This window comes from Sphingomonas plantiphila (assembly GCF_046000505.1).
Lineage (GTDB): Bacteria > Pseudomonadota > Alphaproteobacteria > Sphingomonadales > Sphingomonadaceae > Sphingomonas > Sphingomonas plantiphila.
In genome coordinates this window covers 1-114,075 of record NZ_JBELQC010000002.1, presented here as the reverse complement: position 1 = coordinate 114,075, position 114,075 = coordinate 1, and the positions used below count along the sequence as shown (strand labels likewise).

At 65.9% G+C, this 114,075-nt stretch carries 108 protein-coding genes, 2 tRNA genes, 1 pseudogene and 1 riboswitch (1 of these 112 only partly in view); of the genes and pseudogenes, 65 read left to right on the top strand and 46 right to left on the bottom strand.

What is annotated here, in order from left to right:
• Positions 1–104, top strand: the end of a protein-coding gene (locus ABS767_RS12775) for a tryptophan 7-halogenase (protein WP_408078925.1). It extends 1,276 nt beyond the left edge of the window; 104 of the gene's 1,380 nt are visible here — the last part of the coding sequence; its start codon lies beyond the left edge, outside the window; its stop codon occupies positions 102–104.
• A gap of 10 nt (positions 105–114) precedes the next feature.
• Here ABS767_RS12775 and ABS767_RS12770 read toward each other — a convergent pair whose 3' ends face one another.
• A complete protein-coding gene (locus tag ABS767_RS12770) occupies positions 115–1,146 on the bottom strand; it encodes a glycoside hydrolase family 43 protein (protein WP_408078923.1) in 1,032 nt (343 codons plus the stop codon).
• Between the two features lie 125 nt (positions 1,147–1,271).
• On the opposite strand from ABS767_RS12770, the gene ABS767_RS12765 reads away from it, so the two are divergent.
• From ABS767_RS12765 to ABS767_RS12755, 3 genes are all read left to right on the top strand, one after another.
• Complete coding sequence (locus tag ABS767_RS12765) at positions 1,272–2,345, top strand: aldose epimerase family protein (RefSeq protein WP_408078921.1); 1,074 nt, start codon at positions 1,272–1,274, stop codon at positions 2,343–2,345.
• Between the two features lie 28 nt (positions 2,346–2,373).
• Positions 2,374–5,022 carry a glycoside hydrolase family 31 protein gene (locus ABS767_RS12760; RefSeq protein WP_408078919.1) on the top strand — a complete coding sequence of 883 codons (2,649 nt, stop codon included), beginning with the start codon at positions 2,374–2,376 and terminating at the stop codon, positions 5,020–5,022.
• A gap of 113 nt (positions 5,023–5,135) precedes the next feature.
• On the top strand, positions 5,136–7,292 hold the full coding sequence (locus tag ABS767_RS12755) for a protein kinase domain-containing protein (protein ID WP_408078917.1): 2,157 nt from the start codon (positions 5,136–5,138) through the stop codon (positions 7,290–7,292).
• 48 nt (positions 7,293–7,340) lie between these two features.
• On the opposite strand, the gene ABS767_RS12750 is transcribed toward ABS767_RS12755, so the two are convergent.
• The 9 genes from ABS767_RS12750 to ABS767_RS12710 all read right to left on the bottom strand — a co-directional run bounded on the left by ABS767_RS12750 (position 7,341) and on the right by ABS767_RS12710 (position 14,817).
• Positions 7,341–7,808 carry a hypothetical protein gene (locus ABS767_RS12750; RefSeq protein WP_408078915.1) on the bottom strand — a complete coding sequence of 156 codons (468 nt, stop codon included), beginning with the start codon at positions 7,806–7,808 and terminating at the stop codon, positions 7,341–7,343.
• 10 nt (positions 7,809–7,818) lie between these two features.
• A complete protein-coding gene (locus tag ABS767_RS12745) occupies positions 7,819–9,108 on the bottom strand; it encodes a hypothetical protein (RefSeq protein WP_408078913.1) in 1,290 nt (429 codons plus the stop codon).
• A 113-nt stretch (positions 9,109–9,221) separates the two neighbouring features.
• A complete protein-coding gene (locus ABS767_RS12740) occupies positions 9,222–10,307 on the bottom strand; it encodes a hypothetical protein (RefSeq protein ID WP_408078911.1) in 1,086 nt (361 codons plus the stop codon).
• 35 nt (positions 10,308–10,342) lie between these two features.
• On the bottom strand, positions 10,343–11,170 hold the full coding sequence (locus ABS767_RS12735; RefSeq protein ID WP_408078909.1) for a hypothetical protein: 828 nt from the start codon (positions 11,168–11,170) through the stop codon (positions 10,343–10,345).
• Between the two features lie 52 nt (positions 11,171–11,222).
• Positions 11,223–11,987 (bottom strand): PAN domain-containing protein, encoded by a 765-nt coding sequence (locus tag ABS767_RS12730; RefSeq protein ID WP_408078907.1) that lies wholly within the window; start codon positions 11,985–11,987, stop codon positions 11,223–11,225.
• Positions 11,988–12,042: 55 nt separating this feature from the next.
• The gene (locus ABS767_RS12725) at positions 12,043–12,492 is read right to left on the bottom strand and encodes a hypothetical protein (protein ID WP_408078906.1); all 450 of its coding nucleotides are present in this window, start codon (positions 12,490–12,492) and stop codon (positions 12,043–12,045) included.
• A 1-nt stretch (position 12,493) separates the two neighbouring features.
• Positions 12,494–13,039: a hypothetical protein gene (locus ABS767_RS12720; RefSeq protein ID WP_408078904.1), complete on the bottom strand. Its 546-nt coding sequence runs from the start codon at positions 13,037–13,039 to the stop codon at positions 12,494–12,496.
• Positions 13,036–14,172 carry a hypothetical protein gene (locus tag ABS767_RS12715; RefSeq protein ID WP_408078902.1) on the bottom strand — a complete coding sequence of 379 codons (1,137 nt, stop codon included), beginning with the start codon at positions 14,170–14,172 and terminating at the stop codon, positions 13,036–13,038. The genes ABS767_RS12720 and ABS767_RS12715 overlap by 4 nt, the downstream gene beginning before the upstream one ends.
• Before the next feature lie 45 nt (positions 14,173–14,217).
• Positions 14,218–14,817, bottom strand: coding sequence for a hypothetical protein (locus ABS767_RS12710; RefSeq protein ID WP_408078900.1), 600 nt, complete (start codon positions 14,815–14,817; stop codon positions 14,218–14,220).
• 153 nt (positions 14,818–14,970) lie between these two features.
• On the opposite strand from ABS767_RS12710, the gene ABS767_RS12705 reads away from it, so the two are divergent.
• The 6 genes from ABS767_RS12705 to ABS767_RS12680 all read left to right on the top strand — a co-directional run bounded on the left by ABS767_RS12705 (position 14,971) and on the right by ABS767_RS12680 (position 23,303).
• Positions 14,971–15,522, top strand: a complete 552-nt coding sequence (locus tag ABS767_RS12705; RefSeq protein WP_408078898.1) for an ECF-type sigma factor — start codon at positions 14,971–14,973, stop codon at positions 15,520–15,522.
• A 167-nt stretch (positions 15,523–15,689) separates the two neighbouring features.
• Positions 15,690–16,289 (top strand): RNA polymerase sigma factor, encoded by a 600-nt coding sequence (locus ABS767_RS12700; protein WP_408078896.1) that lies wholly within the window; start codon positions 15,690–15,692, stop codon positions 16,287–16,289.
• On the top strand, positions 16,237–17,238 hold the full coding sequence (locus ABS767_RS12695) for a FecR family protein (protein WP_408078894.1): 1,002 nt from the start codon (positions 16,237–16,239) through the stop codon (positions 17,236–17,238). The genes ABS767_RS12700 and ABS767_RS12695 overlap by 53 nt, the downstream gene beginning before the upstream one ends.
• Positions 17,239–17,379: 141 nt before the next feature.
• Complete coding sequence (locus tag ABS767_RS12690; RefSeq protein WP_408078892.1) at positions 17,380–20,658, top strand: TonB-dependent receptor; 3,279 nt, start codon at positions 17,380–17,382, stop codon at positions 20,656–20,658.
• 28 nt (positions 20,659–20,686) lie between these two features.
• Positions 20,687–21,973, top strand: a complete 1,287-nt coding sequence (locus tag ABS767_RS12685; RefSeq protein WP_408078890.1) for a ComEC/Rec2 family competence protein — start codon at positions 20,687–20,689, stop codon at positions 21,971–21,973.
• Between the two features lie 34 nt (positions 21,974–22,007).
• The gene (locus tag ABS767_RS12680; protein ID WP_408078888.1) at positions 22,008–23,303 is read left to right on the top strand and encodes a metallophosphoesterase family protein; all 1,296 of its coding nucleotides are present in this window, start codon (positions 22,008–22,010) and stop codon (positions 23,301–23,303) included.
• Here the strand turns inward: ABS767_RS12680 and ABS767_RS12675 are convergent.
• From ABS767_RS12675 to ABS767_RS12660, 4 genes are all read right to left on the bottom strand, one after another.
• Positions 23,304–23,380: transfer RNA gene (locus tag ABS767_RS12675), tRNA-Pro, on the bottom strand.
• A 44-nt stretch (positions 23,381–23,424) separates the two neighbouring features.
• Positions 23,425–23,501, bottom strand: a tRNA-Ile gene (locus ABS767_RS12670).
• 18 nt (positions 23,502–23,519) lie between these two features.
• Positions 23,520–24,560: a polysaccharide deacetylase family protein gene (locus ABS767_RS12665; protein WP_408078886.1), complete on the bottom strand. Its 1,041-nt coding sequence runs from the start codon at positions 24,558–24,560 to the stop codon at positions 23,520–23,522.
• 9 nt (positions 24,561–24,569) lie between these two features.
• A complete protein-coding gene (locus ABS767_RS12660; protein WP_408078884.1) occupies positions 24,570–26,807 on the bottom strand; it encodes a histidine kinase dimerization/phospho-acceptor domain-containing protein in 2,238 nt (745 codons plus the stop codon).
• A 190-nt stretch (positions 26,808–26,997) separates the two neighbouring features.
• Between ABS767_RS12660 and ABS767_RS12655 the strand changes: the two genes are divergently transcribed.
• A complete protein-coding gene (locus ABS767_RS12655) occupies positions 26,998–27,462 on the top strand; it encodes an Lrp/AsnC family transcriptional regulator (protein WP_408078882.1) in 465 nt (154 codons plus the stop codon).
• A gap of 56 nt (positions 27,463–27,518) precedes the next feature.
• On the opposite strand, the gene ABS767_RS12650 is transcribed toward ABS767_RS12655, so the two are convergent.
• Both ABS767_RS12650 and ABS767_RS12645 read right to left on the bottom strand, forming a co-directional pair.
• On the bottom strand, positions 27,519–28,769 hold the full coding sequence (locus ABS767_RS12650; RefSeq protein WP_408078880.1) for a tetratricopeptide repeat protein: 1,251 nt from the start codon (positions 28,767–28,769) through the stop codon (positions 27,519–27,521).
• A 171-nt stretch (positions 28,770–28,940) separates the two neighbouring features.
• The gene (locus ABS767_RS12645; protein ID WP_408078878.1) at positions 28,941–32,492 is read right to left on the bottom strand and encodes a beta strand repeat-containing protein; all 3,552 of its coding nucleotides are present in this window, start codon (positions 32,490–32,492) and stop codon (positions 28,941–28,943) included.
• Positions 32,493–32,741: 249 nt separating this feature from the next.
• On the opposite strand from ABS767_RS12645, the gene gyrA reads away from it, so the two are divergent.
• On the top strand, positions 32,742–35,492 hold the full coding sequence (gene gyrA, locus ABS767_RS12640; RefSeq protein WP_408078876.1) for a DNA gyrase subunit A: 2,751 nt from the start codon (positions 32,742–32,744) through the stop codon (positions 35,490–35,492).
• A complete protein-coding gene (locus tag ABS767_RS12635) occupies positions 35,489–35,836 on the top strand; it encodes a DUF952 domain-containing protein (protein ID WP_408078874.1) in 348 nt (115 codons plus the stop codon). Before gyrA ends, ABS767_RS12635 begins: the two co-directional genes overlap by 4 nt.
• A 6-nt stretch (positions 35,837–35,842) precedes the next feature.
• On the opposite strand, the gene ABS767_RS12630 is transcribed toward ABS767_RS12635, so the two are convergent.
• The 4 genes from ABS767_RS12630 to ABS767_RS12615 form a co-directional block, all read right to left on the bottom strand.
• Entirely contained in the window at positions 35,843–36,247 is a 405-nt protein-coding gene (locus ABS767_RS12630) for a cupin domain-containing protein (protein ID WP_408078872.1), read from the bottom strand.
• A 220-nt stretch (positions 36,248–36,467) separates the two neighbouring features.
• Positions 36,468–37,070: a hypothetical protein gene (locus tag ABS767_RS12625; protein ID WP_408078870.1), complete on the bottom strand. Its 603-nt coding sequence runs from the start codon at positions 37,068–37,070 to the stop codon at positions 36,468–36,470.
• Between the two features lie 80 nt (positions 37,071–37,150).
• Entirely contained in the window at positions 37,151–37,582 is a 432-nt protein-coding gene (locus tag ABS767_RS12620) for a DUF488 domain-containing protein (protein WP_408078868.1), read from the bottom strand.
• A 3-nt stretch (positions 37,583–37,585) separates the two neighbouring features.
• Positions 37,586–37,963, bottom strand: coding sequence for a VOC family protein (locus ABS767_RS12615; RefSeq protein ID WP_408078866.1), 378 nt, complete (start codon positions 37,961–37,963; stop codon positions 37,586–37,588).
• A 40-nt stretch (positions 37,964–38,003) separates the two neighbouring features.
• On the opposite strand from ABS767_RS12615, the gene ABS767_RS12610 reads away from it, so the two are divergent.
• The 4 genes from ABS767_RS12610 (at position 38,004) to ABS767_RS12595 (ending at position 40,914) form a co-directional block, all read left to right on the top strand.
• Positions 38,004–38,552, top strand: coding sequence for a GbsR/MarR family transcriptional regulator (locus ABS767_RS12610; RefSeq protein ID WP_408078864.1), 549 nt, complete (start codon positions 38,004–38,006; stop codon positions 38,550–38,552).
• A gap of 84 nt (positions 38,553–38,636) precedes the next feature.
• Positions 38,637–39,635, top strand: coding sequence for an SRPBCC family protein (locus ABS767_RS12605; protein WP_408078862.1), 999 nt, complete (start codon positions 38,637–38,639; stop codon positions 39,633–39,635).
• Positions 39,636–39,662: 27 nt separating this feature from the next.
• Positions 39,663–40,466, top strand: a complete 804-nt coding sequence (locus ABS767_RS12600; RefSeq protein ID WP_408078860.1) for a fatty acid desaturase — start codon at positions 39,663–39,665, stop codon at positions 40,464–40,466.
• A gap of 25 nt (positions 40,467–40,491) precedes the next feature.
• Positions 40,492–40,914, top strand: coding sequence for a hypothetical protein (locus ABS767_RS12595; RefSeq protein ID WP_408078858.1), 423 nt, complete (start codon positions 40,492–40,494; stop codon positions 40,912–40,914).
• On the opposite strand, the gene ABS767_RS12590 is transcribed toward ABS767_RS12595, so the two are convergent.
• Positions 40,881–41,525 (bottom strand): lysoplasmalogenase family protein, encoded by a 645-nt coding sequence (locus tag ABS767_RS12590; protein WP_408078856.1) that lies wholly within the window; start codon positions 41,523–41,525, stop codon positions 40,881–40,883. The two genes, ABS767_RS12595 and ABS767_RS12590, sit on opposite strands and share 34 nt — an antisense overlap.
• A 141-nt stretch (positions 41,526–41,666) precedes the next feature.
• On the opposite strand from ABS767_RS12590, the gene trmFO reads away from it, so the two are divergent.
• Entirely contained in the window at positions 41,667–43,013 is a 1,347-nt protein-coding gene (gene trmFO / locus ABS767_RS12585; RefSeq protein ID WP_408078854.1) for a methylenetetrahydrofolate--tRNA-(uracil(54)-C(5))-methyltransferase (FADH(2)-oxidizing) TrmFO, read from the top strand.
• 118 nt (positions 43,014–43,131) lie between these two features.
• Here trmFO and ABS767_RS12580 read toward each other — a convergent pair whose 3' ends face one another.
• Positions 43,132–43,608, bottom strand: a complete 477-nt coding sequence (locus ABS767_RS12580) for an EF-hand domain-containing protein (RefSeq protein WP_408078852.1) — start codon at positions 43,606–43,608, stop codon at positions 43,132–43,134.
• Positions 43,609–43,665: 57 nt separating this feature from the next.
• A complete protein-coding gene (locus ABS767_RS12575) occupies positions 43,666–44,310 on the bottom strand; it encodes a hypothetical protein (protein WP_408078850.1) in 645 nt (214 codons plus the stop codon).
• Between the two features lie 111 nt (positions 44,311–44,421).
• Between ABS767_RS12575 and ABS767_RS12570 the strand changes: the two genes are divergently transcribed.
• The 3 genes from ABS767_RS12570 to ABS767_RS12560 are packed head-to-tail and all read left to right on the top strand — an operon-like array spanning position 44,422 to position 47,826.
• Entirely contained in the window at positions 44,422–46,425 is a 2,004-nt protein-coding gene (locus tag ABS767_RS12570) for a pilus assembly protein TadG-related protein (protein WP_408078848.1), read from the top strand.
• A complete protein-coding gene (locus ABS767_RS12565) occupies positions 46,422–47,183 on the top strand; it encodes a TadE/TadG family type IV pilus assembly protein (RefSeq protein ID WP_408078846.1) in 762 nt (253 codons plus the stop codon). The genes ABS767_RS12570 and ABS767_RS12565 overlap by 4 nt, the downstream gene beginning before the upstream one ends.
• Positions 47,176–47,826 (top strand): TadE/TadG family type IV pilus assembly protein, encoded by a 651-nt coding sequence (locus ABS767_RS12560; protein WP_408078844.1) that lies wholly within the window; start codon positions 47,176–47,178, stop codon positions 47,824–47,826. The genes ABS767_RS12565 and ABS767_RS12560 overlap by 8 nt, the downstream gene beginning before the upstream one ends.
• 40 nt (positions 47,827–47,866) lie before the next feature.
• Here ABS767_RS12560 and ABS767_RS12555 read toward each other — a convergent pair whose 3' ends face one another.
• The 4 genes from ABS767_RS12555 to eno form a co-directional block, all read right to left on the bottom strand.
• Positions 47,867–49,261, bottom strand: a complete 1,395-nt coding sequence (locus tag ABS767_RS12555) for a pyruvate dehydrogenase complex E1 component subunit beta (protein ID WP_408078842.1) — start codon at positions 49,259–49,261, stop codon at positions 47,867–47,869.
• Between the two features lies 1 nt (position 49,262).
• On the bottom strand, positions 49,263–50,324 hold the full coding sequence (pdhA, locus tag ABS767_RS12550; protein ID WP_408078840.1) for a pyruvate dehydrogenase (acetyl-transferring) E1 component subunit alpha: 1,062 nt from the start codon (positions 50,322–50,324) through the stop codon (positions 49,263–49,265).
• 94 nt (positions 50,325–50,418) lie between these two features.
• A complete protein-coding gene (locus ABS767_RS12545; protein ID WP_408078838.1) occupies positions 50,419–50,730 on the bottom strand; it encodes an FtsB family cell division protein in 312 nt (103 codons plus the stop codon).
• A 129-nt stretch (positions 50,731–50,859) separates the two neighbouring features.
• On the bottom strand, positions 50,860–52,134 hold the full coding sequence (gene eno, locus ABS767_RS12540) for a phosphopyruvate hydratase (protein ID WP_408078836.1): 1,275 nt from the start codon (positions 52,132–52,134) through the stop codon (positions 50,860–50,862).
• A 153-nt stretch (positions 52,135–52,287) separates the two neighbouring features.
• On the opposite strand from eno, the gene ABS767_RS12535 reads away from it, so the two are divergent.
• The 5 genes from ABS767_RS12535 (at position 52,288) to ABS767_RS12515 (ending at position 54,190) form a co-directional block, all read left to right on the top strand.
• Positions 52,288–52,818 (top strand): hypothetical protein, encoded by a 531-nt coding sequence (locus ABS767_RS12535; RefSeq protein ID WP_408078834.1) that lies wholly within the window; start codon positions 52,288–52,290, stop codon positions 52,816–52,818.
• 21 nt (positions 52,819–52,839) lie between these two features.
• On the top strand, positions 52,840–53,184 hold the full coding sequence (locus ABS767_RS12530; protein WP_408078832.1) for a hypothetical protein: 345 nt from the start codon (positions 52,840–52,842) through the stop codon (positions 53,182–53,184).
• Complete coding sequence (locus tag ABS767_RS12525) at positions 53,181–53,534, top strand: hypothetical protein (protein WP_408078830.1); 354 nt, start codon at positions 53,181–53,183, stop codon at positions 53,532–53,534. Before ABS767_RS12530 ends, ABS767_RS12525 begins: the two co-directional genes overlap by 4 nt.
• Positions 53,531–53,860, top strand: a complete 330-nt coding sequence (locus tag ABS767_RS12520) for a hypothetical protein (protein ID WP_408078828.1) — start codon at positions 53,531–53,533, stop codon at positions 53,858–53,860. The genes ABS767_RS12525 and ABS767_RS12520 overlap by 4 nt, the downstream gene beginning before the upstream one ends.
• Before the next feature lie 114 nt (positions 53,861–53,974).
• A complete protein-coding gene (locus ABS767_RS12515) occupies positions 53,975–54,190 on the top strand; it encodes a DUF4170 domain-containing protein (protein WP_408078826.1) in 216 nt (71 codons plus the stop codon).
• A 97-nt stretch (positions 54,191–54,287) separates the two neighbouring features.
• On the opposite strand, the gene greA is transcribed toward ABS767_RS12515, so the two are convergent.
• The 4 genes from greA to carA all read right to left on the bottom strand — a co-directional run bounded on the left by greA (position 54,288) and on the right by carA (position 59,648).
• Entirely contained in the window at positions 54,288–54,764 is a 477-nt protein-coding gene (gene greA / locus ABS767_RS12510) for a transcription elongation factor GreA (RefSeq protein ID WP_408078824.1), read from the bottom strand.
• Positions 54,765–54,845: 81 nt separating this feature from the next.
• The gene (gene carB / locus ABS767_RS12505) at positions 54,846–58,193 is read right to left on the bottom strand and encodes a carbamoyl-phosphate synthase large subunit (RefSeq protein ID WP_408078822.1); all 3,348 of its coding nucleotides are present in this window, start codon (positions 58,191–58,193) and stop codon (positions 54,846–54,848) included.
• Between the two features lies 1 nt (position 58,194).
• Positions 58,195–58,488 carry a hypothetical protein gene (locus ABS767_RS12500; RefSeq protein WP_408078820.1) on the bottom strand — a complete coding sequence of 98 codons (294 nt, stop codon included), beginning with the start codon at positions 58,486–58,488 and terminating at the stop codon, positions 58,195–58,197.
• Positions 58,485–59,648 (bottom strand): glutamine-hydrolyzing carbamoyl-phosphate synthase small subunit, encoded by a 1,164-nt coding sequence (gene carA, locus ABS767_RS12495; RefSeq protein WP_408078818.1) that lies wholly within the window; start codon positions 59,646–59,648, stop codon positions 58,485–58,487. Before carA ends, ABS767_RS12500 begins: the two co-directional genes overlap by 4 nt.
• Before the next feature lie 133 nt (positions 59,649–59,781).
• Here carA and ABS767_RS12490 point away from each other — a divergent pair, with 133 nt between their 5' ends.
• From ABS767_RS12490 to ABS767_RS12455, 8 genes are all read left to right on the top strand, one after another.
• Complete coding sequence (locus tag ABS767_RS12490) at positions 59,782–60,234, top strand: GatB/YqeY domain-containing protein (RefSeq protein ID WP_408078816.1); 453 nt, start codon at positions 59,782–59,784, stop codon at positions 60,232–60,234.
• A 1-nt stretch (position 60,235) separates the two neighbouring features.
• Positions 60,236–62,086: a DNA primase gene (gene dnaG, locus ABS767_RS12485; protein WP_408078814.1), complete on the top strand. Its 1,851-nt coding sequence runs from the start codon at positions 60,236–60,238 to the stop codon at positions 62,084–62,086.
• A gap of 53 nt (positions 62,087–62,139) precedes the next feature.
• Entirely contained in the window at positions 62,140–64,170 is a 2,031-nt protein-coding gene (gene rpoD / locus ABS767_RS12480) for an RNA polymerase sigma factor RpoD (protein ID WP_408078812.1), read from the top strand.
• Between the two features lie 192 nt (positions 64,171–64,362).
• Complete coding sequence (locus tag ABS767_RS12475) at positions 64,363–65,523, top strand: DUF3089 domain-containing protein (protein ID WP_408078810.1); 1,161 nt, start codon at positions 64,363–64,365, stop codon at positions 65,521–65,523.
• A complete protein-coding gene (ruvX, locus tag ABS767_RS12470) occupies positions 65,520–65,981 on the top strand; it encodes a Holliday junction resolvase RuvX (RefSeq protein WP_408078808.1) in 462 nt (153 codons plus the stop codon). The genes ABS767_RS12475 and ruvX overlap by 4 nt, the downstream gene beginning before the upstream one ends.
• A 57-nt stretch (positions 65,982–66,038) precedes the next feature.
• Positions 66,039–67,241 (top strand): cation:proton antiporter, encoded by a 1,203-nt coding sequence (locus ABS767_RS12465; RefSeq protein WP_408078806.1) that lies wholly within the window; start codon positions 66,039–66,041, stop codon positions 67,239–67,241.
• A 49-nt stretch (positions 67,242–67,290) separates the two neighbouring features.
• Positions 67,291–68,283 carry an aspartate carbamoyltransferase catalytic subunit gene (locus tag ABS767_RS12460; RefSeq protein ID WP_408078804.1) on the top strand — a complete coding sequence of 331 codons (993 nt, stop codon included), beginning with the start codon at positions 67,291–67,293 and terminating at the stop codon, positions 68,281–68,283.
• The gene (locus ABS767_RS12455) at positions 68,280–69,494 is read left to right on the top strand and encodes a dihydroorotase (protein ID WP_408078802.1); all 1,215 of its coding nucleotides are present in this window, start codon (positions 68,280–68,282) and stop codon (positions 69,492–69,494) included. The genes ABS767_RS12460 and ABS767_RS12455 overlap by 4 nt, the downstream gene beginning before the upstream one ends.
• A 52-nt stretch (positions 69,495–69,546) precedes the next feature.
• Here ABS767_RS12455 and ABS767_RS12450 read toward each other — a convergent pair whose 3' ends face one another.
• The 3 genes from ABS767_RS12450 to ABS767_RS12440 are packed head-to-tail and all read right to left on the bottom strand — an operon-like array spanning position 69,547 to position 72,165.
• Positions 69,547–70,875, bottom strand: coding sequence for an SPOR domain-containing protein (locus ABS767_RS12450; RefSeq protein ID WP_408078800.1), 1,329 nt, complete (start codon positions 70,873–70,875; stop codon positions 69,547–69,549).
• A 16-nt stretch (positions 70,876–70,891) separates the two neighbouring features.
• Entirely contained in the window at positions 70,892–71,446 is a 555-nt protein-coding gene (locus ABS767_RS12445) for a hypothetical protein (RefSeq protein WP_408078798.1), read from the bottom strand.
• Entirely contained in the window at positions 71,446–72,165 is a 720-nt protein-coding gene (locus ABS767_RS12440; RefSeq protein WP_408078796.1) for an AAA family ATPase, read from the bottom strand. Before ABS767_RS12440 ends, ABS767_RS12445 begins: the two co-directional genes overlap by 1 nt.
• Positions 72,166–72,343: 178 nt before the next feature.
• On the opposite strand from ABS767_RS12440, the gene ABS767_RS12435 reads away from it, so the two are divergent.
• Complete coding sequence (locus tag ABS767_RS12435) at positions 72,344–73,348, top strand: SPOR domain-containing protein (RefSeq protein ID WP_408078794.1); 1,005 nt, start codon at positions 72,344–72,346, stop codon at positions 73,346–73,348.
• Positions 73,349–73,352: 4 nt separating this feature from the next.
• Here the strand turns inward: ABS767_RS12435 and serB are convergent, their stop codons facing one another.
• Positions 73,353–74,180: a phosphoserine phosphatase SerB gene (serB, locus tag ABS767_RS12430; RefSeq protein ID WP_408078792.1), complete on the bottom strand. Its 828-nt coding sequence runs from the start codon at positions 74,178–74,180 to the stop codon at positions 73,353–73,355.
• A gap of 84 nt (positions 74,181–74,264) precedes the next feature.
• Between serB and miaA the strand changes: the two genes are divergently transcribed.
• From miaA to ABS767_RS12400, 6 genes are all read left to right on the top strand, one after another.
• Entirely contained in the window at positions 74,265–75,188 is a 924-nt protein-coding gene (gene miaA, locus ABS767_RS12425; RefSeq protein ID WP_408078790.1) for a tRNA (adenosine(37)-N6)-dimethylallyltransferase MiaA, read from the top strand.
• Positions 75,189–75,273: 85 nt separating this feature from the next.
• Positions 75,274–77,034 (top strand): acetolactate synthase 3 large subunit, encoded by a 1,761-nt coding sequence (locus tag ABS767_RS12420; protein WP_408078788.1) that lies wholly within the window; start codon positions 75,274–75,276, stop codon positions 77,032–77,034.
• Positions 77,035–77,038: 4 nt separating this feature from the next.
• Positions 77,039–77,554 carry an acetolactate synthase small subunit gene (ilvN, locus tag ABS767_RS12415; RefSeq protein ID WP_408078786.1) on the top strand — a complete coding sequence of 172 codons (516 nt, stop codon included), beginning with the start codon at positions 77,039–77,041 and terminating at the stop codon, positions 77,552–77,554.
• A gap of 99 nt (positions 77,555–77,653) precedes the next feature.
• A complete protein-coding gene (gene ilvC / locus ABS767_RS12410; RefSeq protein ID WP_145844650.1) occupies positions 77,654–78,673 on the top strand; it encodes a ketol-acid reductoisomerase in 1,020 nt (339 codons plus the stop codon).
• Between the two features lie 53 nt (positions 78,674–78,726).
• Complete coding sequence (locus tag ABS767_RS12405; protein ID WP_408078784.1) at positions 78,727–80,184, top strand: ABC transporter substrate-binding protein; 1,458 nt, start codon at positions 78,727–78,729, stop codon at positions 80,182–80,184.
• A 31-nt stretch (positions 80,185–80,215) separates the two neighbouring features.
• On the top strand, positions 80,216–80,608 hold the full coding sequence (locus tag ABS767_RS12400; RefSeq protein ID WP_408079729.1) for a DUF4112 domain-containing protein: 393 nt from the start codon (positions 80,216–80,218) through the stop codon (positions 80,606–80,608).
• Between the two features lie 3 nt (positions 80,609–80,611).
• Here the strand turns inward: ABS767_RS12400 and ABS767_RS12395 are convergent, their stop codons facing one another.
• The gene (locus ABS767_RS12395; protein ID WP_408078782.1) at positions 80,612–81,082 is read right to left on the bottom strand and encodes a hypothetical protein; all 471 of its coding nucleotides are present in this window, start codon (positions 81,080–81,082) and stop codon (positions 80,612–80,614) included.
• A 33-nt stretch (positions 81,083–81,115) separates the two neighbouring features.
• A complete protein-coding gene (gene nadC, locus ABS767_RS12390; protein ID WP_408078780.1) occupies positions 81,116–81,961 on the bottom strand; it encodes a carboxylating nicotinate-nucleotide diphosphorylase in 846 nt (281 codons plus the stop codon).
• Between the two features lie 141 nt (positions 81,962–82,102).
• Here nadC and ABS767_RS12385 point away from each other — a divergent pair, with 141 nt between their 5' ends.
• The 10 genes from ABS767_RS12385 to nadA all read left to right on the top strand — a co-directional run bounded on the left by ABS767_RS12385 (position 82,103) and on the right by nadA (position 90,197).
• A complete protein-coding gene (locus ABS767_RS12385; RefSeq protein WP_408078778.1) occupies positions 82,103–82,426 on the top strand; it encodes a DUF1476 domain-containing protein in 324 nt (107 codons plus the stop codon).
• Positions 82,427–82,428: 2 nt separating this feature from the next.
• Positions 82,429–82,671, top strand: coding sequence for a BolA family protein (locus tag ABS767_RS12380; RefSeq protein ID WP_408078776.1), 243 nt, complete (start codon positions 82,429–82,431; stop codon positions 82,669–82,671).
• Between the two features lies 1 nt (position 82,672).
• On the top strand, positions 82,673–83,002 hold the full coding sequence (grxD, locus tag ABS767_RS12375; protein WP_408078774.1) for a Grx4 family monothiol glutaredoxin: 330 nt from the start codon (positions 82,673–82,675) through the stop codon (positions 83,000–83,002).
• 28 nt (positions 83,003–83,030) lie between these two features.
• Positions 83,031–84,386, top strand: a complete 1,356-nt coding sequence (locus ABS767_RS12370) for a glycosyltransferase (RefSeq protein ID WP_408078772.1) — start codon at positions 83,031–83,033, stop codon at positions 84,384–84,386.
• Positions 84,387–84,612: 226 nt separating this feature from the next.
• Positions 84,613–84,981: a BlaI/MecI/CopY family transcriptional regulator gene (locus ABS767_RS12365; protein ID WP_408078770.1), complete on the top strand. Its 369-nt coding sequence runs from the start codon at positions 84,613–84,615 to the stop codon at positions 84,979–84,981.
• Positions 84,978–86,600, top strand: a complete 1,623-nt coding sequence (locus ABS767_RS12360) for a M56 family metallopeptidase (RefSeq protein WP_408078768.1) — start codon at positions 84,978–84,980, stop codon at positions 86,598–86,600. The genes ABS767_RS12365 and ABS767_RS12360 overlap by 4 nt, the downstream gene beginning before the upstream one ends.
• Before the next feature lie 147 nt (positions 86,601–86,747).
• Positions 86,748–87,605, top strand: coding sequence for an MBL fold metallo-hydrolase (locus ABS767_RS12355; protein ID WP_408078766.1), 858 nt, complete (start codon positions 86,748–86,750; stop codon positions 87,603–87,605).
• A complete protein-coding gene (locus tag ABS767_RS12350) occupies positions 87,602–88,321 on the top strand; it encodes a DUF4230 domain-containing protein (protein ID WP_408078764.1) in 720 nt (239 codons plus the stop codon). The genes ABS767_RS12355 and ABS767_RS12350 overlap by 4 nt, the downstream gene beginning before the upstream one ends.
• 57 nt (positions 88,322–88,378) lie before the next feature.
• Positions 88,379–89,149: a hypothetical protein gene (locus ABS767_RS12345; RefSeq protein ID WP_408078762.1), complete on the top strand. Its 771-nt coding sequence runs from the start codon at positions 88,379–88,381 to the stop codon at positions 89,147–89,149.
• Positions 89,150–89,198: 49 nt separating this feature from the next.
• Complete coding sequence (gene nadA, locus ABS767_RS12340) at positions 89,199–90,197, top strand: quinolinate synthase NadA (RefSeq protein ID WP_408078761.1); 999 nt, start codon at positions 89,199–89,201, stop codon at positions 90,195–90,197.
• A 3-nt stretch (positions 90,198–90,200) separates the two neighbouring features.
• Here nadA and ABS767_RS12335 read toward each other — a convergent pair whose 3' ends face one another.
• The 3 genes from ABS767_RS12335 to ABS767_RS12325 form a co-directional block, all read right to left on the bottom strand.
• The gene (locus ABS767_RS12335; protein WP_408078759.1) at positions 90,201–91,187 is read right to left on the bottom strand and encodes a phytanoyl-CoA dioxygenase family protein; all 987 of its coding nucleotides are present in this window, start codon (positions 91,185–91,187) and stop codon (positions 90,201–90,203) included.
• Between the two features lie 46 nt (positions 91,188–91,233).
• Complete coding sequence (ettA, locus tag ABS767_RS12330; protein WP_408078757.1) at positions 91,234–92,913, bottom strand: energy-dependent translational throttle protein EttA; 1,680 nt, start codon at positions 92,911–92,913, stop codon at positions 91,234–91,236.
• Positions 92,914–92,990: 77 nt separating this feature from the next.
• Positions 92,991–93,470 carry a hypothetical protein gene (locus ABS767_RS12325; protein ID WP_408078755.1) on the bottom strand — a complete coding sequence of 160 codons (480 nt, stop codon included), beginning with the start codon at positions 93,468–93,470 and terminating at the stop codon, positions 92,991–92,993.
• Positions 93,471–93,547: 77 nt separating this feature from the next.
• On the opposite strand from ABS767_RS12325, the gene ABS767_RS12320 reads away from it, so the two are divergent.
• Together ABS767_RS12320 and ABS767_RS12315 are read left to right on the top strand one after the other, a co-directional pair.
• Positions 93,548–94,918, top strand: a complete 1,371-nt coding sequence (locus ABS767_RS12320; RefSeq protein WP_408078753.1) for a M28 family peptidase — start codon at positions 93,548–93,550, stop codon at positions 94,916–94,918.
• Between the two features lie 141 nt (positions 94,919–95,059).
• Positions 95,060–95,299 carry a hypothetical protein gene (locus tag ABS767_RS12315; protein WP_408078751.1) on the top strand — a complete coding sequence of 80 codons (240 nt, stop codon included), beginning with the start codon at positions 95,060–95,062 and terminating at the stop codon, positions 95,297–95,299.
• Positions 95,300–95,386: 87 nt separating this feature from the next.
• Here the strand turns inward: ABS767_RS12315 and ABS767_RS12310 are convergent, their stop codons facing one another.
• A complete protein-coding gene (locus ABS767_RS12310) occupies positions 95,387–95,884 on the bottom strand; it encodes a MarR family winged helix-turn-helix transcriptional regulator (RefSeq protein WP_408078749.1) in 498 nt (165 codons plus the stop codon).
• Positions 95,885–96,151: 267 nt separating this feature from the next.
• Here ABS767_RS12310 and ectA point away from each other — a divergent pair, with 267 nt between their 5' ends.
• From ectA to ABS767_RS12275, 7 genes are read left to right on the top strand one after another with little or no spacing between them, the layout of a single operon-like run.
• On the top strand, positions 96,152–96,664 hold the full coding sequence (ectA, locus tag ABS767_RS12305; RefSeq protein WP_408078747.1) for a diaminobutyrate acetyltransferase: 513 nt from the start codon (positions 96,152–96,154) through the stop codon (positions 96,662–96,664).
• Positions 96,661–97,965: a diaminobutyrate--2-oxoglutarate transaminase gene (gene ectB / locus ABS767_RS12300; protein ID WP_408078745.1), complete on the top strand. Its 1,305-nt coding sequence runs from the start codon at positions 96,661–96,663 to the stop codon at positions 97,963–97,965. The genes ectA and ectB overlap by 4 nt, the downstream gene beginning before the upstream one ends.
• Positions 97,966–97,985: 20 nt before the next feature.
• Positions 97,986–98,402 carry an ectoine synthase gene (locus ABS767_RS12295; RefSeq protein WP_408078743.1) on the top strand — a complete coding sequence of 139 codons (417 nt, stop codon included), beginning with the start codon at positions 97,986–97,988 and terminating at the stop codon, positions 98,400–98,402.
• A gap of 29 nt (positions 98,403–98,431) precedes the next feature.
• Entirely contained in the window at positions 98,432–99,352 is a 921-nt protein-coding gene (gene thpD / locus ABS767_RS12290; protein WP_408078741.1) for an ectoine hydroxylase, read from the top strand.
• Positions 99,349–100,815: an aspartate kinase gene (locus ABS767_RS12285; RefSeq protein WP_408078739.1), complete on the top strand. Its 1,467-nt coding sequence runs from the start codon at positions 99,349–99,351 to the stop codon at positions 100,813–100,815. Before thpD ends, ABS767_RS12285 begins: the two co-directional genes overlap by 4 nt.
• 8 nt (positions 100,816–100,823) lie before the next feature.
• Positions 100,824–102,071, top strand: coding sequence for an MFS transporter (locus ABS767_RS12280; RefSeq protein ID WP_408078737.1), 1,248 nt, complete (start codon positions 100,824–100,826; stop codon positions 102,069–102,071).
• A gap of 3 nt (positions 102,072–102,074) precedes the next feature.
• Positions 102,075–103,397 (top strand): MFS transporter, encoded by a 1,323-nt coding sequence (locus tag ABS767_RS12275; protein WP_408078735.1) that lies wholly within the window; start codon positions 102,075–102,077, stop codon positions 103,395–103,397.
• On the opposite strand, the gene ABS767_RS12270 is transcribed toward ABS767_RS12275, so the two are convergent.
• Together ABS767_RS12270 and ABS767_RS12265 are read right to left on the bottom strand one after the other, a co-directional pair.
• Positions 103,394–104,257 (bottom strand): ROK family protein, encoded by an 864-nt coding sequence (locus ABS767_RS12270; RefSeq protein ID WP_408079727.1) that lies wholly within the window; start codon positions 104,255–104,257, stop codon positions 103,394–103,396. The two genes, ABS767_RS12275 and ABS767_RS12270, sit on opposite strands and share 4 nt — an antisense overlap.
• Positions 104,254–104,837, bottom strand: a pseudogene (locus ABS767_RS12265) (TMEM165/GDT1 family protein). Before ABS767_RS12265 ends, ABS767_RS12270 begins: the two are co-directional and overlap by 4 nt.
• A gap of 22 nt (positions 104,838–104,859) precedes the next feature.
• Positions 104,860–105,036: riboswitch (yybP-ykoY riboswitch) on the bottom strand.
• A 90-nt stretch (positions 105,037–105,126) separates the two neighbouring features.
• On the opposite strand from ABS767_RS12265, the gene ABS767_RS12260 reads away from it, so the two are divergent.
• Together ABS767_RS12260 and ABS767_RS12255 are read left to right on the top strand one after the other, a co-directional pair.
• The gene (locus ABS767_RS12260) at positions 105,127–105,891 is read left to right on the top strand and encodes a class II aldolase/adducin family protein (RefSeq protein WP_408078733.1); all 765 of its coding nucleotides are present in this window, start codon (positions 105,127–105,129) and stop codon (positions 105,889–105,891) included.
• A gap of 1 nt (position 105,892) precedes the next feature.
• Positions 105,893–106,627, top strand: a complete 735-nt coding sequence (locus tag ABS767_RS12255) for an NYN domain-containing protein (RefSeq protein ID WP_408078731.1) — start codon at positions 105,893–105,895, stop codon at positions 106,625–106,627.
• Here the strand turns inward: ABS767_RS12255 and ABS767_RS12250 are convergent.
• On the bottom strand, positions 106,624–108,507 hold the full coding sequence (locus tag ABS767_RS12250) for an acetyl/propionyl/methylcrotonyl-CoA carboxylase subunit alpha (protein ID WP_408078729.1): 1,884 nt from the start codon (positions 108,505–108,507) through the stop codon (positions 106,624–106,626). The two genes, ABS767_RS12255 and ABS767_RS12250, sit on opposite strands and share 4 nt — an antisense overlap.
• 93 nt (positions 108,508–108,600) lie before the next feature.
• On the opposite strand from ABS767_RS12250, the gene ABS767_RS12245 reads away from it, so the two are divergent.
• On the top strand, positions 108,601–108,993 hold the full coding sequence (locus tag ABS767_RS12245; RefSeq protein WP_408078727.1) for an endonuclease domain-containing protein: 393 nt from the start codon (positions 108,601–108,603) through the stop codon (positions 108,991–108,993).
• 131 nt (positions 108,994–109,124) lie between these two features.
• On the opposite strand, the gene ABS767_RS12240 is transcribed toward ABS767_RS12245, so the two are convergent.
• On the bottom strand, positions 109,125–110,726 hold the full coding sequence (locus tag ABS767_RS12240) for a carboxyl transferase domain-containing protein (RefSeq protein ID WP_408078725.1): 1,602 nt from the start codon (positions 110,724–110,726) through the stop codon (positions 109,125–109,127).
• A 48-nt stretch (positions 110,727–110,774) separates the two neighbouring features.
• On the opposite strand from ABS767_RS12240, the gene ABS767_RS12235 reads away from it, so the two are divergent.
• Positions 110,775–111,113 carry a DMT family protein gene (locus ABS767_RS12235; RefSeq protein WP_408078723.1) on the top strand — a complete coding sequence of 113 codons (339 nt, stop codon included), beginning with the start codon at positions 110,775–110,777 and terminating at the stop codon, positions 111,111–111,113.
• A gap of 1 nt (position 111,114) precedes the next feature.
• Here ABS767_RS12235 and ABS767_RS12230 read toward each other — a convergent pair whose 3' ends face one another.
• Positions 111,115–112,263 carry an isovaleryl-CoA dehydrogenase gene (locus ABS767_RS12230; protein WP_408079725.1) on the bottom strand — a complete coding sequence of 383 codons (1,149 nt, stop codon included), beginning with the start codon at positions 112,261–112,263 and terminating at the stop codon, positions 111,115–111,117.
• Between the two features lie 95 nt (positions 112,264–112,358).
• On the opposite strand from ABS767_RS12230, the gene ABS767_RS12225 reads away from it, so the two are divergent.
• Positions 112,359–113,213: a LysR family transcriptional regulator gene (locus tag ABS767_RS12225; RefSeq protein ID WP_408078721.1), complete on the top strand. Its 855-nt coding sequence runs from the start codon at positions 112,359–112,361 to the stop codon at positions 113,211–113,213.
• Positions 113,214–114,075: the final 862 nt, after the last annotated feature.

Below are 114,075 nucleotides of genomic sequence, written 5' to 3'. Positions count from 1 at the left end.
CGCGCGTGACGCACGCGATGGCCGCGCTCGCGACGCGGCTGACCGAGGCGGCGGAGCGCGTGCCCCCCTACCCGCAACTACTTGCGCGGTTGCGGGCGGGCTGAGCGCGGCGGGTTATTTCTTATCGGTCGGGCGCAGGCTGACGCCGATTGCGGGCTTGCCGTCCTTCCACAGCAACGGCGCGACATACAAATAGCGCTTGTTGTCGAGCTTGCGGCACCCGGGCGTCGCGGCCCAGGCGTGGAACGACACGAACTGCCGCGCGCCGACGTTGAATACGCTTTGATGGCCCGGTCCGCTGAGACACCCGACATCGCGCTTGTTGTAGCTGTAGAGGATCGGGTTCTCGGGCGCATCGGTGCATGGCCCCATCGGTCCGTCGCACTTCGCCCAGCCCATGGCATAGGGCGAGAGGCGCTGGTTCGTCTCCCAGCCATAATGGTTGGACGAGTAGAACATCGCATAGCCGGTGGGCGTCTTCACCATGGTCGGAGCCTCGATAACATGCGCTTCCCACGGCTTGTCGTTGACGAGCAGCGCGACCGCCTGCCCCTCCAGCTTCAGCCCGTCCGCGCTCATGCGCTGGGCGTAGATATGGGTTGGCTTGCCGAACTTCGGATTGTTGCCGTCATTCTTGTAATAGAGGTACAGCGAGCCGTCAGCGTCGCGGAACGGCGCGGCGTCGATCGTGCCGCCGAGATCGCGCTGGCACACCATCGGTTCGGTCTCTTGCGAGACGAATGGCCCGCGTGGATCGCTGGCGAATGCCGCGCCGACGCACTGCAGCCCGCTCTCCTTCTCGCGCGCGGTGATGTAGATCACGAAGCCGTTCGACACGCGCAGCACCTCCGGCGCCCAGGTGAAGCCCTCACGCGCCCACTCCGGCAGCTTCGGCATCGCATCGTGGATCTTGCCGTCCGTCTTGACCAGCGCCCAGTCGGCGAGATTGGTCGACGTCGCCATCTGGACGTTTGCGACATTGCCTGGGGGATTCGTGGCATAGGCATAGAATACGCCGTCGTGCAGCATCACGAAGGGGTCGGCGAAATCCTCTTCCAGCACGGGCACGAACGGCGGCTCCTCCTTCGCCGGAGCGAATGCGGTGCAGCTCAGCGCCAGCGCTGCGAGAACCCGATATTTTGCCATGCCTTACTCCTTTGGCTCCATCATCCCGGTCGGCCGGTTCAAATCGCCCACTCGACCTCGCCAGTCTTTTATCATATAAATCAGCCAAACAGAAAAGGCCGTTTTGTCGCGGTCGGGAGCCGCGCATGAATTTCACTGTGGACCGCGTCGATTTCGGCACGCTGAACGGAGCGCCGGTCGAGCTGATCCGGCTGGGCAACGGCACGGTCGAAGCCGCGATCCTAACCTATGGCGCATCGATCCATGCGATGCGCGTGCCGGACCGTGACGGACACATCGGCGACGTCGCGCTCGGCCATGCAACGCTGGCGGAATATGTCGAGCAGCCGCAATTCATGGGATCGACGGTGGGGCGAGTCGCCAACCGTATCGCGGGCGGGCGCTTCCTGCTCGACGGCAGCGAATATCACGTGCCCGTCAATAACGGCCCCAATTCGCTCCATGGCGGCGATTGCGGGTTCGACAAGGCGAACTGGAGCATCCTGGCAACCGATTGCGCGGACGAAGCATCGGTCACGCTGGGCCATCTCAGCCCCGACGGCGACCAGGGCTATCCCGGCACGCTCAACGTCACCGCGCGCTACGCGCTCGACGCCGCCAACACGCTCCATGTGGACTATCGTGCGGTCGCAGACGCGGTCACGGTCGTCGCATTGTCCAACCATGTGTACTGGAATCTGGCTGGCGAAAGCAGCGGACGAAGCGCGCTCGACCATGTCCTCACCATCCCTGCCGACGCGTATCTGCCGACCGACGCTAGCGCGATTCCGACGGGCGAAGTGCGCGCGGTCGCGGGCAGCGCATTCGATTTTCGTACGCCGATGCCGATCGCCGCGCGCGTGCGCGATGCGCGCGAAGACCAGCTGCGTATCGGTCGCGGCTACGACCATAACTGGATCGTCGCGCGCGATGTCGCCGATCATCTGCGGCTGATGGCGCACGTTGTCGACCCCGCTTCCGGACGGGTGATGGAGGTCCATTCCAATCAGCCGGGGCTGCAATTCTATTCGGGCAATTTCCTCGACGGAACTTCGGTCGGCAAGGAGGGGCAGATGTATCGCATGGGCGACGCCATCGTCCTCGAGCCGCAGCAATTTCCCGACACCGTCAACCGCCCGGACTTCGGCTCGGTGCGGCTGGAGCCGGGCCAAGTCTATCGAAACCGCATTGCCTGGCGCTTCGGCGTCGAAGCTGCCTAACACTCGCAAAAAAGGATCGCAGGAGAGGATGCTGAGCAGAGGAAAAACGTGCGTCGCGTACGGCCTGAGTGCCGTGGCACTGGCGCTGACGGCACCCGTCGCGATGGCCAAGCCCGCCCAAATGGAGGGCCGCGCCGCCGCTGCTGCGACCGTCACCCGCGGGCAGGCGCGGTTCACCGTGCTTACCTCCGGACTGATCCGCATGGAATGGTCGCCCGCCGCCCGCTTCGTCGATGCCCCGTCCCAGGTGTTCATCGACCGCGACCAGCCGGTGCCCCGCTTCACCAGCATTGTCGAGAATGGCAAGCTGGTGATCCGCACCGATGCGCTCGAGCTTCGCTACACGCTCGACAGCGGCCGCTTCACCGCCGCCAACCTCAGCATCCGTTCGCGCACGCTGAAGCCTGCATTCGACTGGCGGCCGGGCACGCCCGCGACCGGCAACCTCCATGGCACGGCGCGCACGCTCGACCGCTATTCGGGGGACCGGCAGGTCGACACGGGGAAACGGCTCGATCTCGGCGACGGCCTGCTCTCGCGCGATGGCTGGCACGTCGTCGATGACAGCAGCTCGTTCGTGTTCGACGACAGCCGCCCGAGCCCCTGGGTGCAGAAGCGTGCCTGTGGCGAGTGCCAGGACCTGTATTTCTTCGGCTATGGCCACGACTATATCCAGGCGCTTGGCGATTACGCCAAGGTCGCCGGGCGCCAGCCGATGCCGCCACGCTTCGCCTTTGGCTATTGGTGGTCGCGCTACTGGAACTATTCCGACAGCGAGCTGCGCGATCTGGTCGGCGACCTAGATCGCTCGGGCTTCCCGCTCGACGTGCTGGTCATCGACATGGACTGGCACCGCACCGACGATCTCAGCTGGGACCCCCGCTATGTCGTGAAAGACGAAGTCGGCGAAGGCGTGGGCTGGACCGGCTATAGCTGGAACCGCAGCCTGTTTCCCGATCCCAAGCGCTTCCTCGGCTGGCTCGAGGATCGCAACATCAAGGCGACGTTGAACCTGCACCCCGCATCGGGCATTCCCCCGCGCGAGGAGAGCTATGCCGCGTTCGCCAAGACGATGGGCGTGACCGATGGCAAGGCGGTGCCGTTCGAGGGCGCCGACCGCCGCTTCGTCGACAACTGGTTCAAGCTGACGCTCGATCCGCTGACGGCGCAGGGCGTCGATTTCTGGTGGTTGGACTGGCAGCAATGGCCGGAATCGAAGCTGATGCCGGGCCTGTCGAACACCTGGTGGCTCAACCATCTGTTCTACACGCACATGCAGCGGGCCAATGCCAATCGCGCGCTGATCTACCATCGTTGGGGCGGGCTCGGGAACCACCGCTACCAGATCGGTTTCTCCGGCGACACGGTGATCAACTGGGACTCGCTCGCCTATCAGCCCTATTTCACCGCGACCGCGTCGAACGTGCTGTACGGTTACTGGAGTCACGACATCGGCGGGCACATGTTCGCCGACGGCACCCCCGCCGATCAGCGCAACCTGGACCCGGAACTCTATGTCCGCTGGACGCAATTCGGCGCGTTCAGCCCGATCCTGCGCACCCATTCGGCCAAGGACGGTAATCTCCGCAAGGAACCGTGGCGCTTTTCCCCGGAAATCCTGAAGATATTACGGGAGACGGTCGCGCAGCGCTACCGGCTCGCACCGTATATCTACACCGCCTCGCGCCAGGCCTATGATAGCGGCGTCTCGATCATGCGGCCGCTCTACTATGCGTGGCCGGATCGGGAGGAGGCCTATGCGGCGCGGGGACAATATATGTTCGGCGACGACATGCTGGTCGCCCCCGTGACCAAGGCCGGACGCGACGGCGTCGTGCAGACGTCGATCTGGCTGCCACCGGGGCAGTGGTATGACACGAACCGCGGCGAGCTGATCGCGGGCGATCGCACCATTTCGCGCGACTATCTGCTGAACGAAATCCCGCTCTTCGTGCGGGCCGGCGCGGTCATTCCGATGAACCCGCCGTCTACCAAGAACTTGCAACAGATCGACGGTGGCGAACTGGTGTTGCAGGTCGCGCCCGGCGGCACCGCGAAAACGCGCCTGTATGAAGATGCCGGGAACGACGAGGGCTATCGCGACAGCGCCTACAGCTTCACTTCGCTCACCAGTACGCGCGACGCCCGCAGCGCGACGCTGACCGTGCACCCGCGCACAGGCAGCTATCCCGGGATGCCGACAAAGCGGCAGACCACGGTGGAATTTCCGGCAGCGTCGCTCCCGACACGGGTCACGGTCAACGGCACTCCTTATACGCGCGCCGAAACGCCACGTCCGGGCCATTGGCAGTATGACGGCGACAGCCTGACCGCCCGCATCGTCGTCGCTCCCGCTTCGGCTACGGCGCCACTGAACGTCAGCGTGACCTTCGCTCCCGATCCCCGGATCGAAGGCCTCACCTATCGGATGAAGCGCACTGCCGCTGCGATCGCCTGGCTCAAGGAACACTGGCCGCCGCCCGAGCCCCTGCCGGACGATCTGTCGCTGGCGGGTCAGCTGGCGCGGTTGGTCGATTATAGTCCGGAGCGGCTGAGTGCGCTGGTCTCCGACTTCGACCGTCGGAGCGAACGGCTGGTCGCGCTGGTACAGGCGTCACGCGTATCGCCAGCGGTCAAGGTCGAGTTTGCGGGGCGGATGGCGCTGATCGCGAAATAGGGTTCGCGCCACACAACCGGCAATTTCTCGCTGCCACCCTCTATCCGGTATCCTGCGCCTGTTCCCGCTCGCGCACTTGCTTTAGGGTGCAGCGATCGGCGGAGGGGTGAGCGATGACCTTCATGCAGACTCGTGCGGCCAATTGTGGTCCCGGCGACGACGGCACGGCCTTCATGGCGGGTACGCGGGTCGGCCCGTGGAGGGTCGAGGAAGAAATCGGCAAGGGCGGCATGGGCCGCGTCTACCGCGCGCGCCGCGCGGACGGCCTGTACGACCAGATCGTCGCCATCAAGAGCGTGAGCCTGGTCGACGAGGCGAGCATCGCCCGGTTCGAACGGGAACGGCAATTGCTGGCGGCGATGGAGCACCCCGGCATCGCGCGGATCGTCGATGGCGGAACCGATGAAACCGGCGCACCGTACATGGCGACCGAATTCATCGACGGAAAGCCGATCGCCGAGCATGTCGCTGCGGTCGGCGCGTCCCCCGCCGCGATCGCGCGATTGATGATCGACGTGGCCAACGCCGTCGGCCATGCCCATTCCCGCCTGGTCCTGCATCGGGATATCAAGTCCGACAATGTGCTGGTCGATCAGGGCGGGCGCGTGCGGCTGATCGATTTTGGCATATCGGGGGAAGTCGATGCAACGTCGGCGCCCGGTGGCGGCGCGACCATTGCCGTCGCGGCGCCGGAAGTGCTTGCCGGCCAACGCGCTACCGTTCGCAGCGACGTGTATTCGCTCGGCGTCCTTCTGGCGACCTTGCTGGCGGGCAAGATACCATTGCGGGACGAGGCCGGTGGGATGGAGATCGGCGACCGCCTGCCGGGCGGCGCGGATCTTGCGGCGATCGCGACCAAGGCGACCCGCGCCGATCCCGATGCGCGCTATGCCTCTGCCGATGCCTTTGCCGCCGATCTGACGGCTTGGCGCGAACATCGCCCCGTCCTGGCGCGCGGCGGTGGCCCGCTGTATCGCTCCCGACGCTTTCTCGAGCGATACTGGATCGCGTCGGCGCTAGCGACCGTGGCGATGCTGTCGCTCGCCGGCGGCCTGATCGTCAGCATGCGACAGACCGCGCGCGCGGAGGAAGCGCGGGCGCTGGCAGAGTATCAATCCACGCAGGAAGAAGAGAATGGTCGCCTCCAGGCGGCGACTGCGGAAATTCTCCAGCAGGCGTATAGTAGCGAAGAGGATCAGCGCCGGCTGGGCGACTTCATGCTCAACTACAACGCCGCGGTCATCGACGATTCCCAGATCGCCGGAGTGGACAAGGCGGCGATGAGCCTGGCGATAGCGCGCCATTTCATCATGCGGAATGACTATCGCCGCGCCGTCCCGCTGCTGGAACGGTTGGCGGGTCGACCCGACCTCACACCCTGGCAGCGGAGTCTGGCGGATTCTCTGCTTGGACGCGGCCTGATGGAAATCGGCCGCAAGCGCGACGCGATCGCGCGCCTTCGCCGCGTCGAGCAGGAACGTGAGGCCAGTCTGGGACGGTTCGATCTGGAGCACGCGGCGGTCGCCTCCACGCTCGCGATCGCGTCGCAGCAGCCGGAGGATATCCGGCACGCGCGCGCCGTGCTCACCAAGACCTACGCGCTGCATCGCAAACAGGCGCCGAGCGGCTATCTCGAGAACCAGCTTGCGATGCTGGCCGTGCTGCAGAGCGATTTTGCGCAGGCGCTGACGTGGTTCCGCCGATTGACTCAGTCGGTTCGCGCGACCGACGCCGGCTATAATTCCGACACCAGCATCCTGAACCTGGCAATGGCCGAGTTCTTTACCGGCAATGCCGGGGCGGCGCGCGCCGCCCTGGAGCGCGGGAAAGCACTGACCGCTCGCAAGGGCGAAAGCCTGACTGCCGTTTCATTTGCCAAGCTCGAGAGCCAGATGCTGGTATCCAGCGGCGATTTGGATGGTGCCAAGGGTGCGCTGGACCGGGCGGTCTCGATGGCGGAGAAACTCGATGCGCCGCAGCGGCTGGTGATCGGGCTGGAGCTGGAACGAGCCTATCTCGACCTTGCGCAGGGGGATCGCGACGCCGCTGCCCGGCGGCTGCGGTCGCTCGACACCTCGGCCCTGCCCGCTGAATCCGGCCTGGCTGCCAGTGTCGCGATCGCCTCTGGCGCGCAGTTGAACCCGCTGCAGCAACAGGCGGTTTGCCGGTCGATGGAATTGTCGTGGCGATACGAAACTGCGCGCAAGAGCCGTAAGCTGCCAGCCCTCGACTGCGATGCCGTTCTGGCCGCGAAAGCCACACAATCATGAATGGCGCCGGTTCCGGCATGGGCGGGGTGAGCGCGCGCGACGTGCGGCTCAGTCGTGTTTCTCTGCCACGACGGCACTGGTCACCGGCGTCGCTTCGCCTTCGGGATTGCGGTGGGTTCCGCCGTCGCTGGCAGTGAGGACGCACGTCGTGCCGCTGTCGACACGGATCGCGACGTTGATCACGCCGGGCATCGTTTCGACCGTGGCGTCGTGGCCGGCAAGCTCGGCAGCGAGCCTGTAGAAACCGGCAACCTCGCCATAGGGCCGCGGGCTCAGGAAGGCATGGGAATAGCGGTCGACCTTGTGCGACTGAAATTCCCCCGGAATCCGCGGGAGGCGGCAAGGCAGGTTACCGGGCTTCCCCGCCGCGGAACGCAGGTCCGCCGGGAGGTCGGCCGCCGCGATGATGCGTGGCCCCTGCTCCGCTTCATACGCCGCCTGCGACCCTTCGGCGCCATCATCGGAACCGCAGCCTGAAATCAGCACGGCGGCCGAAACAAGAACAGCAATCCGCATTTGCCTCTCCTCAGAACGCGTGGATTTTGAAGAAGATGTATCCGCCCCATTCGCCCTTTGCGGTGTCCATGGCGACGACACTCTCCTCGAAACAGAAATCGACCGAGGCGTCCTGGGCGAGAATGTCCTTCTTGGCCTTGTCGATAGCCACTATGCTTTTCTTGACCGGCAAGATCCGATTCAGCTTGAACCGGTCATCCCCCTTTCTGGTGAGGTCGCGGTCGGACAAGGTGCCTGCCAGGCCGGTGTCGATGTCACGCAGCGGATCGGTCCAGACGCCGGGCGGCAGAATGTAACGCGCCGTGAAACGGGTATTTCGGCACTTCAGGGTGGACGGCGGGGGCGCCGATACCATCATGAACCGGTCATCACCACGGATGCTCCGGGCGTCCTCGCGCCGGATGCTGATGAGATCGATTTGCGCGCGGTTCTGCGCATCCCGGATTGCCTGCGCGGGTTTGCCCGCTTCGACGACTTTCGGGGCGACGACGACCCTGCCGTAGATTTCGGAGGTGCCGGTGCCGCTTGCAATCAACTGCGCGACATCGAACCCGATCCGGACCGGCTCACGTCCCATGCACTTCGCGGCACACGGATCGACCGTGGTGGTGCGTCCCCAGCTCGCGCTCAGCTTGTCGTCGCGCGTCCAGGCCTCGATCGCGGCATCGATTTTCGCATCCGGATAGACGCCGTGCATGGTCGGGAATGGCCCCGGCGCGGCGACAAGCTTGTCCCACGCCATCTGCACGCGGCTCCGCGAGGGCATGGATGTCGACGGTCCCTCGTTCAGATAATAGCGTCCACTCAGCGTGCGACCGGGAAAGCCCGGACCCGCGCTGTTGGGTACCGGCTTTCGGTAGCCCATCGACAGGGCGATCTGGATCGACTTGCCCGCAATGCCGACCGCCGCGCGCGCAAGCCCCCAGCGCCCGGTAGGGTTGGCATTCGCGGGCCCGGCGGTTTCCATCCAGATCCCGCGAAACTCGGTCGCCCCCACCTTGCGACCGAGAAACAGGATCGGTTTGCCGACCACGAACCCGTGCATCACTCCGCTCGCATCGGCCGGGGCGAACTGAACCGCCAGCTTCGTGCTGCCAACCGGCTGCCAGGGGCCGTAATCGGTTCCCTTGCTGTCGACGGACCAGACGCCCGCGACATATTCCTTGCCGACGAATTCGTCCCTGGCAGGCGGTGCCCGGGTGGCGTCTGCCGGACGCTGCATCGCAGGCAGCTTGCGCATGACGGTCGGGGTCTGGGACGTGGCGGAGAGCGGCGCGAAGATCGCGAGCGCAGCGCACATTGCGCCACCCCGATGCGCGAGGTGGCGCGCAGCGATGCGAGCGGTCGAACGGGTAGTCATGGGAAGAGTCTCCAATGCGGGAACGGCTGGCCGGGGAACGCTGTCGGTTCCGATCAACGGACGTTCATTTCGAACTGGACGTTGGCGATCTCGCCGTTGCCGACGACGAAACAGTCGAAGAGCCAGCCGTTCGAGATCGAACGCTGGTTGCGACAATAGTTGTTCGTCGGCGTCTTTCCCCCGCTTCCGGACGTGTACTGGAAGGTGGATGACAGAGCGGAGCCGCTCGTGACGACCGCCTGATAGCCGAGCGCGTCGTTGCGGACCGGGTCGCGCTCCTTCAGGTTCGTCTGCAGCTGGATCGTCAACGGCTTGTTGGCGTGGAGGCACGCCTGCGGGAGCGTGAATGTCACGCGCGGGGCAATATTGCCGTATTGAAAGGCCGCGCGCGCATTGGCTTCGGCAATGTCGAACAGCCTGTTGTTACCCGAGCTGGGTGCGATCCGGCCGCCGCCCGAGCAGGACAGATAGACCCCCGCGATACCGAAAATCGCCGGGTTTCGGTCGGGCTGGAAAGGCGCTACCCGCACCAGCTTGACCTCCATCTGGGTCGGTACCTTTGGTCCCTTGAACTCCAGAAAGCTGTTTGCCCCGCTCCCGGCAAATCGTGTCCAGTTGTTGAACACGCCGCGCAGCGCCGCATTGGAGGAGGGCAATGGTGCGGTCCCGCGCTGCACCAGCAGCGGTACGATCGAGCTGGTGGCGGGGTCCGCAGCCGATTGCGCGCGACCCGTCCAGGTGCCCGCTACGGCGCGGGGCAGCTTGTTGGGATCGAAGCCCCATTGCCACCCGCCGGTGAACTGGCGACCGGAATAATCCATGTGCCATTCGAAGGTCCCGAAGGCCTTGTTCCCATCGGTGCGCTGAAAGAACCCGCGCATGATCCGACCGCGGTCGGAGGTCCAGCCGACGATCCAGTTGTTGGACCCATATTGGCCGTAGAAATAGCGCTTGTTGAACGTCGAGCCTGCCGCTTTCAGCTTCACTTCGCCGAAATTGGTGCGCCAGGTGCCGATCCAGTGTGCCTGCTCGAGGAAATAGTTCTTGGGATAGCTTTGCGCGGATGCCGCACCGGCGGTCACCGCGGTGCCGCCCAGCAAGGCAAGCATGGCAAGGGCGCTGCGAGTGGTGGTGTGCATGGTCTGCTCCTTGGTTACGCTGTCGGTCGTGGCGGTCAGGCGTCGGGTTCGAGCAGGCGGCCGGGCAGCCAGCCCTGGATCCAGGCGTCGCCGGCCATGGGGACTGCCGCCTCGCACCAGACCTGGTCCAGCAGCGCGCGGCGCGCCCCTGCGTCAGCGCGATCGAATGCGGCGCCGTCGATTTCCGGCGCGCAGCGCTTGACGCGGATGTCCTGCGCGCCCGCGTTTACGGTCCCGGTGACGCGCGACGACGCGTCCACGCTTTCATGCAGGCGAATGTTCGACCCGGCTTTCCCGCCGCGCAGGTGGTAGGTCGGCCGGGTCACACCGGCGCCGGGCGCCGCGCGCGTGTCGTCGGCGATGTCGGCGGCTTGGAGATCATAGTCGATCGGGCCTTCGAGTTCGGCGATTACCGGAACTTCCACGTCCCACTTCTCGCCCATGAAGGTCAGCGTGCCGGCGGGTCTGCCGCGGGTCTGTTCCGTCAGGACAAGCGCGCCCATCACCGTGCCGTCGTTCGGATCGACGAGCGACAGGGCGATGTCGGCCCGCCCGACCCGCGTGGCCAGCGCCTTGAGCATGACGTCGCCATTGCCCGCGCCGGGGGGCTGGACGAAAACCTGGCCTTCGCCGCCGGAAAGCTCGACCGTCCCGATGACATAGCCACTCTTCAACAGCATTTCCCCGGAGAGCGATTCAAGCAGCTTCTCCCCACTGCTCTCCTCGGCCTTGACTGGCGAGCTCGAAGACGGGGCGATCGAGCGCGACGAGGCGGCCGCGGTCGGCTGCGCGTTTCCAGCGGCCGACCAGTCCGGCTGACTGTCGCACCCTGCCGCGCCGATGGCGGCGGCAATGGCGAGCACGGCACTGCACCATTTCGGTCCATGCTTCATCACTGGTCCTGACCCGTCGCGATCATGCCGCTTGCGGATCGTGCATTTCGCCTGGAAACTGATCCGGTTCCCCGCCATCGGCGGGTGCCTTCTTCTCGACAGGGGCGAGCTTACGCGGGTCGATCCTGCGCGGGGCTTCAATGGTCCTGCGCGGCGGCACCGCCGTCGGCTGCGCCTGCGGCCGGCGCTTCTTCAGGCTGAGCGGCGGTGCATTGCTACCGCTGGCCGACAGCACTCCCGGTGCCGACACCAGCGTCCCGGGGGCATCGTAGAGCATGCACATGGCCTGTTTTTTCGCGGCCACCTGGGCGGGCACGTAGCTGGCCGACTGGCAGCCGGTCTCGCGCTTGCACACCTGGATGCATTCGAAGGGATCGTCCTGCCGCGATACGAACGCGCGCAGCAGCTTCGCCCCGGTCACCCGGCTGTTGGCGTGCGGCGTGAAGCCGAGCTCTCGCGCCCAGCTTGTCTTGGTGCCCGACACCACGGTGGAATATCCGTGGCTGCGCGTCGTGCCCTGGTTGGGCAGCGCGATCATCCGCTGGTAGCACACCGGCTTTCGCGACGCCGTTTCTTGCACATAGCTATAAGCGTTGCAGTCACCGTTCGCAGTGCACAGCGCGCGGCAGGTCCCGGCATCCTGGCCCGGGCTGCTGAGCGTCGTCGTCCGGATGATATTGCCCGAGCGGTAGAGATCACCCTCCTGGATATAGCCATTGGCGATCTGGCCCACGCTGGATTGCACGGTGGCGGCGGGCGCAAGCGTGGCCGCCGCGGCGAGGCTCACCCCGCCGACGATCTTTGATAGCATTGCGAAGATCCCTTTCTGAAATTCGGTTGAGCTAGTCGGGTGCGCGGCTTTTGGAGCCGCCGACGTCGACGACCGTCGCGTCGCCCTGCCCCCGGCAGATGAGCTGGACCTGCTCCGGTCCGGACGGATCGAGATAGCTGGCCGCATAGAAGTTGCCGCCGCCCGTCACGGTGGCGTCGCCCAGCTTTTCCTTCAGCGCCTTGCCGTAGAACGCGGCCACGGTTTCGGGCCTGGCATCCACCACGAACCGCGTGATCCTCCCTTCGGGCGAGGTCACGATGTCCCTTGCGCCCGGATAGAGAGGCAGGCTCTGCGGCAGCGTTCCCCCGCTCGCAGCGGTGGCGACCGCATTGGTTGAACTGGCCTCCGTCGCCTCGCCGGAGTTCGCCGGACCATCTTCGGCAGCTCCTCCAGTGCCGCCGCACGATGCGAGCAGACATGCCGCCGCCAGCACTTCGGAGATGTAAGGGGAGATGCGCACGTCAATTCTCCCCTTCGCCGATCAGGCCCATGAACCCCTTGTCGGTGACGATGAAGTCGGCACCGTCAGCGGTGGCCTGGGCGGTCACATGGCAATTGCGCCCGTCGGGCAGATGGATGCGCGCGAAGGGCGCCGGGGTGGCGCCGACCATGGCGAACCCACCGGCGGCATCGGCAGCCGCCCAGTAAAAGGCAGCGACCGTGGCCGGCGTCTCCTTCGTGACGAAGCCGGGGCGATCGGGCAGCGATTCGCGGGCGCTGGCTCCGGGCAATCGCGGCAGCCCGCAGGCGAGATCGCCCCCCGTCTTTGCGGCTTGCGCGAGCGCGGGCGACAGCGCATCGCGTGCAGCCTTCACCTCCGGAAATCCCATCAGGTCGCTCTGGGCGAGGCCATTGTCCTCGAACACGCCGCGTCCGGCGCTGCCGGTATCTCCGGATGCTGCCCCGGCGGACCGATCGGATTGCTCTGCCTGATCCGATCCGCACGCCGAGACCACTCCCAGCAGCGCCACTGCGATAAGGATGCGTCCGACCCGTCCCGCGCTCACGATCCGAACTCCACTTCACCCCAGATGTAGAGCTTTTCGCCGATCAGACGCCCGCTATCGAGCTTCTCGGAAATCTTGAATTCGTAGGCCAGGTTGGACGCGCGCAGGAAGGAGAACTCGCCCTGACCGGCCAGGAACCTCAGCCACTTTTTTTCAGCGGGCAGCTTGTCGAGCGTGAAGACGAAGGGTCGGTATCCGAACTTGTCGTCGGTAACCGGCGTCAGATCCTTCTCCTTCAGATTGGTCTGCAGCTGGACGGCAATGCGCCCGCCATTCTTGCGCAGACACGCCGGATCGAATGCGAAGCGTCGCGCCGCTTCCTCGCGTTTGAATCTTATAGCACCGGTTTCGGCATTCGCGCGCGGCCGATCGAATACCCTGTTCGGCGCGCCATAGTACGGCTTGAGCGCGACCGAACCCGTCGGCGTCTGGCAATAGGCATAGATGCCGGCCAGTCCGTAGAGCTCGTAGCGGGTGAACTCGTCCCCACCCAGTCCGATGCGGGTCAGGCGCATCTCGAACCATTTCGGCATATAGCCCGGGGGCATTTGATCGAACATCGGCAGCCGCCCGGCGAATTCATGACGCGGAGCGGGCGCGGGCGCGGGCTTGGCAGTCGGAGTCGCCGGCGCGGCGGTGGCTCCCGATGCGCTCGTCTTGCGCCCCTTGCCCAGCCAGTTGCGATAGGTGCTGGAGGCGGCGGCGAGGAATTTGACCCGCGTCCGACGTGGGCCGAACTGGGTGATCGGCGGGATGCCGTCATCGGTGCGATCGCCGCGCCATTTGCTACCGCCGGTGCTGCCGTCCCAGCTCGGCAAGCCTCCGCTTATCCAGTTCCAGTAGCCGCTGATACGGTTGCCGTCGTCTCCCGACTGGATCCATTCGACATATCCTTTCGATCCGTCGTCCTTGCGGGTGAAGATCGCGCGCAGGATTTGCCGGTTCTGAACCAGGACGCCTTCGATCGTGCCGATAGTGCCGTAGTCGCCATAGACATAGTCGCCGTCCTCGACGAGCCGGATCTGGCCATGGGTCGTGCTCCACGCCCCCTGCCATTCCTGCGCAAGAACCGGGGTCGGTGCGAGCAGCGCCACAACCGGGGTCAGCGCCGCGAAACTGTTTCGAGCGTTCATGATGTCATCCTGTGGTCTGTGCGCGCCCAGCGGGCCGCGCGGCGATTATTCCGAAGCGAACGCGCTGCCGTCGTTGACGAAGAAGCGCGTGCCCTTGCCATCGGGGATCGTGCCGAGAACGACGCCCTTTTCCTGCGCATCGAGCAGGACGAGCCCCGGATACGGGTTCGAGGTCTTGAACGCCTGGAAACCGCGTCGCTGGCCCTCGCCGGCGTAGAAGGCGACAATCTGGTCGCCTGTGGCAGCGGCATAGAACACGACTGGGACGCGCGGATCGGTGGTCTCGACGCGCCGCGCACCGGGATAGACCGGCAGATTGCCCGGAAAGGCGGTGTCGCTGACGTCGGTCGGCGCGTCCGTCATCGCGGGGTCCCCGGGTTCGGGCGCCTCAGGTTGCTCGACCTCTGCGGAGCGCTTCCTGACGCCGAGCCGGCCGAGGACGGCATCGGCGGACTGCTTGGTGCGCTCGCCCTGCTCGACGCGCTGATTGGTTTCCTCGACCTTCCGCTCGACCGTGTCGGCCAGCTTCCCCAGCTTCCCGAAGATGCTCTGCGCGTGAGCCGGCGATGCGATCGACAGCCACGATACAAGGCCAGCCAAGGCCAAGGTCGCAAGACCGCGCCGATAGCGAACTTCGTGTTTCATACCACTCCTCCCGGGCCTGTGTTCCTGGCGACGTGCCGTGCGAACCGCCCCATCGGATGTGAATCACGTAATAGATCGCCAAACCCGGCCAGATTTTTTTCCAAGGCGGACAAATATTTGAAACGCCACTCGCCGATGCGCTAATCGGGGCCGATGGATGTTTCGAATGATCCGCCTCGCCCCGCCGGGTACAGTGATCGCGAACGCAAGGCAGCGGCCGACCTGCTGGAAACGCATTACGATGCCCTGATCCGCATCGCGCGATCAAAGCGCCGCCGCGCGGCCTTCGGCGATACGATGCAGACGATGGACCTGCTGCATGACGGGCTCGCTCGGCTGATCCGTCATGAGGATTTCCGCGACGGGGATCATTTCCTCTGCGCCGCCGCGCTCGCCATGCGGCACGTGGTCATCGACCACTCCCGCCGCAAACTGGCTTCGAAGCGCGCCGGGACCGTGGCGGTCGACACTGTCGAGGAGCTGACCGAATTCGGCGAGACGCCCGAACAGATCGTCTCGATCGGACTGCTCATGCAACAGATGGAAACGCTCAACCCGCGATGGTCGCAAATCGTCGACGCCCGCTATTTCGCAGGAATGACCGAAGCAGAGGCCGCACAGACGCTGGGCATTTCCGAGCGCACCGTCCGACGCGACTGGTCCGATGCGCGCGAATGGCTCGAGCGACGAATGACCTCGACGTAGTGATCTGCAAGACCCTGGCGGTCCCCGCGCAGGCAACTAGGCCGCTCGTTACCAGCCGCCGTTCCGTTGTCGGAGCACCGCACACCGCGCCGTCGAAAATGCGCGTCCGCGGCGAACTGTAATTTGAGTGCACCCGATTTGTCACATGCGATGGATAGGCGCGCAGCATGTCCATGCCCTCGCACCATCGCGCGCAATGGCTTGCCCGCTCGATCCTGCCACACGAAGCCGAGCTGCGTGCGTGGTTGGCGCGCCGTCCGCTGGTGGGGCTGGACATCGACGACGTCGTTCAGGAATCCTACGCGATCCTGGCCGGGCTGGCGGCGGTCGATCATATTCGCAACCCGCGCACGTACCTGTTCGAGGTCGCGAAATCGGTCTGCTTGCAGGCGTTGCGTCGGTCGCAGGTGGTCCCGTTCGGCGCGCTGACGGATATCGAGGCGCTGGAAATTCCTTGCGACGCGCCCGGACCCGAAGCGGTGGCGGCGGGTCGGCAGGAACTCGCAAAGGTCGCCGGGCTGATCGCCGCCCTGCCCCCCAAATGTCGGGAAGCCATCGTCCTGCGCAAAGTGCATCAGCTGTCGCAACGCCAGATCGCCGAACGCATGGGTATTTCGGAATCGACGGTCGAGAAGCATATCGGGAAAGCGCTGCGGTTGTTGGGAACTGCAATCGGCTATGGCGGAAATGCGCCTTTGTCGGCATCTATCTCGCGTGACAGCCGACCTGCCCGAACCGACGCACCTGAAACCCGCCTCCGAAATTGACGCGGCGGCGGCCGACTGGGCTGCGCGGATCGACGGCCGCCCGCTCGACGCGGCGGAGGAAGCCGCGTTCGCGTCCTGGCTCGAGGCGGACAGCCGCCATGCGGGAGCCTATGCGCGGGCGCTGGCGGTCAACGCCTATTTCGACCGCGCCGTGGCGCTCGGCCCCGATTTCGCACCCGTGGACCCTGCACCGCCGTCACCTGCCGCCTTTGCCGTTCCGGTCGGGCGCCGTACGGCGATGCTGGGCGGAGGAGCGTTGCTCGCCGCCTCGGCCGCCGGAGTCCTCGGCTGGTCTCTGGCCGCCAAGCCGAATGCGATCGAGACGGCGAAAGGCGATCTGCGCCGGGTTACGCTTGCCGAAGGATCGGCGATCACGCTCAACACCGACAGCCGCGTCGAGCCGCGGATCGAGGGGGAGCAGCGCGAGGCCGAGCTGGCGCGCGGCGAAGCGTTGTTCGACATCGCGCCCGATCCCGATCGGCCCTTCGTCGTGCATGCGGGCGCGGTCGCGATCCGCGTGCTGGGGACGCGCTTCGCCGTCCGCCGGTTCGACGATGGCGGCGTGGCGCTGACGGTACTCGAAGGGCTGGTCGAGGTGTCCACGCAAGGCGGCGCTCGGCTCGAACGGCTCGCGGGCGGCGAGCGCAGTCACATCACGCCCGGTGCCCCGATCCGAACCGAGCGTGTGCCGCAGGAGGCCCTGGAGCGCGCTGTCGGCTGGCGCAACGGGCTGATCGACCTGAACGGCATGACGCTGGAACAGGCCGCCGCCGAATATGCGCGCTATTCATCGCAGCGGATCGAGATCGCGGACCCGGCGACCCGCGCGCTGCGCGTCACGGGCGTCTATTCGACCAGCGACCCGATCGGCTTTGCACGCGCGGCGGCGTTGAGCCTTGGCCTGAGCGCCGAACGGACCGACGCCGGAATACGGTTGCAGCCCGGCTGACCGGGATATTTTTTCGTCGCGGCAGTGGCGGAAGTACCGCCGCCGATCATCCATCCCTTGAACCACCCATCGCGTGGGAAATTCGGGGGAAGTTTCGTGCAATTCAAATCCTTGCTGGGCTGCGGGGTCGCCGTAGCAGCTGTGACGCTTTCGACCGCTGCTGCTGCACAGACTGTCACGTTCGACATACCCGCGCAGAGCCTGCCGACGGCGATTTCCGCCTTCGGACGCCAGACCAGCCTTCAAATCGTCGCGCCCGCCACGGGATATGAGCAGATCCGGTCGCGCCCGCTGACCGGTCCGATGGAAGCGCGCGCCGCGCTGCGTATGCTGATCTCCGGGACGGGTCTGGAAATCGTTTCGGATCGCGGCGGTGTCATCGTCTTGCGTGCGCGGGGATCCGCCACACGCGGATCGTCGACCCCCGCCGCCACCCGAGCCGGGCAGGCCACCGCGCGCCGCACCGGCGAGGGGGTGATCGCCGGCCAGGTGATCGATCCGGCGACCGGCGAGTATCTGCGCAACGCGATTGTCGAAGTTCGCGCTGCCGACGGGCGGCTGCGGACGGCGACCTCCGGCGATCGTGGCGAATATCTGCTGCCGGGCGTACCTGCTGGCACGGCGAAGCTGCGCATCTCCTATACCGGCTATGCCGATCAGACCGCCACGGTCGATGTGCGTCCCGGCGAAACCGTGCGCTATGACGCCGCACTCGGTGCCATCGGACGTGCGCAGGCCGCCGCGGATCAGGAGGTCGTGATCGTCGCGGGTGTGCTTGAGGGCGATGCGCGCGCGATCATGGACCAGCGCCAGTCGATGGACATCAAGAACAATCTGTCGACCGAATCCTATGGCGATATCGCCGACGGAAATCCGGCCGAATTCATCAAGTACATGACCGGTGTCGATACCGACGGCACCACCGGCTCGGCGGTCAATGTCCAGCTGCGCGGCCTGCCCGCGGCGATGACCGGGGTCACGTTCAACGGGGTCGGGCTCGCTTCGGCCGACGCGAACAACGGCGCCGACACGTCACGCGCGTTCAGTTTCGAGGGCCTGTCGCTTGCGGGGATCGATTCGATCGAGATTTCCAAGACGACCAGCGCCGATGTCGATGCCAATGCACCGGCGGGCACGGTGAATATCCGCACCAAACGCGCGTTCGACCGGCGCGGGCGCCGGGTCACATTGCAGCTGAGCGGCGCAACGCACTGGAATATGTGGGACAAGCAGTCGCGCAGCGGGCCGGGCGAAGGCGGCTATGACGGCCGCAAGTTCCTGCCCAATGGCCTAGCCGAATATTCCGACACGTTTTTCGGACGACGGCTGGGCATCGTCGCCAGCGTGAGCCAGACCAACACCTATATCGAGCGCGAGCAGATCACCGCGGGCCGCAACTATGTGCCGACCGCGACGAGTCCCGATCCGCTGGCGATCACCCAGCTCACCTTGCTGGAGGCGCCGCGCGAGACCGCACGCTTCGCCGCATCGGTGAACATGGATTTCAAGGCGACCGACACTCTAATCCTCTCGCTCGTCTCCGCCTATAATCGCAGCAGCGTCTGGCAGGATTCGCTGCAGCCGGTGTTGACCACCGGCGCGCGTACGCGTGGTGTCGACGGCGACGCGGCGCTGGACTTCACGCCTCAGCAAAGCGCGACGACGAACACCCTGTCGGTCAACCGCACCGCCACCTACAAGATCAACAAGGGCCTGACGCTCAGCCCGAGCATCGAATTCCGCACGGACCGACTGATCCTCGACGGCAACCTTCTCTATTCGGATTCGACCAGCGATTATGAGCCGCTGCGCAAGGGCGCCGTGGCAGGCTTTACCAGTTCGATCACCGCGCGTGGCAATTTCTCCGCCCGGCGCGACAATCTCGTCGATCAGAACTGGGATATCCGCCAGGTCAGCGGCGCAGACTGGAGCGATTCCGCATCGTTCACCCTGTCCGGCACACCGACCATCCGTACCGACAACGGGCAATATGCCTCCACGCGCTTCACGGGCGGACAGGCGAATCTGGCGTGGATGACCGAGTTCGGGGCGGTGCCGGTCGTCTTCAAAACCGGGTTCAAGCTCCGCAACGCGGTGTATGATTTCGACGATCAGGGCGGGAATTATCTCTACAATTATGTCGGGCCGCTCAGCAATGCCGAGCTGCTGGCGGCAGTGCGCAGCTCCAACCAGCTATCCTATGGCGACACGGGCGTCACCTTCGTCTCGCTTTCGGGATCGTCCGACATCTATCTGCCCAGCCCGTACAAGCTGGGTGCGATGTTCCGGAACAACCCGGACGAGTGGCAGCCGACCCAGAGCGCGAGCCAGTGGTACGACGCCAACGTCGAAAACAAGCGCCATTTCAAGGAAAAGACCACCGCCGCCTATGTCATGGGCACGGCGGAACTGACGCCGACGCTGAAGTTTCGCGCGGGCGTGCGCTGGGAACGAACCGACACCACCGCGCTGGAGTTCGATCCGCTGTCGGCGGACGAGGTAGCCGCCGCGGGATTCGCCGTCTCCGCATCGACCGGCCGCGCGACCACGATCCCGGGACTGGAATATCAGTATCTGACGCGCCCCAAGGTGAAGCGCACCGGCAGCTACGACTATTTCTTCCCCAGCGCGTCGCTGAAATACCAGATCACGCGCGGCCTGGAGGTGCATCTGGGATATAGCCGCACGATCCAGCGCCCCGAAGTGAGTGTGCTTGCCGGGGTATGGTCGGTCGACGATATCGACCTGATCGTCCGCGCGCCGAACCCGAACCTCGAGCCGTCGATCTCCGACAATTTCTCGGCCCGCCTCGCCAAATATTTCGAGCCGGTCGGGATGGTTGCGGTCAATTTCTACATGAACCGGGTCAAGGGCCTGTTCCAGAGCCAGGAAATGACCGCCGAGGAGTTCGGCAACACCGATCCGCGCTATGCCGGATATACATTCGTCACGACGCAGACGGTCAGCGGGGACGCGGTCAACATCCGCGGGGTGGAGTTCGAGTTCAACCACGCGATGACCTACCTGCCCGGCCCGCTGGACGGCCTCTCGGTCCGCGGATCGTTCATGTACAACGATCCCGACGTGCCGATCGTGCGCGTCGCGGACAAGGTCGGCACGCTCTCGCTGTCGTACAAGAAAGGCCCCGTCCGCCTCTATTTCAACAGCATCTGGACCGACGACAAATATCGCAGCACCACGCCGTCCTGGTTCGCCCGACGGCTGGATGCCAGCGTGTCGGGTGCCTACCGGATCGATCGCAACTTCGAGGCCTTCTTCTCGATCCGCAACCTGCTGACCAAGCCGCTGAACGTCATGGTGCCGGGCAGCCTCGCGACGAGCGCGCCCATCGCGGACCACAGCGCGATCTACGTCAACAACGGCACTTCCGGGACCATCGGCGTCCGCGTGCGCCTGTAACGCGCGGCATCAGCAAGGATCTAACATCATGCGCAAAGCACTACGGATCGCGATGGTCCTGCCGGCGGCACTTCTGCTCTCGGCAGCCCCCTCCAGCCTCCCGCCCGCGCCCGCGCCCGTGCCAACAACGGAGGCGCGGGCCGGGCTTCCGCTGCCACCATGGCAGGCGGGGATGCTGGACATCCACCACATCAACACCGGGCGGGGCGACGCGTCGTTCCTGATCCTGCCCGACGGCACCACCCTGTTGGTCGACGCCAGCGGCAAGACGGTCGAGGCGCCGCCCTTTTCCCTGCCGACCCGACCCGACGCCTCCCGCCCTCCGGGGGAATGGGTTGTACGCTATATCGCCAAGCTGCTTCCCGCGACCGGCCACGGCATCGACTATGCGGTGATCTCGCACTTTCACGGCGACCATATGGGCGCGATCCTTCCGGACTCGCCGCGGGCGCGCGCCGGAGGGTATCAGCTCAGCGGCATTACCGAGATTGCCGAGCACCTGCCGATTGGTACGCTCATCGACCGTGGATGGCCCGATTATGCCTATCCCGAGCCGCTCAAGGGACGCACCCTCGTCAATTACCGGCGCTTCCTCGCGTGGCAGCAGGCGCATCGCGGGCTGCGCGTCGAGCGGTTCGTGCCCGGGCGCAAGGATCAGTTGAAGCTGCGCTATGCCCCCGGGGACTATCCGCAGTTCGAAGTCCGCAACCTATTCGCCAATGGCGTGGTGTGGTCGGGAACCGGAGCGGGCACCCGCACCCTGTTCCCGCCGGTCGGGACGCTGTCGCCACAGGACCTGCCGATCGAGAACAAGCTGAGCATCGCCTTTCGCGTAAGCTATGGCCGGTTCGATTACTTCACCGGCGGCGACCTGTCCGCGCTGGAGGACGAAACGCTGACGCCGGCGCAGGCGTGGAAGACTGTCGAAACCCCGGTCGCGCAGGCGGCTGGCGCAGTCGACGCGATGAAGGCCAATCATCATGGCAGCTGGGACGCGAACAGCGCTGCGTTTCTGCGCCTGTTGCGCCCGCGCGTCATCGTCATCCCTTCGCGTGCCGACGGGCATCCGTCGGTCAATACGTTCAAGCGGATGACCTCGCCGGCAACGTGGCCGGGGCCGCGCGACATCTTCGTCACCAACGTCTCCCCCGCCACCGCGACGACGACCTATGGCGTCGAAAAGGCGGCCAGCACGCAGGGCCATGTCGTGATCCGAGTCGCTCCCGGCGGAGCGAGCTATCGGGTGTTCGTCCTCGACGACACCGATGAGGCCCAGCGCATCAAGGCGGTGTTCGGTCCCTATGCGAGCCAGTGATCCGCGCCCCGCTGCGTCGACCGGACGCCCCGGCATGACCATCCGCCGCGCGCTTGCGACCTGCGGGCTGGCGTGCCTTTCGCTGCTGTCCGCTCCGCCGGCTGCGGCGGAATCCTATCGCACGGGCGCGTGCGGCGACTTCACGGTCGCCGTGATTCCCGACACCCAGAATTATGTCGATTATCGCCATCAGAAATGGTCCGGCTTCCCGTTCGACGCGGTCGAGCAATATTATGCGCAGATGCGATGGATCGCCGACAATGCCCGCAGCGCGGGCGGCGATATCGTCTTCGCCACGCATGTCGGCGACGTCTGGCAGCATTATTCGGCGTGGATGGACCCGGAGCACGCCGCGCGCGGGTTCAAATGGATCCCCAATGGCGGGTCGGAAGTCGCAATGTCGCCCAAAGTGCACACGCGCGCGTTCGAGATCCCCGTCGCGGTCCAGGGATTCGAGCTGATCGCCGGAAAACTGCCCTTTTCGGTGGTCCCCGGGAACCACGACATGGACGCGCTCTGGACCGACCCGACACACCCACCCCAACCGGAGACCGGCGCGGCAGGTATCCGCCATGTGGGTGGTCTGACCGGGTTCCAGTCTGCCTTTTCCGACACGTCGCCATTCTTCGCCGGACAGCCCTGGTACGTGGCATCGCACGATAAGGGTGCCGACAGCGCGCAGATCTTCACTGCGGGAAAGTGCCGGTTCCTCCACATCGGCCTGCAATATCATGCGCCGGACGCGTCGCTGGCCTGGGCTGCGGGGGTAATCGCACGCTATGCAGGGCTGCCGACCATCGTCTCGACGCACGACTATCTCGGTCGAGACGGCAAGCGGCATCTCAAATCCAATCCGCGCAACAGCATCCTCGACCCCCGCGACAACGACCCGGAGATGATCTGGGACGAGTTCATCAGCCGCCACGACCAGATCTTCATGGTGCTGAGCGGGCATGTCGGGGGCCAGGGGTTCAGCGTCGCCACCAATCGCGCCGGCAATCCGGTCTATCAGGTGATGGCCGACTATCAGGGCCGCGGCCAGACGGCGCGGGAAGCGGGCGCAGACGGCCAACAGGTCGGCGACGGCTGGATGCGCCTGATGCAATTCGATCTGGACGCGGATCGGCCGTCGGTCCGGGTCCGCACCTATTCCACCCATTACGGCAAATTCGCGTCCGACCTTCCCACCTATGCCGAATGGTACAAGGCGCATGACAATCAGTCGGCGCTGACCGATGCAGACTATCTGAAGCGCGACTCGTTCACTATCGAACTCACCGACTTCCACCGCCGCTTCGGCGCTCCGGGCGAGGTGCGGCGGCGACGCTAATGGTCGGGGAGACAGGATTCGAACCTGCGACATCCTGCTCCCAAAGCAGGCGCGCTACCAGACTGCGCCACTCCCCGACGGATCGCCCGCCTAGACGGGCTTGCGGCGAAAGGCAATGCGCTGGTGGGCCCGGCAGGACTTGAACCCGCAACCTAGCCGTTATGAGCGGCCAGCTCTAACCAATTGAGCTACAGGCCCCGCCAGCGCGCATCGCGATTAGGGGCGATCCGCCGCGCCCGCAAGCGCCTGCAGGATCTGGTCGTGCGACGCCGGCGCGATGCCGAGCTTTGCCAGCAACGCGAAGGCACGCTCCCACCAGGTGCGGAACGCGGCCAGGTCCGCCTCGTCGCGGACGTAGGGCGTATAGCCCGGCGCCGCCGAGGGCGAGTGGTAGGAGAACATGAGCAGCCGCACCCCCTCCCCCGCCGCCACCCGGATCGCCTCCAGCGCCAAGTCGATCGGCATGTCCTCCGGCGTCAGCGCGACGCGCGACAACAGGCCCAGCCGCGATGCGACGCCGCGCCCGCGCGGCACCCGCCCCAACGCACCGAACAAAGCGATACCGCCCCGCTTCAGCGCTCCGGTGTAAACCGTGGTCAACGGAATCTCGATCAGATCGTCATGGCCGGTGCGGAATGCGTGATTGCCGATCGCGCTGTAGTCGGGGCCGTGTTCGCCGACATAGCTGTACCCGGATCGCATCGACGTATCGACGCGATACCCCGCCGCCGCCAGCAGCCCGAGCGTCTCCGCCCCCAGCCCGTAGCGCCCCGTCCGCATCATCACCGGGCGCCGCCCGAATGCCCCCGCGATCGCCTCGGTCAGCGCCGCGATCTTCGCCGCCTGAAGGTCGCGCGGCAGGTTGCCCAGAAAGCTGTTGCGCGGGCTGACCACCTCGTCGAAGGGCGGGTTGACCCAGGGGTGAAGCTGCGAGCCGATCGCCGACCCGCCATCTTCCATGATCCGCTTGAGGATATCCACCGATCGCGCGCAGCGGACGATGGGATCATCGATCATGTAGGTCGCCGGAACGCCATGCGCGGCGAACAGCGCGTGCATCGCGGGTAACGCATCCATCGCCCGCGTCCCGCGATTCGCGCGCGCCAGCGGTTGCGACCAGTCGAACTCTTCCTCGGTGTCCACGAACACCGAAAAGCGCGTTCCGAACGCATCGGGCCAGTCGATCCGGGACCCCGGAGCCGGGGCCGTTGCGCGATAGCCGTCCGTCCCGGCCTCAAGAAATGCTGTGCTCGCCACGAAGCGAGCTTAGCGCGCCTGTTCCAAAGACTTGGTTACCGCGGCAGGAAGCTGAATCACGAAGCCATCGGGCAGCGTGATGAGCTGTCCCCCCAGCTCGCGGGCGATGTTGCGGACGAGACGCAGCGCGAACCCGGTGCCCAGCAGCGCCGCGCCTTCCTGTTCGTCGTCGATCCCGAACACGGCGTCGCCCGCATAGTCGCCCAAGGCCCCCGGGCGATCGAAGCGCACAGAGACCAGTCCGGCCTCCTCGCTCAACTGCACGCCGATCCGTTCGCCGTCGCCGGCGGCGGATACCAGCGTCGCGACCATGCGGGCCAGCATGCGTTCGATCGCACGTGCATCGCCGCGTGCCGCGCAGCTATCGATCGGGAGCGCGATCCAGGCGCCGCGCAGTTCGGCCAGCGCCGCCAGATCGTCGGCGATCCGCGACAGCATCGGGCGCAGCGCCACGTCGCTGTCGTTCAGCTGCAACGCCGATGCCTCGATCCGCGCCGCGATGTCGAGATCGTCGATCGCCGCGAGCAGCGCGCGCGCATGCATGCGGATCGTCCCGGCACGCTCGCGATAGACCGGCGGCGCGTCGCCGAGCATTTCGCGCTCGATCATCTCGGCAAAGCCGGCGATCGCGTTGGTCGGGGTGCGCAGCTCGTGCATCAGCTGGCGCAGCGAATCCGCCGCGGGGCTGGCGACCCGAACCGGCGCCGCGGCGGTCTCCTCGCGCCGCGGCCGGCGTGCCGTTCCGCGATAGCCCGAAAAGCGCCCGGTCGCCGGATCGAAGGCGGGTGCCGCCGACATGCGCCATTCGCCCGCCGCGTCGGATTCGCCGGTTACGACGAGCCGCGCATCGGCAAAGGGTGCGCGCTGCCGCAGCGCTCCCGCCGCGACGCCGTCCGCGCGCGATCCATCGCCATGCACGTTGAGTTCGAGCGACAGGCCGATCAGCGGGGCGCGCGAGACGCCATCGACCCAGCGGATCGTCCCCTGCGCATCGGTCTCGAAGCGAAAGCCATCGGCGCGCGGCGGTGGCTCGACCTGGCGGCGCTCCTGCTGGCGCGTATAGAAGGCATCGATCCGCGCGACCACGTCGGCGATCTCGAAGGGACCGTCGACCCCGTCGACGCGCTGCCCGTCCGCCCCGACCTCAGCCGAAGCTCCCTCCGGCGCGCCGTCGCGGTCGGCAAGGATGGGGGCCTCCCCTGACATTACGGAAACCTGCGCCGGTTCGGATCCAGCTGCAACCATGGGTGCGGTGGACGGTTCGTCGCCCGTCCCGCTCTGGTCCATCTCCGTGTCACGTACGGCCTGCGCGCGGCCGAGCGCCTGTGCAACCACGGGAATCCCCATCGCCGCAGCCCCGATCGCGACGAAGGTGGAGGTTTCAGCGGGAATCATCTCCGCTTCCGCGGCGACAGGCTCCGGCATTGGGTCGAGCGCGGGGGCCGCGTCGAGCACCGGCTCGGCAGGCGCCTCCTCGACCGGCTCCAGCACGGGACGCAGACGGATGCGCGCCCGCGGCCGGGCGGGGAGTTCCGCCCTATCCTCGACAGGCGGGACCTCGACCGCGGTTTCGTCCGGCGCGACCTCCTCCGATACGGCTGCCGGTTCGGGCATCGCGGGCTCGGGAGGCAGCAACTCGGTCCAGTCGATCGACAATGTCTCTACGGGCTCGACCGGCTCCGCGTTCACCGGAAGTGCAGGAATTTCGGCTTCGGCCTCGGCCGGAAGCGCCGGTTCGATGGCCGCGACGGCCTCGGCACCGTCGTCGGCATCGGGAACGTCCGCTTCGACCGACGCGGCCATCTCGACCACGCTCACACCGTCCTCGATCACGAAATCGATCGGTCCGAACGTCTCGAGCGCGCGCGCGATTCCGGGCGGAAGGTCGCGTCGCGCGCGCAACACGGTACGCGCCGCTGCCGACAGGCGCGGCAGCAACTCGACCCACTCGCCCGAACTCAGCTTCGCGCTCCGCAGCACCGGCGCCGACACCGCGATGTCGTCCGTCGCGCACAATGCCACCAGCGCGCCAGGGGGATTGACGGCCTCAAGCCCGCGCGCGCTCGCCGCCCGCACGCCCAGCGGCACTTCGTCGCGAATCCTGCGCAACAGATTGAACGCGCGCGCATCCGCAGCTACGCGCCGGCGGCCGATCAGGTCGACGAGCTGACGCCACGCAGACGCCTTGCCGAACGATGTCGAAACATCGGCGGCCAGAACCGTCTCCAGGGTATCGTCGTAACGCAATGCTCGGGTAGTCCCCAGCCGGCCGCGGATCGTCCGGTAAGGATTCCTTAACTCGGGGGGACGCGTACCGGAACCGGAGATTTCGTCTTTAAGCGCCGGCGTCGCATAGTGGGACAATTGCGCTTGCAGGTAATTTTCTTATGCTTAACAGACATAATGCGACCGAATCCTGTCGCGTGAGGAAATCATAATGGCTTTTGACGACATCGACCGGCAGATCATGGCGCATTTGCAAGACGATGGACGCATGACCAATGTCGATCTGGCCGACCGCGTCGGCCTGACTGCCCCGCCCTGCCTCCGGCGCGTGCGGACGCTGGAGGAAAAGGGCGCGATTCGCGGCTATCACGCCGATCTCGATCCTGCCTGGCTGGGCTATACGATCACCGTCTTCGCGATGGTCAGCCTGAAGAGTCAGGCCGAGACCGATCTCGAGGCGTTCGAGGCGCATGTTGCCGCGATCCCCGAGATTCGCGAATGCTACATGCTCAACGGCGATATCGATTTCATCCTCAAGATCGTCGCGCGCGATCTCAGCAGCTTCCAGCATTTCCTGACCACCCGGCTCACCACCGCGCCCAATGTGGCGCATGTGCGCACGTCGCTGACGATCCGCACGTCCAAGGCGATGCCCGGCGTCCCCGTCGATCTGTGACATGAAAAAAGGGGCGGCCCGCAAGCCGCCCCTCTCTATTGCCCGATGGCGCCGGTTCAGGCCGCCGGCTGGTCGAGCCAGGCGATCCAGAAGCGCGCGATATCGCCGCGCGGCGCACCGCTGACCGCCTGGAACGCGGTCTTCGCCTCGGCCTTCTGCCCCTGCATCGCCAGCGCGATCCCCAAGCGTGTGTTGACCAGATTGGCGTCCACGCCGCCCTTCTGCAGGGCGAGGCGATACATCTCCGCCGCCTTGGCGAAATCGCGGCTGCCCAGATAGGCGTCGCCGACATTCTTGGCCGGCGTGCCGTTCGCCGCCGATGCCGCCTTGGTCGCTTCCGGCGCCAGCGAGCCCTCGGCCTTCTCGCGCGTGGTGGCCGAGCGGTAGAGCTCGTTGGCCGCCGCGTTGCTCGCCTGGATCTTGCCAGCCGCGCGACCTTCCTCGATCACCGCCTTCGCCTCCCAGGGCAGACCGCGACGCTGCGCGATATCGGCATAGTTCAGATAGTCGCTCTCGCCGCCCAGCGCCTTCGACGCGCGCATCAGGCGCAGCATGTCCAATTCCTGGTCCGCATCCATCGCGACGCCCTTGGCGCGCGCCTGCTCCATGTAGATCAGCAGCGACGAACGCCACGCCTCGTTGCTCGGATAGGCCGCGAGCTGGCGGCTCAGCCATTCGGCGGCAACGGCCTTGTTGCCCGACTGGTACAGCTTCGACACGGCGAACTTGTACCACGCCTCGGGCGCCTTCTTTCCCGCGGCTTCCTGCGCCTTGATCGCCTCGTCGAGCGATGCGACGCCGCCCTGGACGTTGTTCGTCTCGAACAACGCGATCGCCCGCTGCAGCGGCAGGTCGGGCTGGGTCGATGCCAGCGCGCGCGCCTGCTCGTAATGCGGCAGCGCCTCGGCATATTTCTTCTGCGCGGCGAGGATCTGGCCCCGCACGAAATGCAGGTCGCCCAGATCCGGACCGGTTACGCGACCCGCGGCGATGATCCGGTCGAGCGCGGCGCCGCGAGCGACCTCGTTGCGCTTCTTCGTCTCGAGATCGTAGCGCATGAGCAGGGTGTAGTATTTCTCATCGTCATTCTGCGCGACGGCTTCCGCGGCGCTGAGCGCGGCTTCGAACGCGGCGATGTCCGCACCCTTCTGGGCCGCCTGCGCGGCGGTGAATGCCTTGCGGAATTCGGCGCTGACCTTGATGGCCGGGGCCTCATCCTTCTTCTGCGCCGCAGCGGGCGCCGACATCGCAAGCGGCATTCCAAGCAGGACCGCCGCAGCGATCGCAGCCTTCGAAACAGAATTCATTCGGGACTCTCCTTACGCGGGGTGCCTGACGCAGCGAGGCGCAGCGATTGACGCGACCGCTCTAGTAATCCGCCCCGCCCGGTCAAGGCGGAGTGTTTCGGTTCAATCCATCGCATCGGTTCGCTGAACGCATTTTGAACGGAGTGGATGCGTCGCGACGAAGCGTTCGCGCTAAAAGATGGGGATATGGTCGAGTGGAAGCGATACATGGACCGGGGCATAGCCCGCCATGGTGTCAGCGCCCGCGGCCGGAGTCAGGATGAAGTCGTCCGCGTCCAGCGCGCTGCGCCCCACGCCCAGCAGGACGATGAAATCACCGTTCCCGAGGTTGATCCCGGTTGACCCGTTCACCTCGACCATGTTCGCCGTCACCTGCGCGTAGCTGCGGAAAAAGGCGCTGAGATCGATCCGATCGACCCCGGCGGTGAAGTCGCCGATCACGTCGCCCCCGGTTCCCCGCTCGAACACGAAGGTGTCCGCGCCACCCTGGCCGTACAGCACGTCGTTGCCGCCGCCGCCGTCGATCACATCGTTGCCCGCTCCGCCCAGCAGCCAGTTCGACGCATCGCTCCCGGTCAGGATATTGTCGAGTTCGTTGCCCACCCCGAACGCGGTCTCCCCCATCAGGATCAGGTTCTCGACATTGGCGTAGAGGTAGACGCCGTTGCCTGGTCCCTCGATATTGGCCACGACGGTGTCGGTGCCGCCGCCGACAGCCTCGAATGTCAGGTCGGCGCCCGTATCGACATAGTAGATGTCGTTTCCGGACCCGCCGTCCATCAGGTCGTAATCCTGCTCGCCCGAATCGCCGTAGAGAATGTCGTCGCCGGCGCCGCCTACCAGAATGTCGGTGACGAAACCGATGCCGCCATAAAGAATGTCGTCGCCATCCTCGCCGTACAGCGCGTCGGCGTCATAGCTGCCGTCCAGCACGTCGTCGCCCGCGCCCCCGACGAGATAATCGATCCCGATCCCGCCATCGATCACGTCGTTGCCAGCTTCGCCGAACAGCGAGTCGGCCCCGACGCCGCCCTCGATCCGGTCGTCCCCGCCTCCGCCGAGCAGCAGGTTGGCGCCGGCGGTTCCCGTGATGTGGTTTGCCAGATCGTTGCCGACACCGAACTGGGCCGGTCCGGCCAGTTCGAGATCCTCGACATTGGCATAGAGATAATAGCTGGCGGTGGAGATCACCCGGTCATGCCCGCCGTCCACGCCCTCGAACACCAGGTCGAGCGCACTGCTCGCGCGGTAGGTATCGTCGCCCGCACCGCCGTACATGGAATCGTTGCTGGCGCCGCCGTCGATGATGTCGGACGATGCGCCGCCGAAGATCACGTCGGCGCCGCCCCCGCCGGTCAGAGTCTGGAAACCACTGCCGCCGATGATCAGGTCGTTGCCATTGCCGCCCACCACGCTCAGCCCACCAGTGGTGGTGCCGCTCAAATCAACCGCGTTGCCCGCATTGCTCAGATAGAGCGTCTGTCCGGTGAACGTCCCGTTCAGCAGGTACACGGTGCCGCCGTTGGTCAGCCGCAGCGCGGGCGCGACGATCGCCTGGAATTGGTTCGCCTGCGTGACCGACACGCCCAGTTCGACATTGCTCTCGGCACGCTCGATATCCGCCGCGATCTGAAAATTGCTGATGTCCACCGCCGCGGTCGCGTTGACCAGGATCCTGTCGACGCCGCTGCCGCCCTGGAACCGGTCCGCCGCCGTGGTCATGCTGCCGATGTTGAGGATGTCATCGCCGGCGCCGCCCGACAGCAGGTCATTGCCCTCGTCGTCCGACAGAATGTCGTTGCCCGCCCCGGCATCCATGATGTCATCCCCGGCACCGCCGCTCAGATAGTCCGAGCCGTTACCGCCATAGAGCCGGTCGTTGCCCGCGTCGCCGATCAGGACGTCGTCGCCCTCGCCCCCTTCCAGCCAATCGGCGCCGCCCCCGCCCTGCAGATTATCGGAATTGTCCGATCCCACGACATGGTCGTCACCACCTGCGCCGACGACATGGATATAGCGATTGTCCGCACCGGCCAGGATCAGCGTATTGCCCGCGGCGCTGAGGTAGAAATAATATTGGAACGCTCGCCCGGTCAGGTCGAGCGTCCCGCCATTGGCAAGATAATGGCCGTGCAGCGTCGAGGACTGGACGCTCGAAAACTGCGCCACCGTCGCGCGGAGGCCGGACAGCGAATGCCCCGCCAGGAATTCGATTCCGCGCATCGTCGCGGCGGAAATGTCCGATACGACATCGCTATAGCCGTAATGCGATCCGCTCACGAACAGCGTGTCGTTGCCTTCCCCGCCGTCCATCACCTCACCCGCGCCCAGCGTCTCGCCCGGCAGATCCTGTCCCGTGCCGTCGCCCGGCGGGCCGATATGGATCACATCGTCGCCGGCACCGCCGAACACCTGGTCAATCCCGGCGCCGCCGAACAGTTCGTCGCCGCCGCCGCCGCCGTTGAGCGTGTCGTTGCCGTCTCCACCGTTCAAGATATCGGAATTGGCACTCCCGCGTACGGTATCGTTGCCCCCCAGGCCGGTGACGCGATATCCGCCGGCGAACGTGCCAGCGGTGAGGTCGAGCGTGTTCCCCGCCGCGCTCAACTCCCAGTCGCGCGCGCGCACCGCGTCGCCGCTGATCGCGAAGGAACCGGCGGTCGTGAAGCGCACCCGCTCCACCTCCAGGGTCTGAAAGGCATTGAGCACCGCGGACGATGCGATCACCGTGCTCCACGGTGCATAGACGCGCTCGATGCCGATGAACGCGCCGTTGGTGAAGTCGATCACATCGTCGACATAGGGGCTGCCGTTCTCGATGATCAGATAATCGTTGCCAGCGCCGCCGTCGACGATGTCGCCGGCCTGGTACGTGATGTGCAACGTATCGTCGCCCGCACCGCCTTCGACGCGGTCGACGCCCTCGCCGTCCCAGATATTGTCGTTGCCGGCCCCGCCCAGCAGCGTGTCGTTCCCCGCTCCGCCTTCCAGCCCGTCGTCCCCGTCGCGGCCTTCCAGCCGATCATTGCCTTCGTCCCCGATCAGCGCGTCGGCGCCCTGTCCGCCGACCAGCGTATCGTCTCCGCCCCGACCGCGCAGGCTGACCAGTTCGGCGTTGGTATTGCCGGCCAGAGTTACCGTGTCGTTCCCGTCCGAAAAGCCGATGCTGCCGCTGACGAGCCGGTTGCCGGTCAGGTCGAAGCTGCCGCTCTCGGCAAGTTCGAAGAGCCCGGCCAACTGGGTGAAGCCGGCAAGCTGCGCCGCGCTCATTCGGACGATCATCGATTCGGATTCGATCCGCTCGGCCTCCAGCGTGATGGCCAGGTTGCTGATGTCGAGCGTGGAATATTGGTCCCAGATCGAACCTGGGCCGAAGAACACCGTATCGAACCCCGCCCCGCCGATGAATTGCGAGCCGGCGACCAGCGATGCCATGCCATAGATGCCGATCCGGTCGTTCCCCTCACCGCCATTGACGATGTCGATGCCGTTCTGGCCGTTGGGGTTGTTGTCATAGCCGGTCAGCCAGTCGTCGCCGGCTCCGCCGTTGATCGTATCCGCGCCGCCATTGCCAAACAGGATGTCGTTTCCGTCGCCGCCGTCGATCGTGTCGTCGCCGGCCAGTCCGCGCAGCGTATCGTTGCCGCCCAGACCGTTCATGATGTCGTTGCCGGTGGTCCCGTTCTGAACATCGTCGCCCGGCGTGCCGTTATACGTACCCATCTTGCTCTCCCCAGAAGCGCAAATCCGGTCCGTGCCCCGTGCCCCGACGGCAGGGACGCCCCTGGACGGCCTGGCAAATCGCCCCCGCGCTTGGCGCGATATTTCTCACGAATCGTTGCCGCCCACAATCGGATTACGTGCTCGCGTGCGGGCGCGCGCGCGTGCGGCCGCGCGCCCGGGGTTGGCAGGTAGCCATGGCCCCGCTAGAGCGGTCACAACACTGAAACAACCCTTCGAAAGCACCGAAATTTGACCGACGAGACCGTCCTCGCGGACCCTTCAGACATCAGCCCGATCTCGATCGTCGACGAGATGAAGGCGTCGTACCTTGATTACGCGATGAGCGTGATCGTGGCCCGCGCGCTGCCCGACGTCCGCGATGGCCTCAAGCCCGTCCATCGCCGCATTCTCTACGCGGCGCAGGAGGGCGGCTATCTTCCCGGTCGCGCCTATCGCAAGTCCGCCCGCCTGGTCGGTGACGTGATGGGTAAATACCACCCGCACGGCGACAGCTCGATCTACGACGCGATGGCGCGCATGGCCCAGGACTGGGCGATGCGGGTGCCGCTGATCGACGGTCAGGGCAATTTCGGATCGATGGACCCCGATCCCCCCGCCGCGATGCGCTACACCGAAGCGCGGCTGGCCAAGGTCGCGATGTCGCTGCTCGACGACATCGACAAGGACACGGTCGACTTCCAGGACAATTATGACGGTTCGGAAAGCGAGCCGACCGTCCTGCCCGCCCGCTACCCGAACCTGCTCGTCAACGGCGCCGGCGGCATCGCGGTCGGCATGGCGACCAACATCCCGCCGCACAATCTCGGCGAAGTGATCGATGCCTGCCTTGCCTATATCGACAATGGCGCGATCAGCGTCGAGGAGCTGATGGAGATCGTGCCGGGACCCGACTTCCCGACCGGGGCCATGATTCTCGGCCGCTCGGGTTGCCGCAGTGCCTATCAGTCGGGCCGCGGCTCGATCATCGTACGCAGCCGCCACACCACCGAACAGCGCGGCGAACGGCGCTCGATCGTGCTCACCGAAATCCCCTATCAGCAGGGCAAGAACGCGCTGGTCGAGAAGATCGCCGAGGCCGCCAAGGAAAAGCGGATCGAGGGGATCAGCGACATCCGCGACGAATCGAGCCGCGAAGGCGTGCGGATCGTCATCGACCTCAAGCGCGACGCAACCCCCGAAGTCGTGCTCAACCAGCTGTGGCGCAACACGCCCGCGCAGTCGTCCTTCCCCGCCAACATGCTGGCGATCCGCGGCGGGCGGCCCGAGCTGCTCAACCTGCGCGACATCGTCGAGGCGTTCGTCAAGTTCCGCGAGCAGGTCATCACGCGCCGCTCGAAGTTCGAACTCGCCAAGGCGCGCGACCGTGCGCATATCTTGCTCGGCCTCGTCATCGCGGTCACCAATCTCGACGAGGTCGTCCGCATCATCCGCAGTTCGTCCAGCCCGACCGCCGCGCGCGAAGCGCTGCTGACGCGCGAATGGCCGATCGCGGAGATCGCCGGCTATATCCGCCTCGTCGAAGCGGTCGAAACCGAAGTGACCGGCGACACCTATCGCCTGTCCGACGTCCAGGTCCGCGCCATCCTCGACCTGCGCCTCCATCGCCTCACCGCGTTGGGTCGTGACGAGATCGGCGACGAACTCAAGGAACTGGCCGACACGATCGCCGAGCTGCTCGAAATCCTCGCCAACCGCGCCAAGCTGTACGAAGTGCTGCGCGGCGAGCTGGTCGCCGTGCGCGACCAGTACGCCACCCCGCGCCGCACCGAAATCGCCGCCGCCGCCGACGGGATCGAGGACGAGGACCTGATCGAGCGCGAGGACATGGTCGTCACCGTGACCATGCAGGGGTACATCAAGCGCACCCCGCTCGACGCCTTCCGCGCCCAGGCGCGCGGCGGCAAGGGTCGCGCCGGCATGGCGACCAAGGACGAGGATGTCGTCACCGAACTGTTCGTCACCTCGACGCACACGCCGGTGCTGTTCTTCTCCACGCTGGGCCGCGTCTATCGCATGAAGGTGTGGAAGCTGCCCGAGGGCGGGCCTGCCACGCGCGGCCGCCCGATGGTCAATCTCCTGCCGCTCGCGGCCGGCGAGACGATCTCGACCGTGCTTCCGCTGCCCGAGGATGAGGCGGAATGGGGCAATCTCCACGTCATGTTCGCGACCGCGAAGGGCAATGTCCGCCGCAACAGCATGGACGCCTTCACCAACGTGCCGTCGAACGGCAAGATCGCGATGAAGTTCGAGGGCGAGGACGAGGATGACCGCCTGATCGGCGTCGCGCTGCTCGGCGAGGGTGACGACGTCCTCCTCGCCAGCCGCCAGGGCAAGGCGATCCGCTTTGCCGGCGACGATGTCCGCGAGTTCCAGAGCCGCAATTCGACCGGCGTGCGCGGCATGCGCCTGCTCGGCGACGACACCGTGATGTCGCTGTCGATCCTGCACCGCATCGGCACCACCGCCGAGGAGCGCGAGGCCTATCTGCGCTTCGCTCCGTGGAAGGCGGAGAAGGAAGGCGAGCCCGACCTCAGCCCCGAACGGTTCGAGGAACTGCGCGCCAAAGAGCAGTTCATCCTCACCGTCTGCGCCAACGGCTATGGCAAGCTGAGCTCTGCCTATGAGTATCGCCGTACCGGTCGTGGTGGGCAGGGCATCACCAATATCGACAACATCGCCCGTAACGGCCCGGTCGTCGGCAGTTTCCCGGCGACCACCGCGCAGCAGCTGATGCTGGTCACCGATCAGGCGAAGATGATTCGCCTGCCTCTCGCCTCGCTGCGCGTCATCGGCCGCGGTTCGGCGGGCGTGCGCCTGTTCCACGTCGCCGCCGACGAGCATGTCGTCTCGGCCGCGCGGATCGAGGAGAGCGAAGAGGACGCCGAGGTCAATCTGGCCGATAACGAGGTCGAGACCGCACCGCAGCCCGACGGCGACACCGGCGAGGATCTAGCTGCAGGCCCGGAGGGCGGCGAATGACCCGCCCCGCGACCGCGTACAAGGTGCTGACCGCGCCCCAGATGGCCGACCTCGAGGCAGGCAGCTTCCAGGGCGCGCCGATCGATATCCAGGACGGCTATATCCACCTCTCCACCGCCGCCCAGCTGACCGAGACGGTGGACAGGCATTTCGCCGACGAGCCCGACCTGTGGGTCGCCGCGGTCGATCTGGAGGCGCTCGGCGACGCGATCCGCTGGGAGGTTTCACGCGGCGGTGCCGAGTTCCCGCACCTCTACGGCGCGCTGACGCTCGATACTGTCGTCGCCTATTCCCCGCTGGAGCGCGCCGAGGACGGCAGCGTCGCCCTGCCCGTCACCGGCTGACCCGGCTCATCGCTGCGCGACCGGCGGTTCCTTCAGCTCGACCCGCAGCAGCCGGAACGGCGCGTTCCCGAGGTTCTGGACCGCGTGCGGCTGTTCGCGCGGCACCCAGATCGCGGGCGGAGGGCTGCCCGCCGGGATGTTGAATCGCTCGGTCTCGACCAGCTTCCCGTCGCGCACCGCATAGCGAATATCCACGCCCGGCTGCGCCGACTGGATATGGATCACGCTAGGCCAGCGATGCTCGTGCACCGGCTCGGTTTCGCCCGGAGCCACCTCGACCTGCAGCACGCGGACGCGGTCATTCTCCAGCAGCACCTTGTGATTTCCCGGCGCAGCGGCGACGGCGTCCAGATCGACAGGCGCCTCTTGCGGCAGCCCGGCCAGCATCAGCAGCACGAGAAACGGCGTCATCCCACACCTCCAGTCGCGCGGAACCTAAGCCGCACACACGGCCCTGTCGATAGCGCCGCGTCACCGATCCGACGGCGTCCGCGAACAGGTCTTCCACCGCCACCTCCTGCCCTTCCGCGTCGAGCAGCAGGGTGCGGTGGCACAGGCACCGATCGCGCTCGAAGCACAGTATCGCGCGGGGCGGTGCGATCACGTGAAGTGTCGCACGTCCCGTCACGGGCTAGGCCGCGCCAAAGCCGCCCGTCGCCTCATCATACCGGATCCGCGCCGTCGGCCTTTCCGGTGACAGCTCAACCGAAAACGCATTCATAGGCGCCCTGCCAAGCACGACGCCGCTATTTATATTGGTCGAGAGGAACGCTGAAACGCGTGACTGCGGTGAAATCCTGACCGAAAGACCCGGGGGAACGAAAAAAGCGCTCGCCGGCACAACCCGATGCTGACCGTCGACCACGGCCCCCTTCGCCAGCCCGAGAACGACCGGCGCGTCGGTCCCGTTGACCAGCTCATATCCATCCGGATTGCTTCCGCCCGGTGTTGCGGTGAACCACCCGTTCCCAAAGGTGTAGCGCCAGCCACGAACCGCGTGCGTCGTCGCCGCAGGAATGATTTCCGCACCCGGGTTCAGCTGGCTGAAGGTTCCATAAACCTCATCGTCGTCGTCCCACTCGACCAGATTGTTCGGCAACGGATGAAACGTCTGCCATGCGACCGCGAGACCTGCGGCGATATCGGCATCCCTGACGATCGTGACACTCAACCCTGAATTGCGGATGTGCTCGAGGCTTTGTTGGTCGAACAGAAGTGTCAGCTGATATCGCATCGCGCGCTCCCCTCGTGCCGTGAAAACTCTCTCAGCCTTTCAGTGCATTCTCCAAGCCGGAATAGCACGAGGCGGCCAAATCACGGAAACAAATCCTCTACCTCGACCCCCTTGCCCTCGGAATCGAGCAGCAACGTCCGATGGCACAGGCACGGGTCGCGCTCGAAGCACAGCAACGCGCTCGGCTTCTGCGCGATCAGGTCGCGCATCCGTGCCGCCGCCGCCTGCGCCTCGGGCAGTTCGAGCTGGCCTGAATAGACCGCCTCCAGCGTCGCGCGGTCGCCCTTCTTCGCCGCATCGCGCCCCGGCTTGGGCGTGCCCAGCGCCTTGAGGTGAACATAGGAAATCCCGCGCTCCCCCAGCGCCGTCGCCAGCGGCGTCTTGGAAAAGCCCGGCCGGCGCGACAGCGGCAATTGCCGCACGTCAATCACCTGCTCCACCCCGGCCCGTTCGAGCGCGGCGAGGAAGCTGTCCATCGTCGCGCCTTCATAACCGATGGTGAAGACCTTCATCGCCTATTGCTCAGCATAGCACACCGCCTCGATATTCACCCCGTCGGGATCATAGACAAAGGCCGCATAATAGTTCGGTCCATAGTTCGGCCGCAGCCCCGGCTTGCCATGGTCGCGCCCGCCCGCCGCGATCGCGGCCGCGTAGAAGGCGTCGACCTGCGCGCGCGTCTCCGCACGAAACGCCACGTGCATGTCCTCGCCGACATGGTCGCTATGCACTACCCAGAATTCGCCGCCACCTTCGACGCCAAACCCATAGGCGCCCCCGCCATCCTCGGGCATCTCGGTCAGGCACCGCATCCCCAGCGGCTTGAGCGTCGCCTCGTAAAAGCGCTTGGATCGCTCGGCATCCGCCACCGCGATGCTCATATGATCGATCATCGTTGACTCTCCTAATTTCTGTAATTACAGAAATTACATCATGACCCGGTTCGCAGAGCATCCCGACGCCAAGGCGTTCATCCTCCACTGGGGCGAAATGGGAACGCATTGGGGCGTCAACCGCTCCGTCGCGCAGATCCACGCGCTGCTCTATTTGTCGGACCGCCCGCTTCATGCCGAGGAGATCGTCGAGACGCTTGGTCTCGCCCGCTCCAACGTCTCCACCGGGCTCAAGGAGCTTCAGGGCTATTCCATCGTCCGCCGCGTCCATGTCGAGGGCGACCGCCGCGACCATTTCACCGCCGAGACCGACCTGTGGGAAATGCTCATGCGCATCTCCGCCGAGCGCAAGCGGCGCGAGATCGACCCCACCGTCCAGCTCCTCGGCGAACTCGCCGAGCGCCTCGCCAATGACAAGACCGCCCCGCCACAGGTGCGCGAGCGCGTCACGCGGATGCACGAATTCATCGGCACGCTCGGCACCTGGTACGATCAGGTCCGCGTCCTGCCCAAGCCCACCCTCGTCACGCTGATGAAGCTCGGCGGCAAGGTCGCGCGCTTCATCCCGGGGTCTTCGAAAAAGGATTGAACGTACCGGCGCACGCCACCGCCTAAACCCTCGCGACACACAGTTTCTGTATTTACCGAAATACCAGATAAAAGGGACGAAGAGATGGACCAGGCCGAAGCCCAGCTCAGGACTGCCAAAATCCGGATCGCCGCCGCGTGCATCTTCGGCCTGGCCTTCGCGCTCGGCGTCTATCTGCTGATCGAGGCGGTGAATCCGTCCGGCCTGATCAGCTTCACCTTCCTCCTCATTCTCCCCGCTGTGGTGACGGCATTCGTCACCTATGTCGGCGATCCGCTCGCCCGGCGCCCGCGCGGTTTCTACACCGGCAGCGTGCCGACGGCGCTGTTCGGCGCGGTCGTGCTCGCCTCGCTGATCGCCCTGCGCGAAGGGGGCATCTGCATCCTGATGCTCAGCCCCTTCTGGTTCGCGCTCAGCGCGCTCGGCGGCTACCTCACCTGGCGCTTGCGCAGGCGCGAGGAGCCGGTCGAAAACGTCTTCCGCGCCTCCACGCTACTGCTCGTCCCGCTTGTCGCGATGCAGGTCGAGCCGATGATCCCCCTCGCCCGCGACACCGGCAACATCACGCGCTCCGTCATCATCGATGCCGATCCGGCGACGATCTGGCGCCACGCCCGCGCCGCCGACCATATCCGCCCCGGCGAGGGGCGCTGGACCGTCTCCCAAGACATTATCGGCCTGCCCCGCCCCACCGGCGCACAGCTCGATCGCCAGGGCTACGGCGCGACCCGGCAGGTGCAGTGGCAGGACGGCATCCGCTTTCAGGAAGTGGTGACCGATTGGCAGCCCGGCCGACGCCTGTGGTGGGAGTTCCGCTTCGACGCTACCGACCTCGACGCCTGGGCGATGCAGGACCGCCACCTTCTGCCCGACAGCCCGCATTACCGCATCACCGATGGCGGCTACGTCCTCACCCCGCTGCCCGACGGGCGCACCCGGCTGACCCTCACGACCCACTATTGGGTGCAGACCCCGGTCAACTGGTACGCGCGGCTCTGGGGCGAACTGCTGATCGGCGACGTGTCCGCGAACGTCCTCGCCGTGATCCGCGACCGCTCCGAACGGAGACCGCGCACCGCATAACCCCCTGCCAGATGAAGGAGATGTGAGATGGCCCGCCCCCTCCGTACCGATCCCGCGCTACGCCGCGTCATCTGGCGCGATCTGGTTGCGATGCGACCGCGCGACGGACTGGTCGAATGCCTCCACCCCCTCCCCTGGCTCGCTCTGTCGCTCACGGCCGCCGCGTTCGGCATCTGGCCGCTCGCCGCGCTCGCCTCCTTCCTCTTCTTCCTCACCGCGTTGCGCCTCAACCATGAGGCGATCCATCACAATCTCGGCTTCGGCCCGCGCGGCCATCGCATCGTTCTCCACGCGCTCAGCGCGCTGATGCTCGGCTCCAACAGCTCGGTCGCGTTCAACCATCTTCATCATCACAGCAAGGTCGGGACCGAAGACGATATCGAGGGCCGCTGCGGCCACATGACGCTGGGTCAGGTGCTGGCCTTCGGCCCGCGCTTTCCGGTTGAAACGCATCGCTACGGCTGGCGCCATGGCGGCCCGGTCCTGCGGCGGCGCATGATCATCGACCTCGCGCTCAACCTCGCCATGATCGGCACCGCGCTCGCGACACTCTGGCCGCCCCTGCTCTACCACATCGCCGCGATGCTCGCCGCCCAGTGCCTAACCGCCTTCTTCGCGGTGTGGATCACCCACCACGGCTGCGACGGCGCACTGATCGCCCGCACCCAGCGCGGGCGACTGCTCAATCTGGTGAGTTACAACATGTTCTTCCACCTGGAGCACCACCTGTTCCCGGCCGTGCCGGTGAGCCGTCTCCCTAAGCTAGCAGAGCGAATCGACGGCGCCGCGCCGGGGCTTGGGGCGAAGATGGTGGTCCCTGTTCGTCTCTGAACAAAGCCCATAGAAGGAGTAAGTGATGCCTCGAGTGTCCTATGCCGGCGGTGTAGTCCGCGCGCTTCTTGCTGCCGGCCCGATCTTTCTCGGTATCTTAATGGTCGGCGTTTTGCTGTTCTATCCGCAACACATCCCGTCTGGGTGGGAAGTGTTAGGGCTGATTCCGCTGCTGATGATGTCTGCCGCTGTCGGTTTCACCCTGTCGCTCTTGCCAATTCTTATCGGCAGCTTCGTGATGGCAACGGCTGGGATCCATGTGCGATGGACGCGACTGCCAGCCCTCTGGGCTTCAGTGGGTGCGCTGCTCGCGAACATCGCTATCTTTCCCATCGGTAACAACTTCTCGAATTTCGACCCGGGCTCATTCACGCTCTTCGGCCTGACCGGCGCCATCTGCGCCCTGATCGTCCGCTACGGCACCCGCTGGTCCGACGACAGAGTCTGACCCACCCCCCACGCAATCAGCGCCTGCGCCGAGAAATAGGTCGGCCAGATCAGCAGGCTCGGCACCCCCGATCCCTCCAGCGGCCCGAAGCGCGAGAAGATCAGCAGGTCCGAAACCACGAACAGCACCGCGCCCAGCCCGACCCGATAGCGCGGGAAGCGGCTGGTCCATGCCAGCGCCGCCATCACCCCCAGAAACGCCGAATAGGCCCCGGCCTGCACCGCTCCGCCCGCCGGCGCCGCGAACAGCGCGGCGATCCCGATCGTCGCCGGCGCGAGCAGCCACCCGAACGCCTTCTGGCTCGGCGTCAACGAATCCCGCCGGTTGCGCAGATACAGCACGCACGCCACCACATGCCCCGCCGCAAACGCCGCGCCGCCGACCATCAGTCCATGCGTCTCCAGCAACAGATCGCCCAACGCCCCCAGCGCCAGCGCGCCTGCCAGCAGCCAGCCATCCGTGCCCCGCGCCCGCGTCGCCGTCCAGACCGCGAGCAAGGCCACCCCGCTGGTCTTCCACACCGGCCCCAAGGCGCCCGGATCGACCAGCCCCCACGCCTCCAGGCAATAGCTCGCCCCCGCGACCACCGCCGCCCCGAACAGCCACCCCATCACTTTCCCTTTTCCTACAAGGCCCCCCTTGGCGTAAGGGCGACGGCAGAGGTCCGGCACTGTCGGGCCGGTGTCAACCACGCGCATGACAACCCCATTTTTTGTCAGCTTGCCCAGAGAGCCGAGTCAGTTTCGATCATTATGAGTAACCATCAAGTCCATATCATCGGCGGCGGCCTCGCCGGATCCGAAGCCGCCTGGCAGCTGGCCAATGCGGGTATCCGGGTGAAGCTCTCCGAAATGCGCGGATCGGGTGACATGACCCCGGCGCACCAGACCGACGGGCTCGCCGAACTCGTCTGTTCGAACAGCTTCCGCAGCGACGATGCCGAGCGCAACGCCGTCGGCCTGCTGCATCAGGAGATGCGCGACCTCGGCTCGCTGATCATGGCGCAGGGCGACGCGCACAAGGTCCCGGCGGGCTCCGCGCTCGCGGTCGACCGCGACCATTTCTCGGCAGGCGTCACCGCCGCGCTCGAAGCGCATCCCAACATCACCATCGTGCGCGAACGCATCGACCAGCTTCCCGCCGAAGGGCTGACGATCGTCGCCACCGGCCCGCTCACCGCCCCCGGCCTCGCCGACAGCATCGGCAGCGCCACCGGCAGCGACACGCTCGCCTTTTTCGACGCCATCGCCCCGATCGTCCATTTCGAGAGCATCGACATGGACAAGGCGTGGTTCCAGTCGCGCTGGGACAAGGTCGGTCCGGGCGGCAACGGCAAGGACTATATCAACTGCCCGATGACGAAAGAGCAGTATCTCGCCTTCCATCAGGGCCTGCTCGACGGCGAGAAGACCGAGTTCAAGGAGTGGGAAAACGTCCCCTATTTCGAAGGGTGCATGCCGATCGAGGTGATGGCGGAGCGCGGCGTCGATACGCTGCGCTATGGCCCGATGAAGGGCGTCGGACTCGACGATCCGCGGACGGCGTGCGAGGAATTTCCCAACGGCCGCTGGCCGTATGCCGTGGTCCAACTGCGCCAGGACAATGCCACCGGCACGCTGTGGAACATGGTCGGCTTCCAGACCAAGCTCAAATATGCCGAGCAGGTCCGCCTGTTCCGCACCATCCCCGGGCTTGAAAATGCCGAGTTCGCCCGGCTCGGCGGCCTCCACCGCAACACCTTCATCCGCTCGCCCGAGCTGCTCGATCCGACGCTGCGGCTCAAGAGCCGCCCGCATATCCGCTTCGCGGGGCAGGTGACCGGGTGCGAAGGCTATGTCGAAAGCAGCGCGATCGGCCTGCTGGCAGGCCGCTTCGCCGCCGCCGAAATCCTCGGCCGTGACCTGACCCCGCCCCCGGTCGAAACTGCGCTCGGCGCGCTGCTCGGCCACATCACCGGCGGCGCGGAGGTCGAGACCTATCAGCCGATGAACGTCAATTTCGGCCTGATGCCGCCGATCGAGGGGCGGACCAAGAAAGCCGACCGCAAACTGCTCTACACCAGCCGCGCCCGAGCCGCGTTCGCGCAATGGCTGCGCTAGCGTAAGGCAAGCTGGTGGCGGCGAAACAACATGTTCTCCTGCGAAAGCAGGAGCCCAGGGTCCCAAGCGACCGGCGCGCCATCCTTGGACTCCTGCTTTCGCAGGAGAACAACAGGCCCTATTCAGCCTCGGCCAACGCCTTGGCGACCTCGGCGCGACAGTCGCAGCGCGGCGCCGTCTTCGCCTTGCGCTTGGGCGCGGTGGCGGCGAATTCGGCGCGGGTCAGCGAGCCTGACTTGTCCTTGTCGGCGCCGACGAACTTGTCGCTGGTTCGCACCGCCCATTCCTCGAACGACAGCCGCCCGTCGCCATTCTTGTCGAGCTTGGCGAACGCCTTGCGCCGCGGCTGCTGGAGTTCGGCGAGCGTGATCAGCCCGTTCTTGTCCTTGTCGTTGCGATCGAACCGCTTTTCCTCGCGGGTCCGCTCCGGCGCCTCCGGCACTGCGGCAAGTTCCTCGGTCGGCGCAGCTTCCTGCGATGATTGGGGTGCCGGAGGTGTGGGCAGCGGTTCCGGCGTCGCGCTCCCTTGGAACAGGAACATCCCCGCTCCCGCCATCAGCAACGCTGCGAGGCCACCCACAAAATATCGCCACATGCCGACTCTCCCCTGTCGAACCGACAGGCTAGCGCCTCCAGCGGCGGCAGCAAGACGTCAGCGCCCCGTCATCCGATGCCACAGCGCCCGCCCGGTCCGCTTCGGCGCCCCCGGCGCCACCCCGGCAAGGTCGAGCCGCGCCAGATGCGCCATCGCCCCCAGCGCGCGCCCGTTGCGGCTCCACCGAAGCTTCGTGGCTTCCGCCAACGCATCTTCCGCCATCCGCCGCGCCGTCGCAGCTTCTGCCGGATCGCTCAGGCGCAGTGCGACATCTGCCAGCGCCCACCCTTCTCCGGCCCGTCCGGCAGGATCACCGGGATCGGCGTTCGCCAGCCGCGCCGCCAGCCCGAACAGCTGCCTGCCCCGCCCCGCGAAGCCGTGCAGCGCCGCTTCATCGAGCTGTTCCTGGAGCAGCATCTGCCAGCCATCGACGATCTCAGCGACCATCGCCCCGGCGATTCCCTCCGACAGCACATGCCGTGCCACCCCCTCCAGCACCGGCTCGGCGGGAGGCGGCGCGGAGTCGAGGGCGCAGAGCGCGTCGTGCCACCATTGCAGCCGGATCTGCCCCAGCATCGGCTCGGTCGTCGTCCGCAATGTCTCGCCCAGTCGGTCGTCCAGGTCGAGCAACGCGGCAAGACCATCGCCGGCCCGACGCGTCGGCGCATAGGTCAGAACGATCCGGCGCTCGCCGCTGTCCATCACCGGCCCGATCGGCGCGGAACGAGGGTAATCGTTACGTTAACCATCCACCTTCAATCCCCGTTAGCCCAACTTCGCACATAGCGTCCTCTGAACCGGGGACCCACCAGCATGACGTTGCGCCCATCCGCAAAGACCAGCGCCCGCGCCTTCATGGGTGCGCTACGCCGGGACAAGCGCGGCAACACGCTAGCCATCGTCGCGGCGTCGTTGATCCCGCTGGCGGGCATGGTCGGCGGCGGCGTCGACATCAGCCGCATGTACATCGTCAAGACGCGTCTGCAACATGCGTGCGACGCCGGCGCGCTCGCCGGACGCAAGCAGATGGGCGGCGGAACCTGGGCATTCGGCAACTATGCCGCCCGCACGGCCGCTGAACGCTTCTTCGACGCCAACATCCAGGCCAGCCCCTATGGCGCCGCCTCGGTCACAAAAACCTTCTCTGAAAGCGCCGGAAAGGTCACCGGCGTCGCTAGTGCGACGCTGCCGATGACGCTGATGCGCGTGTTCGGCAAGACGACGGAAACGCTCAGCGTCACCTGCGACGCCGAAATGCGGTTGCCGAACACGGACGTCATGTTCGTGCTCGATACCACCGGATCGATGGGCAGCAAGGCGGTCAGCACCGACAGCCAGACGAAAATGGACGCGCTCAAATCCGCGGTGAAGTGCTTCTACGAGACCGTCGCCCGGCTCGACACGACCGAGAATTGCGTCGGCGGCGCGCCGTCCGGCGGCACCGGCAATACGGTCCAGATCCGCTTCGGCTTCGTGCCCTATGCGACGAACGTCAATGTCGGCAAGCTGCTTCCGACCAGCTTCATGGCAGACCGGTGGAGCTATCAATCGCGCGAGCCGCAGTGGACCGAAACGACCACCCAGGAATGGGGACCCACGGTCGATACCACGGGTTCGAACGGCAGCGGCGACAGCGATTGGGGCGATTGGTCGAACACCGGCAATTCATGCTGGAACGTCCCCGGTACGCAGTACAATGTTTCGGGAAGATACGAGGCCGATACGTCCGTCACCACGTCCGGAAACACGCGGACCTGGCAAACCCGAACCTATTCGAGGTACACTGTCGAGTATCGCACGGCGTGGTCCGGCTGGAGTTGCTCGGTTCAGGCGCGGTACAAAGGTACCGGCAGCTATACGGCCGTACAGCACACCCAGACCGCGCGAACGATTACGCAGCGCACCTTCTGGCGCTGGCATTATGGCCTGGTCTCCCATGACGTCTCGGGCCTCAAGAATGGCACCGGCTGGAACAACACGGTCCAGCTGCCGATCGGTGGCAGCGGGACCAACCGCACCCTGACCTGGGACGGCTGTATCGAAGAGCGCCCCACCGTTTCGCGAGCCAGCTATTCGCCGATCCCCGCTGGCGCCAAGGATCTCGACGTCGATCTGGCCCCGAACGCTGCTGACACCACGACCCTCTGGGGGCCCGCGCTTCAGCAGGCGATCTTCGCCCGCGACGTCACAACGAGCTGGAACCAGCTCGATCGCAACGACGACTATACGACCACCGACTATTACAACAGCGTTCCCTATTATTGCCCGGAGGAGGCGAAGAAGCTGCAGGCCTGGCCGCTTGCATCGTCGTTCGAATCCTACGTCGATGGCCTCAATCCCAACGGCAACACCTATCACGATATCGGCTTGCTCTGGGGCGCGCGATTCCTGTCGCCGACCGGCATCTTCCGTTCCGAAAACCAATATACCCCGCAGGGCGGCGAGATCGAACGGCACCTGATCTTCATGACCGACGGCGAGGCCTGTACGAACACGAACGACTATGCCGCCTATGGACTGCCGTGGCTCGACCGGCGAACCACGGACCCAAATCAGGTCCCGACGGATGGCTGCCTGACGACCGGCACGATCACGCAGCAGGTCAACGCGCGGACGCAGGCGATCTGCGCTGCGGTCAAGAACAAGAACATCACGCTCTGGGTGATCTGGTTCGGCGCTTCCAGCCCGACGATCGAAGGCATGATGCAAAGCTGCGCCACTCCCGGTCGCTATTTCGCCGCCCGCAATTCGACCGAACTCCAGAACACCTTCAAGTCGATCGCCGACCAGATCTCGCAATTGAGGCTTACCAAGTGAAGCGACGCTCCTCCCTCCGCCGCTTCGCCCCCGCCGCGCTCCGGCGCGACGAGACGGGCGTCACCATCGTCGAATTCGCGCTGGTGGCGCCCGTACTGGGGCTCGTGCTGCTCGCGACCTTCGACTTCGGCCACACGCTCTACACGCGTGCCGTGCTTCAGGGGATCGTGCAGAAGACGGGTCGCGACTCCGCGCTCGAAAGCGGCAGCACCGCCGACGCCATCTCCGCGCTGGACGAAAAGGTGCGCAGGCAGGCCAAGGCGCTGGCCAACAATTCGGAAATCACCATTACCCGGCGCTACTATCGCACCTTTTCGGACGCCGCAGCGGCGCGTGCCGAGCCCTGGACGGACACCAATAACAATCGGGTCTGCGATGGCAGCGAGCCGTTCGAGGATCTCAACGGCAACAATGTGTGGGACCGGGACGGCGCAAACGAGGGCCAGGGCGGCGCCAAGGACGCCACGCTCTATACGGTCACCATGCGCTACCCGCGCATGTTCCCGCTTTACAACATGATCGGCGGGTCGCGTACCACGAAGATCACCGCCGCGACGATCCTGCGCAACCAGCCCTATGGCGACCAGGGCTCCTATGCGGCTCCGGTGGTCAGGAACTGCCCGGTCGAGGTGACCGCGCCGACTCCGACCCCGACACCGACACCCACATCGCCGCCCTCCAACGGCCCCGGCCGCTGTCACGACAACAACGGATCGGGAAACAACGGCAGGGACCCCGAGTGCGACGACGATGACTGAGCCGTTCCGCAATCTGCTCCGGCTGATCCGCGATCGACGCGGCGTGGCGATGATCGAATTCGGCTTTTCGCTGCCGATCGTCCTGCTGCTCAGCCTGACCGGCGCCGAACTCACCAATTACATCATCACGCGGATGCGGATCAGCCAGATCGCGTTGCACCTCGCCGACAACGCAGCGCGGATCGGATCGGGCAGCCAGTTGCAGGCGAAGTCGATTTCGGAGAGCGACATCAACGACCTGCTGGTCGGTGCCGATCTGCAGGCGGAGGAACTTGCCCTCTATACCAATGGCCGCGTCATCATCTCCAGCCTCGAGCCCGATCCGACGAACAGCGGCAAATATCGCATCCGCTGGCAGCGGTGCCGCGGCGCCAAGACTGCGGAGGTCTCCGCATATGGCAATGCCGGTCGCACCAATCTCGCCGGCATGGGCAAGACGGGCCGCCTCGCCACCGCGCCAGCGGACGGCGTGACGATGTATGTCGAGGTCTATTACGAATATCAGCCGCTGCTGAAGGCATCGCTCGCCCCCAACACCAGTTTCCGCGAGGAAGCGTCGATGATGGTGCGTGACCGCCGCGATACCGTGGGTGGCAACAACGGCGTCTACCCGGTTACCGGGGTCACCGCGTCGACCTGCTGATCGCGAAGCCCCTCCCGGTTCGGAGAGGGGCTCGCACATCTCAGCGGTACGTCACCTTCTTCACGCCCGCCACCACCTTGTCGGCGGTGATGAGCGCGAGCTTCTCGAGGTTCGCGGCATAGGGCAGCGGCACGTCCTCGTTGGTCACGCGGATCACCGGCGCATCGAGGTCGTCGAAGCCCTGCTCCATGCACACCGCGACGATTTCCGATGCGATCGAGCAGACCGGCCAGCCTTCCTCGACCACCACCATGCGGTTGGTCTTCTTCAGGCTCTCCAGCACGGTCGCGGTATCGAGCGGGCGCAGCGTGCGCAGGTCAATGACCTCGGCCTCGATGCCCTCCTCGGCCAGCTTCTCGGCCGCCTCCAGCGCCACGCCGACGCCGATCGAGTAGGACACGATCGTCACGTCCTTGCCCTCGCGCACGATGCGCGCCTTGCCGATCGGCAGCACCCAATCGTCGAGCTTGGGGACGTCGAAGCTGCGGCCGTACATCAGCTCGTTTTCGAGGAAGACGACGGGGTCTTCGCTGCGGATCGCGGCCTTGAGCAAGCCCTTTGCATCTGCCGCGTCATAGGGCGCGATCACGATCAGGCCGGGAACGCTGGCGTACCACGGGCCATAATTCTGGCTGTGCTGCGCGCCGACGCGGCTCGCCGCACCGTTGGGCCCGCGGAACACGATCGGACAGCGCATCTGGCCGCCCGACATATAGTTGGTCTTGGCGGCCGAGTTGATGATGTGGTCGATCGCCTGCATCGCAAAGTTGAACGTCATGAACTCGACGATCGGCTTGAGCCCACCCATCGCCGCGCCCGTGCCGACGCCGGCGAAGCCATATTCGGTGATCGGCGTATCGATCACGCGCTTGGCGCCGAATTCTTCGAGCAGGCCCTGCGTCACCTTGTACGCGCCCTGATACTCGGCGACTTCCTCGCCCATCACGAACACGCGGCCGTCGGCGCGCATCTCCTCGGCCATCGCGTCGCGCAGCGCTTCGCGGACGGTCGTCTTGACCATCTCTGTCCCGGCGGGGAGCTCGGGGTCGGCGACGCTCGCGGCCTTTTCGCTCGCGAGTTGCTTGGTGCCGCTATCGGCCTTTTTCGGCTCGGCCGGCGCTTCGGATTCGGCGGCCTTCTGCTCCTGCGCAGGCGCTTCCGCTTTGGGCGCCGAGGCCGCGGAGGCGTCCTCGTCCTCGCCTGCGATCGTCGCGATCACGGTACCCACCTTCACCCCATCGGTGCCCTCGGCCACGATGATCTGGGCGATGGTGCCTTCATCGACGGCTTCGAATTCCATCGTCGCCTTGTCGGTCTCGATCTCCGCCAGGATATCGCCGGACTTGACCGTATCGCCTTCCTTCACCAGCCACTTGGCGAGGGTTCCCTCTTCCATCGTGGGCGAGAGCGCGGGCATCTTCAGCTCGATCGCCATTTCAGTACGTCTCCACCAGAACGTCGGTATACAGCTCGGAGGGATCCGGCTCGGGCGCCTGCTCGGCAAAGTCCGCCGACTCGTTCACCGCCTTGCGGATCTCGGCCTCGATCGCCTTCAGCTCGTCTTCCTTGACGCCTGCCGCCTCCAGTTCCTTCTTCACGCCCTCGATCGGGTCGGACTTGTCGCGCACCGCCTGCACCTCGTCGCGCGAGCGATATTTGGCGGGGTCGGACATCGAGTGGCCGCGATAGCGATAGGTCTTCATCTCGAGGATGATCGGCCCCTTGCCGGCGCGGACCCAGGCCAGCGCTTCCTCGGCAGCGCCGCGGCACGCCAGCACGTCCATGCCGTCGACCTGAATGCCGGGAATGCGGAAGCTCTCACCGCGCTTGTACAGCTGGTCCTCGGCCGACGAGCGGTTGACGCTGGTGCCCATGGCGTACTGGTTGTTCTCGATCACATAGATGATCGGGAGCTTCCACAGCTCGGCCATATTGAAGCTTTCGTACACCTGCCCCTGGTTCGCGGCGCCGTCGCCGAAATAGGACATGGCGACGCCGCCATCCTCATTATACTTGTGCGCGAAGGCGAGGCCGGTACCGAGCGCGACCTGCGCGCCGACGATGCCGTGGCCGCCGTAGAACTTCTTCTCGGTCGAGAACATGTGCATTGACCCGCCCTTGCCGCGCGAGATACCCGCGGCACGGCCGGTCAGCTCGGCCATGATCTCCTTGGGATCGATGCCATAGGCGAGCATGTGGCCATGATCGCGATAGCCGGTGATCACCGAATCCTTGTCGCCGTCGAGCGCCGACTGCAGGCCCACCGCGACCGCTTCCTGGCCGATATACAGGTGGCAGAAGCCGCCGATGAAGCCCAGCCCGTAGAGCTGCCCCGCCTTTTCCTCGAACCGGCGGATGAGCAGCATCTGCCGATAGAATTCGAGAAGCTCCTCCTTCGACGCTTCGAACCGTTTAGGTTCGTTTGGGCGCTCACGGTTGGTCGGAGCTGGTTCGTTACTACGGCTTTTTGCAGGCGCTTTTGCCACGATGATCCTCATCCTGGGGAAAGATGGAAGCGGCCCTATAGGCCGGTTAACCGCCGACACGCAATGATGACGCGCGCGGAAAGCGTCGACGCGACCGCGGATGCGATCAATTCAGCGGAACGATGACCTCGTCGGGGTGCACGACGTTGAGCTTCTTGCGGGTCAGCTCGTCGACCATGTCGGGGTCGGCCCCCTTCTGGTCGAGCAGCGAGACGCGGTTGCGCAGCTGCGCCCGTGCCTTCTCCAGCTTGGCGAGCTCCGCCTGCTTGACCGCCAGCTGGCGCTTGTAGTCGCCATAGACCAGCACCCCGTTCGGGCCTAGCACGGCCGAATAGGCGAAGAACCCCATGAAAATGATCGCAACCGCAGGCAGGCCCGCGCGGCTGAGGATCGTCTTGAAGGGGGTCGAACGTGCCATCTGGTTAATGTCGCGCAAACCGACTCGCGGTTCAAGCCGGAGTTCTACGGTATCGCCAAAAAATCAAGTCGGATCGCCCTCGAAACGACCGGGACCCGTGACGACCCCGATCGCTTCGACGGCTACTTCTCAGCGGAGGATGCTGCGCCCGGCATAGACGGCGGCATCGCCCAGCTCTTCCTCGATGCGGATGAGCTGGTTGTACTTGGCCAGCCGGTCCGAACGCGCGAGCGACCCGGTCTTGATCTGCCCGCAATTGGTGGCGACCGCGAGGTCAGCGATCGTCGCGTCCTCGGTCTCGCCCGAGCGGTGCGACATGACTGCGGTATAGGCAGAGCGCTGTGCAAGGCTCACCGCCTCCAGCGTTTCGGTCAGCGTGCCGATCTGGTTGACCTTGACCAGAAGCGAGTTGGCGAGCCCCTTGTCGATGCCCATCTTCAGGCGCTTGGGATTGGTCACGAACAGATCGTCGCCGACCAGCTGAACCTTGCCGCCGACCTTGTCGGTCAGCGCCTTCCAGCCCTCGAAATCATCCTCGCCCATGCCGTCCTCGATCGACAGGATCGGGTAGGATGCGCACAGATCGGCGAGATAGTCGGCCATCTCGACCGGCGAGAGCGACAGGCCCTCTCCCGAAATCTCATACTTGCCGTTCTTGAAGAACTCGGTGGCGGCGCAGTCGAGCGCCAGCATCACGTCGTCGCCCGGCTTGTACCCCGCCTTCTCGACGCTGCTCATGATGAAATCGAGCGCCTCGCGCGTCGATGCGATGTTGGGGGCGAAACCGCCCTCGTCGCCGACCGCGGTCGACAGCCCCTTGTCGTGCAGGCCCTTCTTCAACGTGTGGAAGATCTCGGCGCCGCAGCGCACCGCCTCGGCCAGCGACTCGGCGCCGACCGGCATGATCATGAATTCCTGGAAGTCGATCGGGTTGTCGGCATGTTCGCCGCCATTGATGATGTTCATCATCGGCACCGGAAGGACATGCGCCGAGACGCCGCCGACATAGCGATAGAGCGGCAGCCCGCGCGCGTCCGCCGCCGCCTTGGCGACCGCGAGGCTGACGCCCAGGATTGCGTTGGCGCCGATCCGCCCCTTGTTCTCAGTCCCGTCCAGCTCGATCATCGCATAGTCGATCTCGGCCTGGTCCTCGGCGTCGAGGCCGGTAATCTCCTCGGCGATCTCGCCATTAACCGCTTCGACCGCCTCCAGAACACCCTTGCCGAGATACACGGACTTGTCGCCGTCGCGATTCTCGACCGCTTCATGCGCTCCGGTCGATGCGCCAGAGGGCACCGCCGCGCGACCGAAGCTGCCGTCCTCGAGCAGGACGTCGACCTCGACCGTCGGATTGCCGCGGCTGTCGAGAATCTGGCGCGCATGGATGTCGATGATTGCGGTCACGAAATGGTCTCCCTACCTTGGGTCCGGATTTAGGTAATTTCGATGTCGCGCGGGCCTCTATCCCGTTCGGCCGCGACGGGCAAATATGTCGTGCGGGGAACCGCGAAGGGGCGACATGGTTGTTCGAACAGACCAGCAAAAGGATTTCGAGCGATGGCTGACGAAAACTTCCCCCAGGACACCAGTTCCACCCCGGCGAGCGATACGCTGGTGGCTTCTGAACCGCTGAAGGGTGCAGGCACTGCGGGCGATGACGGCAAGCGCGGCGCAGGCGCCTTTGTGCGCGAGGAAGCAAGCAAGTTCGCAGGCCAGGCCGGCGACAAGGCCCGCTCCTTCGCCGATACCGGCAAGGAGAAGGCGACCGGCGCACTCGACGAATTCTCCACGATGATGCGCGATGCCGCCGGATCGGTGGATGAGCGCCTGGGCGAGCAATATGGCCAATATGCCCGCTCCGCCGCCGATCAGATTTCGGGTCTGGCGGACTCGCTGCGGGGCAAGCAGGTCGACGACCTGCTCGATGACGCGCGCGAGTTCGTGAAGAAAAGTCCGGCCGTCGCGGTTGGCATCGCCGCCGGCGTCGGCTTCGTGCTCGCCCGCCTGCTCAAATCGGGTTTGGACGCCGCAGGCGACCTCGCCGACAAAGGCGATACGAGCGGCGACCCCGGCGTGCCCAAGGCATAAGGGCATATCGGGGGGTAGGGCGTGGACGAGCGCAATGACGACGATAGCATCGGCACGCTGGCGGCCCGCGCGGTCGCCGATGCGCGTGCCTATGCCGACGCCGAACTCGCCTATTGGAAGGCACTGGCGCTGGACCGGTTGGGCGACGCCCGCGCCGCGCTCATTCTGGGCGGCATCGTCTTCCTGTTCGCGCAAGCGGCGGCGATCGCACTGATCGTCGGCCTCGTCCTGATCCTCTCCCCGCATGTCGGCCCCGGCCTGGCCACGCTGATCGTCGTTCTTGCCGCGCTCGCCATCGCCGGGCTCGCCGGAGCAGCGGCGTTCCGGCGGTTTCGCCGCGTGACCCGCCCGAGGCACAAGCCATGACCGACACGCTTCCCCTGTCCCTGTCAGAAGCCGAAGCGCGCAGCCGCAATGCCCGCGAACGCCTGTTCGGCACGCTCGGCGCAATGCAGCACAAACTCAACCCGATGACGCTCGCGCAGGATGCGGTGGAAAATGTCGCGCTCGGCGTCGCGCGCGACACCGTCGCCACGGTCCGCGCCAATCCACGCACCGTCGCGACGGTGGCGGGCGCCGCGTTGCTGTTTCTCACCCGCAAGCCACTGGCGCGTCTGCTCGTCGGCGGTGCAACCGCAGCGACGCGCGCGAGTTTGAAGAAGCGAAGCTCCGCCCCCAAATCCACGCCCAATCCGAAGAAAGGATCGCGCACATGACCGATACCCAGCAGAAGAGCGGCCCCAGCCGCGCCGAAACCATCGAGAACAATCCGCTCGCGCTGGTCGCAGGCGGGGTCGCGCTCGGCGCGGTGATCGGCGCGCTGATCCCGCGCCCGCAAAAGGAGAAGGAACTCCTCGCCCCGGTCGGCAAGCGAATTGCCGAGAGCGCGAGCGCCGCTGCCACCGCAGCGCGCGAAGCGGGCAAGGCCGAGATCGACGCCATCCTGCCGCAGCGCGACGCCGCGAAGGAACAGATCGGCAAGATCATCGGCTCCGCCGTCACCGCCGCCAAGGAAGCGGCGGCGCCCAAGGCGGACGCCTGACTATGCTGGGCTGGATTCCACGGGCGGAATCCAGCCCATAAGCGTCGTCACGGTATTGAGTGCGGCGCAGCATCGGCTAAGGCACCGGGGACAACTCTTTCCCCGGGAGCGACCATGAGCAAATTGCACCTCGTCTTCGGCGGCCGCGTGACCGATCCGATGACCCTGAACTTTCAGGACCCCTCGAAACTCGACGTCGTCGGCATCTTTCCCGATTATGCCAGCGCCGAAAAGGCATGGCGCGGCGCCGCGCAGCGCACGGTCGACGATGCCGAGATGAAATATGTGGTGGTACACCTGCACCGCCTGATGGAGCCCGATCAGCAGTAAGCGCGACCGGCGCCCCAGCGAACGCTGGGGCTTCCTCCGATCAATGCCGATCCTGATCCGACGGGGCCCCCGGTTTAGCGGGCGTGACGGCGTCGGATCAGATAAATTCGATCTTGCTGACTTCGTACCAGCGGTCGCCGGCGGGCACGGTCACCTCGACTTCGTCGCCCAGGCTCTTGCCAATCAGCGCCCGGCCCAGCGGCGAGTTATAGCTGATCCGGCCCGACTTCGCGTCCGCCTCGGCCTGACCGACGATCTGGTACTTTACCGACTTGTCGTCCTCGTCGAGCAGCGTCACGGTCGCGCCGAACACGATCTTGTCACCCGACAGGTCGCGCGGATCGATGATCTGCGCGCGGCTCAGCTTGTCCTCGATATCGGCGATCGTCGCCTCGACCTGGCCCTGGCGCTCCTTGGCAGCATGGTATTCGGCGTTTTCCGAAAGATCGCCGTGCGCGCGCGCTTCCTCGATAGCGTCCACGATCAGCGGCCGCTCGGCTTTCAGGACTTTGAGCTGCTCGTTGAGCTTCTCATAGCCTTCCGCCAGCATCGGCATCTTCTCGACCGTCGCCATCCCACGTCGTCCTTCGTCAAAACCCCTTCCCCCGGCGTGCCATAATCAGCCCGCCCGCACCCTAACCTTCGTTGTGGGGGATCAATTGTGCGATTGCGAATAATAAGACTGCAAGGGGCGGACTTCAAGGGACTGGCCACTCAACGCGGCGATCGCCTGCGCCGCGGCCACGCTCGCTGGCGCGGTGGTGAAATACGGCACCTTGAGCGACAGCGCCGATGCGCGGATCGACTCGCTGTCCTTCAGGCTCTGCCACCCTTCCGTGGTGTTGAAGATCAGCGCGATGTCGCCGTCGCGGATGCGGTCGACGATGTGCGGGCGGCCCTGCGCCACCTTGTTCACCCGCTCGACCGGCACGCCCTGCGCGGCCAGATAGTCGGCGGTCCCGCCGGTCGCGACGATGGTAAAGCCGTGCTCGACCAGGATGCGCACCCCGGGCAGCACCACCGGCTTGTCGCTGTCCTTGACGCTCACGAACACGTTGCCCGCCTTGGGCAACACCGTCCCGGCACCCAACTGCGCCTTGGCAAAGGCGGTCGCGAAATCGCGATCGATCCCCATGACCTCGCCGGTCGACTTCATCTCGGGCGAGAGCACCGGGTCGACCCCGGGGAAGCGGCCCCAGGGGAACACCGCTTCCTTGACCGCGATATAATCGATGTCGCGGTCGATCCGGGGCAGGTCCTTCAGCTTCTCACCCGCCATCACCCGGCTGGCGATCTTGGCGATGGGCGTGCCGATCGCCTTGGCGACGAACGGGACGGTGCGCGACGCGCGCGGGTTTACCTCGATGAGGTAGACCTCGCCGTCCTTGACCGCGAACTGAATGTTCATCAGGCCACGGACCTTGAGCGCACGCGCCAGTGCATCGGCCTGACGCTCGATCTCGGCGATGATGGTTGCGGGCAGGCTGTAGGGCGGGAGCGAGCAGGCGCTGTCGCCCGAATGGACCCCGGCCTCCTCGATATGCTGCAGCACGCCGGCGACAACCACGTCATCGCCATCGGCGATGGCGTCGACATCGACCTCGACCGCGTCGCGCAGATACTGGTCGATCAGCACCGGCGCGTCGCCCGATACCTGCACCGCCGTCTGGATATAATGGTCGAGTTGCTCGACCGTATCGACAATCTCCATCGCCCGCCCGCCCAGCACGAAGCTCGGGCGCGTCAGCACCGGGTAACCGATCCGCTCGGCCACCGCGATCGCCTCTTCGCGGCTGCGCGCGATGCCGTTCTTGGGCTGTTTGAGACCCAGTTTCGAGACGAGATCGGCGAACTGCTCGCGATCTTCGGCCAGGTCGATCGCGTCGGGCGAGGTGCCCAGGATCGGGATCCCCGCATCCTCCAGCGCGCGCGCGAGGTTGAGCGGAGTCTGCCCGCCGAACTGGACAATCACACCCGCCAGCGTGCCCTTCGACATCTCGACTGCCAGGATTTCCAGCACGTCCTCGGCGGTCAGCGGTTCGAAATAGAGGCGGTCCGAGGTGTCGTAATCGGTGCTCACCGTCTCCGGGTTGCAGTTGACCATGATCGTCTCATAGCCCGCATCCGCCAGCGCGAAGCACGCATGGCAGCAGCAATAGTCGAACTCGATCCCCTGCCCGATCCGGTTCGGACCGCCGCCCAGGATCACGACCTTCTTGCGCTCGGACGGCATGCTCTCGCACTCGGGCTCACCGAAGGACGGCGCCTCATAGGTCGAGTACATGTACGGCGTCTTGGCATCGAACTCGGCGGCGCAAGTGTCGATGCGCTTGAACACCGGCCGGACGTTCAGCTTGTGGCGCAGCTTGCGCACATCCGCCTCGGTCACCCCGCCGGTCATCGCCTTGACGACGTCGCCGATCAGGCCCGACGATTTGGCCATGGCGTCGCTGCCCTCGCGCAAATTCGCCGACTTGAGCGACAGCCAGGCAAGGCGCTTGTCGGAAAAGCCCATCGCCTTAAGCCGCCGCATTCCCGCCGCATCCTGCGGCAGACCGCCGCGGCACACTTGCTCCTCCGCCGCGATGATCTCGGCAATGCGTTCGAGGAACCACGGGTCGTAGGCGGCGAGCGCGTGCACTTCGGCCACGGTGAAGCCTTCACGCAGCGCCTGCGCCGCGACCAGCAGCCGATCGGGCGATCGCACGGCCAGCGCCGCCTCGATCACGTCGCGCGGTGCGCCCTGCAGATGCTCGACATTGTTGAAGCCGGACAGGCCCGTCTCCAGCCCGCGCAGCGCCTTCTGCATCGATTCATGGATGTTGCGGCCGATCGCCATCACCTCGCCGACCGACTTCATCGCGGTACCCAGCGTCGCTTCGGCGCCCTTGAACTTCTCGAACGCGAAGCGCGGGATCTTGGTCACGACATAGTCGATCGTCGGTTCGAACGATGCCGGGGTCGCGCCGGTAATGTCGTTCTCGATCTCGTCGAGCGTGTAGCCCACCGCCAGCTTCGCCGCGACCTTGGCGATCGGGAAGCCCGTCGCCTTCGACGCCAGCGCCGAGGAGCGCGAAACGCGTGGGTTCATCTCGATCACGATCAGGCGGCCGTCCTTCGGGTTCACCGCGAACTGCACGTTCGACCCGCCGGTCTCCACGCCGATCTCGCGCAGCACCGCGATGCTGGCGTTGCGCATGATCTGATATTCCTTGTCGGTCAGCGTCAGCGCGGGCGCGACCGTGATCGAGTCACCCGTATGGGTGCCCATCGCATCGACATTCTCGATCGAGCAGATGATGATGCAGTTGTCGTTGCGATCCCGCACGACCTCCATCTCATATTCCTTCCAACCGAGGAGCGACTCCTCGATCAGCACCTCGTTGGTCGGCGACAGGTCGAGCCCGTTGCGGACGATCTCGACGAATTCCTCACGGTTGTACGCAATCCCGCCGCCGGTGCCGCCCAGCGTGAAGGACGGGCGGATCACCGCAGGCAGCCCCACCGTCTCCAGCGCCGCCATCGCATCGGCCTCGCTGTGCGCAATCGCGGAGCGGGCCGATTCCAGCCCGATCTTGGTCATCGCGTCCTTGAACTTCAGCCGGTCCTCAGCCTTGTCGATCGCCTCGGCATTCGCGCCGATCATGGTGACGCCGAACTTCTCCAGCGTCCCATCCTGCGCCAGCGCAAGCGCGGTATTCAGCGCCGTCTGCCCGCCCATCGTCGGCAGCACCGCCCAAGAACCGCCATGCTCCGCCGTCTCCTTCTCGATGATCTTCGCCACCACCGCGGGCGTGATCGGCTCGACATAGGTCGCGTCGGCCAGTTCGGGATCGGTCATGATCGTCGCCGGGTTCGAATTGACCAGGACGATGCGATAGCCCTCTTCCTTGAGCGCCTTGATCGCCTGCGTGCCCGAATAATCGAACTCGCACGCCTGACCGATCACGATGGGACCGGCGCCAATGACGAGGATGGAGGAGATGTCGGTGCGTTTGGGCATCTTACTTCTTTTCTTCCGCGATCTGCTCGTTGCCGATGAAGCCGACCTTCGAGAAGCCGATCTGCGCTTTGATTTTATGAAGCATGCAATCCACAGCTTCATATGGTGTGTCTGGCGGCGGCTGAATCACAACCGCTCCGTCATCAAGCAACGCCATCGCTTCTGGCGGCAATTTACAATCGGCTTTAATCTGCTGGATGATCGCAATGCGCTGCTCATGGCTGGCACGATTCCAGCTTTCGACATGTCCCACAGGGTAATTCTGCACGACAGCGAGAACCATCGCTGCGATCACCGCAGCATCCCCACAAACCGCTCGAACAGATAGAAGCTATCCTGCGGCCCCGGCGATGCCTCGGGGTGGTATTGCACGCTGAACGCCCGCCCGCCGTCGATCTCGATCCCGCAATTGCTGCCGTCAAACAGCGACACATGCGTTTCGACCACGCCCTCAGGCAGCGTCGCGCTCTCGACCGCGAAGCCGTGGTTCATCGACGTGATCTCGACCGCCCCGTCGCTCAGCCGCTTGACCGGGTGGTTCGCGCCGCGATGCCCCTGGAACATCTTGGTCGTCTGCGCGCCCACCGCCAGCGCCAGCAGCTGATGGCCAAGGCAGATGCCGAACAGCGGCTTCTTCGTCTCCAGCAACTCGCGGATCACCGGCACAGCATATTCGCCCGTCGCGGCGGGATCGCCCGGGCCGTTCGACAGAAAGATGCCGTCGGGGTTGAAGCTCAACACCTGCTCCGCGGTCGCGGTCGCGGGCAGGACCGTCACCTTCGCGCCGGCCTTCACCAGATTGCGGAAGATATTGTGCTTCGAGCCATAGTCGATCGCCACGACATGCGGGCGATCATCCTCCGCCCCCTCGCCGCCATAGCCGAAGCCCAGCCGCCACACGCCGCCTTCCCAACCGAAATGCGTCTCGGTGGTGACGGTGATGGCAAGGTCCAAGCCCTCCAGCCCCGGCCAGGCCTGCGCTCGCTCCAGCAGCCACGGAATGTCGAACTCTCCGCTCGCCGAATGCGCGATCACACCGTTGGGCGCGCCCTTGCCGCGAATGCGCCGCGTCAGCGCGCGGGTGTCGATCCCGGACAGGCCAATGCGGTTATGCTGCTTCATCCATGCGTCGAGATGCTGGACGCTGCGGAAATTGCTCGGCTCGGTCACATCCTCGCGCACGATCATGCCCAGCGCGTGCGGATTGTCCGCCTCGATATCGTCGGGGTTCGCGCCGACATTGCCGATATGCGGAAAGGTAAAGCAGATCATCTGGCCCGCGAAGCTGGGGTCCGTCATGATCTCCTGATAGCCGGTCATCGCGGTGTGGAAGCAGACCTCCCCCGCGGCATTGCCCTCGGCCCCGAATCCGCGCCCCCAGATCACCTCACCCGAAGCCAGAACAAGGACGCCGGTGGCGCCTTCGGGCATGACAATTGGCGTCGCGTCGGCCATTTCGAAAGGGCGCTCCTACAGGGTTTCCGGCAATGTGTGCTAAGGGCCGCGCGCTAAACCCCTGCCCCCTTCCCGTCAACCGCAGATGGGGTCTAATGGCGCATAATTCCGATTCAGCTGGGGTAGAAACACCATGATCCGCGACGACGTCAAGACCGCCCTCGTCACCGCCATGAAAGGCGGCGACAAGGAAAGCACGGCCGCCATCCGCCTGATCCAGAGCGCGATCAAGAACCGCGATATCGAGGCACGCACCCAGGCACCCGTCGCCGACGACGACGCACTGGTGGTCGAAGTGCTGCAAAAGATGGTCAAGCAGCGCCGCGAATCGATCGAGATGTACGAAAAGGGCGGCCGCCAGGAACTTGCCGATCAGGAGAAGGCCGAGGTCGCCGTGATCGAACGCTTCCTTCCCGCGCAGATGAGCGAGGACGAAACCCGCACCGCGATCGAGGCGATCAAGACCGACCTCGGCGCATCTGGCATGAAGGACATGGGCCGGGTGATGGCGGAGCTGAAGGCGCGCCACGCCGCCAGCCTCGACATGAGCAAGGCCAGCGGGCTGGTGAAGGCGGCGCTGTCCTGAGGTGACTCTCACCCCTGCCTTTCTCGACGAACTGCGCGCGCGCACCACGCTGTCAGCCCTCATCGGCCGCAGCGTGAAGATCACGCGCGCCGGCCGCGAGTACAAGGCGTGCTGCCCCTTCCACAACGAGAAGACGCCCAGCTTCACGATCAACGACGAAAAGGGCTTCTACCATTGCTTCGGCTGCGGCGCGCATGGCGATGCGATCCGCTGGATGACCGAGCATAACGGCCTGCCCTTCATCGATGCGGTGAAGGAACTGGCGCAGGCGGCGAGCCTCGACATGCCCGCCGACGACCCCCGCGCCGCGCAGCGCGCCGCGCGTGCCAAGGGGCTGCACGAGGCGCTTGCGGACGCCGCCAAATTCTATGCCGAGCAACTCCACGGGCTGGCGGGAGCCGACGCGCGCGCTCTGCTCGAGCGCCGCCGCGTCACCGCCGAGACCGCCCGCACTTTTGGCATGGGCTATGCCCCCGATTCGCGCACGCGGCTGCGCGAAGCGCTGTCGTCCTATGGCGATGCGATGCTGGTCGAGGCGGGTCTGCTGATCCAGGTCGAAGGCAAGGAGCCGTATGACCGCTTCCGCGGCCGATTGATGATCCCGATCAAGGACGCGCGCGGTCGCGTCATCGGCTTCGGCGGGCGCATCATCGGCGACGGCGAGCCCAAATATCTCAATTCCCCCGAAACCCCGCTCTTCGACAAGGGGCGCACGCTCTACAATCTCGACCGCGCCTCCGCCGCTTCGCGCAAGGCCGGCCGGGTGATCGCGGTCGAAGGCTATATGGACGTCATCGCGCTGGCGCAGGCCGGGTTCGGCGAGGCGGTGGCGCCGCTCGGCACCGCGATGACCGAAACCCAGCTCGAGCGGCTGTGGCGCATGGCCGACGTGCCACTGCTCTCGTTCGACGGCGACAGCGCGGGGCAGAAGGCGGCGATCCGCGCCGCGCATCGCGCCCTCCCCCTGCTCCAGCCCGGCCGCAGCCTCGCCTTCGTGACGTTGCCCCAGGGACAGGACCCCGACGATCTCGTCCGCGCCAGCGGCCCGCAGGCGTTCGAGGCGCTGCTCGCATCCGCCCAGCCGCTCGCCGACCGGCTGTGGCAGCACGAACTCGCCGCCGAGCCGGTGACGACACCGGAGGCGCGCGCCGGCCTCAAGCAGCGCTTGTCCGATCTCGCGGCGACGATCCAGGACGGCAATGTCCGCCATGAATATGTCTCCGAGTTCCGCAGTCGCTTCGACGCGCATTTCGCCCCCGCCCCGCGCGCCTTCACCCCGCGCGGGGCCGGGCGCGGCCCGTTCCGCCCCGGCCAGCGCTGGCAGCCGCCCGAAGCCCCGCCCAGCCCCGCCACGCAGGCGATCAGCGCGATGGGGATCGATGCTCCGTTGGCAAAAGCGGTGCTCGCCGGACTGATCCGCCACCCCGGCGAGATCGCCCACCATGTCGAGACGCTGACCATCCTGGCGCATGCCGACGGCGCGCTCGGGCGACTGTTCGAGGCGGTGGTCGATGTCGCGCTGGAAGACCGGGCGCTTGATAGCGAGCGCTTGCGCACCATATTGGCGACGTCCGGATTTGACAGACAGGCGGCAGAGCTGCTCCGCGCCGACCAGCTTCCCTTCACCTTCACGCAGAAGGAATGGGATGCGGGACGAGCGGCGCTCGACCTTGGCGAGGCGATCGCGGTGCTCGCGGCGCGACCCCAGGTCGATGCGGCGCTGGCACAGGCAACTGCGGCGGTTCAGGCGCGTTTCAGTGACGAGGCGTTCGAGCGTCAGGTGGCCCTGGTGCGGCGAAAGGCGGAACTGGAAGCGCGACTCGCCAATCTGATGCTTGCGGACGAGGCGTAATTGGGTGATTAGGGCGGCGTATAATAGCCGCCATACGATTTCAAAGGCAGTCGATGGCAAAAGCAACTATGACGGACGGCGCGGAACTCACCGAGACCGGTGACGCGCCGCTGATCGATCTCAACGAAGGCTCCATCAAGAAGCTGGTCGCCCGCGCCAAGAAGCGTGGCTACATCACCGTCGACCAGCTCAACGAGATGCTCCCGCAGGACCAGTTCACGTCCGAGCAGATCGAGGACGTGATGTCGTCGCTCAGCGACATGGGCGTCAACGTCGTCGAGAACGAGGATGTCGGCGAGGACGAGCAGCCCGAGGACGACACGCCCGACGAGATCGATGGCGGCGAAGGCCAGGAGGACACCGGCCCCGCGGTCGAGACCAAGAAGAAGGAAACCGTCGATCGTACCGACGATCCGGTGCGCATGTATCTGCGCGAGATGGGCGCCGTCGAGCTGCTCAGCCGCGAGGGCGAAATCGCTATCGCCAAGCGGATCGAGGCCGGCCGGGACACGATGATCCTGGGCCTGTGCGAATCGCCGATCACCTTCAACGCAATCATCGGCTGGTCGAACGCGCTCAACGAGGGCGAGATGCAGCTGCGCGAGATCCTCGATCTCGACGCGATGCTCTCCAAGGGCCCGTCGGCCGAGCAGGTCGAGGGCGCCGAGGACGACGATTCGGGCGAGATCAGCGAAAAAACCGCGGGCACGACCTACAAGGAAGAGGAAGAGCCCGAGGAGGAAAGCTCCGACGACGAGGAAGACGGCCTGACCGAGCGCCGTACCCAGCGCATTTCCGATGACGAGGAGGAGGACAACACTCTCAGCCTCGCGCAGATGGAGGAGACGCTCAAGCCGCAGGCGCTTGAGAAGTTCGCCAACATCACCGCGATCTACAAGAAATTCTCGAAGATCCAGCAGACCCGGCTCGACGCGATGGCGGCGGGCGGCGAACTGTCGAGCGCGGACGAGAAGAAATATCACAAGCTGCGCGAAGAGCTGACCGCCGAGGTCGAGAGCGTTCAGTTCCACAACGCCAAGATCGAATATCTGGTCGACCAGCTGTACAGCTACAACCGGCGCCTCACCGCGCTCGGTGGCCAGATGCTGCGCCTGGCCGAGCGCCACAAGGTCAGCCGCAAGGACTTTCTCGACCGCTACGTCAATCACGAGATGGACGAGAACTGGCTCGAATCGGTCGCCGGGCTCGACAAGAAGTGGAAGGCGTTCGTCGAGAACGAGTCCGCCCCGGTCGACCGCATCCGCGTCGAGGTCTCGGAAATCAGCCAGCAGACCGGCATGGCACTCGGCGAGTTCCGCCGCATCGTCAACATGGTGCAGAAGGGCGAGCGCGAGGCCCGCATCGCGAAGAAGGAGATGGTCGAGGCCAATCTCCGCCTCGTCATCTCGATCGCCAAGAAGTACACCAATCGCGGCCTGCAGTTCCTGGATCTCATCCAGGAGGGCAATATCGGCCTGATGAAGGCGGTCGATAAGTTCGAATATCGCCGCGGCTACAAGTTCAGCACCTATGCGACCTGGTGGATCCGTCAGGCGATCACCCGCTCGATCGCCGACCAGGCACGCACGATCCGCATCCCGGTCCACATGATCGAGACGATCAACAAGCTCGTCCGCACCAGCCGCCAGTTCCTCCACGAGCAGGGCCGCGAGCCCACGCCCGAGGAAATGGCCGAGCGCCTGAGCATGCCGCTCGAAAAGGTGCGCAAGGTGATGAAAATCGCCAAGGAGCCGATCAGCCTCGAAACGCCGATCGGCGACGAGGAAGATTCGCATCTCGGCGACTTCATCGAGGACAAGAACGCGATCATCCCGGTCGATGCCGCGATCCAGGCGAACCTCAAGGAAACGGTCACCCGCGTCCTCGCCAGCCTCACCCCGCGTGAGGAGCGCGTGCTGCGCATGCGCTTCGGCATCGGCATGAACACCGACCACACGCTCGAGGAAGTCGGGCAGCAGTTCAGCGTGACGCGCGAACGTATCCGCCAGATCGAGGCGAAGGCGCTTCGCAAGCTCAAGCATCCGAGCCGCAGCCGCAAGATGCGCTCTTTCCTGGACCAGTAATCCGACCGCGATCCGCGGTTTCAAGACACCTCGCTACCCCTATGCCGGGGGTCGCGAGGTGTTTTCGTTTCGTCTGTCACTCCACGGGAAGTGGGATCGGGCGGCTGAGGGTTGCATCCTTCGCAACCATCCCGCATCGGAATGCGATTGCCCGGCGGCGCCCTATGCTGCATTGCACAATGGAGAGCCCTAGTGGCGCGTAAGTTCCTCTATGTCGTGGCGGTGTTGATGGTGCTCGCGCTTGCAGCGGCCTTTGCCTACCGGATCTGGGGCGCCGAGCTGTTGCGGCAGGCGATGGTACCGGGCACACGCTTCGAGGCTCAAGCGCCGCTTCCGGCAAACAGCTATTCCCGCCCGCAAATGTGGCTGGCACGCCCCGATATGCCTGGCAACCCCGCACTCTGGACGCCCGAAGGCCAGCAACCGGCGGCGAAGCCCGAAGCAGCCGTCTTCTTCATCCACCCGACCTCCTATCTCAATCGCGCGCGCTGGAATGCGCCGCTCGAGGACAAGGAGGCGAACGACCGCGCCGCGCTGTTCCTGCGCGGCCAGGCAAGTGCATTCAATGGCGTCGGTGCGATCTGGGCGCCGCGCTATCGCCAGGCGACCTTCGGCGCCTTTCTCACCACCAAGGCAGAAGCGCAGCAGGCGCTCGACCTTGCCTATCGCGATGTCACCGCAGCGTTCGACCAATTTCTCGCCGAAGCCGGCGACCGTCCGATCATCCTCGCCGGACATAGCCAAGGTGCGCTCCATCTCACCCGCCTGCTGCACGATCGCGTCGCGGGTAAGCCGCTCGCGCGCCGTATCGTCGCCGCCTATGTCGTCGGCTGGCCGATCTCCAAGACTGCCGATCTCCCGGCACTTGGGCTGCCCGAATGCACCGCCGCCGACCAGAGCGGCTGCATCCTCTCATGGCAAAGCTTCGCCGAACCGGCGGATCCGTCGCTGATCCTCGACACGTTCGACGCCTCGACCGGCTTCATTGGTGCCTCGCGTGCCGGAACCCCGATGATCTGCACCAATCCGGTCACCGGAACCCCCGCGTCAGCCGAAGCCGCCGCATTCGATATCGGCAATCTCGTCCCCTCCGCGGACCTCACCAGCGCGACACTGACCAAGAGCGCCACGACGTTGCGCTGCGACGGACGCGGTATCCTGTTGCTCGGCACCCCGCCCGAAGGCCTTGGCGGCCAATATGTCCTGCCGGGCAACAACTATCACGTGTTCGATTATTCGCTGTTCTGGGCAAACGTCCGCGCCGATGCGGAGCGGCGCCTCGCTGCCCATCGCGGCAAGCGCAGCGCCTGGATCGACGTGTTCGCGCCGCGCGGATTGCGGGCGGCCGGATGATCACCACCAGCCCTGCGGACTATCGTGCCGCGCTCCCTGCGGGCGGGCGGTTGCTCGGCCTGGATGTCGGTACCAGGACGATCGGCACCGCCCTGTGCGATTCAGGCTGGTCGTTCGCCAGCCCGGCGCTGCTCGTCAAACGCTCCAAATTCACTGCGGACAAGGCCGCGCTGGTAGCGTTGATCGCGCAGCAGCAGGTCAAGGGGCTGGTCGTCGGGCTCCCGCTCAATCTCGACGGCACCGACAGCCCCCGCACCCAGTCCACCCGCGCCTTCGCCCGCAACCTCGCCGATCTGGATCTGCCGATCCTGCTATGGGACGAGCGCTGGTCGACCGCGGCGGTCGAACGCCAGATGATCGCCGAGGATTTGTCGCGCGCCAAACGTGCCGAGCGCGTGGACAAGCTTGCGGCCAGCTACATCCTCCAGGGGGCGATCGACGCACTCGCAAGCGGCTAGTTGTCTCCCCCCGGAAACCCATGCATTGACTGCGACTCAGGGGGAGGAACGACGACGATGACGGTGACTGTGACCGAGCTGTTTCTCGTCGCGATGCTCATCATCTTCACCGCGCCCTACCTCGTGTGGCGACTGGGCCGCACCGATCATTGGGCGCCACTCGTCGTGGTGCAGATCATCGGCGGCATTCTGCTCGGCCCAGGGGTGCTCGGCGCGGCATTTCCGACCTATTATCAAACGATCTTTACGCCCGAGGTGATCACCGCGCTCAACGGTATCGCCTGGTGGGCGGTGATGATGTTCGTGTGGGTCGCCGGCATCGAACTCGACCTGGGTGAGGCGTGGCGACGCAAGCGCGAGACCGGCGTCACGGCCGGGCTGGCGCTCGCGGTCCCGCTGCTGTTCGGCGCCGCTGCCGGGCTGGTGCTGCTCGGCTGGGGCGGATGGGCCGGACCGAACGGCCAGCCGTGGCAGGTGGTACTCGGGATCGGCATGGCGTGCGCGGTCACCGCTCTGCCCATCCTCGTCCTATTCATGGAGAAGCTGGAAATCCTGCGCGCGCCGCTCGGCCAGCGCATCCTGCGCTATGCCAGCATGGACGATATCGCGATCTGGGGCGTGCTCGCCCTGATCCTGCTCGATTGGGAGCGGATCGGGCGGCAACTCGCCTTCCTGCTGGTCTTCGCACTCGCCACCTGGCTCGTCCGCAGGCTGATGGCTCGCATCGGCGAGCGTGATCGCTGGTATGCCGGCCTGATCTGGCTCGCCGCCTGCGGGCTGGCCGCCGATTGGGCGGGACTACACTTCATGGTCGGCGCCTTCCTCTCCGGCGCGGTGCTGGAGGCGCGCTGGTTCAGCCTCAAGGCGATGGACCAGTTCCGCGACACGATCCTGCTCGCGGTCATGCCGGTCTTTTTCCTGTCGACCGGGCTGCGCACGCAATGGGACATGGGCGGCGTAGCGGTGTTCGGGGGCGCGGCATTGCTGCTCGTTGCCTCAGTCGCGGGCAAGCTCGCCGGAGTGCATCTCGCGGGACGCATCCTAGGCTGGGCCCGGGGCGAGGCAAGCCTGATCGGATGGCTGCTGCAGACCAAGGCGCTGATCATGATCATCTTCGCCAACATCCTGCTCGACAAGGGCGTCATCACCAACGCGGCGTTCACGTCCCTGCTGTTGATGGCGGTCGGCAGCACGATGCTGAGCATACCGATGGCGAAACCGAGGCTGGCCCGGCTGAAGGCCGAGACCGGTCAGGCGTAACCAGTCGCGCCTTGCGCGCCCCGCCCCGCCTCGCTAACCGACACCTTTAATGCAACCGCCGATCGATCATCGCCCCGGCGCCCAGATTCAGGGGCGCGCCGTGTTTCCGCACGCGCACCTGACGGGCATTTCCGGGCTTCAGCCGCACGAAATCCTGTTCCTGCTCGACGAGGCGGAACAGTGGATCGAGGTGAACCGCAACCGATCGGGCAGCGACCATCGGCTGGATGGCCTGACCCAGATCAACGCATTCTTCGAGAACTCGACGCGCACGCTGTTGTCGTTCGAGATTGCGGGGAAGCGGCTCGGCGCCGATGTCGTCAACATGCACGCCGCGCAATCGAGCGTGAAGAAGGGCGAGACGCTGATCGACACCGCAGTCACGCTCAACGCGATGCGCGCGGACGTGATCGTGATCCGGCACATGAGCTCGGGCGCGGTCCAGTTGATCGCCGACAAGGTCGACTGTCCCGTGCTCAACGCGGGCGACGGCAGCCACGAGCATCCGACGCAAGCACTGCTCGATGCGCTCACCATCCGGCGGCGGCGTGGAACGATCGCGCACCAGCGCGTGGTGATCTGCGGCGATATCCTGCACAGCCGCGTCGCGCGCTCGAACATCCTCGCGCTCACCGCGCTCGCCGCGGAAGTGCGCGTGGTTGCGCCCTCGACACTGATGCCCGCCGCGATCGCGAAGATGGGGATCACACCCTTCACCGATTTCGACGCGGCGCTTGAGGGGGCGGATGTCGTGATGATGCTGCGGCTTCAGAACGAGCGCATGTCCGGCGCCTACATCCCCTCGACCCGCGAATATCATCTCAACTACGGGCTCACGCTCGAGCGGCTGAAGCGTGCCAAGCCCGATGCGCTGATCATGCACCCCGGACCGATGAACCGCGGGGTGGAGATCGACTCGAACGTCGCCGACCTGCCCGGTCGGTCGGCGATCACCGAACAGGTGGAGATGGGGGTGGCGGTGCGCATGGCGTGCCTCGACGTGCTCACCCGCCGCTCGCGCAAGGTGGAGGGCTGGGCATGACCGTCACTGCCATCTTCCGCAACGCGCGGCTGCTTTGCCCGGAGGACGGTGAACGCAGCGGCGACCTGTTCGTCGCCAATGGTCGAATCATCGATTCCGCGGCCGACGACGCGACGGTCATCGATTGCGGCGGCAAGCTGCTCGCACCGGCCATTGTCGATCTCGGCGTCTTCGCCATGGACAAGGCGGCGTGCCGCGCCGGGGGTATCGCCCGCATCGGCCTGATGCCCGATCAGTCGCCGGTGCTCGACGGCCCCGGCATCGTCCAGCGTGCCGCCGACATGGGGAAGCCCGAACTCTGGGTCCATCCGATCGCTGCGGCGACGCGTGGCCTCGAAGGGCAGGACCTCGCCGAATATGCGACCAACGTAGGCGCCGGCGCGCGCGCCGTGTCGACCGGACGCGGCTGGATTGCCGACAGTGGCGTGATGCGCCGCGTGCTGTCCTATGCGCGCGACTGCGGTCTGGTGGTCATCGCCCATGCCGAAGATGGCGGCCTCACCCGCACAGCCGTCGCCACGGAGGGAGAGACGGCGACCCGCCTCGGTCTGCCCGCCGCTCCTGCGATGGCGGAGGCGCTGGCTGTCGCGCGCGACCTGATGCTGGCCGAGCAGACCGACGCGGCGATCCATTTCCGTCAGCTCACCACCGCCGCCGCCTTCGATCTTGTCCGCGCCGCCAAGGCGCGCGGGGTAAAGGCGACCTGCGGCATCACCCCCGCGCATTTGCTGCTGTCCGATATCAACCTATCGGACTTCCGCACCTTCGCGCGGCTCTCTCCCCCGCTGCGCGACGACAGCGACCGGCTCGCCGCGCTCGCCGCACTTGCCGACGGGACGATCGACGTATTGTGCTCGGGGCACGACCCGCGCGGGCCAGAGGAAAAGCGCCTCCCCTTCGCCGACGCCACGGCTGGCATGGCCGGGGCGGAGACGCTGCTGACGCTCAGCCTCGGTCTTGTCCGCGACGACCGGCTAACGCTCCCGCGGCTATTCGCGCTGCTGGCGCGCAATCCCGCGCATATCCTCGGCATCGACAGCGGCACGCTGGCCCCCGGCATGCCCGCCGACCTCGTTCTGGTCGATCCCGATGCACCCTGGCAGATCGACTCGGACCGGATGGCCGGAAAGGCCGGCAATACGCCATTCGACGGCCTCCCGGTTCAGGGCCGCGCGGTCCGGCTGTTCAAGGGCGGAAGCGAAATCCGCTGAATCAGAAAAGCCGGGCACTGGCCCGGCTTCTCCGATTTCAGTCGAGGGTCATTTAGCGCGAACGCTTGGTCCAGCCGGTGGGTTTGTCCCCCGCCCCGCCACGCACGAAGCAATTGCCGCCGTCGCCGCGAATCTCGCGGCACAGCGAGTCGGCATCGGCACGCGCCAGCCCGCCGACCGAAAGCCGCTGGAACTGGCCTGCGCGCGTCGACACGCTCGCGCTCGCCGGTGTCAGGCTAGCCAGCGCCGGGGTACGCTTGACCGCGCGGCCCCACGCATCGCGCGCGACCCCGATCCGGTCATAGGCGCCGAGCTGGACATACCAGCTGCCCTTGGCGAAGCTGCGCGCCTCGCTCTCGACCTTCAGCGGTGCGGTCGCGCCCATGCTGGTGCTGGCCACTTCGGTGCGAACCGCCCTCGCGGGGATCGCCTGGACGATCTCCTTGCGCGGCGCGAACACGATCTGCTGGCCGCTGGGCACCGTGATCGCCGGCGCAGCTACCGCGTCGGTCATCGCGACATCACCCGCCGGTGCGGCAACGGCATCGACCGTTTCCACCGCGGTGGCACGGGGCATATAGCTATCGACCGGATCGGCGACACGCTGCGCCGCCACTGCCGTCGACATCGACTGCGCGAGTGCAAGCTGTACGGGCTGGCCGGCGTCGGCCACAGGCGTCACGCCCAGCAGTGCCGCAACCTGATCATAGGCGTTTTGCGGCTTGGCGAAGCTCGCCCACTGCATGATGCGGCCGTCGAGCTGATCGGGCGACAGGTCGATCCCCGCGATCGCGCGGGCCTGCTGCCACTGCCCTGCCAGCGCCAGGCTGAGGGCCAGATTCTGGCGCGTCTTGGCGTCAGCGTCAGGCTGCCGTGCAGCCTCCATCAACAATGCGACTGCACTGCCGGGGTCGCCCGCCAGAGCGATGGCAAGGCCGCGGTCGCTCGCCGGGATCGATGCCGCGTGGACATCCAGCGTCTGCCGCGCGGTCGCCCATTCGCCATTGGCGATCTGCGCCAGCGCCAGGTTGAGCGCGGTACGGCCATTGGCCGGATCGAGCGAAAGCGCTTCGTTTAGGGCCTGCGCCGCCGAAACGAAGCGGCCGGCGAAGAGATAGGTTTCACCCAGCAGCTTGCGATATTCGCTGTTGCGCGGGTCGAACGCCACGGCCGCTTCGGCATGCGTGACCGCCTTTTGCGCGTTGCCGCCGGTCAGCGCCTTTCGCGCCGCCTTGGCCTCCTTCGCCGCCTTGCGCGCATCGACGGTTTCAACCTTGCCGTTGGCAACCGCGAAGCTGCCAATCAGCGACGGCGCACCGAGCAGCGGAGCGCCGAGAACCAGCGCCGAGACGCTGACAGTGAGAATACGACGTGCGTTCATGGCCCAAATCCCCCGATCAACGAGCCTTGCCCGCGGGAAGCCGGTCAACCAGCGCTCCCAGTTCGGGCAATGTTTCCAGAAAGGCGTCGAGCGCCTCGGTGACGAGCACCTGTGCCGAACGACCCGTGATGGCCGAGGCGAGGCGCAGCTTGAGATGACGTTCATTGTCGAGCCGCAGCGTGAAGGCAGCCTTGCCTTTCCGCGCAGAGACCTCACGACCGATCCGCGACGCGGTCGCAGTCGATACCGGCCGCGTCGGAACCGGCTCAGGCTCGGGCGCCTGCACGATTGCCGGAGCCGCCACAACTGGCGCTGCAGGTGCTTCCGGAACAGGCTCGGGCACAGGCGCGGGCGGCGGGGCATATTCCTCCACCAGCGCCTGACGCTGGCTCAGCACCGGCGGAACCGGGGCGGACACGTCCGTCCCCATGTCGTTCCACCCGAGATCATCGAGCGACGTACCCGGATCGAGGCCGACAAACCCCTGCGGACGCATCGCTGGCCGCGCTTGCCCCTTGCGCGCGAGCAGCCCCGACGACAGCGAGGCGGCAGGTTTCGCGGAACCGAACATCAGCTCACCACCCGGCGACCGAAGCCGCCCTGTGGCCGTCCGGCAAACACCGCCTGCGGCGCCGAAACCGCCGGAGCCGTAAAGACGGTGCGACGAAAATTCTTTTCGAGCCGATCGTTGATATAGGACCAGAGCGCGGTCACCTCGCCCGCGGACTTGCCGTTCGGATCGACTTCCATCACCGTCCGCCCGTCGATCATCGACGCCGCAAAGTCGGTGCGGTGGTGCAACGTGACCGGTGCAACGGTCCCATGCTGTGACAGCGCGACCGCCGCTTCGCTGGTGATCTTCGCCTTGGGCGTCGCGGCATTGACGACGAAGATCAGTGGCTTGCCCGCCCGGTCGCACAGGTCGACCGTGGCGCCCACGGCGCGCAGGTCGTGCGGCGACGGGCGGGTCGGAATCACGATCAGTTCCGCGACCTGGATCACGCTCTGGATCGCCATGGTAATGGCGGGCGGCGTATCGATCACCGCAAGGCGAAAGCCCTGCTGGCGCAACACCTCCAGGTCGGCGGCCAGCCGCGCGACAGTCGTCTGCGCGAAGGCCGGGAAATCGGTTTCACGCTCGTTCCACCAGTCGGAAAGCGAGCCTTGCGGATCGATGTCGATCAGAACGACCGGGCCATGCCCCGCCCGCTGCGCCTGCACCGCCAGGTGCCCGCTCAGCGTGGTCTTCCCCGAACCACCTTTCTGCGATGCCATCGCGAGTACGCGCATTGCCCCTCGAAACTCCCGATAATTCAGCGTCGGGGATGACAGGGGGACCCTAAGAAGCCGTTAATGGGAGCTGCACATACGCGTGTTGTCCCATGCCGGGCTTAACCGGAGCGCAAGCATTGCTTGGCCACACTATGGTTAACTGGCATTATCCAGACGTGGGACTGGGGACTACCGAATGAAGCATATGGTGTTGTCGGCAATGGTTGCCGCTTCAATCGTCGCGGTCGCTCCCGCGCTTGCCGACGTCAAGACGGGCGTCGATGCGTGGCAGCGCGGTGACTATCGCACGGCGGTGAACGAGTGGCGGGGCCCCGCAGTTGCTGGCGATGCCGACGCCCAGTTCAACCTGGGGCAGGCATACAAGCTCGGCCGCGGCGTTCCCGCGGATCTGGGCCAGGCCGAGGAATGGTATCGCAAGGCCGCGCTTCAGGGCCATCCGCAGGCCGAAGAGAATTATGGCCTCTCGCTCTTTGAAAACGGCAAGCGATTGCAGGCGGTCGAATGGCTGACCAAGGCGGCGATGCGGGGCGAACCGCGCGCGCAATATGTTCTGGGCACCATGTACTTCAACGGCGACGCGGTCGAAAAGGACTGGGTGCGCGCCTATGCCCTGACCGCGCGCGCGGCCGCGCAGGGCCTGCCCCAAGCATCGACCGCGCAGGCACAGATGGACCGCTATATCTCGCTTCAGGACCGACAGAAGGGTCTGGAGCTTGCCCGCGCCTATGAGCGCGATGCCGGCCGTCCTCAGGTCGCCGCCGTCCCCCCGTCCCAAGCCACGCAGCCCCCGCGCCCCCTGGGAAGGACCGAAGTCCCGCCGTCCTCTGCCTATCAGCCGCCACGCGCAATTCCTTCTTCGCCGTCGGCGCAAGCGGCTGAACCTCGCCCGGCCCCACCCATCGTGCGACCGGTGCCGAAGCCCGAACCCAAGCCGCAACCGACGCAGCCCGCGGCGACGCCCGTGCGTGACGGCGGTTGGCGCGTGCAGGTCGGTGCATTCGGAGACCCCGCCAACGCCCGCCGCATCGGCGCCCAGGCGGCCGCCCGATTCCCCGGTCGGCAGGTCTTCTATGTCAAGGCAGGCCGGCTGACGAAGGTGCTGATCGGTCCGTTCGCGTCGAATGCGGAGGCGAGTGGCGCCTGTCGGGCATTCGATCCATGCGTACCCGTGCGCGAGTAATCGCTCAGTCGGTCACCCATTGTTCGGGAAACAATCCCTGCGCATAGAGCAGCGCGGTGAGATCATTGTGGTCGATCCGCGCGCCCGCCGCCGCGGCGACGATCGGCTTTGCATGATAGGCGACACCCAGCCCCGCCTGCTTGATCATCGCCAGGTCGTTGGCGCCATCGCCGACCGCCAGCGCGGACCCCGCTGTCAATCCCCGCTCGCCAAGCGCGTCGAGCAGGGTGCGCTCCTTCGTGCCTGAATCGACGATCGGCTTGGTGACTGCGCCGTTCAGCGCGCCGCTTTCGATCACCAGTTCATTGGCGATCACCCGGTCGAATCCGATCTGCGCTCCCACCGGCCCGGCGAAGCGCGTGAATCCGCCCGATACCAGGATCGTGTGGGCGCCCTGCTCCTTCATCGTCTGCACCAGCACGCGTGCGCCGGGCATCAGCTCGACCCGCTCGGCGAGGCAGCGATCGATCGCGCCCGCGTCCAGCCCTTTGAGCAGCGCAACGCGCGCGTCCAGCGCCTCGGCGAAATCCAGTTCGCCGCGCATCGCCGCTTCGGTCACCTCGGCAATCTGCGCCTTGATTCCGGCATAGTCGGCGAGCTCGTCGATGCATTCGACGGTGATCATCGTCGAATCCATGTCCGCGACCAGCAGTCGCTTGATCCGTCCCAGGATTGGCTGGACCACCACATCGGTACGGTCGAACGCGCCCTCCAGCGCCACGCGCGCGCGATCGGGACCGTTGACGAAGATCAGATCGAATGCCTTGCCCTCGGCCAGTTCGGTGACGCCCACCGGCTCGCAGAACGCATCGCGCAGCTTGTCCTGCGCCATGGAAATATCGCCTGCGGAAAGCGTGTCGGCTGCTATCAGGGTCGCAATGTATGCCATGCTTCTCTCTGCCAAGGATCTGCGGGCATGAGCGCACCCCTGCCCCGGGTCGCGCTCATTGCAGGGCCGACTGCCAGCGGCAAGTCCGCTTTGGCAGTCGAACTGGCCAAGCGAACCGGCGGCACCGTCATCAATGCGGATTCGGCGCAGGTCTATGCTGAACTGCGCGTGCTGAGCGCGCGACCTTCTCTCGAGGAGGAGGCGCAGGCGCCGCACAGGCTGTTCGGCCATGTCACCGGCAGCGAAGACTATTCGGCCGCGCGCTGGGCGGACGAAGCCAAGGCGGAAATCGCCGCCGCCCATGCGCGCGGTAGCCTGCCGATCCTGGCGGGGGGCACGGGCATGTATATCCGCACGCTGCTCGACGGCATCGCCCCGGTCCCGCCGATCGACCCGGCGATCCGCGCTGAGATACGCGCAATGCCGGTCACAGAGGCGCATACCGCGCTGACGAAACTCGACCCCGAGGCGGCCGAGCGCCTCAATTCTGCCGACACCACACGAGTGGCGCGCGCGCTCGAAGTCGTCCGATCGACCGGCCGCCCACTCGCCGCCTGGCAGGCCGAACGCGTCGGCGGGATCGGCGAGACGATCGACCTTGCCCCGCTGATCCTGCTCCCCGACCGCGCGTGGCTGGCCGAGCGTTGCGACCGCCGGCTTGTCGCGATGTTCGAAGGCGGGGCGGTCGACGAGGTGCGGGCGCTGCTCGACCGCACAGATATCGCCGATTCAGCGCCCGTCCGCCGGGCGATCGGGGTCGTGGAAATCACCGCCTTTCTCAGGGGTTCACTCAGCCGGGAGGAGGCGCTCGAGCGGGCGCAGGCGGCAACGCGCCAATATGCCAAGCGCCAATATACGTGGCTGCGTCACCAGCCCCCGGTCCATTGGATTCGTATCGACGCGACAGATAGCTTCAAACAGCTATCCTATTTCGCACGATTCGAACAATGAAATTGGTTGACACGCATCTTTACTACGCATAGCAGCGCCCTTCGCGTAATGCTATTGCAGCGCGGCAATCAGTAGGAGACATATCGTGGCCGAGAAGAGCGGAGCAGACATCCTGATCGAGGCGTTCAACGACCTCGGCGTGGAAGTCATCTTCGGCTATCCGGGCGGCGCGGTGCTCCCGATCTACGATGCGATCTTCAAGCAGAAGCGGATCAAGCATATCCTCGTCCGCCACGAGCAGGCGGCAACCCACGCGGCGGAGGGCTATGCCCGCTCGACCGGAAAGCCCGGCGTCGTGCTGGTCACCTCGGGGCCCGGCGCGACCAATGCGGTCACCGGCATCACCGATGCGCTGATGGATTCGATCCCGATGGTCGTCATCACCGGGCAGGTTCCCTCGCACCTGATCGGCAGCGACGCCTTTCAGGAGGCCGATACCGTCGGCATCACGCGCCACTGCACCAAGCATAATTATCTGGTGAAGGATCCTGCGCAGCTCGGCGCGGTCGTCCATGAGGCGTTCCATATCGCGACCTCGGGCCGTCCCGGCCCGGTCGTGATCGACATCCCCAAGGACGTCCAGATCGCGACCGCGCGCTACGCCAAGCCCGGCCCGATCCAGCACAAGACCTATCGACCGCAGGTCAAGGCCGACAAGGCGTTGATCGAGGCAGCGGTGGAGATGCTCGCGGCAGCGGAGCGGCCGGTCTTCTACACCGGCGGCGGCGTCATCAATTCGGGTCCCGGTGCCTCGCATCTGCTGCGCGAACTGGCGAAGATCACCGGCGCGCCGGTCACCTCGACGCTGATGGGCTTGGGCGCCTTTCCGGCTTCGTCCGACCAGTGGCTCGGCATGCTCGGCATGCACGGCACGTACGAAGCCAATTTTGCGATGAACCAGGCCGACCTGATCGTCGCGGTCGGCGCGCGCTTCGACGATCGCGTGACCGGGCGGCTCGACGCCTTTGCGCCGCACGCGAAGAAGATCCATATCGATATCGACCGCTCGTCGATGAACAAGACCGTACGCGTCGACCTGCCCATCGTCGCCGATGTCGGCCATGCGATGGAGGACATGCTGCGCATCTGGAAGGCGCGCCAGCATCCCAAGCCCGATCTGTCCGAATGGTGGCGGCGGATCGAGGGATGGCGCGCGGTCAAGTGCCTCGACTTTCCCGAGGAAGGCCCCGGGATCGACAAGGACACGATCATGCCACAGCGCGCGATCCGCGCGCTGTGGGAGGCGACCCACGACCGTGCTCCGATCATCACGACCGAAGTCGGTCAGCACCAGATGTGGGCCGCGCAGCATTTCGACTTCGACAGCCCAAACAAGTGGCTGACCAGCGGCGGTCTCGGCACGATGGGCTACGGCCTGCCCGCCGCGATCGGCGCGCAGCTCGGCAACCCGCAGGCGCTGGTGATCGACATCGCCGGCGAAGCGTCGATCCAGATGAACATCCAGGAGCTGGCGACGGCGACCCAGTATCGCCTGCCGGTCAAGATCTTCATCCTCAACAACGAATATATGGGGATGGTCCGCCAGTGGCAGGAGCTGACCTATTCCAGCCGGTATTCAGAGAGTTACAGCGACTCGTTGCCGGATTTTGTGAAGCTTGCCGAAGCCTATGGCTGGAAGGGCATCCTGATCGAGCGGCGCGACCAGCTCGACGACGGGATTGCCGACATGCTCGCCTATGATGGGCCGGTGATCGTCGACTGCCGCGTGGCCAAACTCGCCAACTGCTTCCCGATGATCCCGTCGGGCGCCGCCCACACCGAAATGCTCCTCCAGGCCGCCGAGGTTTCCGGCGAGATGGACGACGAAGCCAAGGCGCTGGTCTAAGCTCATGCACATCAAGGAAGAAAAGGCCGAGCGGCATACGCTCGCGGTCATCGTCGATAACGAGCCGGGCATTCTCGCGCGGATCGCCGGTCTGTTCACGGCGCGCGGCTATAATATCGAGAGCCTGACGGTGAGCGAGATTACCGACGACAAGTCGGTGAGCCGCATCACCATCGTGACCAGTGCCAGCGCGCATGTGCTGGAGCAGATCGTGGCGCAGCTCGACCGTCTGGTGCCGGTACACAAGGTCCGCGATCTCACCGCCGAGGGCGATCATGTCGAGCGCGAACTCGCACTGGTAAAGGTCGCCGGCACCGGCGATCACCGGATCGAGGCGTTGCGCCTGTCCGAGGTCTATCGCGCTCGCGTGGTCGACGCGACCATCTCCAGCTTCGTGTTCGAAGTGACGGGGACGACCGAGAAGATCGACAAGTTCATCGAGCTGATGAGCGAAGTCGGCCTGATCGAGGTCGCCCGCACCGGCATCGTCGCGATTTCGCGGGGCAAAGAGGCGGCCTGACCGCTCCACAGAATGAATATCGCCCTTGCAGGCAAGGAACGACTGAGGCGCGGCGGACTGAAGCCGTTCGCGCGGGAATGACGAAAGGGAATTTTCGAGATGCGTGTCTATTACGATCGTGACGCCGACCTGAACCTGATCACCGGCAAGAAGATCGCCATCGTCGGCTATGGCAGCCAGGGCCATGCCCATGCCCAGAACCTGCGCGACAGCGGCGTTGGCGAAGTCGCGATCGCGCTGCGCGCCGGTTCGGCGACCGCGAAGAAGGCCGAGGGCGCGGGCTTCAAGGTCATGTCGACCACCGAAGCCGCGAAATGGGCCGACATCCTGATGATCCTCGCTCCCGACGAGCATCAAGCTGCGATCTGGGAGAACGACATCAAGGGGCATATGAAGCCGGGCGCCGCCCTCGCCTTCGCGCACGGCCTCAACGTCCATTTCGGCCTGATCGAGCCGCCGGCGGACATCGACGTGATCATGATCGCGCCCAAGGGTCCCGGCCACACCGTGCGCAGCGAATATGTCCGCGGCGGCGGCGTACCCTGCCTGATCGCGATTCACCAAGATGCAACCGGAAACGCGCATGACGTCGCCCTCGCCTACGCCTCCGGTGTCGGTGGCGGCCGCAGCGGCATCATCGAAACCAACTTCAAGGAAGAGTGCGAGACCGACCTGTTCGGCGAGCAGGCCGTCCTGTGCGGCGGTATCACCCACCTGATCCAGGCCGGGTTCGAGACGCTGGTCGAGGCCGGCTACGCCCCCGAAATGGCCTATTTCGAGTGCCTGCACGAGACCAAGCTGATCGTCGACCTGCTCTATGAAGGCGGCATCGCCAACATGCGCTATTCGATCTCCAACACCGCCGAGTACGGCGACATCAAGACCGGCCCGCGCATCATCACCGACGAGACCAAGGCCGAGATGAAGCGCGTCCTCGCCGACATCCAGTCGGGCCGCTTCGTCAAGGATTTCGTCCTCGACAACCGCGCCGGTCAGCCCGAGCTCAAGGCCAGCCGCAAGGCCGCCGCCGCGCATCCGATCGAGCAGGTCGGCAGCGAGCTGCGCGCGATGATGCCGTGGATCGGCGCGAACAAGCTGGTCGACAAGGAAAAGAACTGAGTCCGGACCGGGGCGGGGTTGGCTTCCCCGCCCCGCCTCCATAAAGCTGGGGCATGCGCTTCCCCGCCCTGCCCCTGGTCGTCGCCTCAGCGCTGATCGTGGGCGGCTGCGACAGGCGGCGACCCGATGACGTCCCGGTCGTCGTGAGCGCGATCGGTGAGCCGGCGACGCTCCGCGACCCCGTCCGTGGCGAACTCGATTTCCCCCAACGCGTCCTGCTGGGCGCCACGGCGCAGGGGCTGGTACGGTTCGACGCGACTGGCGGGATCGAGCCAGGCGTCGCCGAGCGATGGATCGTCACCGACGAGGGCCGCAGCTACATCTTCCGCCTGCGAGAAGCGCAGTGGCCGGATGGGTCCGACGTCACCGCCGACGACGTGGTTGCGAGCCTGCGTGCCGCCATCGCCCCCCGGGCCCGCTCCGCGCTTGCCCCCTTCGTCGCGGTGATCGACGAGGTCGTGGAAATGACGCCCCAAGTCGTCGAGGTGCGGCTGAAATATCCCCGCCCCGACCTGCTCAAGCTGTTCGCCCAGCCCGAGTTCGCGATCCTGCGGCGACCGAAGCTTGCGGGAAGCGGTCCGTTCCGGGTGGATGGCGACAGCGGCGCCATCCTCCTGCGCCCCGCTCTCGACCCCGATCGCATTGTCGAGGAGCCCGAGATCGCCGATCCGGCCGACAATGTCCGCCTGCGCGGAGAGCGCGCCGCACTCGCCCTCGCACGGTTTGCGCAGCGCGAGTCCGATCTGGTCCTGGGTGGCACGTTCCACGACTGGCCCTTGCTCGATCATGCGGGAATCGCACCTGCCAATCTGCGCATCGATCCGGCGGCCGGGCTGTTCGGATTGGCAATCGTCTCACGCGAAGGCTTCACTGCGGTGCCCGAAAATCGTGCGGCGATGGCGATGGCGATCGATCGCGCCGCGCTCACCGCACTGTTTCGCCAGGGCTGGTCGCCGCTCGAAACGCTGATGCCGGACCAACTCGATTCAGCCGCTGCCCCAGCCGCGCCGGACTGGGTGGCGCAGCCGCTGGAGGGACGCAGGATCGTCGCGCGCAACCGGGTCGCGGCCTGGCACGCCAACAACCCCGATGCGCCGCTCACGATCCGCGTCGCCATGCCGCGCAGCCCCGGCACGGTCCTGCTGTGGAGCCGCCTCGCGCGCGATCTGATGGATATCGGATTGCAGCCCATATGGGTCGAGGAACGCGCCGACGCCGACCTGCGCCTGATCGACGCGGTCGCGCCCTACGACAGCGCGCGCTGGTTCATGGTGACGGCATGCCGAAACTGTCCCGAGGATCTGACCGAATTGCTCGAGGCGGCGCGCGACGCCCCGACGCTCGGCGAACGGGCGCAGGCAATCGCGCAAGCCGACCTCGCTTTCGCCAGCGCACATCTCTATATTCCGATCGCGCAGCCTTTGCGTTGGTCCGTCGCCGCGATGCGGCTGCGTGCCTGGCAGGGGAATGTGAGGGCATGGCATCCGCTCACCCATTTGCGGGACCAGTAACAGGAGACACGCGTTGGCCAAGGCGACCCGCATGCAACGCACCCCGTTCCCCGTCGGCCGCGATCCCCATTCGGTGCGCCAGCGCGTTACCGCTCTGGAAAAGCTGCTCGAGCGCAGTTTCACTATTCCAGGTACCAAACAAACGGTAGGGCTCGACGCCCTGGTCGGCCTCGTACCTGTGGGCGGCGACGTCATCGCTGCCGCCATGGGGCTCTATATGGTGTGGGAAGCGCGCAACATCGGTATGTCGCGCAGTACCATGCTACGCATGGCGGGCAATGTCGGGTTCGACTGGCTGATCGGCCTGATCCCCGGTGTCGGTGACGTTGCCGATTTCTTTTATCGGTCGAATTCCAAGAACCTGCGCATCATCCGCCGACATCTCGACCGCCATCATCCGGCGACCGCGACGGTCGATAATTGAGCGTCAGGGCAGCGGGGGCGCGTCGCTGTCCGCGATTGTGTGCTCCGCGGTATCGCCGCCGTTGAACCACGTGCGCGCATCGGGCTGGAACAGCATCCACACGGCATAGGCATTAAGCGCGAACATCAGCAGCGTCAGCCCGGTCGCCAGCAGGCCTGCGCGCTCATACGCCATCAATGCGAACGGCAACCCCACGACCGACAGCGCGAAAAATGCGACGATGATCCATTTGGTCACCTCGCTCGCCTTCCGCGCAGTAAAATACCAGAGCAACAGCCACAGGGCGAGCATGAAAAGGCTAAACCCGATCATCACCGTTTGCGCCAAACCCAGCATTTGCGGATTGCCGGCAAAGGCGGGATTCGTTTCGATCATCTGCGTCCGCGAACCCCAGCCGGTCGCGAGTCCGATCGCCCAGACGATGATTGAGCCGAGATAAGCCTGCTCGAATCGAACAATCGACTTCGGACGCATGATTCCACTCCTCTTGGTTGCGACAGCTAAGGCTCAAGCCGCGGCGAAGTCCAGTCCGATATCGGCAGCGGGTGCCGATTGCGTGAGCCGCCCGACGCTCACGAAGGTTACGCCGGTTTCCGCAATGGCCCGGATCGTGTCCAGCCGGACACCACCCGACGCCTCGGTCGGCACGCGCCCGGCCACCAGCCCCACCGCCTCGCGCAGCCCCGTGGGCCCCATATTGTCGAGCAACAAATGGGTCGCGCCGGCGTCCAGCGCGGGCTGGATCTGGTCGAGCCGGTCGACCTCCACGATGATCTCGCCGATTCCCGCCCGCACCGCGCGCCCGACCGCTTCGGCCACCGATCCGGCCACGGCGATGTGATTGTCCTTGATCATTGCCGCGTCCCACAACCCCATCCGGTGATTGCGCGCGCCGCCCATGCGGGTCGCATATTTCTCGAGCCGTCGAAGGCCGGGAATGGTCTTGCGCGTGTCGAGCAGCGTCGCCCCGGTGCCGTCGATCGAATCGACATAGGCACGCGTCATGGTCGCGATCCCGGAAAGATGCTGAACGGTATTGAGCGCCGCGCGTTCAGCGGTGAGCAGCGCACGCGCATTGCCGCGCAATCGCATCAGATCGCTCCCCGCTTCCGCCCGTGCGCCCTCGTCCGCGAGCAGCTCAATCTCCACATCGGGGTCGAGCGCGCGAAAGAAGGCGGCGGCAATCGGCAGGCCGGCGACCACGATGCTGTCGCGGCTGTCCATCACGCCGGTAAAGGCTGCAGCGGGGGGAATGACCGCCTGGGCGGTCACGTCCCCGGTGCCGACATCCTCGGCAAGCGTCGCGGCGACGAACCGGTCGATGTCGAACCCGTCGAGCTGGAATGGCGTCATGGAAGCTCCGCGTTGGAAGGACGCTCGGGGCCTAGCGTTCCCGCGCGCGGCGGGCAACGCCCCACCCTTTCGCCCCGACCCGTTGTCAGAGGCACGACCGCCCCCTATCTCCCCAACGAAACAACCAAGGGGTGTTGCAGGATGACGACCTTCGACGATCGCGAGCGCGCGTTCGAATCCAAATTCGCACGGGACGAGGAAATGGCGTTCCGCGTGACGGCGCGCCGCAATCGGCTGCTCGGCCAGTGGGCGGCGGCGAAGATGAACCTCACCCCCGAGGAGACCGATGCCTATGCCAAGGCGGTGGTCCAGGCCGATTTCGAGGAATCGGGCGATGAGGACGTGATCCGCAAGCTGCTGGGTGATCTGACCGCCGCCGGCATCGAGACCGACGACGCAGCGGTGCGCAAAGCGGTAGAGGACATGACCGTCGAGGCGCGCCGCCAGCTGATCGAGGCACAATAGAAATGCCGATGGCGGCGGAAGAGATCGAGACGCTGATCCGCAGTGGCATTCCCGATGCGCAGGTCGAGATCACCGACCTCGCCGGTGATGGCGATCATTATGCCGCGCGTGTCGTCAGCGAAACATTCCGGGGGCTGCCCCGTATCAAGCAGCATCAGGCAGTCTACGCCGCGCTCGGCGGGCGGATGGGGGGAGTGCTCCACGCACTCCAGCTCACCACCGCCGTTCCGGCAGGGAGCGATTGAAATGACCGAAGAGACACAGGCCCGCATCCGCAAACTGGTCGATGACAACAACGTCGTCCTGTTCATGAAGGGGACGCCGCTGTTTCCGCAGTGTGGTTTTTCCAACCGGGCGGTGTCGATCCTGAGCCACCTGGGCGTCGACTTCGAAAGCGTGGACGTGCTGCAGGATCAGGAGGTGCGCCAGGGCATCAAGACATTCTCCGACTGGCCGACGATCCCACAGCTCTACGTCAAGGGAGAGTTTGTCGGTGGGTCGGACATCATGATGGAGATGTACGAGAGCGGCGAGCTTGCGCAACTTCTCGAAGAACGGGGCGTTTCGACTTCGTAACCAGAGGTTGAAAACCGAGTAAAAGCGTATGTTCGTACCCTGTTTCACCGCCGCGCCAGGCGCGGCGGTGCGGGACGATTCGTCCCTGCTCATCTGCGATCTGACGCAGAGCTACTCTCCCGCAGGCGGCGGCGGGATCAGCACCTATCTTCGCGAAAAGCGGGATTACGTGCTCAACTACACGCCGCATCAGCTGCTCCAGATCGTCCCCGGCCCCGAAGACCGCGTAACGATCAACGGCCGCCACATCTTTGCCGAGGTGGGAGCGAAGCCGGTACGCGGGAGTCCCAATTACCGGTTCATCCTGCGCACCGATGCCGTGCGCGCGCTACTCGCCCATTATCGCCCCGATATTGTCGAATCGCTCTGCCCATGGGTTCTGCCATGGACCGCAATCCGGCATCGCCGCGACTATCCGCAAACCGCCCTCGTCGCGGGCTATCGCACCGATTTTCCGAACGCGCATGTTCATCGCGTGGTCGAGGCGAAGGCGGGACGCCTGGTGGCCGGCTTCATGCGGATGCTCGCCTATGGCTATGCCGAGATCACCTATCGCGAATTCGACCGTGTCTATACGCTGAGCGAGGATGCGCAGGCGACGCTCGCCCGCAAGACGATCACGCGCACCGATGTGATGCCGCTCGGGGTCGATACGCACCTGTTTTCCCCTGCCCGTCGCGATCCGCAGTATCGCACCTCGCTCGGCTTTACCGGCAACGGGCCGCTGCTGGTCTATGCCGGACGGATCGACAATGAAAAGCGCGCCGACCGACTGGTCGAGATGTTTCGCCTGCTCCCGGCCGATCTGGGCGCGAAGATGGTGATGATCGGCGACGGCAAGCTGCGCGACCGGCTGGCCCAGGATGCAGCGGACTTGCCGATAGCGTTTCCCGGGTTCGAGCGGGACCGCGCCGGACTGGCGCGCGCACTCGCCTCTTCCGACATCTATGTTTCGGCAATGGCCGACGAAACCTTCGGCATCTCGGTGCTGGAGGCACAGGCGAGCGGGCTTCCGGTCGTGGGTGTCGCAAGCGGCGCGATGCCCGATCGCGTGCCCCCCGGTCTCGGGCTGCTCGGCCCTGTCGACGATCCCGGTGCGATGGCGGCCAATGTCACGCGCCTGTGGCGCGACGGTGCCGAACTGGTCGGGGCGCGTGCGCGCGCTATGGCGGTCGAGCGCTATGGCTGGGACCGGACGTTCGAGCGGTTGTTCGGCACGATCTATCCCCAGGCACTCGCCCGCGCGCACGAGCGTCTCGAAGAGGAGGGCGCCCGCATCTTCAGGCGCCGGCGCCGTGCCGACGGCGGCGTGATCGACTATGCGCGTCCCCGGAACGGGACGGGGCGGACGACCGAACCGCCTGGTTCAATCGCCCGCCCCTGAAGCGTCACACATGGGTGAACACATATATCTGCGGAGTTGCATGCGGCGTGCCAGTTCCCACTCAGCGCTGAATTCGGGCATCACGATGGTTAGCGCGGATTAACCCCGGCAGCCGTTGTCAAATTTGCCGACACACCGCGTCACACCCGAAACGTTCATCTACGATTAAGCCGCTTGACTACAGATGTGATCGAGACGATTACACCCGTAGTCGAGAGGGAATGCGATGACCGAACGAATCAGCGATGCAGAACATGCCGTCATGGAAGTTCTGTGGGACGATGCGCCCCTGACCGCCCAAGATGTGGCCGAGCGCGTCGCGCCGTCGCGCGGCTGGAGCGCGAACACCGTCAAGACCCTGCTCGGGCGACTGCTCGCGAAGAACGTCATCGCGGCCGACGAAGATGGCCGCCGATATCAATATCGTCCGCTGGTTGCGCGCGGCGACTATGTCGAGGGTGAATCGCGCCGCCTGATCGACCGGCTGTTCGGGGGCAAGCTGACCCCGCTCGTCGCGCATCTTGCCGAGCGTGACGTTCTGACCGACCAGGACATCGCGGAGATCGAGGCGCTGCTGAAGGAGATCAAGCAATGATCGCCTGGATGGTCGAAACCTGCGTAGCAACCACGCTGCTGATGCTGCTGGTTCTCGCGCTGCGCAAGCCGGTGCGCGATCAATTCGGTCCCAACATCGCCTATGCGCTGTGGCTGCTGCCCGTGCTGCGGATGCTGATCCCGCCGCTTCCGGGCGCGTGGAGCCTGACCGAACTGTTCGGCGGGCTGACCTACGCCGCCGAGGCACCAGCCGCCACCGCTGACAGCACTCAGATGATCATCGATCAGGCGCTGCTGCAGGCGCAGGTCGATATGGCCGCCGGCACGAGCGCGACGGCCGCGCAGGCGAGCGTGGTGACGGTGAGCGGGCCGAGCCTGTTGCTCATCATCGGCACGGTCTGGACCGCCGGCGCGCTCGCATTCTTGCTGTGGCATGTCATCTCGCATACCCGCTTCTGCGCGGCATTGCTGCGCAAGGCCGAGGTGCGCCGCACCGTCGCGGAGGGGCGCGTCCATGTGATCGAGACCGATGCCGCGACCGGCCCGCTCGCCTTCGGCATCTTTCGCAAATATGTCGCGTTCCCGCGCGACTTCAACGATCGCTACGACCCGCTCGAACGCAACCTCGCGCTCGCGCACGAACTCGGGCACCATCTGCGTGGTGACCTGATCGCCAACTGGATCGCGCTGGTCGTGCTCGCGCTCCATTGGTTCAACCCGGTCGCGTGGCGGGCGTTCCGCGCCTTTCGCGCCGACCAGGAAATGGCCTGTGACGCCCTGGTGCTCTCGGGCCGCGCCCCGGCGCTCCGCCATGCCTATGGCCGCGCCATCGTCAAGTCCGCGCATGGGGGTGCGGTCTCGGCGGCATGCCACCTTCACACCATCAACGAACTCAAGGGGAGGCTGAAAATGCTTTCGAAGCACAATCCCAAGTCGCGCGGCCGCGTGGCCGCCGGCGTCACCGGCGCACTCGCGCTGTCGCTGGGCGCGCTTGCGCTTACCGCATCGGGTGCGGGTGCCGCCGACATCGATGCGCCGCGTGCGCCGAGCGCGCCCGCAGCGCCGAGGGCACCTGCCCCGCTCGCCGCGGTGCCGCCCGCCATTCCCACAATGGCCCAGGAGGCCGACGGGCCGGAAGAGCCGGACGTTCCTGAAGCACCCGAAGCGCCCGAACCTACGGCCGGAAAACGTGTCGAACGCGTCGTCGTGATCGAGAAGAAGGACGGCAAGGAGATCAAGCGGGAGACGCGCGTGGTGCGTGTCGGCGAACCGGACTCGCGCTACGCGTGGACCGCCACCCGCGAGATGGACGTCGATGTCGACATTTCCTCCGCCACATGCGGCGGATCGAAGGACGACGATGTCAAGATCGAGACCCGGAAAGGCAACAAGCGCAAGATCGTGCTGTGCACCGATCGCATCGAGATGCGCGCTTCCGCCGCCGCAGAGAGCGCCCGAGGCGCTGAGGCGATCGCCCGTGGCGCCGAGGCTGTCGCGATCGCCAGCGCCGATATGGGCAAGCGGCACGCGATGATGAGCCTCAAGATGGCACGCCGTTCGATCGAGATGCAGAAGGAACTGAGCGCAAGCCAGCGGTTGGCCGCGCTGCGCGGCATCGACGAGGCGATCCGCGAAATCGAATCCGACGCTACGGATTGAACCGCAACCCGACTCCCCGAGCGGCCAGCCCATCGTCGCTCGGAGACTTCGGCACGGCCGGCCGCGTCCCTTCAACGCGGTCGGCCGTTTTGCGGACCGCGCATCTGCAGGCTTGTGTCGCGCGCCGCAAACCGCCATCTGCAACGCATGAGCGAAGCTCCAACCGGCGAAGCGATCCGGGTAGAACCGCTGGTGGCGCGCATTTTGGCGGCGAACCCCTCGCCCTTCACCTATACCGGCACCCAGACCTATCTGGTCGGCACAGCCGATCTGGCGGTGATCGATCCGGGGCCGGATCTGCCAGAACACCTCGCTGCGCTCGAGGCCGGGATCGCCGGGCGTCCGGTTCGCGCGATCCTGTGCACGCACACCCATCGCGACCATAGCCCGGCCAGCCGCCCGCTTCAGGCAGCAACCGGCGCGCCAATCATCGGCTGCGCTCCGCTGACGATCGAAGACTCGGGTCCCCGCGCCGACGCGGCGTTCGATCGCGACTATGCCGCGGACCGCGTGCTGGCGGACGGCGAGACGCTATCGGGAGCGGGCTGGACGCTCGAAGCGGTCGCGACGCCGGGGCACACGTCGAACCATCTGTGCTTCGGACTGCGTGAGAGCGGCGCGCTGTTCACCGGCGACCACGTCATGGGCTGGTCGACCAGCGTCGTTGCCCCACCCGATGGCGATATGGGCGCCTATATGGCCAGCCTCGACAAGCTGCTCGGCCGCGAGGACCGGGTCTTCTATCCCGCGCATGGCCCGGAAGTGACCAATCCGCGCCGTCTGGTGCGCGGGATGATGGGGCACCGCCGGCAGCGCGAGGGCCAGATCCTGCGCCTCCTGGACCAGGATGTCGGTGCGATTCCGGACATGGTCGCGCGCATGTATGTCGGGCTGGACCCGCGCCTCGCGGGTGCGGCGGGGCGCTCGGTGCTGGCGCATCTGATCGATCTGCGGAACCGGGGCCTGGCAAGCGAGGACGCGGATACATGGCGCAGCGTCGCATGAACGACCGTCCCCTCCGCCTCCTGCTTGCGGCCGCAGCGCTCGCGGTGATCGCCGCCGCTGCCTGGCTGTCCTGGGATCGGTTCGCCGAAACGCGCCTGGCGACGCTGCCCGACGACGGCGGCGACCCGGTGACACAGATCGTCACTGCTCGGCTCGACGGAAGCGGGACGCTCAAAGTGGCCGAGCTCACCGGGACGGTCCAGGCAACGGCGTCGGATGTCCGCGCGCTGGGGCTGCTGCGCAGCGACCAGGTCGTGAAGATGCCCTATTCGGTCGGCTATTTCGTCGACGTGTCGCGCCTGGGCCCCGACGACCTGGAATGGAACGGTCAGACCCGCACGCTGATCGTCGATGCGCCCGACGTAACGACGGCACCAGCAAACACGGACGAGGGCCGACGCTCGCTGGTGGAAACCAAAGGACTGTTCGTCACCCGCGAAGCGGCCGAAGCGCTGAGCAAGAGCACATCCGCGCGCGCCACCATCGTCGCGGAGCGCGAGGCGAAAAGCCCCGAGCGCATGGCGCAGGCGCGCGAGCTCGGGCGGACCGCGATCGCGCGCCTGCTCGCCCAGCCGCTTGCCGCCGCGGGGCTGGGCGAGGTGCGCGTGGTCGTCACCTTCCCGCCCGAGCGCGCCCGACGCGACGGCGAACGCTGGGACGTCTCACGCTCTCCGCAACAGGTGATGAAAGACCGCGCGGACCGCGCGAAGCAATAGTTTGGTTCGACTCCGAATGTGCTAAGACGACTCGCTGACACAGCGGGGGCTGATCACATGGTGACACTGGCACAGACGGGCATGCGCTTCGCGCCCGATACGCGCTTTTTCCTGGCGATGGCGATCGTCATGGCATTGCTTAACCTGCTCGCCTTTTCCTTCTTCGCGATCATGGGCCTCTCCACCTTCGGCGCGCCGCTTTACGTCCATGTCCACGCGCTGACCTTTTTCGGCTGGGTCGCAATTTACGTGACCCAAAATGCCCTGATCGCTACCGGATCGACCGCGCTGCACCGGCGGCTGGGCTGGTTTGCCGCCGCGTATACGCTGTGGATGGTGCTCGTCGGCACGCTCACCACCGCCTTTACGGTCCAGCGCGGACTGGCCCCACCGATCTTCACCCCGGCGTTTTTCCTGGTGATGAACCCGCTTGGCGTAGCATGTTTCGCCGCGATGATCTGGGCCGCCGTTGCCGTGCGCGCGAATACCGGCTGGCATCGCCGGCTGATCTATTGCGCAATGGCGGGGATCATGGGCCCCGCATTCGGACGACTTCTCCCGCCGCAACTGACGACGTCGCCCAACGGCGTCGTTGTCCTGGTCGCTGCGATAAGTTCGTTCATCGTCATCGGCATGGTCCGCGATCGGATCAGGCAAGGCCACGTCCATCCCGCGTATCTAGTCGGCCTGGCGGTAGTGGTCCTGCAATGGTTCGCCTTCGACGTGATCGCGAAGAGCCCGATCGGCACGTCCGTCTACCGCTCGGTCGTCGCCGATACCCCGGGCGCGGCAAAGCCAGCGCTCGAAAAGGCGCGCTTCCCCGGTTGATCGTGCGCCTCTGCGGGGCCAAATGGGATCAAAGAGTGAGGATCCCACAATGAACGCGCCTACCGACCTGTCCGGCCTCGACATTCGCGCCGAGATCGACCGCCTACGCAAGGAGCGGAATGCGGTGATCCTGGCGCATTATTACCAGAAGCCGGAAATCCAGGACCTCGCCGATTTCGTGGGCGACAGCCTCGAGCTCAGCCGCAAGGCGGCGGAAACCGATGCCGAAGTGATCGCGTTCTGCGGGGTGCGCTTCATGGCCGAAACCGCCAAGATTCTCTCGCCCGACAAGGTCGTCGTGCTGCCCGATATGAATGCCGGGTGCAGCCTCGAAGACAGCTGCCCGCCCGACCAGTTCGCCGCGTTCCGCGCGCAGCATCCCGATCACATCGCGCTGACCTACATCAACTGCTCGGTCGAGGTGAAGGCGCTCAGCGACATCATCGTCACCAGTTCGTCGGCCGAGAAGATCCTCAGCCAGATCCCGCAGAGCCAGAAGATCATCTTCGGCCCCGACAAGCATCTGGGCGGATATATCAACCGCAAGATGGGCCGCGACATGCTGTTGTGGCCCGGCGTGTGCATCGTGCACGAGGCGTTCAGCGAAACCGAACTGCTCAAGCTCAAGGCTCAGCACCCGAACGCCCCCGTCGCCGCGCATCCGGAATGCCCGCCGCATGTGCTCGACCATGCCGATTATGTCGGTTCGACCAGCGGCATCCTGCAATTCGCCAAGGATTTCGACGGCGACACGATGATCGTCGCGACCGAGCCGCACATCATCCATCAGATGGAAAAGGCGGTCCCCGAAAAGACCTTCATCGGCGCGCCCGGTGCGGACGGCAACTGCAACTGCAACATCTGCCCGTATATGGCGCTCAACACGCTGGAAAAGCTGTACATCGCACTCCGCGACCTCGAACCTCGGATCGAGATCGCCGAGGACATCCGCCTCAAGGCCAAGAAGAGCCTCGACCGGATGCTGGCGATGGCGAGCGGCACGGTCGGTCTTGGCGACCTTGGCCCGCTGCGGGTCACGGGGGACTGACGATCACCGCCAGAGGCGATTAGTCGTCAGCGTGGGCGCGTAGAAATTGACATATTGCGCCAGTCGGGGACGGGTCGACCGGTTTGGGCTGGCGCCGTGCGGCAGATCGTTGCGCCAGATGATGAGGTCCCCTGCCCCGGCGGCGATCGGAACCGCCTGGGGGTCGAGGTGGACCATGCGGGGGTCGGTGTCGCCGATTTCCTCCAGCCAGGCATCTAGCCGGTGGTGGAAGCCGGGGAGCAGCGCAAACGCGCCCTGATCCGTCGCCGTATCGGTGAGATAGAGGATGCCCTGGGTCGCGAACGGGATTGGCGGGGCCAGGCTTACGTCCCAGTGCATCTTCGGGCCCTGGAACGGGCGTTCGGCAGTTTCCGGCGGGTTGAAGCTCAGCCGATCCACGATGCACCACAGGTCGCTGGTGCCCCATAGCTGCGCGAACGCCTTGTGCACGCGCGGTGCGCGGCGGGCGATCTCCAGCGCCGAATTCTGAAAATGCTGGACCATGATGCCGTTGAGCTTCTGCCCATACCAGCTTTCGGGCCGCGCCGGATCGGCATCGAGCAGACGCCACAACAGCGCCGCGACCTCCGCCGCCTCATCGCGGGAGATGGCGTGGCGCAGCGTCACCCAGCCCTCGCGCTCCCACTGCGCCAGATCGTCCGTGTCCAGCACGTTCGGCATCGCGTCGATCGCAGCGAGCCGCGCCTGAACCTCAGTCGGCAACGGCGCCCCGTCCAGCGTCGCATGATAGCGCGCGACCGTCAGCGGATCAGGCCGCCCCGCCGTGGCGATCACCCAATGCTCGAACGCGATCAGTTCGGGCCGCTCCGACCCCAGATATTGGATCAGCTGCTCCAGCCCCAGCCCGAGCGTGTCAATCAGCATCCGTTCGCTCTGATCGTGCCGAACGACGCGCGGGACGCGAAACGTCAGCTCCGCCCAAAGGGCCTCGAAGCCGCGGATTTCACGAAGGGACGCCGATGCCTGCATCGCCGCCACCATTCCGGCAACGACGATGCAGGTCAACAGGTCGGGATCAGCGCGTCAGCTTCTTATACGCCAACCGCGTGGGACGATCCGCCGCATCGCCCAGACGGCGCCGCTTGTCCTCCTCATACGCCTCGAAATTGCCTTCGAACCATTCGACATGGCTGTTGCCCTCGAACGCGAGGATGTGCGTGGCCAGACGGTCGAGGAAGAAGCGATCGTGGCTGATGACCACGGCGCAGCCCGCGAAATTCTCGATCGCCTCCTCCAGCGCGCCCAGCGTTTCGACGTCGAGGTCGTTGGTCGGTTCGTCGAGCAGCAGTACGTTGCCGCCGCGCTTCAGCATCTTCGCGATGTTGACGCGGTTGCGCTCACCACCCGAGAGCTTGCCGACATTCTTCTGCTGGTCCTGCCCCTTGAAGTTGAACGCGCCGACATAGGCGCGGGTCGACTGGTCGTGGCCGTTGACCTTCATGTAATCGAGGCCGTCGGAGATTTCCTCCCAGACATTCTTGGTCGGGTCGAGGTGATCGCGGCTCTGGTCGACATAGCCCAGGCGCACCGTGGTGCCCATTTCGATCTTGCCCTCGTCGGGCTGTTCCTGACCGGTGATGAGTTTGAACAAGGTCGACTTGCCCGCGCCGTTCGGCCCGATCACGCCGACGATGCCGCCGGCCGGCAGGCTGAACGACAGATTGTCGAACAGCAGCTTGTCGCCATAGGATTTCGAGAGGTTCTCGACCTCGATCACCTTTCCGCCCAGACGCTCGGGCACCTGGATGACGATCTGCGCCTTGCCGGGGGTGCGCTGCGACTGCTGTTCGACCAGCTGTTCGAACCGAGTAATGCGCGCCTTCGACTTGGTCTGCCGGCCCTTCACGCCGGCGCGAATCCACTCGAGCTCGTCCTTGATCGCCTTCTGGCGGCCGGTGGCCTCGCGGTCCTCCTGCTCCAGGCGCTTGGCCTTCTTCTCCAGATAGGTCGAGTAATTGCCCTCGTACGGGAAGTACTTTCCGCGATCGAGCTCGAGGATCCAGTCGACCACATTGTCGAGGAAATAGCGGTCGTGGGTGATCATCAGCACCGCGCCGGCATATTCCTTGAGGTGGTTTTCCAGCCACTTCACGCTTTCGGCGTCGAGATGGTTGGTCGGTTCGTCGAGCAGCAGGATCGACGGCTTCTGGATCAGCAGGCGGGTCAGCGCGACGCGGCGCTTTTCACCGCCCGACAGATTCTCGACGCTCCAGTCGCCCGGCGGGCAGCGCAGTGCCTCCATCGCGATCTCGAGCTGGTTGTCGAGGCTCCAGCCGTCGACCGCGTCGATCTTGGCCTGAAGGTCGCCCATCTCCTCCATCAGCGCGTCGAAATCGGTGTCCTCCTGCGGATCGCCCATTTCGGCCGAGATGGCGTTGAAGCGCTCGACCAGATCGGCGGTCTCGCGCGCGCCATCCTTGACGTTCTCGAGCACCGACTTGGACGGATCGAGCTGCGGCTCCTGCTCGAGATAGCCGACGGTGATGTTCTCACCCGGCCAGGCCTCGCCGCTGTAATCCTTGTCGATCCCGGCCATGATCTTGATCAACGTCGACTTGCCGGCGCCGTTCGGGCCGACGATGCCGATCTTCGCCCCTTGATAGAATTGCAGGTTGATGTTGCTCAGCACCGGCTTGGGCGCGCCGGGGAAGGTCTTGGTCATGTCCTTCATGACGAAAGCATATTGGGCGGCCAACTGGGGTCTCCGATCGATCGAATTTATGGGTCTGGATTTGACGCGCGATGTAGCGACGGCGCCCGCTTATGGCAAACCTAGCGAAGCCAGCGGCGCATCACAGGGTAAGCAGGGCCAGCGGGCGCCGACGCCGGATCATCGGCCATGCCCATCCATACCAGCATCGGCAGGCCGATATAGGTCCCCGCATCGAACGTTTCGACCAGCCAGTCGCCCTCGCCGCGATAACCCTGCGCATGGAACAGGATCCGCGAATCGATCCCGATCGCCCGCGCGGCGGCGTAGGACCAGGCGATCGCCGCCAGTTCCTCCCCCGCTTCGTCCGGCACGACATTGAGCGTCGGGCGTGCTGCCGGATCGGTGACCGCGACATGCCCTGCCTCGTGAAGAATATCGCCGGGCCAGAGCAGCCGGTCCCGATCGATCAGCAGGCCGCCGTCCCGGACGGCGATCGAGGGCAGGAAGGTATCGTCCGAGACCCGCCCGACCGTCACCGCGATGCCGATATCGCGCACGAACGCCACGACCCGATCGAACAGGGCAGAATCGTCATTCACCCGCGCGGGTGTAAAATCCGCGGGAGCCGACGGCAACGGTCGTGACGAACGCAGATTGAACGCCTAGTAACGGCCGCATGATGCATCGTCTCACCCGCCTCGCCGCCGCGACCGCCCTGATCGCGCTCCCTGCAACCGCGTTCGCGCAGACGATGGATGTCGCCGCGCTGCGCGATGCCGCACTCAAGGATGACCTGGCCTGGGAGATTACCGAAGGACTGACGACGGAAATCGGACCCCGTCTGGCCGGGACCGAGGCGGAGGCACGCGCGCGCGCTTGGGCGGTGAAGAAACTGGCTGCGCTGGGCTTCAGCAATGTCCGCAGCGAACCGTTCGACATGAAGACTTGGGTCCGCGGAGCCGAAACGCTCGAGGTACTCGCCCCCTTCCCCCAGCCGCTGCGCCTGACCGCGCTCGGCAATTCCGGTGCGACTCCGGCGGCCGGGCTCGAGGCGGAGATCGTCTATTTCCCGGACCTGGCCGCGCTCCAGGCCGCGCCTGGCGGCAGCCTCAAGGGCAAGATCGCCTTCGTCAGCCACGCGATGACCCGCACCCAGGACGGATCGCAATATGGCGCCTATGGTGCCGTACGCCGCAGTGGCCCGGCCAGCGCAGCGGCGAAAGGCGCAGCTGCGATCCTGATTCGCTCGGTCGGGACGGATTATCACCGCAATCCGCATGCGGGCGGCACCAACTTTCCCAAGGGGGTCGCGCCGATTCCCGCCGCCGCGCTGTCGATCCCGGACTCCGAACAGCTCGAACGCATCGTGAAACGCGGCCAGCCAGTGAAGGTCAAGCTGACCCTGACCCCGCGCCAGATCGGGACCACGCAATCGGGCAATGTCATTGCCGACGTACCCGGGAGCGATCCCGATGCCGGCATGGTCGTCGTCGCGTGCCACCTCGACAGCTGGGACCTGGGTACCGGGGCGTTCGACGACGCCACCGGCTGCGGCATCGTGGCCGCGGCGGCAAAGCGGATCATGGACGCCGGGACGCCCCGCCGCACGATCCGGATCCTGTGGGCAGGTGCCGAGGAAGTGGGTGTGTTCGGCGGCGCGGCCTATTTCAACGCGCACAAGGGCGAGAAGCACGCGCTGGCCGCTGAATCGGACTTCGGGGCGGACCGTATCTGGCGGGTCGATTTCAAGCTCCCGGACGGCGCTGCGGCGGTAGGGGACCGGGTGGCCGCGGCGCTGGCTCCGCTGGGCATCGCCCGGGGGCGCAGCCCTGCAGGCGGCGGCGCGGACGTGTCCGCACTGATCGCATCCGGGGTCGCCGGCATCGATCTGCAACAGGACGGCAGCCGCTATTTCGACCTGCACCACACGCCGGACGACACGCTGGACAAGGTGGACCCCGAGCAGTTGCGCCAGAATGTCGCGGCGTGGACCGCGATGCTCGCAGTGGTGGCAAACGCGCCGGAGGAAATCGGATCGAGCAAGTGATGCGGTGCACCATCTTCGGTCGCCGCAAACCTTGCTGCCAGATGAATTTCCATTGACGGGCGCGTAACGGGCGTTATTCCGACTAACTCGCACGGCAATCGGGCCGGGGCGAACCGAATAAATTTGCTTGGGAGCAATCGAATGAAGAAGGTCCTCATCGTCGCTGCCGCGGCCGGCCTGATGTCGCTCGCCGCGTGCGAGACCGCAACGGTCACGAACAACACTGCCGAGAACGTTGCCGATGCTCTGGAAGAGAGCGCCGATAACATGGAAATGATGGCCGACAACGCGACCAACGAAGTCGCCGAGGACGCACTCGAGAACGCAGCCGACAACCTGCAGGATCGCGCTGACGAAGTGGCGGACAACGCGACCGAATAATCTCGGACCGTTTTCCGGGACCCTCTCGGGTCCGGTCAATCGAAAGGGCGTCCCTGCGGGGGCGCCCTTTTTCGTTCAGGGCTGAATCTAGGACGCGGAGTCGCCGCCCGTTCGATCGATCGCCCCGCTATCGAGCAGCGGCGCGGCATCGTTCGCCTCGACCCCCAGGACGATCGACAGGCGCTCGATCGCCGCCAGGATCATCGCCTTCTCCCATTCGGGCAGCGCGTTGAACCCTTGGGCGAAACGCTCCTGGAGCATGTCGGGCGCTTCGGCGAGGCTCCGCGCACCATCCGGCGTCGACGAGAGCAGCGACTGGCGCTTGTCCCGCTCGCCCCGCGCGCGCCTCACGAACCCCCGTGCAACGAGCTGGTCGACAATCGCCGTGATCGTTGCGTGGCTGAACTGCAGCCGCTGGGCCACCGCGCTGGGTGTCACTCCCGCCGCCGCGTCGATCTCCCGCAATACCAGCAGTTGCGAGGGCGTGAGGCCGGTGACGGCGGCGAGGCGCCGGTTCCCGGTTTCGGTCGCGCGCAGAATGCGGCGAAGCCCGCGCAGAGTCGAACGTGCAATCTCAGAATCCATGTCCCCTGTTAGCGGCCCGACGGCATTTTCCAAATCGCCGCGGGCCGCTCGCCGTGGCCACCGCAATCCTTCATAGTCCGAAGGATTTTCCCGCCGGCGGGTTGCGGTTCGCTACCGGAACCTTATATTTCTTGCCGTGTTGAAGCCGGGTCGCAGATTGGTGGCCGGGCTATTTATTTTGGGAGATGAAAAATATTCGATCGGCAAGCCGACGAGGAAGCATCGTCTTCAGAGAGAAAGTTAAACGATTTACCGGCGCCGGACGCCATGTTGCATTTCCGCAGGCCGGTCGCGACCGATGGCCCTGCCATCACGGCGCTGATCGCGGCCTGCCCGCCGCTCGATCGCAATTCGGCCTATTGCAACCTGATTCAGTGCACGCATTTCGCGGATCACTGCGTCGTTGCCGAGCGCAATGGGCGTGTCGCGGGCTGGGTGTCCGGCCATCGACCGCCCAGCGATCCGGACGCGTTCTTCGTGTGGCAGGTCGCGGTAGCGGCGGAAGCGCGCGGCCAGCGGCTCGCGCGACGCATGATCGATACGCTGCTGATGCACCCCGCACAGCGTGGGGTCACGCACCTGATCACCACGGTGACCGACGACAATGCGGCGTCTTGGGCACTGTTCCATAGCCTTGCGCGCGACCACGGCGCCGATCTGGAGCGCAGCGTCGCCTTCGATCGCGAAGCCCATTTCGCGGGGGCGCACGCCACCGAATTCCAGGCCCGCATTGGGCCACTCAACAAAGATAAAATGCAGGAAGAACAGGGACTATCATGACCACGACACCCAAACCATCGCACCAGATTCCCGATCGCGACATCTATGAGCGCCGTGAATCGGGCGTCCGCAGCTATGCCCGCGCCATGCCGCGCCAGTTCGGCCGCGCCGAGGGCGTCTGGATGCACGACAATCAGGGCGGGCGGTATCTCGACTTCCTGTCCGGCTGCTCGACGCTGAACTACGGGCACAACCACCCTATCCTGAAGCAGGCGCTGCTCGATTACATCGCGGGCGACGGCATCACCCATGGACTGGATCTCCATACCGACGCCAAGCAGGAATTCCTGACGGCGTTCGAGGACGTGATCCTGAAGCCGCGCGGGCTGGATTACCGCGCGATGTTTACCGGACCGACCGGCACCAACGCGGTCGAGGCCGCGATCAAGCTGGCGCGCAAGGTGACCGGTCGCGAGATGGTGATCGCCTTTACCAACGGCTTTCACGGGATGACGCTGGGCGCGCTCGCGTGCACCGGCAATGCCGCGAAGCGCGGTGGCGCCGGCGTTCCGCTGAGCCATGTCAGCCACGAGCCCTATGACGGCTATTACGGCCCTGACGTCGATACCGCCGAGCTGCTCGAGCAGCGCCTCGCTGATCCGTCGAGCGGACTCGATGCGCCCGCCGCAATCCTGGTGGAGACGGTGCAGGGCGAAGGCGGCCTCAACGCCGCATCGCCCGACTGGCTGCGCCGGATCGCGCAGATCGCCAAGGCGCATGGCGCGCTGCTGATCGTCGACGACATCCAGGCCGGCTGCGGTCGCACCGGCGGCTTCTTCAGCTTCGAGGATATGGGGTTCACCCCCGATATCGTCACGCTCGCCAAGTCGCTGTCGGGCATGGGTCTGCCGTTCGCGCTGACGCTGTTCAGTCCAGAACTCGACCAGTGGTCGCCGGGCGAGCATAACGGCACCTTCCGCGGCAACAACCACGCGTTCGTGACCGCCGCCGCCGCGCTCCGCCACTTCTGGAGCGACGGCACCTTCCAGTCTGACGTGCGCCGCCGCGGCGCGCTGGTCGAACAACGGTTCGACAAGCTGGCCGCCGAATTCGGGTTCGAACAGCGCGGCCGCGGGATGATGCGCGGCCTGAACGTCGGATCGGGCGAACTGGCCTCCACCATCACCGGCGCCTGCTTCGATCAGGGCCTGATCATCGAGACCAGCGGCGCCCATGACGAAGTGATCAAGGTGCTCGCCCCGCTCGTCATCGACGATGCGGTGCTGACCGCCGGGCTCGACATCCTCGAAGGCAACATCCGGGCTGCGATGGCGACCGATTACGCCGTCGCCGCCGAATAACCAGAATAAAGGAACACGATATGATCGTCCGCAATCTCAACGACACCCGCAAGTCCGATCGCAACGTCCGCTCGTCCGATGGCTGGGCCAGTGCCCGCATGCTGCTCAAGGACGACGGCATGGGCTTCTCGTTCCACATCACCACGCTGAATGCGGGGACGGAACTCAAGATGCATTACCAGAACCACCTCGAATCGGTGTTCGTGCTCAAGGGCACCGGCACGATCGAGGATCTTGGCACCGGGGAGACGCACGAGCTGAAGCCCGGCGTGATGTATGCGCTGAACGAGCATGACCGCCACATCGTGCGGCCCGAGACCGATATTTTGACCGCGTGCGTGTTCAACCCGCCCGTCACCGGTCGCGAAATCCACGACGAGAGCGGCGCCTATCCGGCCGAAGCCGACTTCGTGCGCGAGCCAGCGCCCGCCGACTAAGTTCTACGACATCCAAAGGGGGAAGTCCCATGCAAGACATCTACCCGTCCCGTAACGCGGCCGCCGCAGAGATGCGGCCGCGGCAGGACCCCGTCGTCCATTCGCGATGGACGCCCGATGCGCCGCTAACGCAGGCGCAGACCGAACAATTCGAGCGTGACGGCTATCTCGTCCTCGAGAATCTCTTCTCGGACGAGGAGATCGGCTATCTTCAGCGGGCAGCCGGGACGCTGCTGTCCGACCCCAAGGCGCTCGATGCCGAGACCATCATTTCGGAGCCCGGGAGCGACGAGATTCGGTCGATCTTCGAAGTCCATCGCCAGAGCGACGTGATGGCGCGTCTGACCGCCGATGCGCGACTGGCCGAAGTCGCCAGCTTCCTGCTGGGCGACCAGGTGTACATCCACCAGTCGCGGCTGAACTACAAACCGGGCTTCACCGGCAAGGAGTTCTACTGGCACAGCGATTTCGAAACCTGGCACGTCGAGGACGGCATGCCGCGCATGCGTGCGCTGTCGATGTCGGTGCTGCTGGCCGAGAACACGCCGCACAATGGCCCGCTGATGCTGATCCCGGGATCGCACCGGACGTATCTGACCTGCGTCGGCGAAACGCCCGACGACCATTATCTGAGCTCGCTGAAACGCCAGGAATATGGCGTCCCCGACGAGGACAGTCTTGCCGAACTGGCACACGAGCACGGCATCGTCGCGCCGACCGGCGCTCCCGGCACGGTCGTGATCTTCGATTGCAATACGATGCACGGGTCGAACGGCAACATCACCCCCTTCCCGCGCGCCAACGCGTTCATGGTCTACAACGCCGTGAGCAATCGGCTGGAAGCGCCGTTCGGCGTCGAAAAGCCGCGCCCGTGGTTCCTCGCGCATCGCGGCGCGCCTGAGGCGATCCGGCCCGTACGGGGCGAACTGGTCGAAAGGGTGGCGGCATGAGCGAGGGCGCAAAGGGGACGCACAGCGTCGAGAAGATCGGCGGCACGTCGATGGCGGCAACCGCGACATTGTTCGACAATGTGCTGATCGCGGGCCGTTCGGGGCCGGATCTGTACAATCGCATCTTCGTCGTTTCGGCCTATGCCGGGATGACCAACCTGTTGCTCGAGAACAAGAAGACCGGTGAGCCCGGCGTCTATGGGCGTTTCGTTACCGACGATGAAAGCAACGACGGCTGGCGCGCGGCGATGGAAGCGGTTCGGAGCGCGATGCACGACCGCAACGCCGAAATGTTCGTACGGCCCGCGAGCCTGGCTGAGGCGGACGCCTTTGTCGATGAGCGGCTCGATGCGGTCATCGCCTGCCTCGACGATCTGGCCCGGCTGCGCAGTCATGGCCGCTTCTGCGTCAAGGAGCAGCTGGTCACCGTGCGCGAGCTTCTCGCCGGACTTGGCGAGGCGCATAGTGCCCACAGCACCGCGCTGTTGCTGCGCGACCGCGACGTCAACGCGCGCTTCGTCGACCTGACGCTGTGGAACGAGGAAGACCCGCGCACGCTGGACGAGCGGGTGACCGAGGCGTTCGCGCAGATCGACCTGGCCACCACGCTGCCGATCGTCACCGGCTATGCCGGCTGCACCGGCGGCATGGTGCGGCGCTATGCGCGCGGTTATACGGAAATGACCTTCTCGCGCATCGCCGTCATGACCGGCGCGCGCGAGGCGATCATCCATAAGGAATTCCACCTCTCCAGCGCCGACCCAAAGCTGGTCGGCGTCGACAAGGCGCGCAAGATCGGCCGCACCAATTACGACGTGGCCGACCAGCTCGCCAATCTCGGCATGGAGGCGATCCATCCGGGGGCCGGGCGCGGGCTGCGCCAAACCGACATCCCGCTGCGCGTGCGCAACACGTTCGACCGGCAGGATGCGGGGACGCTGGTGCGCGGCGACTATGTGTCGGAAGAACCGCGCGTCGAGATCATCACCGGTATCCGCCAGATGCAGGCGCTGCAGTTCTTCGAGCAGGATATGGTCGGCGTGAAGGGCTATGACGCGGCCATTCTCGAGGTGCTGACCCGTCACGGGATCTGGATCGTCAGCAAATCGTCCAATGCGAACACGATTACCCACTATCTCTCGGCCAGCGCCGAGGCAGTGAAGAAAGTGATCGCGGAGCTGGAGGAACGCTATCCCGATGCCGCCATTTCGGCGCATCCGGTGGCGATGGTCTCGGCGATCGGCAGCGATATTTCGCGACCGGGCCTGGTCAGCGATGCACTGCGTGCACTCGACGCGGCGGAGATCGGCGTGATCGCGATCCAGCATCAGATCCGCAATGTCGACGTGCAGTTCATCGTCGAAAGTCCGGACTTCGAAAAGTGCGTCTGCGTGCTGCACCGCGCGCTGATCGAGGATGTCCGCGACGCGGAGGGCACGGCGTCGGGCCGCCGGGCGGCCTGACCCCTTCGATGCTCACGGCGACCCGCCCCGTACAGAGCCTGTTGCTGGCCATCTTCGTGATGATGGCCGGCAGCGGCTTCCTGTCCACGCTGATCGGGCTGCGGCTCGAGCGCGCGGGGAGCGGGACGATGGTGATCGGGCTCGTCGCGACATTCTATTTCGGCGGTCTGGTCGTGGGTGCGCTGCGCGCGGGAGAGATTGTCCGGCGGGTCGGGCATATCCGCGCCTTTGCGGCGTTCGTAGCCCTGCTGTCCGCCAGCACGCTGACCTATGCGCTGCTGCAGCACCCGATACTGTGGGCGGCGCTGCGCCTGATCGACGGGATCTGTATCGCGGGGGTCTTCATCTGCCTGGAAAGCTGGCTGAACGACCGCGCCGAGCCGGAAACGCGCGGGTCGGTTCTCGCCTTCTACATGGTCGCGCTCTATTCGGGACAGGCGGTGGGCCAGCTGCTGCTGCAAACCGGCAAGACGATTCCGGCGGTGCCGTTCGAGCTGGCGTCGATCCTGATTTCGCTGGCGATCATCCCCATCTGCCTGACGCGCAGCGCGGCACCGGTGCTGGGCGAGGTCGAGCCGCTGTCGCTGCGGCGTCTGTTCGTGGCATCGCCGCTGGGCGTTGCCGGGGCCGGGGTGACCGGGCTTGCGCTCGGCGCCTTTTACGGGCTCGCGGCGATCTATGCCCGGCGGCTGGGGTTGAGCCTGGCCGATACGGGCACGTTCATGATGGTGGTCATCCTGGGGGGCGTGGCGCTGCAATGGCCGCTGGGGCGGCTGTCGGACCGCTATGACCGCCGCCGCGTCATTATCGGCTGTTTCGCGATTACGTTGACGATTTCCGCCGCATTGGCGACCGAAGTGCGCGGGCTCGCACTTTTGGTGCTCGGCTTCGGGTTCGGGGGGCTGAGCTTTGCGCTGTATCCGCTCTGCGTCGCGCACGCCAACGACCGGCTGCTGCCGTCCGAGCGCGTGAGCGCCAGCGGGCAGCTGGTGCTGCTCTATTCGGTCGGCGCGGCGCTCGGGCCGATGGGAGCGGCAACGACGATGACGCTCGCCGGGCCGGGCGGGCTGTTCCTGTTCATCGCGCTGTGTACCGCGGCGATGCTGGGCTTCGGGCTGTGGCGCCTTTCCGCCACCCAACCGGTGCCCGACGCCGCGCAGCAGGACTTCCAGATCCTGCCGCGCACGACCCCCGTCGCCGCGCTGCTCGACCCGGCATCGTCCGAAGACGCCCAGCCTCAGCCGCAGAAAGGCTAACTCATGACCCAGGCCATGCTCAACCCCGACGAAACGGTCGCCGACCCCGCGACGTTGCGCCGTGCGATCACCGCATCGGCGCTGGGCAATGCGACCGAGTGGTTCGATTACGGCATCTATGCTTATGGCGTGACCTATATCTCCGCGGCGCTGTTCCCCGGGGAGACCGACGAGGCGGTATTGTTCGCGCTGGCGACCTTCGCGATCTCATTCCTGATCCGGCCGCTCGGGGGCCTGTTCTGGGGTCCGCTGGGCGACCGTATCGGGCGCAAGTCGGTGCTGGCACTGACCATCCTGCTGATGGCGGGCGCGACGCTCGGCGTCGGGCTGATCCCGTCCTTCGCGACAATCGGCTGGTGGGCACCCGCGTTGCTGATCGCGCTGCGCATGATCCAGGGCTTCTCCACCGGCGGCGAATATGGCGGCGCCGCGACCTTCATGGCCGAATATGCCCCCGACGATCGGCGCGGCTTCTATGGCAGCTTTCTCGAGTTCGGGACGCTCGCGGGCTTTTCGTTCGGCGCCGCGCTGATGCTCGCCTTCTCGCTGCTGCTGGGTGATGCGGTGATGCACGATTGGGGATGGCGCATCCCGTTCCTGGTCGCAGCACCGATGGGGCTGGTGGGCATGTATCTACGCTCCAAGCTGGAGGACACGCCTGTATTCCTCGAGGAACAGGTCGTCGCGGAGGGGCGCGCATCGCCCGGAATCGGCAGCATCGCGCGCGATTACTGGCGCCCCTTGCTCGTCGTGGGCGGACTGGTGATCGCGCTCAACGTCGTTAACTATACGCTGCTGAGCTACATGCCGACCTATCTGTCGCGACGGATCGGGCTGACCACCGATCAGGCGCTGATCGTCCCCATCATCGGCATGCTGATGATGATGGTGTTCCTGCCCTATGCCGGGGCGCTGTCCGACCGGATCGGGCGGCGGCCGATGTGGCGCTGGTCGCTGATCGGGCTGCTCGTCTTTGCCGTGCCGCTGTACCTGCTGATGGGCACGGGTCTGGCGGGCGCTATTTTCGGCTTCGTGCTGCTCGGCCTGCTCTACGTTCCGCAGCTCGCGACCATCTCCGCAACCTTCCCGGCATTGTTTCCGACCAGCGTGCGGTTTGCCGGGTTCGCGATCGCCTACAACGTTTCCACCTCGATCTTCGGTGGGACCGCTCCGGCGATCGGCAGCGGGCTGATCAGCTGGACCGGCAACGAACTGATGCCGGCATTCTACATGATGCTGGCCTGTCTCATCGGGCTGGTGACGCTGCGCTACATGCCCGAGACGGCGGGCCGTTCGATGCGCGAGGACCCGTTCGCGCGCCCCTAGCCCGCCGCGCGGCGGGCGAGCAGCAGCGCGCCCTCGAGCCCCGCATGTTCGAGCGCCGGAGCGGCGACGAAGCAGGGCGCACCCGCGGCCGCGCCCACGCCGTAACCGCCGAGCGCGGCCAGCATCCGCTCCGCCGCGCGGTCGCGCAGCCCCGGGACGCTCAGCACACCACCGCCGGCGACGATCCGGTGCGGCGACCAGGCGAGCACGATCGTGGCGAACAATTGCCCGAGATAGTCGGCGACCGCCGCAAAGTCTTCGGAAAGGTCTTGCAACCGCCCGTCCCCGATCCGCTTGTGCACGGCGGGGCCAGCCGCAAGCCCCTCGGCGCAACTTGGATGGAAGGGGCAGGCGCTGGGCACGTCATCGCCCGACAGGCGCAGAACCGGCACATGCCCCATCTCCGGATGGAGCGCTCCGCCAAGGGTGCGGCCGTCACGGACCAGCCCCGCGCCGATCCCCGTTCCGACGGTGACATAGGCGACGCTGCCGCACCCCTGCCCCGCCCCGATCGCCGCTTCGGCCAGAGCGGCGGCGTTGACGTCGGTATCGACCGTCACCGGCACGCCGAGTTGCCGGGCCAGCGCCGCGCGCAGATTGGCGCCGGTCCAGCCGGGCTTGGGCGTCGCCAGCACCTCGCCATAATTCGGCGCGGTCGGATCGACGACGATTGGCCCGAACGCGGCGATGCCCACCGCGGTGACCGGCGCGCCCTCGGCAAAGGCGAGCAGGGCGGCGGTCGCCTCGTCCGGCGTGGTGGTCGGCCAGCGCGCTTCGGCGACGGTGGCGTTGCCGCGGACCAGCCGCGCGAGCAGCTTGGTCCCGCCGGTTTCGATCGCGAAGTAGATCGGGTCGGTCATCCGCTCCAGCTTAGCCACCCGCCAGCGTCTGCACGAGTACCCAGATCCCAATGGCGAGGAAGAGCAGCGCAGCGACGATCCGCACGGTCTGCATCGGCACGCGCTTGACGAGCTCGTTGCCAAGATAGACCGCAGGCACGTTGGCGAGCATCATGCCGAGCGTCGTTCCGGCCGTGACCCACCAGACCTCGGCGAAGCGCGCGCCCAGCGCCACGGTCGCAATCTGGGTCTTGTCGCCCATCTCGACCAGGAAGAAGGCGACGGTGGTGGTCAGGAATGGGCCAAACCGCGCGGGCTTGTCCTCAAGATCGTCGATCTTGTCGGGCACGAGCGTCCAGGCCGCCATCGCGATGAAGGATGCCGCGATTAGATAGCGAAACCACGCCCCCTCCAGCAACGCGGCGGCCTGTTGCCCGACCAACGCGGCGAGGAAATGGTTGGCGAGCGTGGCGACGAGGATGCCGAACACGATCGGCAGCGGGCGCTTGAAGCGCGTCGCCAGCAGGATCGCGAGCAGCTGCGTCTTGTCGCCGATCTCGGCGAGCGCAACGACAGCGGTGGAGGTGAACAAGGCTTCCAAGCAAGGTCTCCGGGCCGGGCGCGAGAATTTCCAACGACACCGCGCCTTCCCGCCCGGCCGGACGAAAAGCGTGGCGCCATTGGTCTCGCCCGAGCGCCGCGCAGTGCGGCATCTCCCTTCGCGCCATGGTCTCTCGACCAAGTATGTTGACGCGGAGGCCCGTCGGAAGACGGCTGGCTACTCCCCAGATGACTGATGCGGCTCCTAGCGCGTCGTGACCTAGGACGCAAGTTGCCCTGCCCCGCCCGGTCATGGCATACATACCGCAAGCACGAAAATGGAGAGGTTCATGGTCACCGCCGCCGCCGACAAGCCCCGGATCGTCACCGACGCCGAATGGGAGGCGCGCCAGCAGCTCGCCGCCTGCTACCGCGTGTTCGACATGCTCGGCTGGTCCGAAATGATCTACAACCACATCACGCTGAAGGTGCCGGGCGAGGATCACGCGTTCCTGATCAACCCGTTCGGGCTGCATTTCAGCGAGGTGAAGGCGTCGAACCTGGTCAAGATCGATATCGACGGCAACAAGCTCGACGACAGCCCCTATCCGGTCAATCGCGCCGGCTTCGTCCAGCATGCGGTGTTCCATCGGCATCTGCCCGACGTGCATTGCATCATGCATACCCACACCACCGCGGGAATGGCGGTGAGCAGCCTGGAGGGCGGGTTGCAGCCGATCAACTTCTACGCCTGCAACTTCGCCGGGCAGATCGCCTATCATGACTTCGAGGGCGTGACGGTGCGCGACGAGGAGGGCGCGCGGCTGGTCGCGAACCTCGGCGACAAGCGCATGCTGCTGCTGCGCAACCACGGCATCGTGGCGATGGGGCGGACCCTGCCCGAGGCGTTCATCAAACACTGGTCGCTGCAGCGGGCGTGCGAGATCCAGCTGGCGACGCTGTCGATGGGCAAGCCGCTGACCGTGGCGCCCGAAGTGGTCGCGGTGCACCAACGCGACCTTCACATGGCGCAGGTGCCGGGCGGCGCGGGCGCGGCGGACTTTGCCGCGATGGTGCGGCTGGTGGACCGCGTCGACACGAGCTGGCGCGAATAGGATGGTGGATACGCGTGAAGGCAATGTCGCCCTGCTGATCGACGCTGACAACGCCTCGCCCACCGCGATCGACCCGGTGCTCGGCGTGCTGGCCGAGCTCGGCTCGGTCAATATCCGCCGCGCCTATGGCAATTGGAGCAAGCCGGCGCTCAAAAACTGGGCGGCGATGACGCTGGAACATGCGATCCAGCCCTATCAGCAGTTCGATATCACCAAGGGCAAGAACGCAACCGACATGCGCATGACCATCGACGCGATGGACCTGTTGTTCGCGGGCCGCGTCACCGGGTTCGGGCTGATGTCGTCGGACAGCGACTTCATGCCCCTCGCCCAGCGCATCCGGCAGGACGGCGTGCCGGTCTACGGCTTCGGAACGTCGCGCACGCCCGCGGGATTCCGCGAGGCATGTACGCGCTTCATCGATGTCGAAGGGCTAATGCGCACGCGGGAGAGCGAGGCGGCGGACCGCAAGGCGGCGATCGAGTCGGCGGCACAGAGCGGGGCCGGGACGGACAAGGAGATGCTCGCCCTGATCATCGACGCCTATAACGCTTCGAAGCGCGACGAACGCGGCTACGCCCTGCTCGGCGAGATCGGAAAGCTCGCCGGAAACCGGTCGAGCTTCGACACGCGCAACTATGGCTACAAGCGCTTGTCGGACCTGATCGCCGCAATTCCGAACTTTCAGATCGAACGACGCGAAGGCGGACAGATTTTCGTCAAGCGCCTGCGCTAGGCGTCTGCCTTCGCCACCTTGACCAGCAGCGCATCGACCTGGACCTGTGCGCCGGGGGTCGCAGCGAGGGATTCGACGACGCCGTCAAACGGGGCGAGCAACGCCTGCTCCATCTTCATTGCTTCCAGCACCAGCAGCTTCTGGCCTGCGGTCACCGTCTCGCCTTCGCTGACCTCGACCGACACGATCCGGCCCGGCATCGGCGCGAGGATCGCGCCGTTGCCGGCGGCGCCCCCTGCCCCGCCCTCGGTGCGGTCGGCGGTGACGCGGAAGGTCGCGCCTTCGAACACCAGCAGCGCCGCGCCGTCGCGCGGGTGGCGGAAGAAGTGCGACGACAGGTCACCCTCTGCCGCTTCGAACGCGACGCGCGTGCCGCTGACACTGACCGCCCGCTGCGTCGCGGGGGCGCGGTTGAGGCGGAAGCCCTCAAGCCCCCGCGCGATCAGATAGCTGTCGGACGACGGGTCGCTGTCGAGCCAATACAGCGCGTGCGTCAGGTCGACCGGACCGGGCAGAGGGTCGATCAGCAATGCCTCACCACGCCGCTCGATCAGCCCGGTGTCGAGCCGCGCCGCGCGGAAATCGGCGTCGCCGAGCAAGCGGTAGAGGAACCCCGAGTTCGTCCGCACCGGCCAGACGGTGAGGTAAGAGAGGTCAGCACGCAGCAGCGCGATCGCATCGTCGCGCGTGTCGCCGTGGTAGATCAGCTTGGCGACCATCGGATCGTAGAAGGGCGAGATCGTCGACCCGGCCTCGACCCCGGTATCCACGCGCGAATTGCTCGGGAAATCGAGCACTTCGAGCTTGCCCGTGCTCGGCAGGAAGCCCTTGGCGGGATCTTCGGCATAGAGCCGCGCCTCGATCGCATGCCCGTTGATCGACAGTTCTTCCTGCCGCAGCGGGAGCGGTTCACCCGATGCGACGCGCAGCTGCCATTCGACCAAATCGACGCCGGTGATCGCCTCGGTCACCGGATGCTCGACCTGAAGCCGCGTGTTCATTTCCATGAACCAGATGCGGTCGGCGTGGAGGCCCTGCGACGCGTCGGCGATGAACTCGATCGTCCCTGCGCCGACATACTTGACAGCACGCGCGGCCTTGACCGCCGCCTCGCACACCGCGAGCCGCGCCGACTTGCTCATGCCCGGCGCGGGGGCTTCCTCGATCACCTTCTGGTGGCGGCGCTGCATCGAGCAGTCGCGTTCGAACAGGTGGACGATGTTGCCGTGGCTGTCGCCGAACACCTGCACCTCGATATGGCGCGGGGCGAGGATGTATTTTTCGATGAGCACCTGGGTATTGCCGAACGAGGATGCGGCCTCGCGCTGGCAGCTGGCGAGCGCGTCGGCGAAGTCCTCAGGCGCGTCGACGCGCCGCATCCCCTTGCCCCCGCCGCCCGCGACCGCCTTGATCAGGACCGGGTAGCCGATGCGGTCGGCTTCGGATTGCAGGCGTTCGGGCGACTGGTCTTCGCCGAGATAGCCGGGGGTGACGGGGACGCGGGCGTCCTGCATCAGCTTCTTGGCCGCGTCCTTGAGGCCCATCGCGCGGATGCTGTCGGGGTTTGGGCCGACCCAGATGAGGCCCGCGGCCTGTACGGCTTCGGCGAACTCCGCATTTTCGGAGAGGAAGCCGTAGCCGGGGTGGATGGCTTCGGCTCCGGTTTGCTGGGCGGCGGCGATGATGCGCTCGCCGATGAGGTAGGAGTCGCGCGCGGGGGATGCGCCGATATGCACCGCCTCATCCGCGCAGCGGACATGGAGCGCGTTAGCGTCGGCGTCGGAATAGACCGCAACGGTGCGGATGCCGAGTTTCCGCGCGGTGCGGATGATGCGGCACGCGATCTCGCCGCGGTTGGCGATGAGGAGGGAGGTGATCATGGGGTTTCCTCAATTCCTCCCCGAGCTTGTCTCGGGGAGGGGGACCATGCGAAGCATGGTGGAGGGGCGCGCGAAGCGCGAAAGGGCGGTCACATGCTGAAAGGCAATGGCAAGTCGTACCGCCGCGCGAAGCGGGCGCGCCGCGAGCTGACGCTGCCCGAGGCGCTGCTGTGGCGCGAGTTGCGCGGGCGCGGGGCCGACAAATGGCGCAAGCAGCATCCGGCAGGGCCGTATATTCTCGATTTTTACTGCGACCGCGCGAAGCTGTGCGTCGAGGTGGATGGCGAGGCGCATGAATACGGCGATCGGCCTGAACGCGATGCGCGACGGGATGCTTGGCTGGCGGCGCAGGGGGTTGCGACGTTGCGACTTCCGGCGAGTGAGGTGTTGAACAACCTCAGCGGAGTTCTCGCGTATATCGCGCAGGCGACGCGCGCGAGATGCAATTCCTCCCCCAATGGGGGAGGTGGCAGCGCGCAGCGCTGACGGAGGGGCCGCCCCGCAGAGGGCGGTGTTTGAGGAAGGGTTCACCGCCGTCTGCGCGGCGGCCCCTCCACCGCCGCTTCGCGGCGGTCCCCCTCCCCCAGCAAGCTGGGGGAGGAATTGCGCGCCGCCCATCACATCCGGAACACGCCGAAGCGTGTCCCCTCCTCCACCGGCGCGTTCAGCGTTGCGGCGAAGGCCAGGCCGAGGACATCGCGAGTTTGCGCCGGGTCGATGATGCCGTCGTCCCACAGGCGGGCTGTGGCGTGCCAGGGGTTGCCCTGGGCCTCGTAATCGTCGCGGATCGGTTGCTTGAAGGCTTCGGCTTGCTCGGGCGTCCATTTGTCGGCGTCGCGATGGACCGTCGCCAGCACGCTCGCCGCCTGTTCGCCGCCCATCACGCTGATGCGGCTGTTGGGCCAGCTGAACAGGAAGCGGGGGCTGTAGGCGCGGCCGCACATGCCGTAATTGCCGGCGCCGAAGCTGCCGCCGATCAGCACGGTGATCTTGGGCACGCTGGCGGTGGCGACCGCCGTGACCAGCTTGGCGCCGTGTTTGGCGATGCCCTCTGCTTCGTACTTGCCGCCGACCATGAAGCCGCTGATGTTCTGGAGGAACAAGAGCGGGATACGGCGCTGGCAGGCGAGTTCGATGAAGTGCGCGCCCTTGACTGCGCTTTCGCTGAACAACACGCCGTTATTGGCGAGGATCGCGACCGGCATACCCCAGATATGCGCGAAGCCGCAGACGAGAGTGGTGCCGTAGAGCGATTTGAACTCGTGGAACTCGCTGCCGTCGACCAGCCGCGCGATGACTTCGTGGACGTCATAGGGGGCGCGGACGTCGGTCGGGACGATGCCGTAGAGCTCCTCTGCGTCGAATTTGGGCGGGCGCGGGTCGCGGAGTTCGATGTCGGGTTTGCGGTCGGCGGGCAGGTGGCTGACGATGTCGCGGACGATGGTCAGCGCGTGTTCGTCATTGTCGGCGACATGATCGACCACGCCCGATTTGCGCCCGTGCAGGTCGCCGCCGCCGAGATCCTCCGCGCTGATTTCCTCGCCCGTCGCGGCCTTTACCAGCGGCGGACCGGCGAGGAAGATCGTGCCCTGTTCACGCACGATCACGCTTTCGTCCGACATGGCGGGGACATAGGCGCCGCCCGCCGTGCAGCTGCCCATGACGCAGGCGATCTGGGGGATGCCCTTGGCGCTCATGTTCGCCTGGTTGAAGAAGATACGGCCGAAATGGTCGCGGTCGGGGAAGACTTCGGCCTGATGCGGCAGGTTCGCGCCGCCACTATCGACGAGGTAGATGCACGGCAGCCGGTTGGCCTCGGCAATCTCCTGCGCGCGCAGGTGCTTCTTAACCGTCATCGGGTAGTAGGTGCCGCCCTTCACCGTCGCGTCGTTGCACACGATCATGCAGGTGCGGCCCGAGACGCGGCCGATTCCGGCGATCATGCCGGCGCCGGGGACCTCGCCCTCATACATGTCGCATGCGGCGAGCTGGCCGATCTCGAGGAAGGGCGCGCCGGGGTCGAGCAGGCGCTCGACGCGGTCGCGCGGAAGCAGTTTGCCGCGGGACGTGTGGCGCTCGCGGCTTTTCTCGTTGCCGCCCAACGCGGCCTGCGCGACATCGGCGCGGAGCTTTTCGGCGAGCGCGCGATTGTGCGCAGCATTGGCGCGGAAGCCTTCGTCTTCGGGCGACAGGACCGACTTGAGAACCGGGCCGCTCATCTTGCGACTCCCGCAGTGGTCGCGCAGAGCGGAGCGGAGGGAGTTTTCATGGCGACAATCCTGCTGCTGATCGCGTCGAATGTGTTCATGACGATCGCGTGGTACTGGCATCTCGGCAAAGGCGGGCTCGAGAAGCCGTTGCTGTCCGTGATCCTGATTTCCTGGGCAATCGCGGGGGTCGAATATTGCTTCGCCGTGCCCGCCAATCGCGTCGGCTTCCTCGCCGGCTGGACGCCGGGCCAGCTCAAGATCGTCCAGGAAGCCATCGCGCTCACCGTGTTCGGCGTATTCATGGTCGCGGTGCTGGGCGAAGCGCTGCACTGGCGCCATTTCGCCGCGTTCGCCTGCATCATGGCCGCGGTCGGCTTCCTGTTCGTCGGCAAATAGATCAAGCTGCCCCCACCAGCTCGCGCCCGATCAGCATGCGGCGGATCTCGTTGGTCCCCGCGCCGATGTCGAGCAGCTTGGCGTCGCGCAGGAAGCGCTCGACCGGCCAGTCCTTGGTATAGCCCGCGCCGCCCAGCGCCTGCACCGCCTCGCCTGCGACTTTGAACGCATTTTCGGACGCGAGCAGGATCGCGCCGGCCGCGTCGAAGCGGGTCGTCTTGCCCGCATCGCATGCACGGGCGACGGCATAGACATAGGCGCGCGCGGAGTTGAGCGCGACATACATGTCGGCGACCTTGGCCTGCATCAGCTGGAAGCTGCCGATCGCCTGGCCGAACTGCTTGCGCTCACGCAGATAGGGCAGGACGACGTCGAGGCACGCCTGCATGATGCCGAGCTGGATACCGGCGAGCACCGTGCGCTCATAGTCGAGGCCGCTCATCAGCACACCGACGCCGCCGTTGAGCGGGCCCATGACGTTCTCTTCGGGCACTTCGCAATCGGTGAAGACGAGCTCGGCGGTGGGCGAGCCGCGCATGCCCATCTTGTCGATCTTCTGGCCGATCTCGAACCCCTTCATGTCCTTTTCGATCAGGAAGGTGGTGATGCCGCGCGATCCCTCGCCGGTCTTGGCATAGACCACCAACGTATCGGCATAGGCCGCGTTGGTGATCCAGAATTTGGTGCCGTTGAGGACGTAGCGATCACCCTTGTGCTCGGCGCGCAGCTTCATGCTGACGACGTCGCTGCCCGCGCCCGCTTCCGACATGGCGAGGCTGCCGACATGCTCGCCGCTGACGAGCTTGGGGAGATATTTCGCCTTCTGCTCGGCATTGCCCCAGCGGCGGATCTGGTTGACACACAGGTTGGAGTGGGCGCCATAGCTGAGCCCGATCGAGGCCGAGGCGCGCGACACTTCCTCACACGCAATGACATGTTCGAGATAGCCGAGGCCGAGGCCGCCAAATTCCTCCTCGACCGTGATGCCGTGCAGGCCGACCTCGCCCATGGCGGGCCACAGCTCGCGCGGGAACCAGTCGTCGGCGTCGATCTTCGCGGCGAGCGGCGCGATCTGTTCGCGCGAGAAGCGCTCGGTCGTCTCACGGATCATGTCCGCGGTTTCGCCCAGCGCGAAATCCATCTGGGGCAGGCTCATACGCTCTCCTGGATGTTTTGCGGGAGTGTAGCGGCTCGGCGCGGCGATGAGAAATTGAAAGGCGGCGCGGCACAGCATAGACGGTATCTATGATCGAACGCTATTTGCTGCGCTATTTCCTTGCCGTCATCGATAGCGGGACGTTCACCGCCGCCGCCGCGCAGATGAACGTGTCGCAGCCGACGCTATCCGCGGGGATCGCCAAGCTCGAGCGCGAGGCGGGCACGACGCTGCTCCGCCGCACGAGCCAGCGGGTCGAGCTGACCGAGGCCGGCGCGCAATTCGCTGTCCATGCGCGGCGGATCGAGCGCGAGTTCAACCTGGCGGCAGCGGCGGTGGGGGGTATCGCGCAGCCCGCGACAGTGCGGCTGGGGGTGCTGACGACGATCGCGAGTGGGGAGCTGGCGGCGCTGGTCGCGCAAATTGCTGCCGATGCGCCGGGGCTGACGGTCGAGCTGGTCGAGGGGAGTGCGACGGTACTGGCCCAGCATCTGGCGCGGGGGCGCATTGATCTCGCGCTCAGCGCGGTGCATGGCGAGCCGGGCGGCGCTGCGGAGGCGCTGCGCAGCGAACCCTATCTGCTCGCCCTGCCCGCCGCGCACCCGCTCGCCGGGGAAGCGGCGCTGCCGGGCGAGGCGCTGGCCGGAGAGACGATGATCGTGCGGCGCAGCTGCGAGGCGTTGTCGGAGACCAGCCGCTACTTCACCCGGCGCGGGATCCGCCCGCATTTCGCGCTGCGGACGCCGAACGACGATCGTGCGCTGGCGATGGTCGCGGCAGGGCTCGGCGCAACGGTCGTGCCGGCGTCGCACCGCCATCCGGGGGTGGCCAATCCGGCGCTGATCGGGTTTGATCTGCGGCGGACGCTGGTGTTGGTGCGCGGGGAGGATGCGCGCGAGGGGATGGCGGCGGTGGTGGACGCGGTGCGGGGGTGTTTGGGGTGAGTGGGGTTGAGGGTGCTTGAGTGCCGCTGTCAGGACGGCGGGCTAACGGCAGTAATTGGTGGAAAGCGGACCAGATGCTTTCACAAGCTGCACGGCGATGGCGGACAACCGATAATCGGCTACCATGTGGCCGCACCGATGTGAGAGCATGCAAATCCCTGACAAATGCCATGGTTATAGCGACTCGAATCTTCCTATCTCTCGCCTTCTTGGCAGCAACGTCATGCAACCATCCTCGGATTGAGAAGGAAGACGCAGTCGAGAGGGCCCGCGAGGCGGCTAAGACACACCCGATTTTCGGTAGATCCAAGATGGACTGGCGCGACCCCCACGTCATCGACGAAGGCGATACGTTTCGGGTCCGGTTCTCCCCAGCACCCGGTTGGATGGGCGGTCGATCACTTACTCTGTAAACAAGTCCAACGGGACCGTGCAGGTCGCTTCCGCCGAGCAGTAGGCGCTGCCGACCTCGACCGGCAATAACTTACGGCGGCAAATGGGTCGATTGCGGTCGGGCGCCTTCTGGGATCGCATCCGGAGCGCGGACAAACGCTGGAATTTGTGTGGGAAGCGGTCGTACCCCAACCCGTCCTACCGAACTTGTTTCAGCATCCACTCTTCCACCCGCGGGTCCTTCGCCTGCGGAGAAGTGGATCCTGAAACAAGTTCAGGATGACGGAGTGAAGGGACGAGTGCGTCCGCGACGGGGTCGTGAGCAGACAGTCTGCTTTCACGAGCCTCGACCCGGTCGCGGCCGCCCCTCAATCGGTCTGCGGCTGGTCCCCCTGACGTGCGCCCCTGGAATGTGACCGATTTTGGGTAGAGTCCGCCTCGAAGGAGTCGGACGAAAATGAAGCGCAGC

Bases quoted from the DNA above. Each gene is read 5' to 3' on its own strand.
- ABS767_RS12560 (WP_408078844.1), top strand. From the start codon at position 47,176: ATGACTGAGCCGTTCCGCAATCTGCTCCGGCTGATCCGCGATCGACGC.
- ABS767_RS12275 (WP_408078735.1), top strand. From the start codon at position 102,075: ATGACCCAGGCCATGCTCAACCCCGACGAAACGGTCGCCGACCCCGCG.
- ABS767_RS12245 (WP_408078727.1), top strand. From the start codon at position 108,601: ATGCTGAAAGGCAATGGCAAGTCGTACCGCCGCGCGAAGCGGGCGCGC.
- ABS767_RS12370 (WP_408078772.1), top strand. From the start codon at position 83,031: ATGTTCGTACCCTGTTTCACCGCCGCGCCAGGCGCGGCGGTGCGGGAC.
- ABS767_RS12310 (WP_408078749.1), bottom strand. From the start codon at position 95,884: ATGGATTCTGAGATTGCACGTTCGACTCTGCGCGGGCTTCGCCGCATT.
- ectA (WP_408078747.1), top strand. From the start codon at position 96,152: ATGTTGCATTTCCGCAGGCCGGTCGCGACCGATGGCCCTGCCATCACG.
- ABS767_RS12335 (WP_408078759.1), bottom strand. From the start codon at position 91,187: ATGCAGGCATCGGCGTCCCTTCGTGAAATCCGCGGCTTCGAGGCCCTT.
- ABS767_RS12555 (WP_408078842.1), bottom strand. From the start codon at position 49,261: ATGGCGATCGAGCTGAAGATGCCCGCGCTCTCGCCCACGATGGAAGAG.
- ABS767_RS12490 (WP_408078816.1), top strand. From the start codon at position 59,782: ATGATCCGCGACGACGTCAAGACCGCCCTCGTCACCGCCATGAAAGGC.
- carB (WP_408078822.1), bottom strand. From the start codon at position 58,193: ATGCCCAAACGCACCGACATCTCCTCCATCCTCGTCATTGGCGCCGGT.
- greA (WP_408078824.1), bottom strand. From the start codon at position 54,764: ATGGCGACGGTCGAGAAGATGCCGATGCTGGCGGAAGGCTATGAGAAG.
- ABS767_RS12445 (WP_408078798.1), bottom strand. From the start codon at position 71,446: ATGTTCGGTTCCGCGAAACCTGCCGCCTCGCTGTCGTCGGGGCTGCTC.
- ABS767_RS12395 (WP_408078782.1), bottom strand. From the start codon at position 81,082: ATGCGTCCGAAGTCGATTGTTCGATTCGAGCAGGCTTATCTCGGCTCA.
- ABS767_RS12235 (WP_408078723.1), top strand. From the start codon at position 110,775: ATGGCGACAATCCTGCTGCTGATCGCGTCGAATGTGTTCATGACGATC.
- ABS767_RS12740 (WP_408078911.1), bottom strand. From the start codon at position 10,307: ATGCACACCACCACTCGCAGCGCCCTTGCCATGCTTGCCTTGCTGGGC.
- serB (WP_408078792.1), bottom strand. From the start codon at position 74,180: ATGGCGCAGGACAAGCTGCGCGATGCGTTCTGCGAGCCGGTGGGCGTC.
- nadA (WP_408078761.1), top strand. From the start codon at position 89,199: ATGAACGCGCCTACCGACCTGTCCGGCCTCGACATTCGCGCCGAGATC.
- ABS767_RS12760 (WP_408078919.1), top strand. From the start codon at position 2,374: ATGCTGAGCAGAGGAAAAACGTGCGTCGCGTACGGCCTGAGTGCCGTG.
- ABS767_RS12710 (WP_408078900.1), bottom strand. From the start codon at position 14,817: ATGAAACACGAAGTTCGCTATCGGCGCGGTCTTGCGACCTTGGCCTTG.
- ABS767_RS12715 (WP_408078902.1), bottom strand. From the start codon at position 14,172: ATGAACGCTCGAAACAGTTTCGCGGCGCTGACCCCGGTTGTGGCGCTG.
- thpD (WP_408078741.1), top strand. From the start codon at position 98,432: ATGCAAGACATCTACCCGTCCCGTAACGCGGCCGCCGCAGAGATGCGG.
- ABS767_RS12225 (WP_408078721.1), top strand. From the start codon at position 112,359: ATGATCGAACGCTATTTGCTGCGCTATTTCCTTGCCGTCATCGATAGC.
- ABS767_RS12380 (WP_408078776.1), top strand. From the start codon at position 82,429: ATGCCGATGGCGGCGGAAGAGATCGAGACGCTGATCCGCAGTGGCATT.
- ABS767_RS12405 (WP_408078784.1), top strand. From the start codon at position 78,727: ATGCGCTTCCCCGCCCTGCCCCTGGTCGTCGCCTCAGCGCTGATCGTG.
- ABS767_RS12615 (WP_408078866.1), bottom strand. From the start codon at position 37,963: ATGATCGATCATATGAGCATCGCGGTGGCGGATGCCGAGCGATCCAAG.
- grxD (WP_408078774.1), top strand. From the start codon at position 82,673: ATGACCGAAGAGACACAGGCCCGCATCCGCAAACTGGTCGATGACAAC.
- ABS767_RS12580 (WP_408078852.1), bottom strand. From the start codon at position 43,608: ATGTGGCGATATTTTGTGGGTGGCCTCGCAGCGTTGCTGATGGCGGGA.
- ilvC (WP_145844650.1), top strand. From the start codon at position 77,654: ATGCGTGTCTATTACGATCGTGACGCCGACCTGAACCTGATCACCGGC.
- ABS767_RS12280 (WP_408078737.1), top strand. From the start codon at position 100,824: ATGCTCACGGCGACCCGCCCCGTACAGAGCCTGTTGCTGGCCATCTTC.
- ABS767_RS12610 (WP_408078864.1), top strand. From the start codon at position 38,004: ATGACCCGGTTCGCAGAGCATCCCGACGCCAAGGCGTTCATCCTCCAC.
- ABS767_RS12705 (WP_408078898.1), top strand. From the start codon at position 14,971: ATGGATGTTTCGAATGATCCGCCTCGCCCCGCCGGGTACAGTGATCGC.
- ABS767_RS12685 (WP_408078890.1), top strand. From the start codon at position 20,687: ATGCGCAAAGCACTACGGATCGCGATGGTCCTGCCGGCGGCACTTCTG.
- ABS767_RS12650 (WP_408078880.1), bottom strand. From the start codon at position 28,769: ATGAATTCTGTTTCGAAGGCTGCGATCGCTGCGGCGGTCCTGCTTGGA.
- ABS767_RS12535 (WP_408078834.1), top strand. From the start codon at position 52,288: ATGGCTGACGAAAACTTCCCCCAGGACACCAGTTCCACCCCGGCGAGC.
- carA (WP_408078818.1), bottom strand. From the start codon at position 59,648: ATGGCCGACGCGACGCCAATTGTCATGCCCGAAGGCGCCACCGGCGTC.
- miaA (WP_408078790.1), top strand. From the start codon at position 74,265: ATGAGCGCACCCCTGCCCCGGGTCGCGCTCATTGCAGGGCCGACTGCC.
- ABS767_RS12590 (WP_408078856.1), bottom strand. From the start codon at position 41,525: ATGGGGTGGCTGTTCGGGGCGGCGGTGGTCGCGGGGGCGAGCTATTGC.
- ABS767_RS12700 (WP_408078896.1), top strand. From the start codon at position 15,690: ATGTCCATGCCCTCGCACCATCGCGCGCAATGGCTTGCCCGCTCGATC.
- ABS767_RS12545 (WP_408078838.1), bottom strand. From the start codon at position 50,730: ATGGCACGTTCGACCCCCTTCAAGACGATCCTCAGCCGCGCGGGCCTG.
- ABS767_RS12630 (WP_408078872.1), bottom strand. From the start codon at position 36,247: ATGACGCCGTTTCTCGTGCTGCTGATGCTGGCCGGGCTGCCGCAAGAG.
- ABS767_RS12625 (WP_408078870.1), bottom strand. From the start codon at position 37,070: ATGCGATATCAGCTGACACTTCTGTTCGACCAACAAAGCCTCGAGCAC.
- ABS767_RS12400 (WP_408079729.1), top strand. From the start codon at position 80,216: ATGCAACGCACCCCGTTCCCCGTCGGCCGCGATCCCCATTCGGTGCGC.
- nadC (WP_408078780.1), bottom strand. From the start codon at position 81,961: ATGACGCCATTCCAGCTCGACGGGTTCGACATCGACCGGTTCGTCGCC.
- ABS767_RS12755 (WP_408078917.1), top strand. From the start codon at position 5,136: ATGACCTTCATGCAGACTCGTGCGGCCAATTGTGGTCCCGGCGACGAC.
- ABS767_RS12260 (WP_408078733.1), top strand. From the start codon at position 105,127: ATGGTCACCGCCGCCGCCGACAAGCCCCGGATCGTCACCGACGCCGAA.
- ABS767_RS12270 (WP_408079727.1), bottom strand. From the start codon at position 104,257: ATGACCGACCCGATCTACTTCGCGATCGAAACCGGCGGGACCAAGCTG.
- ABS767_RS12435 (WP_408078794.1), top strand. From the start codon at position 72,344: ATGAAGCATATGGTGTTGTCGGCAATGGTTGCCGCTTCAATCGTCGCG.
- ABS767_RS12750 (WP_408078915.1), bottom strand. From the start codon at position 7,808: ATGCGGATTGCTGTTCTTGTTTCGGCCGCCGTGCTGATTTCAGGCTGC.
- ABS767_RS12645 (WP_408078878.1), bottom strand. From the start codon at position 32,492: ATGGGTACGTATAACGGCACGCCGGGCGACGATGTTCAGAACGGGACC.
- ABS767_RS12295 (WP_408078743.1), top strand. From the start codon at position 97,986: ATGATCGTCCGCAATCTCAACGACACCCGCAAGTCCGATCGCAACGTC.
- rpoD (WP_408078812.1), top strand. From the start codon at position 62,140: ATGGCAAAAGCAACTATGACGGACGGCGCGGAACTCACCGAGACCGGT.
- ABS767_RS12455 (WP_408078802.1), top strand. From the start codon at position 68,280: ATGACCGTCACTGCCATCTTCCGCAACGCGCGGCTGCTTTGCCCGGAG.
- ABS767_RS12255 (WP_408078731.1), top strand. From the start codon at position 105,893: ATGGTGGATACGCGTGAAGGCAATGTCGCCCTGCTGATCGACGCTGAC.
- ABS767_RS12745 (WP_408078913.1), bottom strand. From the start codon at position 9,108: ATGTGCGCTGCGCTCGCGATCTTCGCGCCGCTCTCCGCCACGTCCCAG.
- ABS767_RS12355 (WP_408078766.1), top strand. From the start codon at position 86,748: ATGAGCGAAGCTCCAACCGGCGAAGCGATCCGGGTAGAACCGCTGGTG.
- ABS767_RS12680 (WP_408078888.1), top strand. From the start codon at position 22,008: ATGACCATCCGCCGCGCGCTTGCGACCTGCGGGCTGGCGTGCCTTTCG.
- ABS767_RS12600 (WP_408078860.1), top strand. From the start codon at position 39,663: ATGGCCCGCCCCCTCCGTACCGATCCCGCGCTACGCCGCGTCATCTGG.
- ruvX (WP_408078808.1), top strand. From the start codon at position 65,520: ATGATCACCACCAGCCCTGCGGACTATCGTGCCGCGCTCCCTGCGGGC.
- ABS767_RS12320 (WP_408078753.1), top strand. From the start codon at position 93,548: ATGATGCATCGTCTCACCCGCCTCGCCGCCGCGACCGCCCTGATCGCG.
- ABS767_RS12620 (WP_408078868.1), bottom strand. From the start codon at position 37,582: ATGAAGGTCTTCACCATCGGTTATGAAGGCGCGACGATGGACAGCTTC.
- ABS767_RS12655 (WP_408078882.1), top strand. From the start codon at position 26,998: ATGGCTTTTGACGACATCGACCGGCAGATCATGGCGCATTTGCAAGAC.
- ABS767_RS12460 (WP_408078804.1), top strand. From the start codon at position 67,291: ATGCAACCGCCGATCGATCATCGCCCCGGCGCCCAGATTCAGGGGCGC.
- ABS767_RS12345 (WP_408078762.1), top strand. From the start codon at position 88,379: ATGGTGACACTGGCACAGACGGGCATGCGCTTCGCGCCCGATACGCGC.
- ABS767_RS12635 (WP_408078874.1), top strand. From the start codon at position 35,489: ATGACCCGCCCCGCGACCGCGTACAAGGTGCTGACCGCGCCCCAGATG.
- ABS767_RS12520 (WP_408078828.1), top strand. From the start codon at position 53,531: ATGACCGATACCCAGCAGAAGAGCGGCCCCAGCCGCGCCGAAACCATC.
- ilvN (WP_408078786.1), top strand. From the start codon at position 77,039: ATGCACATCAAGGAAGAAAAGGCCGAGCGGCATACGCTCGCGGTCATC.
- ABS767_RS12450 (WP_408078800.1), bottom strand. From the start codon at position 70,875: ATGAACGCACGTCGTATTCTCACTGTCAGCGTCTCGGCGCTGGTTCTC.
- ABS767_RS12315 (WP_408078751.1), top strand. From the start codon at position 95,060: ATGAAGAAGGTCCTCATCGTCGCTGCCGCGGCCGGCCTGATGTCGCTC.
- ABS767_RS12440 (WP_408078796.1), bottom strand. From the start codon at position 72,165: ATGCGCGTACTCGCGATGGCATCGCAGAAAGGTGGTTCGGGGAAGACC.
- ectB (WP_408078745.1), top strand. From the start codon at position 96,661: ATGACCACGACACCCAAACCATCGCACCAGATTCCCGATCGCGACATC.
- ABS767_RS12570 (WP_408078848.1), top strand. From the start codon at position 44,422: ATGACGTTGCGCCCATCCGCAAAGACCAGCGCCCGCGCCTTCATGGGT.
- ABS767_RS12770 (WP_408078923.1), bottom strand. From the start codon at position 1,146: ATGGCAAAATATCGGGTTCTCGCAGCGCTGGCGCTGAGCTGCACCGCA.
- ABS767_RS12595 (WP_408078858.1), top strand. From the start codon at position 40,492: ATGCCTCGAGTGTCCTATGCCGGCGGTGTAGTCCGCGCGCTTCTTGCT.
- ABS767_RS12575 (WP_408078850.1), bottom strand. From the start codon at position 44,310: ATGGACAGCGGCGAGCGCCGGATCGTTCTGACCTATGCGCCGACGCGT.
- ABS767_RS12385 (WP_408078778.1), top strand. From the start codon at position 82,103: ATGACGACCTTCGACGATCGCGAGCGCGCGTTCGAATCCAAATTCGCA.
- ABS767_RS12515 (WP_408078826.1), top strand. From the start codon at position 53,975: ATGAGCAAATTGCACCTCGTCTTCGGCGGCCGCGTGACCGATCCGATG.
- ABS767_RS12360 (WP_408078768.1), top strand. From the start codon at position 84,978: ATGATCGCCTGGATGGTCGAAACCTGCGTAGCAACCACGCTGCTGATG.
- ABS767_RS12465 (WP_408078806.1), top strand. From the start codon at position 66,039: ATGACGGTGACTGTGACCGAGCTGTTTCTCGTCGCGATGCTCATCATC.
- ABS767_RS12605 (WP_408078862.1), top strand. From the start codon at position 38,637: ATGGACCAGGCCGAAGCCCAGCTCAGGACTGCCAAAATCCGGATCGCC.
- ABS767_RS12285 (WP_408078739.1), top strand. From the start codon at position 99,349: ATGAGCGAGGGCGCAAAGGGGACGCACAGCGTCGAGAAGATCGGCGGC.
- trmFO (WP_408078854.1), top strand. From the start codon at position 41,667: ATGAGTAACCATCAAGTCCATATCATCGGCGGCGGCCTCGCCGGATCC.
- ABS767_RS12240 (WP_408078725.1), bottom strand. From the start codon at position 110,726: ATGAGCGGCCCGGTTCTCAAGTCGGTCCTGTCGCCCGAAGACGAAGGC.
- ABS767_RS12350 (WP_408078764.1), top strand. From the start codon at position 87,602: ATGAACGACCGTCCCCTCCGCCTCCTGCTTGCGGCCGCAGCGCTCGCG.
- ABS767_RS12250 (WP_408078729.1), bottom strand. From the start codon at position 108,507: ATGATCACCTCCCTCCTCATCGCCAACCGCGGCGAGATCGCGTGCCGC.
- pdhA (WP_408078840.1), bottom strand. From the start codon at position 50,324: ATGAGGATCATCGTGGCAAAAGCGCCTGCAAAAAGCCGTAGTAACGAA.
- ABS767_RS12525 (WP_408078830.1), top strand. From the start codon at position 53,181: ATGACCGACACGCTTCCCCTGTCCCTGTCAGAAGCCGAAGCGCGCAGC.
- ABS767_RS12765 (WP_408078921.1), top strand. From the start codon at position 1,272: ATGAATTTCACTGTGGACCGCGTCGATTTCGGCACGCTGAACGGAGCG.
- ABS767_RS12365 (WP_408078770.1), top strand. From the start codon at position 84,613: ATGACCGAACGAATCAGCGATGCAGAACATGCCGTCATGGAAGTTCTG.